Source organism: Allomesorhizobium camelthorni, assembly GCF_011045125.1.
Classification (GTDB): Bacteria; Pseudomonadota; Alphaproteobacteria; order Rhizobiales; family Rhizobiaceae; genus Allomesorhizobium; species Allomesorhizobium camelthorni.
Map to the genome: position 1 here is coordinate 1 of NZ_JAAKZF010000003.1, position 108419 is coordinate 108419.

Below are 108419 nucleotides of genomic sequence, written 5' to 3' on the forward strand. Positions count from 1 at the left end.
GAATGTCCGCTCCGCTCCGGTTCTCGAAAACACCGTCATATGACTCACCATAGCGAGTTTCGAAACAGACTCTTAGCCGCTTTCATGAAAGCTTGAAGTTTGGAAAAAGGAAAGAGCATCATCGCCGGCTTCGACGTCGGCGGCGCGCATCTGAAGGTCACAAGGGCGGAAGGCGGCCGCATCGTACAGGCCGCGACCATCGCCATGCCGCTCTGGCTCGGCCTCGACAGGCTGGCATCGGCGCTTCGTGAGGCCTCTGCCGTCTATGCCGGCGCCGATCTCAACGCCTTCACCATGACCGGCGAACTGGCGGATATCTTTCCGTCGCGGGACGCCGGCATTGCAACGCTGCTGCAGCTCATCTCGCAACACTTCCCGTCAGGCGACAATCTGATCTATGCGGGACGGTCCGGCTTTGTCGGGGCCGGACAGGCGGCTCGGCTCGGCTGCGATATCGCCTCGGCAAACTGGCACGCAACCGCCTCCCTGGTGGCACAGCTCGTCGGCGACGCGCTGTTCGTCGACATGGGCTCCACAACCACCGACATCATCCCGGTCAGGGACGGCGCAGTCGCCGGCGAAGGTTATACCGACGCCGAGCGGCTGATGACGGGCGAACTCATCTATACCGGCTTCACGCGCACATTCCTGTTCGGCGTGGCCTCGTCCGCGCCGGTTCGCGGGCGGATGACGCCGCTGATGAACGAATATTTCGCCTCGATCGCCGACGCGCACCGCATCATGGGCGTGCTCGACGAGAATGACGACAAGCATGCTTCCGCCGACGGCAAGGAAAAGACCCCCGAAGCCTCGATGGCGCGGCTGGCCCGCATGGTGGGCCGTGACGCAGCCGATCTCTCGCCGGCCGAATGGCTGGATGTGGCGCGCTGGTTCAGCGAGCAGCAGCTCCGCGCAGTCCATGACGCGGCGTTCCGGGTGGCGGGCAGCCTCGCCGACGATGCGCCAATCGTTGCCGCCGGGGCCGGCCGCTGGCAGATTAGGCGGCTCGCAGCACGAATGGAGCGCCGCTTCATCGACTTTGCCGATATTGTTCCGGCCGAGGACGCAGTGCGCAACGAGGCAAGCAGCGCCGCTCCGGCCGCCGCCGTCGCGCTGCTGGCGGGAACGCAGGACCAGACTTAGGCGCGAGGAGCCCCTCACCGCCAAGGGTGTGGGTCAGTTCTCTGAGTGGCCATGTGCGCCAACCTTCGGGCCTATTTCGGTCAGCAATTCCGGCGATGGCAGGTATCATTCAGCGTCGTCGAAACAACGTTCCTCGTAAGAGACAAGCCATCTGGAAGCGAGCAGCCGCGAAGTTTGGCGTTCGGCTGGCAAATATTCCTCCGCTTGCATCTGCATCCGCTTTCATGCGTCAGCGTATCTGAAGCAACACTCGTGGAAGGTGTACTCCTACATGGTCAGAGAATACTTGCACGAGTACTGAGAAGCGAGCGACGAATTTGCCAAATATCTTTTGACAATGTGATTTGCAAAAACCGAAAAATTAATATTATCACATTTTGCGGTATCCGAACTCATCCGGATACCAATCGATACTTCGCAGAAAAATTGTTTACAGAAGAAGTCGGGCATTACCACTCCCGCGTTGGATGGTCCAAACCGACCGCATGGGACCTTGGGATCACTTGATCAAACCACCGTCACCTCAAGGGGAGGGAGAACATGTCACGAAAAACAATCAGCATTTCGACCTTCGCAGGTACCATCGCCGCGAGCCTGTGGGCTTTAACTCCACTCGCCTTAAGCGGATCGCTGGGGCCGATGGAAGGCCAAGCCCAATATCTGCCGATCCAGAGCATCAGCTATGAATTCGGCTCGAAATTCATGAGCGGCTATTTCGTGGAGCAAGCCGCCACATGCTTCGTTACCCTGATGATCATAGAGAGGAGTGATCCGGAAGCGGAGTTGTCGGTAACCGCCACGCGTGTTCGTCTGGCGCTGAACCCAGGGCAGATAGCCGGTGTCGACAGCGAGGAGGGCTATTCGGTCAATCTTACCTGCGGCGAGAGCGCGAAGACGATGCTCGTCGACTTTGGCAACAGGGAAAAGCTGATGGCGCTCCAGGCGCTTGCGCTCCCAGACGATTTGACGACATCATCTCCGGTTAAGTAACCACAAGCTGGCAGTAGCCTGCGATCGAACAATCGATGATAGTCGGCGGTCCGCGCGCTCGAAACTCGCTTCCGGAACATCGAAAGCGTCCACTGTACTGGTTGCTCCAGTCGTGGGTTATTGGCTGCGGTCTGGCAAGCGGTTCCGGCGCAGCGTCGCAGGAAGCTGCCGTCGGCGGCAAGCCCTACACGATTGTCGACGGCAAGGTCGATGCGCGAACCTACAACGGCTTTCGACGCTACCATGCGGGCTGCAATCACTGCCACGGTCCGGATGGCGTGGGTTCGACATTCGCATCTTCCCTCGTCGACCGACCGCTCGGCATCGAAGCATTCCGGCGCGTCGTGCGCGAAGGCCAGAGCGATGGCGTTTCGGTCATGAAAGGGTTCGCCGGCGATCCCAATTTCGCGCCGTACATAGACGATATTTACGCCTACCTGCAGGCGCGCGCCGACGGCGCGCTAGGCCGTGGGCGGCCCACCAAGCTGGAGCCGTAATATCGCTCCGCGCAAGCCAGTTGCCCGGGTCGGCCGAAATTTCGGCTTTCGAAATCCGCCTACCGAAAGATCACGCGATGCGGCCCGAATCCATTGCCGCGAAATGATCGTCGACGCGCTGCATCAGCCAGCCCCACGCCTCCCTCTCGTCGGGGCCGGCGGTCTTCTCGATAGCAATCGTCAGATAAGCGATTTCAGCCTCGATTTTTTCTCGTGGAAGCATGCCCAGCCGGCTGACCAGGATGGCCAGTTCCAAGACCGCAGCCTTGGCCCGGTTGAGACCGGTGAAAGGTGCATGGGTCTGCTCGGCGACGACGCGGCAGAAATGCCGCGGACGCACGCCGTCATCATGGACGGTGACGACCTGGAGCACCGAATGCGCAAGCGCGGCCTCGATGCGCGGCACGGGACAGCCCTCCACCGCGACGGTCGGCCAGTCTTTGCGGCCGGTCAGGCAGCCGGCGAAGATGCGGACATCGTCGGTGTAGCTCGCGACCGCGAACGGCACGGCCGCCAGGTTGTCGAGCGTGACTGACGGCCGGAACGGCGCGATGATCCATCCGTCCTTCTCCGCAATAATGCCGAGTGGAGCAATGTGAACCTTGCCGTCTGTGTCGGCTGTGGTGACGATGCATTCGCGGATGTAAGGCATCGTTATTCCTTGCTTTTCTTCGCCTTAAGAGTGTGGCCGGCTTCGGCAAGGCGCAAGCGGTCGGTTTCCGGAGCCGGAGCCGCCACGCCCCAGGTCAATGGCTCGTCCTGCGCGTAGCGCTTGCCGAGACGCCAGGCGATCTCTGCCTTCATGAGTTCCGCGCCGAGATAGAAGGCATGCGCGCCGTCGGCCTCAACCCCCAACCCGGGAAAGAGTTCGAACGCGTCGGTGGCGACCGCATGGCCCCTGCTGTTGAAGATGTGGACGCCGTCCTCGGCGGTCACTATGCGAAAATTGGCGTCGCGTATTTCGGCAGCCAGCGCGTTTATGTCGTCGACCGTTGCAACAAAGGGCTTGCGGTCGTGGACTTGTAGAAGGCCCGGATGATAGCTCTTTGGCAGAGCGCCATCGGCCCGGGCGGCAAACATGATGCGGCGGGCGATATCGTGCTCCTCCACCGTTCGGGCCGTATGGGGACTGACATTGACGGTGAGCACGTTGCGTATCTGGAGTTCCGAGCAGAGCCCGGTAAGCATCGCGGTAACGCCGGAACTGTCGGCGTCGGTAAGTTCGGTGAGATTGCCGGTGCCCATCATCAATTCGACTTCGGGCCAGCGCCGGCGCGCCTCGATGAAGCGCCCGAGCGACGGGGCGAAACCGAAATGAATTGGATCGAGCACAGGGTCGGCGATGAAAGATATGCCGGCCCGTTCGGCGGCTTCGATAGCGCGCCCAAGCGAATCCAGGTCGCCGGGTATCGACGGGATCAGGACCGGCGTCGCTCCGTGGTCGAAGGCCAGAGGCAGCGTGTTCTCGTCAAGGCTGAGCAGAAAATCAGCCCCTGCCCGCGCACCGATCGCCAGTTCATCGATGCTGGCGGAATCGACGCTGACGGAAAACCCCAGCGCCTTCAGCTCCCGCACCGCCTCGGCGAGTGTCGGAAAAGGCGTTTCCGGCAGGCAGCCGACGTCGATTACATCGGCGCCGGCAGAGGCAAGCGCCCTCGCCTGCGCCACCACCTCATCGATCGAAAGCATCGGCGCGTCGACGATCTCCGCGAAGATACGCATGTCGTGGCGGGAGAGGTCCGGAGGGCCGCCGGGGCGGCCGAGATATGCCGGCAGGTCGGCGATTTCGTCGGGGCCGCGAACGAAGGGCACGCCGAAATGAGTGGACAGCCGGTCGAGATCGCCTCGATAGCGGCCGGGCAGCATGATCCGGTCCGCGCCGTGGTCGAGCTTCAGCCGGCGCTTGATGATGTCCTCGGTCATCAGCGCCGCGACTTTGACGCCGATATCCACGATCTCCCACGCGAATTCTGTCTCGCCAAGCCCGGCCAGCAGCCGTTCCAGCCGCGCTTTGGCCAGATGGCCAGTCAGGAAGATCAGCCGCTCAGCCATGGGGCCGCCGAGTGGAAAAGCGCCGGGGACAGTTTACTTTCTTTCCGCGGAACGGCGGTGGCGCCGACAGGCTCGCGCGAGCGGAAAAAAGTAAACTGTCCCCCAGCACGGAACACCGCCTACCCATCGGCTTCCAGCTCCGCCACACGCCGCCGCACTGCTGCCTTCAGGCCGGCGAGCGATTCCACCACCTCGGTTCGCTCGAAACTCTTCAGCCGTTCGGTGTGCTCCAGGTCGATCTTGCGCGGATAGACCTTGACCAGACCGTGCGGCGCCATGGTTTCGAGCTCGGGGGCGGTGTCGCAGGCAAAGACGATGGCCGGGACCCGGCATTTGCCCGCCTGGGCAAAGACGTTGGTGGCCAGCGTGTCGGAAATGCCCAGCACGCATTTGGCGACCGTGTTTGAACTGGCCGGCGCCACCACCACCGTGTGATAGACGCCGTGGTAGAAGGCGCCGACCGGCACGGAACTGGCGGTCTTGTCGTGCAGGACGCGCATCGTGTCGGGGAAATCCAGCTTGAGCTTGTACATGCGCAGCACTTCGTTGGCGGCTTTCGAGACGAAGATATCGCAATGTGCGAGTTCGTGGATAAGCCCGAAGCTTTCCGTGAAGAAGTGGCCGGACCCGGTGAGAACCCATGCCCAGCGCGGGGTATGCAGATTTTCCAGCACTATCCTGTTTTCCTGACCGCCGCCACGGATCGGGAGATCAGCGTTCCCGGCAATTTTCCTGACGACAGCATCGCGCCTGCAATAGTGGCATCGTGGGGACCGGCGAGATGGAAATCTACGCCGGCCGGCAGCATGGCGGCAAAGCCGGCGTCGACGATCCCCCGCGCCGTCAGGCTGGCGACATCGTCGCCTGACGAGAATGCGGCGGTCTGCTTGACGAGCAGCAGCGCGTGCGCGCCGAGCTTTCCCGCAAGCCAGGCGGCGAGCGCATCCGACGTCATGTCCCACGAGGCGCGAATGTCCGGCGCAGGAATGGCCAGGGACGACGGCAGCCAGACAGGAATTTTTCTACCCCGCAACGCGCGCTCCATGTCCTGCAATGATCGCGCCGGAGCAAGCCTGTCGTCCCGGTCGAGAATGACGTGGCCGAACTGGTCCATGGCGAGGATCGCCATGGCGTGGGCGGCCTTGTCGGAAAAGCCCATGCTCTTCTGCGCGTCGCGGACTTCATTTGCGAAACGACCGCCTCCGGGCACGATGACCAGCGGCAGCGTCGAGCCCGCCAGCGCGGCGATCCACTCGCCCAGCGCGGCCTCACTGGCCGTGCTGCCGCCGAGATTTACGACGGCTCGCTTCACGAAATGAGGCCCTTCTTGCCAATGCCTGGCAAGGCGTCGGCTTTCGTGGACAAGCGCACCATCGACGACTGTTGCTTCGCCTTTTTGCGCTCGATCTCTACGCCGACCCCTCCAGGTCCGAGTTCGAGCTTTTCCACCCTCACAGCGACGCGCGTGACGCGTGGATGCTCCAGCACGAGCGCCGCTACGTCTTCGGCGAGCGTCTCGCTCAACTGGACGTGCCCCCTTGCGACGATGGTACGAATACCGTCCATGATGATGTCGTAGGAGAAAACGTGGCGCATGTCCTCGGGATGGTCCGTGACCCTCAGCACGTCGGCTGTCACGTTGAAGCGCACTTTCTGAGTATGGCCATGCTCGAAACTGTAAGCGCCGATCTCTACCGGCAGCACGAAATCGCGCACAAAGATCTTGTCCGTGCCCAGCGCCGGGTCGACGGCACCTGGCGAATAACCCCTCGCCGCCAGCAGGCGGTAATCGACGGTAGACGGTGCGCCGGGCTGCAACTCCTCGGGGATCAGATCGCGGACTTCCAAAACAGCTTCGGCGCTGAGGGACGCGGTGCGATCCGAATGGTCACAGAGCGCGCCGCGAAAGCCGAGGAAGTCAGGCACGAATGGCAGCAGTCGGGGAATGTCGGGCGCTTCGAGCGAGCCGCTCAGTCCCACCGCCAAGCCGTGCGACCGGGCACGGTCGACGAAGGTTGGAATGCGCTCCGGAGGCAAATGGTCGAGCAGCCGGCCTTTCGCCTTGTGCGCGGTATCGACCATCGCCCCATGGAAGCCGTCCTTGGCGAAGACCGGCAGGAATTCGAAATCCGGCGCGAGGTCTGCGAACATGACGGCGATCAGCTTCGTCCGCGCCGCAAGCGGCGCCAGCGCTGCCGAACAGGCAGCGATATTTCCGGACGGGAAGAAGCCGACTTTCACGAAATCGACGCCTGTAGCGGCGATCTCCTCGGCCTTGGCGCGTATGATTTCGGGCTCCATCGGCAGATCGCCGCAGACCGCGCTAGTGGCCCGGCGACCGGCGACAGACGACACGGTCTGGCGAATCGTGTCGGTGGCGACAGCGCCCAGCGCGCCGGCCTTGGGATCCTTCAGGTCGATTATGTCGGCGCCACCGGAAATTGCGATCTCCGCCTCGGCGACGCCTGTGACGCTGGCCAGCATCTTGGTCATTTCTTCGGAGTCTCCTGTCTGCAGGATGGGACCGCTGCAACGAAAATGGCGGACGCCACGACGCCCGTTCGCTCGCGGCCAAAGCTAGCCGAAAAACCTGCCGCGAAAAGTCCGCTTACAGGGTTTGATAAATTATTTCGGTCCGTTATGGTCATTACGGGCACCTTGACTTCGCTAGACCGACGACAAGCGGACTTTAGCGCAAGAAGAGGATAATTCTATCGATGACGAGCGCGGTGCCGGGCACTCTGGTGGCCTTTCTGTGCTTTTTTCCCTTGGTCGTCAACGCCCCTGCCGCCATGGCGCAGGAGACGGCGCCCAAGGTACAGTCGCAGTCGGCGAAGCCCGAAAAGCAGGTCACTGAGATCAAGATCGGCTATCTGCGCGCCTATGCGCCGCAGCTGGCGCTGTCCGTGCTCGATGTTCCGCCGCGCGACGAGGGCGTTGCCGGGGCTGAAACGGCGATCGGCGACAACAACACCACCGGCAGCTTTCTCGGCCAGAAATTCATCCTCGACGTGACCGAAGTGAAGCCGGACGCCGATGTGGTTCCGGCCTTCAACGAGATGGTCGAAAGGGGCGACCGTTACGTGCTCGCCGACATTTCCGCCCGGCAGCTGCTGTCGATCGCCGACATCGCCGGCGACAATGGCGTGCTGATCTTCAATGTCGGGGCGACCGACGATGTGCTGCGCGAGGAGGAATGCCGCGTAAACGTGCTGCATACGGCTCCGACGCGCACCATGCTGGCCGATGGGCTGGCGCAATATCTGGTCTGGAAGCAGTGGCGGCGCTGGGTGCTGATCTACGGCTCGCACGAGCGCGACCAGTTGTTCGCAGAGGCGCTGCGGCGGGCGGCGACGCGGTTCGGCGGCGAGATTGTCGCTGAAAAGGAATTCAAGGACACCGGCACGGCGCGGCGGACCGATTCCGGCGTCGTCCAGATCCAGCGGCAGATGCCGGTCTTCACGCAGGATCTGCCCAACCATGATGTCGTGCTGGTCGCCGACGAAAGCGAAGTCTTCGGCACATACGTTCCGTTCCGGACCTGGATACCGCGGCCCGTCGCCGGCACGGCGGGGCTGTCGCCCTCGGCCTGGCACCCGGCCAGCGAGCAGTGGGGCGGCACGCAGATCCAGAACCGTTTCGCCAAGGCCAACGGCCGGCGCATGCTGTCGAAGGACATGGCTGCCTGGACAGCCGTCCGCATCGTCGGCGAGGCCGCGACCCGCACGCCGGGGGCCGATCCGGCGAAGATCGACGCCTTCATCCGTGCGGACGAGTTCTCGATCGCCGCCTTCAAGGGCCAGAAGCTGACATTCCGCAAATGGAACTGGCAGTTGCGCCAGCCGATCTTCCTCGGCGATGGGCGTTCGGTCGTCTCGACCTCGCCGCAGGAGGGTTTCCTGCATCAGGTATCGGAACTCGACACGCTCGGGATCGACGAGCCGGAGACCAAATGCGCTTTTGAATAAATCGACAATCGGGAGGAGTTTCTTGATGCGACGACTGACGATCCTGGCCGGCGCCGTGGCGGCCGGCCTCACGGCCAGCCCCGCTTCGGCCTATATGGTCTATGTCTCCAACGAAAAGGACAACACGGTCAGCGTCGTCGATTCGACCACGATGGAGGTGGTCAAGACCATCAATGTCGGGCAGCGGCCGCGCGGCATCACCATCTCGCATGACGGCAAGCTGATCTATCTCTGCGCCAGCGACGACGACACGATCGAGATCATCGACACCGCGACGCATGAGATCGTGGGCTCGCTGCCGTCGGGGCCGGACCCGGAACTGTTCGTGCTCTCGCCAGACGGCAAGACGCTCTATGTCGCCAACGAAGACGACAATCTCGTCACGGTGATCGACCTCGAAAGCAAGAAGGTGCTCGCCGAGATCCCCGTTGGCGTGGAACCGGAAGGCATGGGCGTCAGCCCTGACGGCAAGACGATGGTCAACACGTCGGAAACGACGAACATGGCGCATTTCATCGACACCTCGACCAACGAGATCACCCACAACGTGCTGGTGGACGCCCGCCCGCGCTTCGTGGAATTCACCCCCGACGGCTCGGAAGCCTGGGTCAGCGCGGAGATCGGCGGAACGGTCTCAGTGATCGACAACACGACACGCGAGATAAAACACAAGATCACCTTCGAGATCCCCGGCCTGCGCGCCGAATCGATCCAGCCGGTCGGCGTCCGCATCACCGCCGACGGCAAGAAAGCCTATGTCGCGCTCGGCCCCGCCAACCGTGTGGCGGTGATCAATGCCGAAACCTACGAGGTGGAGAAATACGCGCTGGTCGGCCAGCGCGTCTGGCAACTGGCCTTCACGCCGGACCAGAAGACGATCATCAGCACCAATGGCGTTTCGAACGACATCACTTTCATCGACGTGGCGACCGACGAACCGGTGCAGTCCGTCACGGTCGGCGCCTTGCCATGGGGCGTCGTCGTATCGCCGAATTAGTTCATCAAATTACAGCAGAAGGGTAGGAAAAACATGAGGAATTTTCGGGCAATCGCTTTCGCCGCGCTGGTCGGACTGGCCGCCGCGCAAGGCCCGGTCTCGGCGCAGGACAATGACGACGATGATGACGCCGCTGCGGCAGGCGCCGCCGCCGAGCAGGTGACGCGCGCCAGCAAAGACGTTCCGGAACTCATCCTCGGCACGAAGGACGACCAGTTCACGGCCAACCAGAAGGATTTCGAGCTGATCGCCGGGCAAGGCTATCGCTGGAAAATCTCGGCGGCGGGCGGGCTGGAGTACAAATTCCACACCGATCTTTTCCGCAATGTCTGGATGAACCAAATCGTCATCAACGATCTCGAAGTTCACATGAACGGCGCGCCGGCATGGCTGGAATACGACGCCGACGGAACAATCCAGGTGCAGTTTACCACCGTCCGGCCCGGCATCTACACCTGGTCGGTTCCCGATCTCGCCGACCGGGGCATGAAGGGCACGATCACCATAAAATAGTGCAATAATCCGCGCGCCGGGATTGCCGGCGCGCCTCGTGAACAGGGAGGAACCGACCGGGTGCAGCATGTGAGGACAGGCAGGGGAGCGGACGGCGTGGCGGCTCTCGACGTCGCCGCGGTCAGCCATTCCTACGGTCTGAAGCGGGCGCTCAACGACGTTTCCTTCTCGATCGCGCCGGCCACCTTCACCGTGCTGCTCGGTCTCAACGGCGCCGGCAAGACGACGCTGTTTTCGCTGATCACCCATCTCTACGACACGCGCCACGGCTCGATCCGCATCTTCGGCCACGATGTCGGCCGCACCCCCGGCGAAGCGCTGAGACGGCTGGGCATCGTGTTTCAGGCGCGCACGCTCGACCTCGATCTCACGGTCTACCAGAACCTTTCTTACCATGCCTCACTGCACGGGCTGGGCTCGACTGAGGCGAGGCGGCGCATCGATGCGCTGCTGGCGCAGGTCGAGATGAGCGACCGCCTGCGCGACAAGGCGCGCAGCCTGTCGGGCGGACAGATGCGGCGCATCGAAATCGCCCGCGCGCTGCTGCACCGCCCGCCGCTCCTGCTGCTCGACGAGGCGACGGTCGGCCTCGACGTTCAGTCGCGGGCCGGCATCCTGTCCGCTATCCGCAGGCTGGTCGAGACGGAAGGCATCAGCGTCTTCTGGGCGACCCACCTGATCGACGAGGTCGACGATGGCGACCACGTCGTGGTGCTTTCCGAAGGCAATCTGGTCGCCAAGGGCAGCGTCGCCGAGGTGGTGCGCACGACCGGCGCAAAGACCATCGGCGAGGCTTTTTCCAAGCTCAGCCGCAAGGCTCCGGCCACCGGCGCGGAGGAGCCGTCATGAGCCCCCTGCCCGCAAAAACCATAAAGACGGAAATTGCGTCGCTGCCGGCACCGGGCTTTGGACTCACCGCCTACCTCATCTGCCTGAAAGGCATCCTTATTCGCGAAGGGCTGCGCTTCCTCAACCAGCGCGAACGCTTCATCTCCTCGCTGGTGCGGCCGCTGCTGTGGCTTTTCATTTTCGCCGCGGGCTTCCGTCAGGTGCTCGGCGTCTCGATCATCCCGCCCTACAAGACCTACGTGCTCTACGAGGTCTACATCACGCCCGGCCTTTGCGGCATGATCCTCCTGTTTTCCGGCATGCAGTCATCGCTGTCGATGGTCTACGACCGCGAGATGGGAAACATGCGGACGCTGCTGGTCAGCCCGTTCCCGCGCTGGTTCCTGCTGGTCTCGAAGCTGCTCGCCGGCGTCACCGTATCGATCGCACAGGTCTATGTGTTCCTGGGCATTGCCTGGTTCTGGGGCATCAAGGCCCCGCCGATAGGCTATTTGCTCGTGCTCCCGGCGCTGTTCCTGGCAGGCGTGATGCTCGGCGCGCTGGGACTGCTGCTTTCCTCGATGATCAAGCAGCTCGAGAACTTCGCCGGCGTTATGAACTTCGTGATCTTCCCGATGTATTTCGCCTCGCCGGCGCTCTATCCGCTGTGGCGGATCCAGGAATCGAGCCCCCTGCTCTACAAGATCTGCCTCGCCAACCCCTTCACCTATGTCGTCGAACTGATCCGCTTCGCTTTCTACGGCCAGGTAGAGTGGTTTTCGCTTGTCGTCGTCGCCGGTTGCACGGTGCTGTTCCTCGGCGGCGCGATCATAGCCTACGATCCCTCGCGAGGCCTGATGAACCGCAAGCAGGATACCGGAGGAAACGCCTGATGCGCTTGAGAGCCCCCTCCACCACGCTTCGCGTGGTCCCCCTCCCCCGCTTTGCAGGGGAGGATCCGAGGTCGCGGCCGGCGGCGCCGTTTATCCTCCCCCGTTTACGGGGGAAGGGGACCGCCGAAGGCGGTGGAGGGGGCGAAAGCGATCGCCCTACCGTTTACCAAAAGATGGTAAAAGGCCTTCTTGCCGGCCTGCTGCTCCTGGCCCTCCCCGCCACCACCCTCGCAGCAATGAACACCGACCCCGACTGGCCCTGCATCCAGCGCAAGGTGCCGGAACTCTCGCTTGGGCAGATATGGAACGGGCCGGAACTGCCGCAATCGGCGAAGAACTGGTCGCAGGACCCGGAAATTCCGGCGCTGGTCAAGGAACTGGCGGCGCGGCGAGTGCCGATCGAGGAGGCGCAAAGCCAGATCCGCGACTTTGCGACCGGATTGCCGGCTGACCAGAAGAATGCCCGCATGACGATGCTGGTCCAAGGATTGTTCGACTACATGAACGCCGAGCGCTCGCAGGTCATTTCCGGCATCGCGCGCTATGCACGCAACCAGCTCGAACTGGCGGCACGTCTGCGCAAGGAAGCCTCGGAGGTTGACGCCATGCGCGCGAAACCGGACGCCGACGCCAACGAGATCGCGCTCCGCACCGACCGGCTAACCTGGGAAACCCGAGTATTCGAGGAGCGCGTGCAGTCGCTGACCTATGTCTGCGAAGTGCCGACGCTAATCGAGCAGCGGCTTTATGCGCTGGCGAAGGCGATCTCGGAAGTGCTCTCTAGTGAGTAGTGAGCAGTGAACAGTGAATGGAGCTTCTACTCACTACTCACTACTCGCTCTTCCGGATACAGCTTGCCGAACAGCGGCAGGTACATCGCGCCCTTGCGCATCAGGAATTCATGGAAGGCGGCCATGGCCGGTGAGATCGCGCGGTCCGTGCGCATGACGGCGAACCATTGCCGGCGGATCGGCATGCCGACTACGTCAAGGATCACGAGGCGGCCGGTTTCCACCTCCGACGCAACGGTATGGGCCGAGATGAAGGCAATGCCGAGCCCCGCCATCACTGCCTGCTTGATAGTCTCGTTCGAACCCATCTCGACGCCAAGTTCGTCTATGCGGCCGGGCACTTCGCTGAGGAAAATCTCCAAAGAGATGCGCGTGCCGGACCCCGCCTCGCGAATTAGGAAATGTTCCTCGGCTATGCGTTCCTTGGAAATATCCCGTTCCTTGGCCAGCGGATGCTCCGGCGGGGCGATGATAACCAGAGGATGGTCGCCGAAGGCCGATGCGCGGACAGGCACGTCCTTGGCCGGACGCCCCATCAGCGCGATATCGACATCGTGATTCCTGAGGCTGGCGATCGTCTCGGCGCGGTTGCCGATGGCGAGCCGCATGTCGATGTCGGGATATTCCTTCATGAAGGCGGCCATCATGCGCGGCGCGAAATATTTCGCCGTAGAGACCACGCCGAGCTTCAGGCTGCCGGTGCGCACGCCCTTGATCGCGTCCATCTGGTCTTCGAGGAGACGCAGCCGCTCCTCGATCACCTGCGCCGCATCGATGAAGGCCAGGCCTGCGGCAGTGGGACGCATGCCGCTCGCCGTCCGGTCGAACAGGGACAGTCCGATCTCTTCCTCAAGTTGCCGCAACTGGATTGTCACAGCCGGGGCGGAAAGCGCCAAAGCCTTGGCGGCATTGACAATTTTACCCTGGCTGGCGATCGCCTGAACCGCCTTGAGCTGCTTGAGGGAGACGTTGCGCATAGCGCATACTAAATTTCTTTTACTCAGCTCGTAAAGCTATTAAATTTTACTTATCCGCCAGTTGTGCGACCTTTGTCGTGAGCCGTCACCCGCGAGGAGACGCGGCCGGCTCGGGAGGTCACGATGACAACGGCTACGCTCGGTGCATTTCTGAATTCCTATGTCGGTCAGGGCGACAGCCTTCGCCCGGCCGTAGCGGCTACGATCCATCAACTCGCCGAAGCCGCCATCAAGATCCGCCACGTCATCAACCAGGGCGTCCTCGGCACGGCGTTTGCCGGCACGCGCGGCGCGAATGCCGACGGCGACATCCAGAAGGATCTGGACGTCTTCGCCGACGACATCTTCCTCGACGCCATGCGCCACGCGCCTGTCGCGCTCTATGCGTCCGAGGAACTCGAGCAGCCGGTGCTGCTTAACGGCGATGCGCCGCTGGCCGTCGCCATCGACCCGCTCGACGGCTCCTCGAACATCGACGCCAACGTGTCGATCGGAACGATTTTTTCGCTTCTCCCTGCAACTGGCGCGCCGGGCGCAAATCCGGCCGCCGTTTTTTTGCAGGCGGGAACGAACCAACTCGGCGCCGGCTTCTTCATCTACGGGCCTCAGCTTGCACTGGTGCTGTCGCTCGGCAGCGGCACCCACATCTTCGTGCTCTCGTCCAGGCTCGGCTCCTTCGTCCAGGCCTATGAGAGCCGCATCATTCCGGACCGCACCCAGGAATTCGCCATCAACGCCGCCAATTACCGGCACTGGGACGAGGCGGTCAGGCTCTATGTCGACGATTGCCTGAAGGGCAGCGAAGGCCCGCGCGAGCGCGATTTCAACATGCGTTGGATCGCTTCGCTGGTCGCCGATTGCTACCGCATCCTGGTCCGCGGCGGCGTCTTCCTGTACCCCGGCGACAACCGCAAGGGCTACCATCAGGGCCGGCTGCGGCTGGTCTATGAGGCCAACCCGATCGCCTATCTGGTCGAACAGGCCGGCGGCGCGGCGACCGACACCGTCACCCGCATCCTCGACCTGGAACCAGAGAGCCTGCACCAGCGAACGCCCGTGGTGTTCGGCTCGTCGCGGGAAGTCCAGCGCATCGCCCGCTATCATACCGAGCCGTCGAGCATCGGCGAACGCGCGCCGCTGTTCGGCAATCGCGGCCTGTTCCGCGCCTGAGGTCCGTCCGATGTCAGCCAAGCACCCCATCATTTCGATCACGGGCTCTTCCGGGGCGGGAACGACCTCGGTCAAGCGCATCTTCGAGCTGATCTTCCGCCGCGAGAAAATCGAGGCAGCCTTCATCGAGGGCGATGCGTTTCACCGCTACGACCGCGCCGGGATGAAGGAAAAGGTCGCCGAGGAAGAAGCAAGGGGCAATCCTAACTTCACTCACTTCAACGTCGCCGCCAACGAGCTTGAGGCGCTGCAGGAGGTGTTCGAGGAATATGGCCGCAAGGGAACCGGCAAGACCCGCACCTACGTCCATGACGAGGAAGAAGAGAAGCTCTACGGCACGCCGCCCGGAGCCTTCACCCAATGGCGCGATTTCGGCCCGAGCGACCTGCTCTTCTACGAGGGCCTGCACGGCTGCGCGGTGACCGACAAGGTCGACCTGGCGAGACACGCCGATCTGAAGATAGGCGTCGTGCCCGTCATCAATCTCGAATGGATCCAGAAGATCCATCGCGACCGGGCGACGCGGGGCTATTCCACGGAAGCCGTCATGGACGTGATCCTGCGGCGGATGCCGGACTATGTCCGCTACATCGTCCCGCAATTTGCGCTCACTAACATCAACTTCCAGCGTGTGCCGATCGTCGACACGTCGAACCCGTTCATCGCCCGCTGGATACCGACGCCGGATGAATCGATGCTGGTCATCCGCTTCGCCAATCCGCGCGGCATCGACTTTCCCTACCTGCTGTCGATGATCCACGACAGCTTCATGTCGCGCCCGAACTCCATCGTGGTGCCTGGCAATAAGCTGGATCTCGCCATGCAGCTGATCCTGACCCCGCTCATCCTGCAACTGATCGAACGCAAGCGGCGTGTGTCTTGAAGGAGATGACCATGATCAAGCGTCAAACGTCCCCTCGTCTGGTCCCAGCCTCGCTCGGCCGCTCTCTTCCCGTCGGGATTTCCCGTCATCTGCAAAGCATCCTTGATGTGTTGGCGCTGAGGCTGACCGAACTGCTCTCCCCGACGGGCAGAGGATGGCCCGAAGGGCCAGGTGAGGCTGCGGTGCCAGTTCGAATCCGGGATGCGTCCGGTCACGGCGCGCCGAAGTGGAGGAATTTCTCATGAGCCAGGCCACCGCAATCAAGGTCGCTCCCGAAACAGCCGTTTCCGAACGCGACATGGCGAACGCCATCCGCGCGCTGGCTATGGACAGCGTGCAGAAGGCGAATTCCGGGCATCCCGGAATGCCGATGGGCATGGCGGACGTGGCGACCGTGCTGTTCAACCGCTTCATCACCATCGACCCGTCGAAGCCGGATTGGCCCGACCGCGACCGGTTCGTGCTTTCGGCCGGCCATGGCTCGATGCTGCAATACGCTCTGCACTATCTCCTCGGCTATCCCGATATGCCGATCAGCGAATTGCAGCGCTTCCGCCAGCTTGGCAGCCGCACCGCCGGCCACCCCGAATACGGCCACGCGCTCGGGATCGAGACGACGACCGGCCCGCTTGGCCAGGGCATCTCCACCGCTGTCGGCATGGCGCTGGCCGAGCGCATGCTCGCTGCCCGCCATGGCGCCGGGCTCGTCGACCACTACACTTATGTGATCGCCGGCGACGGCTGCCTGCAGGAAGGCATCAGCCACGAGGCGATCGACCTCGCCGGGCATCTGAAGCTCAACCGGCTGATCGTGTTCTGGGACGACAATTCAATTTCCATCGACGGCCCAACTCCCCTCTCCACGTCGATGGACCAGCCGGAGCGCTTCGCAGCCGCCGGCTGGCACGTCACCCCGGTCGATGGCCACGACATGGAAGCCGTCGCCGCGGCGATCGAGGCGGCGCGCCGCTCGGATCGGCCGTCGCTGATCGCCTGCAAGACGGTGATCGGCAAGGGCGCGCCGAATCTCGAAGGCTCGGAAAAGACGCATGGCGCGCCGCTGGGCGAGGCAGAGATCGCGGCGACGCGCGAAAATATCGGCTGGGCGCATGCACCTTTCGAGGTGCCGGACGAGATACTCTGGTCCTGGCGCGAGGTCGCCGAGCGCGGCCAACTCGCTCGGCTCGAGTGGGAACAGAGGCTGGCCGCTTCGCCGCGGCGCGCCGAGTTCGAAAGCGCAATCTCCAGCACGCTTCCGGCTGCCGTCTTCGAAGCGCTCGCGGCTTTCCGCAAGGAGCATGTCGAGAAGGCGACCAAGGTCGCGACCCGCAAGGCGTCGGAAATGGCGCTCGGCGCGATCAACGAGGCGACCGACATGACCGTCGGCGGCTCGGCCGATCTCACGCACTCGAACCTCACCATCACCAAGGGCATGACCCGCATCGCGCCTGGCGACTATGCCGGCCGCTACATCCACTACGGCATCCGCGAGCACGGCATGGCCGCGGCCATGAACGGCATTGCGCTGCATGGCGGCTTCATCCCCTATGGCGGGACCTTCCTATGCTTCGCCGACTATGCGCGCGGCGCAATGCGGCTGTCGGCGCTGATGGGCCAGCGCGTCATCTATGTGATGACGCATGATTCCATCGGCCTCGGCGAAGACGGCCCGACGCACCAGCCGATCGAGCATCTAGCGATGCTGCGGGCTACGCCGAACCTCAACGTCTTCCGCCCGGCCGACATCATCGAGACGGCGGAATGTTGGGAGCTGGCGCTTAGAGCCAAGGACCGGCCGAGCGTGCTGGTGCTTTCGCGCCAGAACCTGCCGATGCTGCGGCAGGCGCACACGGACGAGAACCTCTCGGCGCGAGGCGGCTATGTGCTGCGCGGGCCGGCCGGACGCCGCGCGGTGACGCTGATCGCCACCGGCTCGGAAGTCGAGGTCGCCGTTTCGGCTGCGGAGAGGCTGCATGACCAGCACGGCATCGCCGCCGCGGTCGTCTCGATGCCGTCCTGGGAACTGTTCGAGGAGCAGGATCCCGAATACCGTCGCGCAGTCCTCGGCACAGCCCCGCGCGTCGCTGTCGAGGCTGCGGCTCGGCTCGGCTGGGACCGCTGGATCGGCGACAACGGCGTCTTCATCGGCATGACCGGCTTCGGCGCCAGCGCCCCTGCCCCCGATCTCTACCGGCACTTCGCCATCACGCCCGAAGCAGTCGCCGAAGCGGCTCGCAAGCTTATCATCTGAGGAGACCCGCCAATGGCCCGCATCACCCTTCGCCAGCTTCTCGACCACGCCGCCGAGCATGGCTACGGCGTGCCGGCGTTCAACATCAACAACATGGAACAGGGCCTCGCCATAATGGAAGCGGCCAAGGCCTGCGACGCGCCGGTGATCATCCAGGCGTCGCGCGGCGCGCGCAGCTACGCCAACGACATCATGCTGGCGAAGATGATCGACGCTCTTGCCGAAATCCATCCGCAGATCCCGGTCTGCATGCACCAGGACCACGGCAACAACGAAGCGACCTGCATGACCGCCATCCGCCACGGCTTCACCTCGGTGATGATGGACGGCTCGCTCGAAGCCGACGCCAAGACCCCGGCTAGCTACGACTACAATGTCGCGATCACCGAGCGCGTGGCGCGCATGGCGCATTGGGTCGGCGCTTCGGTGGAAGGCGAACTCGGCGTGCTCGGCTCATTGGAGAGCGGTCACGGCGAGGCCGAGGACGGCCATGGCGCGGAAGGCGCGCTGTCGCACGAGCAACTGCTGACCGATCCCGACCAGGCCGTGGATTTCGTCATGCGCACCAAGGTCGACGCGCTGGCGATCGCCTGCGGCACGTCGCACGGCGCATACAAATTCACCAGGCAGCCCGACGGCGACATACTGGCGATGCACGTCATCGAGGAAATCCACAACAAGCTGCCGAACACGCATCTCGTCATGCACGGCTCCTCCTCGGTGCCGCAGGAATTGCAGGACGTGATCAACAAATTCGGCGGGCGCATGCCGCAGACCTATGGCGTGCCGGTGGAAGAGATCGAGCGCGGCATCCGCCACGGCGTGCGCAAGGTGAACATCGACACCGACTGCCGCATGGCGATGGCCGGCCAGTTCCGCCGCATCGCCATGGAAAACCCGGGCGAATTCGATCCGCGCAAATTCCTGAAACCGGCGATGGACGCCATGCGCGACCTCTGCCGCGACCGGCTCGAGCGCTTCGACGCCGCGGGCAACGCCTCGAAGATCAAGGTCATCGCGATGGACGAGATGGCCAAACGCTACGCCGCGGGAAAGCTCGACCCGCAGATCGCAACCGCGAAAGCCGCCTGAGCGGCGGTCCACCAGCAAACGAAAGGACCAGCCATGGCCAAGTCAGAAACCGTCACCGGCGCGGACCGCTACAGATCCGGCGTCATGGAATACAAGAAGATGGGCTATTGGGAGCCCGACTACGAGCCCAAGGACACCGACGTCATCTCGGTGTTCCGGATCACGCCGCAGGACGGCGTCGACCCGATCGAGGCGGCGGCCGCGGTCGCGGGCGAAAGCTCGACCGCCACCTGGACGGTGGTCTGGACCGACCGCCTGACCGCGACGGAAAAGTACCGCGCCAAGGCCTACCGGGTCGACCCGGTGCCGAATGCGCCCGGCCAATACTTCGCATACATCGCCTACGACCTCGATTTGTTCGAGCCGGGCTCGATCGCCAATCTGTCGGCCTCGATCATCGGCAACGTCTTCGGCTTCAAGCCGCTGAAGGCGCTGAGACTCGAGGACATGCGCTTCCCGGTCGCCTATGTGAAGACGTTCCAGGGGCCGGCGACCGGCATCGTGGTCGAGCGCGAGCGCCTCGACAAGTTCGGCCGGCCGCTGCTCGGCGCAACCGTCAAGCCGAAGCTCGGCCTGTCGGGCCGCAACTACGGGCGTGTCGTCTATGAAGCGCTGAAGGGCGGGCTCGACTTCACCAAGGACGACGAGAACATCAACTCGCAGCCCTTCATGCATTGGCGCGAGCGCTTCCTCTACTGCATGGAAGCGGTCAACAAGGCCCAGGCCGAGACCGGCGAGATCAAGGGAACTTACCTCAACATCACTGCTGCGACGATGGAGGACATGTACGAGCGCGCCGAATTCGCCAAGGACCTCGGCTCCAACATCGTCATGATCGACCTGGTCATCGGTTACACCGCGATCCAGTCGATGGCGAAGTGGGCGCGCAGGAACGACATTATCCTGCATCTCCACCGCGCCGGCCACTCGACCTACACGAGGCAGAAGAGCCACGGCGTGTCGTTCCGCGTCATCGCCAAGTGGATGCGGCTTTCGGGCGTCGACCACATCCACGCCGGCACCGTCGTCGGCAAGCTCGAAGGCGACCCGGCGACGACGAAGGGCTACTACGACATCTGCCGCGAGGATTTTAACCCGATGCGGCTCGAGAACGGCATCTTCTTCGACCAGCATTGGGCCTCGCTCAACAAGCTGATGCCGGTTGCTTCCGGCGGCATTCATGCCGGGCAGATGCATCAGCTTCTCGACCTGCTGGGCGAGGATGTCGTGCTGCAGTTCGGCGGCGGCACGATCGGGCATCCGATGGGCATCGCGGCCGGCGCCACCGCCAACCGCGTCGCGCTGGAATGCATGATCCTCGCCCGCAACGAGGGCCGCGACATCGTCCGCGAAGGGCCCGAGATCCTGCAGAACGCGGCAAAGTCCTGCCTGCCGCTGAAGCAGGCGCTCGAGATCTGGAAGGACGTGACCTTCAACTACGCATCAACCGATTCGCCGGACTTCGTGCCGGTGGCGACCGCGGCGGAGTAGGCCATGACTATCGTCTTGCTGGCCCTCGCGACTACCCTCTCCGTCACCGTGTTTCTGCTGGTGTCGGAGAGAAATGCGACCAACCGGCCTCTAACCCTTGCCCGGCGTCGCGGCCAGGCTCCTTCTCCCCGTCGTTACGGGAAGGAGCCGGCAGGTCGATGAGGACAGCGCAAAACCTGGACAGAAAATGGAGAACCGACATGCGTATCACCCAGGGAGCCTTTTCTTTCCTCCCCGACCTCACCGACGACCAGATCAGGGCGCAGGTGCAGTACTGCATCGACAACAAATGGGCGGTCAGCCTGGAATTCACCGATGACCCGCATCCGCGCAACACCTACTGGGACATGTGGGGCCACCCGATGTTCGATAATCCCGATGCTGCGGCGCTGATGATGGAGCTGAAGGAGTGCCGCAAGGTCTACGGCGACCGCTACATCCGCGTCGTCGCCTTCGACGCCTCGCCTGGATGGGAATCGGTGAAGCTGTCCTTCATCGTCAATCGCCCGGCGGAGGAACCCGGCTACCGGCTGGAGCGGCAGGAGGGCGCGGGCCGCATGGTCCGCTATACGACCAAGCCCTATGCGGCGGACAAACCGGCTGGGACGCGATACGGGTAATTTTGAGATTACCGCGCTGCCCCTCACCCTTACCCTCTCCCCGTGAAAAAACGGGGAGAGGGGTCACCAGCGCAGCAGCCAGTCGCCAGCGCCGAAATTGGCGCGAGACTTTTGCGACAGTGTCTCTTCTCCCCGTCCTCACGGGGAGAAGGTGCCGGCAGGCCAATGAGGGCAGCGCCGGCCTTTGAAATGAAATGGAACAAGCCATGTCAGCCGCAGCCGAAGCCACACCGGAAGCTCTGCCGCCCGAGCTCCCCACCGCCATTGATCTCCGCGAGGAGTTCGAAACGTCGGGCGTCAAGGATGTGCTGGAGGAACTCGACCGCGACCTGATCGGGCTGGCGCCGGTCAAGAAGCGCATCCGCGAGACGGCGGCGCTGCTGCTGGTCGAGCGTGCCCGGCGGCGCATGGGCCTGGCGCATGATACGCCGACGCTGCACATGAGCTTCACCGGCAATCCCGGCACCGGCAAGACCACGGTCGCTCTTCGGATGGCCGACCTGCTGCACCGGCTGGGCTATATCCGCAAAGGCCACCTGGTTTCGGTCACCCGCGACGATCTGGTCGGCCAGTATATCGGCCACACCGCCCCCAAGACCAAGGAGATACTGAAGAAAGCGATGGGCGGCGTGCTGTTCATCGACGAGGCCTATTATCTCTATCGGCCCGAAAACGAGCGTGATTACGGCCAGGAGGCGATCGAGATCCTGCTGCAGGTGATGGAGAACCAGCGCGACGATCTGGTGGTCATCCTGGCGGGTTATTCGCAGCGGATGGACCGGTTCTTCGAGAGCAATCCGGGCTTCCGCTCGCGCATTGCGCATCACATCGACTTCCCGGATTATACCGACGGAGAATTGTTCCGGATCGCTGAAACCATGCTCGGCAACCAGAACTATCATCTCGACAGGCCGGCGGCCGAGGCCCTGACCGCCTATATAACGAAGCGCCGGGAACAGCCGCATTTCGCCAACGCCCGCTCGATCCGCAACGCGCTGGACCGGGCGCGGCTCAGGCAGGCCAACCGCCTGTTCGAGACCGCCAACGGGCCGCTCGATGCGGCGGCATTGTCGACGATCTCGGCAGAGGATATTACCGCGAGCCGGGTGTTCTCGATGAAGCCGCGCGACAAGGATGGAGACTGAAATGACGAAGAAGACCATCATCGCCCCCTCGATCCTGTCGTCGGACTTCTCCAGACTTGGCGACGAGGTCGAAGCGGTCGCGGCTGCCGGCGCCGACTGGATCCATCTCGACGTGATGGACGGGCATTTCGTGCCCAACATCACCTTCGGTCCGCCGATCATCAAGGCGATCCGAAGCCGCACAGACAAGGTGTTCGACTGCCATCTGATGATCGCGCCGGCCGACCCTTATCTTGCTGCCTTCGCCGATGCCGGCTGCGACATCATCACCGTGCATGCCGAGGCAGGGCCGCATCTCGATCGCTCGCTGCAGACGATCAGGAATCTGGGAAAGAAGGCAGGCGTCTCGCTCAACCCTTCGACGCCCGAAAACGTCATCGAATATGTGCTCGACAGGCTCGACCTCGTGCTCCTGATGACGGTCAATCCCGGCTTCGGCGGCCAGGCCTTCATCCCCGCCGTCGTGGAGAAGATCAAGCGGGTCAAGGCGATGATCGGACAGCGTCCGATCGACATCGAGATCGACGGCGGCGTTACGCCCGAAACCGCACCGCTGGTCACCGCGGCGGGCGCCAATGTCCTTGTTGCGGGCTCCGCGGTGTTCAAGGGCGGAACCGAAGCCGCATATCGCGGCAACATCGAATCAATCAGGGACGCCGCCGACGGCGCGACCAGGAAAGCGGCGTAACCTTTCGGCAGGAGGCAACAATGGCGGCAATCCCACCGGTCTGCGATTTCGGCTGGCCAGCAGTCGACGCCACGCTCCGCGGCGTCGACGGAAAAATGCACTCGATCTTCGACCAAGCCGGTCCCAACGGTCTGGTCGTGGCGTTCATCTGCAACCACTGCCCCTATGTAAAAGCCGTCATCGGGCGCATCGTCAGGGATGCCGAGGACCTCAAGGCCGAAGGCATCGGCTTCGTCGCGATCAATTCAAATGACGCGGAAGCCTATCCGGAAGATTCCTTCGCCAATATGAAGCTGTTCGCCGCCGCGCACGGCTTCGGCTTTCCCTACCTCTACGACGAGGACCAGGCCACGGCGCGCGCCTATGGCGCCGCCTGTACGCCGGATTTCTTCGGCTTCAACAACGAACTCACGCTGCAATATCGCGGACGCCTCGACGCCTCGCGCAAGGAGGCCGGCGCATCGGATCTCCGCCGCGATCTTTTCGAAGCGATGAAACAGGTCGCCCGGACCGGCAACGGGCCGAAAGACCAGATCGCCTCCGTCGGATGCTCGATCAAATGGAAGGAATCCGCATGAGCGGCAGCGATGAAACGTCGTTTCGATTGCCCAAGGCCATCCTGTTCGATCTCGACGGAACGCTGATCGACTCTGCGCCGGACATTACCTGCGCCGTCAACGAATTGCTGGACGGCAGAGGCTTGCCGCCACTGACGCTTCCGCAGGTGAAGTCGATGATCGGCAATGGCGTCGAAAAACTGGTCGAGCGGGCCTTTGCCGCTTCGGATCGGCCGCTGTCGAAAGCCGGGCTCGAGGAAGCCAATCGCGAAATGGCGCCGATCTATCGCCGCCATATCACCCGTTGGACACGCCCGATGCCGGGGGCGGCCGAAACGCTGGCGCGATTGCATGTGGCCGGCATCCGGCTTGGCGTCGCGACCAACAAGCCGCAAGCCGCCACGCGCGAAATCCTGCTGCATTTCGGCATGCTCGAACGCCTTGGAGCGATTGTCGGCGGCGACGCCGTCACGCGCAAGAAACCGGCCCCCGAAGCCCTGCTGCTGGCTCTGGAACGCCTGGAGACCACGCCTCAGGACGCCTTGATGGTTGGCGACAGCGTTACCGACGTGGAAGCCGCGCGGGCGGCAGGCGTGCCGGTTATCCTCATCCGCGGCGGCTATTCGCAAGTTCCGGTCGACGAGCTTGGAGCGGACCTGGTCTGCGGCAGCCTGCTCGACCTGCCGGCGGCGCTCAACGGATTGCGCACCGCCGCCTGAAATTTCAGGTCAGATCACAAAACAGCGTCCGGGCCGGCCACCATGACGGGCCGGACCGGACGCAGTGTTGCTGTCAGGGGAATTGCTTGAGATAGGCGATGACGTTGGCGAGGTCCTCGTCTTTCTTGAGGCCGGCGAACGCCATCTTCGTGCCTTTGACCATTGCCTTCGGGGCCTTGAGGTATTCGGTCAGTTTCGCATCGTCCCAGACCAGGCCGCCCTTGCCCGCCTCGACCATGGCCGGGGAATATTTGAAGCCTGCATGCGTGCCGGCGGTCCGGCCGATCACCCCCTTCAGCGTCGGTCCGATCTTGTTCTTGTCCTCGTCGGCGACATGGCAGGCCTTGCATTTGGCGAACACCTTTTCGCCGGCCGCGGCATCCTGAGCCAGGGAATGGCCCGCGGACAGGGTCACGATTGAGATTGCGGTAAAAAACGCGGCAACGCGCATTGGCATTTCCTCATTGCTCGTCAGGGTGCCCTAGACGACGGCGTGCCGGAACCCTCTCCCCGGCATGCGCGCCGACGAAGCTAGACGGAGGGTTGAGGAAATCAACCGTATTTATTGCCACAGCCGGCCGCGGGGACCCTGTCCATTCGTCTTTGTTGACGGCTCTGGGGCGAGCGCGTAGCTTCCCGCAATTCCGGCTTCCCATCGGGCACCTTGAGGAAATCCGGCTTAACAGAGTCTTGTCCAGACGATGCCCGGCCGAAACGGCCGAGGCGGGCGACCAGGACGGCAAAGGTGCTGCAATGGAAGTGGTCGACCTCATATTGACGGTTTGTATGGCCGCCAATCCGGCTGATTGCCGGGAGGAACATCTCTATTTCGAGAGCCGCGGCTCCCTCCTCCAATGCATGCTTCTTGCGCCCGCCGAGATCGCGAAATGGTCGTCGGAACACCCGACCCTGAAGGTGGTGCGCTGGCGATGCGCTTTTCCCGACAAGGAGCGATCAATCTGATGCCGCTTGCCTTTATCGGCCGGGTCCCGTCCGTATGCGATCGTTGGGAGGGGATGCCATGGTGATTTCGAGACGTGGAGCGCTTCGCCTCGCAGCGCTGGGAACGGTCGCGATGCTCTCGGCGGCCGGCGTGGCTCGCGCTGCAACCAAAGTCCGCATAGGCGTACTGAAATTCGGCACGGTGAGTTGGGAGCTCGACACGCTGAAACATCACAAATTCGACGCCGCCAACGGGATTGACCTCGAAATCGTGCACTTCGCCGGCGAGGACGCCACCAATGTCGCCATGCTGGCCGGCGAGATCGACATCATCGTCTCCGACTGGCTGTGGGTCTCGCGGCAGCGCTCGGACGGCGCCGACCTGACGCTGACCCCCTATTCCACCGCAGTCGGTGCGATCATGGTCAGGCAGGAATCGCCGGTCCGGACGATTGCCGACCTGAAGCAGAAGAAGATCGGCGTCGCCGGAGGTCCGCTCGACAAGAGCTGGCTGCTCATCCAGGCGCTCGCCAGCCGCGACCATGGCTTCGACCTGGCTGCCAACAACAACATCGTCTACGGCGCGCCGCCGCTGCTTTCAGAAAAGGCCCTGCAGGGCGAACTCGATGCGGTGCTGAACTTCTGGCATTTTTGCGCCCGGCTCGAAGCCAACGGCTTTCGTCGCCTGGTCGGCGCCGGCGATGCGGCCAGGGCGCTCGGAGCTTCGGGCGCGGTGTCGGCGCTGGGCTATGTCTTCCACGAGAAATGGGCGGATGAAAATCCGGATGCCGCAAAAGGCTTTGTCAAAGCCTCCACCGAGGCCAAGAACTTGCTGGCAAGGTCGGACGCCGAATGGCTGCGCCTCGCTCCCATCGTGCGCGCCGAGGGCGTGGAACTGGAAAAGCTGCGCGACGGCTACCGCGAGGGCATTTCCGCGCGACCGGTGGCCGAGGAAGAGGCCGACGCCGGCAAGCTCTACCGCGTGCTCGCGGAAATCGGAGGCGAGAAACTGGTCGGCCGGGCTCCGGAAATGGCTCCCGGCACGTTCTGGGCGGGACCGTCGAGATGACGTCGCCGAGCCAGGACGGCCGGATCACTACGGCGGGCACGGCGCTGCCCCTCCGCTCGGGCCGCCGCGCGATCGCGGTGCCGGCGCTCACGACCGCGGCCTCCCTGCTTGGCCTGCTTCTCCTGTGGAGCTTCGCGGCCGGGGCTTGGCCGAGCCGCGCCTTTCCGCCGCCGGACCAGGTCTGGCGGGTACTCTTGAACGACACCGCGACCGGCGAACTGCCTTATCATCTCGGCGTGACCCTCGGCCGGGTCGCGGCGGCGTTCATTGTTGCGATGGTCGTCGGTTCGGTCATCGGCGTTCTCCTCGGCATCCATCGCCGCGCGGATCAGTTCTTCAATCCCTGGGTCGTCCTGTTCCTCAACATTCCCGCGCTAGTCATCATCGTGCTCGCCTATGTCTGGTTCGGCCTGAACGAGGCGGCGGCGATCGGCGCGGTGGCGGTGAACAAGATCCCGAACGTCGTCGTGACCATGCGCGAAGGCGCAAGGGCGCTCGATCCGCGCTATGCGGAGATGGCCGCCGTCTATCGCTTCGGTCCCCTTGACCGGCTGCGGCACATCCTGCTGCCTCAGCTTCAGCCTTATCTCGCCGCCGCTTCGCGCTCCGGCATCGCCCTCATCTGGAAGATCGTACTGGTCGTCGAGCTGCTCGGCCGCTCGAACGGTGTCGGCTTCCAGATCTACCTTCATTTCCAGCTCTTCGACGTCGCCGCCATCCTCGCCTACACGCTGGCATTCGTGGCCGTCATGCTCCTCATCGAACTCCTTCTGGTGCAGCCCGTTGAACGACATGCAACCCGTTGGCGTCGCCGCCCCGCTTAGGGTCGACATCGCCGAAAAGACCTTCAGGTCCGCGGAGGGCGTCCCGGTAACGGCGCTGCACGACCTTTCCTTCGAGGTCAGGCAAGGCGAGTTCGCCAGCCTGCTCGGGCCGTCGGGCTGCGGCAAGACCACGACGCTGCGCATCCTGCTCGGCCTCGACACGGAATTTTCCGGTTCCTTCCAGTTGCCGCAGGGCGGTTCGAACCGCATCGGCGCGGTGTTCCAGGAGCCGACCCTGCTACCATGGCGGACGGTCGAGCAGAACGTCCGGCTTGCCCTGCCCAAGGCTATGAGAAACGCCGATCTCGACCGGCTGTTCGACAGTCTCGGCCTTGCTGGCATGCGCTCGCTGTTTCCTTCGGAACTGTCGCTCGGACTGGCGCGCAGGGCGGCGCTCGCCAGGGCTTTCGCCACCGAGCCGGCGGTCCTGTTTCTCGATGAGCCATTCGTCTCGCTCGACGAGCCAACCGCCGAGCGGCTCCGGCACCTGCTGCTCAGCGTCTGGTCGGCGCGGCCGACGACCGCTCTGATGGTGACGCATAATCTGCGCGAGGCGCTGATGCTCTCGGACCGAATCGTGGTGTTGTCGCCCCGGCCGGCGCATGTGACCGGCTATTTCGACGTCCGGCTGCCGCGGCACAATCGCAGTCCGCAGGTGATGAGTGACCTGCTGCGCTCGTTCCATCAGAAATTTCCCGGCGCGGTGTGAGGCGGAGCGAACCATGCGGACCGATCTTTTCCGTCGCAGGCTTGTCACCGGGTTCGCCTGCATCGGCGCCGGAGCGGCCATGCCGTGCTGTCTTCCGCATCAAGCTCTGGCCGCCAACCATCAGAATTTCGCGTTGAGCGAAATCGCCGACGGCGTCTTCGCCTTCCGGGGCAAGAACGAGTTGATGACCCCCGGAAACGAAGGCGCGATCTGCAATCTCGGGCTGGTGGTCGGCGACGAGGCTGCCGCGGTGATCGACAGCGGCGGCAGTCTCGTCCAGGCGCGGGCCTTCATCGCTGCGATCAGTGAGGTGACCCCAAAACCGGTCCGCTTCCTGATCAACACCCACATGCATCCCGATCACATCTTCGGCAATGCGGCGTTCCGCGACATCGGGGCGACGGTGATTGGCCATAAGAACCTGCCTCGCGCGCTCGAAGCCCGCGGCGCATTCTATCTGCGGAACTACCGCAGCCAGCTAGGCGAGGCGCTGATGGAAGGCATCGAGATCGTGCCGCCGGCGCAGCTCGTAGCCGACCGCGCCGAATTCGATCTGGGCGGACGCGTGCTCCACCTGCGGGCGTGGAAGGCGGCCCATACCGACAACGACCTGACCGTCTACGATGCCGCGACCGGTACGCTGTTTACCGGCGACCTTGTGTTCATGGAGCATCTGCCGACGCTGGATGGCTCGCTGCTCGGCTGGATCCGCCAGATGGATGCCCTAGCGGCGATCGACGCTCAGCGTGTTGTGCCGGGCCACGGGCCCATAGCGGCTGACTGGCCGGAGGCGCTGGAAGCGCAGCGACGCTATTTCGAGGTACTTGCCGGCGACATCCGGCAGGCAATCACGGAGGGCCGACCGCTCGCCGAAACCGTCAAGACCGCCGGCCGCAGCGAAGCGTCCAATTGGGCGCTGTTCGACGAATATAACGAGCGCAACGCGACCGCCGCCTATGCCGAGCTGGAATGGGAATAGCCGCGTTCGCGCTGCTGCGGGCGGTTTGCCAAGGCATCGGCGAAGGATTATCATGCCGGCCTGCCTGGGCACCACCTTTCGAACCGGTGGAGGCACCGAAATGCAAGTCAGCGCGTCCTGGAACCGGCGGCTCGCCATAGTCGCCGCGGCCTATCTTGTCGTCATGGCCGGTTCGCTCGCGGACCTCTCTGGGCCGGCGGCGGCGCAGCAGTCCCCCACCTCCTCTGAACGGATCTGGACGAGCCTGAAGGGCGATGTGTTCGGCGACCGGCCGATCCTTGCCGATACCGGCCTCGTTCGCATTGAGGCGCCGAAACGCGCGCAGGACGCGGCGGTGGTGCCGGTCGACGTCTATATCGATCCCGCCAAGGCGCCTGACGGCGTCAAGTCGGTGACCATGATCATCGACGTGAACCCGTCGCCGGTGGCGGCGACTTTCCAGATCGGCAAGGAGGCCGGTGTCACGCATCTGTCGACCCGCGTCCGCGTCGACGACTACTCCTATCTGCGGGCTATAGCCGAAACCCAAGGCGGCGAACTCCACATGTCGCAGACCTTCGTCAAGGCTTCGGGCGGGTGCTCGGCGCCGGCGGTCAAGAACACCGACGAGGCGCTGGCCTCGATGGGGCGGATGAAGCTGCGCCAGTTTGCGCCGGCGGCGGGCGAGACCGCTGGCAACGCGCCGGAATTGCAGCTGATGATCCGGCATCCCAACAATTCAGGCCTGCAGCGCGATCCGCTGACCCAATATTTCATTCCGGCGCATTTCATCCAGAATTTCTCGATCTCTCAAGGCGACCGGCTGATCCTGGCCATGGAAGGCGGAATATCGATTTCGGAAGATCCCAATTTCCGATTCGATTTTGCGCCGGGCGCCGGCAGCGAGATCAGGGTCGAAGCGACAGACACGGAGGGCAAGGTCTTCAGAGACCAGTGGCCGCTCGAGGCGGCCGGGCTCTGACGATCCGCCGCCGGTCGCTCTGGTCTAGAAGCAGCGGATATCCGCTTCCGCCTGCGCACGCTTCAGCTCGGAGCCGGCGGTCTTCGCCGGCGCGCTTTCGCGGAACAGTCCGCTCGCCTCGCCGGTCGTCTGCGCCATCTGCTTGAACGTCTCTGCCGCCTCGTAGCGCTCGTAGGGGATAATCGAGGCGATAACGTCGATCGAGCACGAGCAGCGCTCCAGCGCCTGGCGCGTCTGGCCGTTCGATTTCATGCAGCCCAAAACATAGTCGGCAAGCGCCGTCGTGGGGTAATCCCCCGCCGCTATCGAGGGACCGGCGCAAGTCAGCATCGAAGCCAAACAGAGCGGAAAAGTGAAAAACCGGGTCCGCTTTTTCATGCCGCGAATCCTCCATGGTTGGAGCCCGCACTCGCGCGGGATCAAATTAGTAACAGTTGGCGACGTTCAGGAAAGTCAGTCAAGCCATCATGTAGGACTAAAGGCGAATCCTGGGTGGCCGAAAATGTCGTCTCGGAACGATTTTGCAACGCACGCGCCGGCTTCGATCCGCCCCGTCGCGCCCGCTCGGCTAAAGTGAGTCCATGTCGCTTTTAAATAAGATGCTTCCGGAAAATCGCCTCATTTTTTTTAGTAAATATCTGCTTAGTATGCGCAGATATCATTTGGGAGCCGCTCTCCTTAACTCTACCTGAAAAGTTAAAATTAATGAAACAACGTAAAGTATAAGCTACAAGCGATACCAGAAACTTGTGTACAATCCCGGCATGACGCAGCGCAGCATAAGTCATATTGCGGTGCAAAAACATTTCCTCAGGTTTTTCGCTTGCCTGCCGCTTTGTTATGACATAGCCTTTCCCTGTTTCCGGCTTCAAGGGCGTCACCGTCATAGGGAGCGGCGACCGTCTTTCGTAGGCCAAGTGAGGTGGGCAGTAAAGGTGCCCTCTGCTCATCTGGCTTAGGTCGTGACACGCTGCCGGAAATACTTCCCACCACATGAATCGCTTGGGCAAGCCCTTGTGGGCTCAACGGTCGATTCCTGATTGTGACCCTCGGGAGGATATCAAATGCGTGTATTCAGGAAAGCAATCTGTATACCATTTGCTGCGACGTTACTGTGCGCCTCGGCAATTGGAGTTTCGGCCAATGAAGAGTTGATGAATCTATCGGCGGATGCCAAGAACTGGGCGATGCCGACGGGTGACTATGCCAACACCCGGTATTCGAAACTGAACCAGATCAACAAGGACAATGTGAAGGACCTGCAGGTCAAGTGGACGATGTCCACCGGCGTGCTGCGCGGCCACGAAGGCGGCCCTCTGGTGATAGGCGACGTGATGTATATTCACACGCCGTTCCCGAATATAGTCTACGCTCTCGACCTCAAGAATGACGGCAAGATCCTGTGGAAATACGAACCCAAGCAGGATCCAAGCGTCATTGCGATCATGTGCTGCGATACTGTCAATCGCGGCGTGGCCTATGGCGACGGCAAGATCATCCTTGCCCAGGCCGACACGACTGTCACGGCTCTTGACGCCAAGACAGGCGAGGTCGCCTGGCAGGCCAAGAATGGCCAAGCCACCGACGGCAGCATCGCAGAGTCCAGCACATCCGCACCCATGGTCGTCAAGGACAAGGTGATCATCGGCATCTCTGGCGCCGAGTATGGTGTGCGCGGTCACATCTCGGCCTACAATCTGAGTGACGGGACGCTTGCCTGGCGAGCCTATTCGACGGGACCCGATTCAGAAACCCTGATCGATCCCGAGAAGACAACCCATCTCGGGAAACCAGTCGGCCCGGATTCGGGCACGAACACCTGGGAAGGTGAACAGTGGAAGACCGGTGGCGGCACGACTTGGGGCTGGTATGCCTACGATCCCGAGTTGAACCTGATCTACTACGGCACCGGCAATCCATCGACCTGGAACCCGGTGCAGAGGCCGGGCGACAATCGCTGGTCGATGACCATCATGGCTCGCGATGCGGATACCGGCATGGCCAAGTGGCTCTACCAGATGACCCCGCATGACGAGTGGGATTATGACGGCGTCAACGAGATGATCCTCGTCGACGACATGGACATCGACGGCCAGCAGCGCGATGTGCTGGTTCACTTCGACCGCAACGGCTTTGCCTACACCATGGACCGTGCGAACGGCGAGCTTCTCGTCGCCAAGAAATACGATCCGACGGTGAACTGGGCTACGGAAGTCGTGATGGATCCGGCGAGCGACCAGTATGGCCGTCCGCAGGTTGTTGCCGAGTACTCTACGCAACAGAACGGCGAGGACACCAACACCACAGGCGTCTGCCCGGCCGCGCTCGGAACGAAAGACCAGCAGCCGGCGACCTATTCGCCGAAGACCGGTCTTTTCTACGTGCCGACAAACCATGTCTGCATGGACTATGAGCCTTACAAGGTCAGCTACACCGCCGGACAAGCCTATGTGGGCGCAACGGTGGCCATGTACCCGACTCCGAACAGCCATGGCGGCATGGGCAACTTCATAGCCTGGGACGCCGCCAAGGGTGAGATCGTCTGGTCCAAGCCCGAGCAGTTCTCGGTGTGGTCCGGCGCGCTTGCCACAGAAGGCGATGTCGTCTTCTACGGCACGCTGGAAGGCTACATCAAGGCGGTCGATAACGAAGGCAACGAACTCTACAAGTTCAAGACGCCGTCCGGCATCATCGGCAACATCAACACCTTCGAACATGACGGCAAGCAGTACATCGCAGTCCTGTCCGGTGTGGGCGGTTGGGCTGGCATCGGCCTCGCAGGTGGTCTTCTGGGAGCCGAAGGCGCCGCAGCCTGGCAGCAGGCGGTGGCGGGCGAGAACGCTCCGACCGAGGAAGAAAAGTCGATCTCGACGGCTGGTCTTGGCGCCGTCGGCGGCTATGCAGCACTTGCCGACTACACGACGCTGGGCGGTCAGCTCACCGTCTTCGGCCTCCCGGATTGATATTCGGGAATATGGCGCGGCCCAGGCCATGCAATAGGCCTGTGACCTGAGAAACGAGAGCCCGGATCCCCGGTGATGCCGCCGGGCTCTCGATTTCGCCACGCAACCACAACACACCTGTCAACGCCGCATAGCGACAGCAAAGCTGTGTCCGTGGCGAAATATGGAAGAGGTTTGAATGTCCGTTCGTAAAGTAGTTTCGGTTCTTGCTCTGCTTCTGCCGCTGGCAGGTTTTGCACAGGCGGCAGACGATAAGCAGAAGGCCGCGGCAGCCACGGATGAAAACGGCAAATATTATGATGCCGAAGGAAATCCCACGTTCAAGATCGAAGAAGACGGCACGGTCGACTGGTACACGTTCAGCGGCTATCGGCGCTATCATTCCGACTGCCATGTCTGCCACGGGCCATATGGCGTCGGCTCCAGCTACGCCCCTGCCCTGTCCGAGACGATGAAGAACATCGACTACGGAACCTTCCTGTCGATCGTAGCCGAGGGGCGCAAAAATCTCGGCGCGGGCAAAGAAAACGTCATGCCGGCGTTCGGCGACAACAAGAACGTCTATTGCTACATGGACGACCTCTACGTCTACCTGCGCGCACGCGCCGTCGGCGCGGCGCCTCGTGGCCGCCCGCCAAAGAAGGCGGAAAAGCCGCAGGCTGCCAAGGACGAAGAAGCGTCCTGCATGGGAGGATGACCATGAGCCGCCGCCGTAAGCTGCGCCTGTTCCTGTTTGCTGCCGCGGCTGCTGCTCTTGCCCCCGTTACGGCGCTGGCCCAAGGCGCCGGTCTGGGGGCGGCAGGCGAACTGGTGGATCCCGAAGTGCTGCGCGTCTGCGCCGATCCCTCGAACATGCCCTTCACAGACGAAAGCGGCGAGGGTTTCGAGAACAAACTGGCCGAGCTAGTTGCCGAGAAGACCGGCCGGAAATCCGTCGCATACACCTGGTTTCCAATGGTTATGGGCTTCGTCCGTAACACGCTGAGGGCCAATCGCTGCGATATTATCATGGGCTACGCCCAAGGCGACGAACTGGTTCAGAACACCAACGCCTATTATCGTTCGACGTATGCGTTGGTCTTTAAGAAGGACAGCGGTCTCGCCGGCGTCGAAACCATTGAGGATCCAAAACTGGCCGGCAAGAAAATCGGCGTTGTCGCGGGAACGCCCCCCACCGCAAACATGGCGGCGATCAAGCTCATGCGTACGGCCAAGATCTATCCGCTTATGGTGGACACGCGCCTGATGCCGTCAGTGGCCGAAATCATGATCAAGGATATGCTTGCAGGCGCGATCGATGCCGCAATCGTATGGGGCCCCATGGCGGGTTACTACGCCAAAAATTCACGAACCGATCTCGTTCTCGTTCCTTTGGTCAAGGAAAAGTCCGGCTCGCGTATGATTTACCGCATCACCATGGGCGTGCGCCCGTCGGACCAGGAGTGGAAGCGGACGCTCAACAAGGTCATCAGGGAAAACCAGGCGGCGATCAATCAGATCCTGCTGGATTACAATGTGCCTCTGCTTGACGAGCACGACCAGCCGATCACGCAGTAGAGGCGTTATGCAGGCCCGCCGAGCCGAAGTTGCAGCGGGCGATGAAGAGAAGGAGATGAAGCCATCGTCGATATATTTGCTGCTCGCAGCGGGCGTTCTGGGCTTGGCAGGACCGGCTCTCGCAGGCGGCGTCGAGGAGCCTGCCGGCTACCGGATGGACGAATACCGGGCGCCGGTGCCGGATACGCTGCAGGGAGCGAAGGTGGTGTCGACGAGCGAAGCCGAGGCGCTGTGGCGGGAGAAGAAAGCGGTTTTCTTCGATGTGATGCCGCAGGCGCCGAAGCCGGCCAACCTGCCGGCGGGAACGATATGGAAGGAGAAGGTCAGAAAGGACATCCCAGGCAGCGTGTGGCTGGCCAATGTGGGCTACGGCGCGATTTCGGCCGAAACCGCCGAATATTTTCGCCAGGGCCTCGCAGCCAACACCGGTTCGGACAAGTCGCGGACGATCCTGTTTTACTGCATGACCGACTGCTGGATGTCCTGGAATGCCGCCAAACGGGCGCTCGAATGGGGATACGGTTCGGTTGTCTGGTACCCGCTCGGATCGGAGGGCTGGGAAAGCGCCAATCTGCCGCTGGAGGAAAATACGCCTTATGTTGTGAACGATTGAAGGACGACCGCATTGAGTGAGACCGAGTGCAATTTCTTCGTTGTTTTTGAATTTTCAGGACCAATCTTTTCATTAGTCCATTTTGAGACGTAATGGACGAGCCGCTGCATAACGGTGCCCAGCAGCGGTTGGATATCGACAGGATCGGTCCATTCGGGCCGGTGGAAAAGGAGGAACGGAATGAAGAAGATCTGGACAAAGCCGACCATGTGCCAGGTTGCTGCTGGCTTTGAAATCTCGCGGTACCTGCCTGCTGAAATTACTCCCAAGAAGTAGGCCGCGTCGGTGCGCGCCGCTGGCGACAGCGGCGCGCACTGTCGATTTGAACTTAAGCGTAGGGTATCGGGCCGCGGTGGCATTAAGCTGTCGTACTTATTGACGGCGCACTCGAAATTGGACTGTGGCGATGCGTCTGAAAATCGTCGGATCGGCGGCCGGCGGCGGTTTTCCCCAATGGAACTGCAATTACCGGCTGAGCCGTACCGCCCGCTTCGGAAATGCCGGCATACGCCAGCGGACGCAATCGAGCCTCGCCGCCTCGGCCGACGGTGTCGACTGGGTTCTCTTCAACGCTTCCCCCGACATCCGCCAGCAGATCGCGCAAACGCCCGAACTGCAACCTGCGCCTGACGCGCCATTGCGCTCGACGCCGATCCGCGCCGTCGTGCTCACCAATGCGGATGTCGACCATATCGCCGGGCTGCTCAGCCTGCGCGAGCGCCAGCCCTTCGCCATCTATGCCTCGGGACGGGTTCTCGCTGCGCTCGCGGCCAATCCCATTTTCAACGTGCTCGACCCGGCGATCGTGCCGCGCCGCACCTTGCCTGCTAAGGGCGAACTGGAGCTATGCGATGCCACGGGCCGGGCAACCGGCGTAACGATCGAAAGCTTCGCCGTGCCGGGAAAGGTGGCGCTTTACCTGGAGGACGCCAGCAGGCCGGAGGCCGATTACGGCTCCGAAGAGGGCGATACGATCGCGGTGCGCGTTTCAGGCGGCAACGGCCGCTCGGCCTTCTACATTCCCGGCTGCGCCAGGATCGATACGGCGCTGCGGGAGCGGCTTGCCGGCGCGGCTTGCCTGCTGTTCGACGGTACGGTCTATACCGACGACGAAATGATTACAGCCGGCGTCGGCCAGAAGACCGGCACCCGCATGGGCCATCTGGCTATGTCCGGAGAGACTGGCTCGATCGCCGGCCTTGCCGGAGTCAGGATCGACCGCCGGATCTTCGTCCACATCAACAACACCAATCCTGTCCTGGACGAAAGCTCGCCCGAATACGCGGCGGTGAGTGCAGCCGGCTGGGAAGTCGCCTATGACGGCATGGAGATAGAGTTGTGAGTGATTTCCACGACGCCGCCAGGAACGGCCTGTCCACGGCGGATCTTGAAGCCGTGCTGCGGCGGGTCGGCGCGGAGCGCTACCACAATCGCCACCCGCTGCATCACCGGATGACCAGCGGCGGCATGTCCAAAGGCGAGTTGCAGGCATGGGCGCTGAACCGCTACTGCTATCAGGCGGTGATCCCGCGCAAGGACGCCATCATCCTGGCCCGCGCCACCGACCCGGCCTTCCGCGCCGCCTGGCGCAAGCGCATCGAGGACCATGACGGGGATGACGGCTGGAGCGGCGGCATCGCACGCTGGCTGCATCTCGCCACGTCGCTCGGCCTCGAGGCCGAAGCGGTGAAAAGCGAAAGGCTTGCCCTGCCCGCCACGCGCTTCGCTGTCGGCGCCTATTTTTCCTTCTGCGCCAATGCGACGCTGCTCGAAGCGGTCGCCTCGTCGCTCACCGAACTGTTCTCGCCCGTCATCATCGGCGAGCGTGTGCCGGCCATGCTGGCCAAATACGATTACATCACCGAGGATACGCTCGCCTATTTCAGCCGGCGGCCGGAGCAGGCTTCGCGCGATTCCGATTTCGCCCTCGACTATGTGCTCCGCCACGCCGACACGCCGGAGCGTCAGCAGGCGTCGATCGACGCGCTGGTGCTGAAATGCGATATTTTGTGGGCAATGCTTGATGCGCTCCAGCATGCCTATCAGACCGGAAGCATCCCGCCCGGCGCTTTCCGGCCCGAGCAGCATCCATGATCGAGGTGCGGCAAAGGGCGATCGTTTCACGGCAGTCGACGCCGTCGCTGCCGAAACATGTGCGCATCCAGTTCGATCCAGTCCGGCAGGCCTTCGCAGTTCTGTCGCCGGAAAAGGTTTTCTGGCCTAACGAAATCAGCCTCGATATACTGCGCCGCTGCGACGGTCGCTCCGATGTTGGCCACATCATCGCCGACCTTGCAGCGGAATACGGCGCCGAGGAGGACGAAATCGCCTCCGATGTCACTGCCTTCCTGCAGGAATGGGCGGACAAATTGCTGGTGAAGCTATGAGCGAGCCGCTTCTCCCTCCGATCGGAATGCTGGCGGAACTGACCCATCGTTGCCCGCTGCAATGTCCGTATTGCTCCAATCCGACCGAGCTTCTGAAAGCCAATCGCGAGATGGACACGCAAAGCTGGCTCGACCTGTTCGAGCAGGCGGCCGATCTCGGCGTCCTGCAGGTCCATCTGTCGGGCGGGGAGCCGACCCTGCGCCGGGATCTGGAGCAGCTTATCGCAGGGCTTTCGGCACGCAGCGTATACACCAATTTGATCACAGCCGGCGTCGGCGTCGCCGAAGGCCGCGTCGAGGCGTTCGCCGAAGCCGGTCTCGATCATTTGCAACTGAGCTTCCAGGGTGCGCGGCCGGCGACTACCGAGATGATCGGCAACCACCGCGGCAGCCATGAGAAGAAGCTGGAGACGGCGCGGCGTGCCCGCGCCGCCGGTCTGCCGCTCACCATCAACGCGCCGATCCACCGTCACAACATCGAGGAAGTGCCGGAATTCATCGAACTCGCTCTGTCGCTTGGCGCGGAGCGACTTGAGATCGCCAACGTGCAGTATTCCGGCTGGGCGCTGACCAACCGCGACGCGCTGATGCCCGACCGCGCAGCGGTCGACCGCCAGGCCGAGATCGTCGAAGCGGCGCGCGAGCGGCTCACCGGCATCATGAACATCGATTTCGTCACGCCCGACTATTTCGCCATCTATCCGAAGCCCTGCATGGGCGGCTGGGCGCGCGACGCCTTCATGGTGGCGCCGGACGGCATGGTGCTGCCATGCCATGCAGCGCAGACGATCCCGTCGCTCAGTTTCGAGCGTTTCGGGGAGCGCTCGCTCGCCGAAATCTGGACCGATTCGCCCGCATTCAACGCCTTCCGCGGAACCGACTGGATGCAGGAGCCGTGCCGCGGCTGCGAGCGTCGTGAGATCGACTGGGGCGGCTGCCGCTGCCAAGCGATGGCGATCGCCGGCGATCCGGCCGCCACCGACCCGGCCTGCGTGAAATCGCCGATCCACGCGCGGATGGCGAATTTTATCGCCGCGGCCAATTCGACCGGAAGCGAACGGACAGCGGAAAGCTTCATCTACCGCCGCATAGGCGCGGTGACCGAACCGGCCTGACGCCCAGACCTACCCGGCTCTCTCGCGCTCCAGTATGGCGTCGGCAAAAGCCAGCGCATCCCGGTTCATCGCCACATTATGCACGCGAAAAATGCTCGCGCCCTTCATCCTGAGAATGACGCTCGTGGCGGCAGTGCCGAGGTCGCGAGCCTCCCTGTCGTCGCCCGCCACATAGGCGATCAGGCGCTTGCGCGAGGTGCCGACGAGCAGCGGAAAACCGAGCGCGCGCAATTCGCCGAAGCGGGCCATGAGCTGAAGGTTCTCCTCCCCGTCCTTGGCGAAGCCGAACCCCGGATCGAGCACGATGTGGCTATCCGGGATGCCGGCTTCGCGCGCGATCTCCAACGACCGTTCGAGGAAGCGGAACTGGTCGGCGATCACGTCGGGGAGCTTTTCGCGGTCGCGGCCGGTATGCATGACGGCCAGGCCGGCGCCGCTTTCCGCCGCCACATGGGCAATGCCCGGCTCGCGCTGCAGGCCGTGCACGTCGTTGACGATATGCGCACCCGCCCGCACAGCGAGGCGCGCCGTCGCTTCCCGGTAAGTGTCGACCGAGATGATGCACCCTTCCCCCGCCAGCGCTTCGATCACTGGAAGGATGCGCGCCTGTTCCTCACGCGCCGAAACCGGCTCGGCGCCCGGCCGGGTCGATTCGCCGCCGACATCGATGATGACCGCACCCTCGGCGATCATCTGGCGCGCATGGGCGAGCGCCGCATCCGGCCTGTCGAACTCCCCACCGTCTGAAAAGCTGTCCGGCGTGACATTCAGAATCCCCATCAGCAGCGCCTTCGCGCCGAGATCGAGATGCCTGCCGTGGGCTAGTTGCCAAATGGACGTTTGGAAGGGTCTTGAAGGCATAGGCAGAGGGCTCTCAAATATTTTTCGCGAAAACACGCTACAGCGAACTTGCGGAGATCACTACCGCATCCGTGGCACCGCACGTATATCTCCCGCCAGGTCTGAATCGCTGCCGGCCTGCCGATTGCCCTCACGTCCGATGGCGGCTAAGCAAAGACCGCGGAGACAAAACCCCGCTGACGATCCGAGCCCAAAGGCCGCAAATGCAAGCTTGCGGCCTAAATCAGCGCTGCATCATCATTCCACGAGTTGCTCCCATGAAAATAACAGCCGTAGAACCGTTCATCGTACACCTGCCCGTGACCGGCAGTTCCATTTCGGATTCTACCCACAACATCACCCATTGGGGTGTGGTCGGCACCCGCATCGTCACCGACAGCGGGCTGATCGGCTACGGGTTTACGGGCACGCATGCGCATCTGGCTTCCGACCGCCTCATCACCTCCTGCATCAGCGGTTGCTACACGCCGCTTCTGCTCGGCGAGGACGCCAATGATCGAACGAGGCTGTGGACCAAGCTGGCGCGCAGCCCTGCCCTGCAATGGGTGGGCCGATCCGGCATCACGCAATTGGCGCTTGCAGCCGTGGATGTCGCGCTCTGGGATCTGGCGGCCAAGCAGGCGCAGGCGCCGCTGTGGAAATATCTGGGAGGCGCGAGAACCACCCGGCTGGAAGCCTACAACACCGATATCGGTTGGCTATCCTACGACCTGCCGACGATGCTCGATCTCACCAGGAAAGCGGTCGAGGAGGACGGTTTCACACGTATCAAGATCAAGGTCGGCCATGCCGACCCCACCGCCGACATTGCGCGCCTCGAAGCAGTCCGCCGCCAGGTTGGTCTGGATGTCCGCATCGCCGTTGACGGCAACGGCAAATGGGATCTTCCGACTTGCAAGCGGTTCTGTGCCCGGGCCAGCGAATTTGATCTCTTCTGGTTTGAAGAGCCGACCTGGTACGACGACGTCGGCGGTCATGCGCAGCTTGCTCGATCGACCAACATACCCGTCGCCCTTGGCGAGCAGCTTTACACCATCGACGCGTTCCGCAGCTTCATCGAGGCCGGGGCGGTGCATTACGTTCAGCCGGATGTCACGCGGCTTGGCGGGATAACAGAGTACATCCAGGTCGCCGACCTCGCGCATGCCCACCGGCTGCCCGTGGCGCCGCATGCCGGCGAGATGAGCCAGGTGCATGTGCATCTGAGCTACTGGCACCCGGCCTCGTCGGTCCTCGAATATATTCCGTGGATCAAGGACCATTTCGAAGAGCCGGTCGAAGTCAGGGACGGCATCTACAGCCTGCCGCAGCAGCCGGGCGCGAGCACTACGCTGCTGGCCGACAGCATGGAGCAATTTGGCAAAAGCCTGGCGTGATCCGGCAAATCACTCGTCCCTGCCGCCCGATCCGTGGAAGAAGGATTCGATCTCTTCCATCTCGACGCTGCCGTCGCCGTTCTCATCCACCGAATTGAAGATGCGACCGTGGAAATCCTGAACTTCCGCAAGCGACAGAGCACCGTCACCGTCGGCGTCCACGATAGCAAACATCATTCGCATTCCTGCGCCATGCATCATCCCGGATCGCATGCCGCCTGGACCTCTGTCCATTCGATCGCTGCCGGGGCGGTCTCGTCGGGCGCCGTGGCGCCAACGGTCTCCATCACGGCGTTCTGCCCGATCTCCGCGCCGGCCCTGCGCTCGCGGCTCTTCCCGCATCATTTCCTGCATCATCTCACGCATCATCTCTCGCATGGACTCGGAACTTTGCCCGCTCATGTCGGGCTGGGCGCCGGGGCTTTGTGGCGGCGTGGTGGGCGCAGGCGTCGCGTCGGTCTGGGCAAGCGCCGGCGCGATCAAGAACGTGAAGGCCGCAGTGGCGGCAGTGAACCTGCTCAGCAATGCCATCTTCTCCTCCTGTGTTGAACCAGTCTGCCGAACACATGCAACCCGCTGCGTCCCTCTTGGTTCCTGTCGACCCTGATCTCCTCGCGGAACACACGCAAAGGTTTCGATTCCTCTTTCCGTCCGAGGCAACATCTGGGAAAAAGAGCTTTCCAGTCCGGGAAACCCGAAATGAAAAATCTATGGACAGTTGCGGCGCTCGCCGTCCTGGTTTCAGCTTGCCAAAGTGCGACGCAGCCGACGGCCACGAATGTCGACTTCGGCCCGCAGACCCTGACCCTGATCAATTCCTACAGGACGAGCCGCGGACTTTCTCCCCTGGCCTCCAACGCCACGCTGCAGTCGCTGGCGAGACAGCACAGCCAATACCAAACGGCCCGGAACGCCATCAGCCATGACGGTTATCGGCAGAGATCGGCCCAGGCCAGGGCTGCCGGGCTGAGTGGAATATGCGCTGAAAATGTCGGCGTAAAATACAGAAGCGCGCAGCAGCTTTTCTCGGGATGGCGGAATTCCGGAGCCCATAACACAAACATGCTTAGGCCTAACCTGAGACACGCTGGAGTTTCCGTGGTTGGGCGTTACGCAACTTTCTTCGCCTGCTGATTGAGCGACGGCCCGCTGTGCCGTAGAGCAGGTCGCCACTTCAGGATTCCATTCAATCCACCAGGTCCATGGAACGCTTTTCAAGGCCGCGGGTTGAGGTTGCCGAAGGGCCTATGGAACGGAGAGCAGCCGTGTGCAACGCGCATTTCGACGAGGCCGATCTGACCGCGGTCGTGAAGGGCTGCACCCATAGCAGATCCGCAGGTTCGCTCCTGTCGACTTCAAAAGCCATCGAGGAACTGAGGGTTATCTCGGGCGATTTCGTCACTTCGGACGAAGAAATGGCGGATGCCATAAGCAGGGTTGCGATCGCGCTGGGGTGCACCGTCGTATTTGACGAGCAACCGGGCGCCGATACGCTGAGTTTGCCGCCGCAGCGGGCTGACGTGGCGGCTTAGGCTCAGTTAGGACACTTTCTCCGCCCTGCCGCTCCCGGCTGAGCGTAGCAGCGTCTCGATCAGCCTGTGAACCTTCAGCGCTTCGCGGCCGCTGACCTTGGGCTCGCGTCCGCCTTCTACGGCATCGAGGAAATCCGTCAGAACCGCGCGGTGATCCTCGTGTGAAAACGCCATCGGGTCGGCGCCCGCGCCACCCGGACCCGCTTCCACCCCGACAGCCAAGGTCGTGCCGTCGTGGAACGCCGCCTTCAGCGCCGTTCCCTCGATTACCGCCGTGCCCTTCGTACCGATGATGTCGATCTGGTCCGGAAAGCCCGGATAGGCGCAGGTGGTGGCGCTGACCGTGCCGATCGCGCCGTTCGCGTAGCGCAGACCGCCGGCGACGATGTCCTCCGTCTCCATGCGGTGAACCGCGCTGGTCGTTGCGTAGGAGCAGACCTCTTCCGGCAGGCCGGCAAGCGAGATCAGGAGGTCGAGCGTGTGAATTGCTTGCGTAAGCAGCACGCCGCCGCCGTCGCGCGCCTTCGTGCCGCGGCCGGGCTGGTCGTAATAGCTCTGCGGCCGCCAATTATAGGTCCGCGCCGACGCGCCGACGATATCGCCGAGCCGGCCTTCGGCGAGCAGCCTTGCCAGCGCGGTGCTCGCCGATTTGAAGCGGTGCTGCAGGACGACGCCAAGCGTGATCCCTGCCCTTTCGGCAGTAGCGACCAGTTCCTCGGCGCGTTCGATGCCGATCTCCAGCGGCTTTTCGAGCAATGTGTGCTTGCCGGCATTGGCCGCGCGCCGCACCAGATCGAGATGGGTGCTAGGCGGCGTGAGCAGCATCACGGCGCCGACGGTCGGATCGGCAAGGACAGCTTCGAGATCGCCGGAAACCGGAAAGCCGAACTGCTCGGCAAAGGCTGTGCGGCGCGCCTCGGTCGGGCTGTAGGCATAGGCGACCTCGACCCGCGCGGCGAGATCGGTGAGGCTTTTGGCATGTGGCGCCGAGGCCATGCCTAGCCCGATGACGGCAATGCGCATTTTCGCCATCCCGCTTTCCTCCTGCTAGACCCCGAGCGCCTCTATGGTACGCATCACGCCGCGCAGTTCGGCAAGCCCCTTCAGCCGGCCGATGCAGGAATAGCCGGGGTTCACCGTCTTGCCGATGTCGTCGACGATCAAGTGGCCGTGGTCGGGCCGCATCGGCATCTGCCAGTCGCCGCGGCCTTCGGCCTTGCGCCGCCCCTCCTCGGCCATCAGTGCCTGGACGACGGCAATCATGTCGGTGTCGCCCTCCAGATGCTCGGCCTCGTGGAAGGAGCCGCCGGGCTCGTGCTTGACGTTGCGCAGATGCGCAAAATGGATGTTCGGCGCGAACTCCTTGGCCATGGCGACCAAATCGTTGTGCCGCCCCGCGCCGTAGGAGCCGGTGCAAAGCGTCAGACCGTTCGACGGCGACGGGCAGCCGGCAAGGATCGCCCGCGCGTCCTCGGCGCTCGACACGACGCGCGGCAGGCCGAAGATCGGGAAAGGCGGATCGTCCGGGTGGATCGCCAGCCTGACGCCTGCCTCCTCGGCAGTCGGGACGATCTCGCGCAGGAATGAGATGAGATTGTCGCGGAAATTTTCGCGCGAAAGCTCGCCGTAGACGGCGAGCGCGCGGCGGAAACTGTCACGGTCGTAGATGAATTCGCGCGCCGGCACCCAGCCGATCAGGTTTTTTTCCAGTCGCGCGAGATCGCTTTCGCTCATCTTTGCCAGTCGCGCCCGCGCTGCCTCGATGCGCTCAGGCGGATGGTCGGCCTCGGCGCCAGGGCGCTTCAGCACTAGAACGTCATAGGCGCAGAATTCGACCATGTCGAAGCGCAGCGCCGTGCCCCCATGCGGCATCGGGTGATCGAGATCCGTGCGCGTCCAGTCGGTGATCGCCATGAAATTGTAGCAGACGGTTTCGATGCCGGCGGCGGCCACCGCGCGGATCGAAGCCTTGTAGTTCTCGATCAGTTCGCGATAACGGCCGGTGCGGGTCTTGATATCCTCGTGGACGACGATGCTTTCGACCACGTCGAAGGTCAGTCCGCTGGCCTCGATCCCGGCCTTGCGTTTGAAAACCTCATCCTGCGGCCAGGCGCGGCCGTCGTTCAGGTGGTGCAGCGCGCTAACCACGCCAACCGCGCCGGCCTGGCGGATATGGGAGAGCTTTACGGGATCGTCGGGCCCGAACCAGCGCCAGGTCTGTCTCAAGATCGAACTCCTTAGAGAGATGCCATTGCGGCCGCAGGGCCCTTGCTGCGCAAGGTTTCAAGATGCGCCGCCGTGATTTCGGCAAGCCGGCCGCGATGCGCCGAGCCCTTGGCGAAGCCGGCGAGGTCGAATACCGCGTCCACCGTTTGGCGCGCTGACAATTTGCGTGAGAAAATCGCTGCAAGACCTTCATCCAGCGGGTCGGTGAAGTGGCTGGCGGGCAGCACATCTCCCCTCGCCTCGGCAGCAGCGATCCAGGCTGCGACGGCCAGCATCGAATGATCGGCACGCGCGCCGGCGGCAACGCATTCCAGCGCCGACGCCACGATGCGCTGCGGCAGTTTTTGGCTGCCGTCATTGGCGATCTGCGCGGTGCGATGGGCAAGCGCCGTATTGGCGAAACGGGCCGCGAGTTCGGCGGTATAGGCATGCGGGTCGAGCCCCGCCCCTTGCGGCAGCGTCGGGATGGCTTTCGCCCAGAGACCGTCGACGAATTTGCGGATCGCCGGATCGGCAAAGGCGGCCGCCACGGTCTCGTGGCCGCTCAGAAGGCCGAGATAGGCGATCGATGAATGCGAGCCGTTGAGGAGCCTGAGCTTCATGTCCTCGAAGGGCGTCACGTCGCGCACCATGGTTACGCCGAATCTTTCCCATGCCGGCCGGCCGGCGGGGAAATCGTCTTCGATCACCCATTGGCAGAATGGCTCGGTCATCACCGGCCAGGCGTCCGCAACGCCGAGTTCGGCGGCGACGCGGGCGCGATCAGCGTCGGTGGTCGCCGGCACGATGCGATCGACCATGCTTGACGGAAACGCCACCTTGTCGCGAACGAAGCGCGCCAGTTCCGCATGGCGCAGTTCGGCGAACTGGATGAGAAGCCGGCGCAGCGTCGCGCCGTTGGCGGGAAGGTTATCGCAGCAGAGCACAGTGAACGGCGGCGTTCCAGCAACCTGGCGGCGAACCAGCGCCTCGAGCAGGAAGCCATGTGCGGTCCTGGGCGCACCAGGATTGGCGAGATCGGCGATGATGTCGGGATGCGAGCCATCGAGATCGCCGGCGGCATTGCGCAGATAGGCCTTTTCGGTGACCGTCAGGGTGACGATGCGGGTTCGCGGATCGGCCATGGCATCGAGCAGCGCCGCCGGATTTTCCGGCGCCACGAGCAGCGACAGGATCGAGCCGATTATACGCAAGGTTTCCGTCTCGCCGCTGCGCACGGCGAGAGTATAGAGCCCATCTTGAGGCTCGAGCGCGTCGCGCGTATCGCTGCTGCGCAGCGAAGCGCCGACAATGCCCCAGCCTGCTTCGCCGTCACCGAGGCAGTCGTCGACATAGGCGGCCTGGTGCGCGCGGTGGAAGGCGCCAACGCCGAGATGCACGATCCCCGGAGTGATTTGGGCGCGGTCGTAGGAGGGTTTGAGAACAGTTGTGGGCAGGCGGCTCAGCGACCGGCTGGACAGGCGTTCAGCCATCCAGCCCCCTTCCGCAATCGGCGCACGAATTGCCATGCTTGCCCCTCCCGAAGCTCGAAATCGGCTCCGGGATTACACAAGCGCCGGAGCAAAGTCATCATACAAAAGTATATTTTTTGTATGTTGACATGACGCCGCTTGATCCATACCAGATTTCGGATGGTCAGGGAGGGCCTTCCAGAAAATATGAGCGCGTTGATCGACCCGGACCTGTTGTTTCCCGTCGAGGCAGGCGCGCGCCTGATCGCCCGGCAATTATACGCCGGCGTCGCCGAGCTGCCTATCGTCAGCCCGCACGGCCACACCGATCCGCGCTGGTTTGCCGAGAACGCCAGTTTTTCCGACCCGGCGCAGCTGCTCATCGTTCCCGATCATTATGTCTTCCGCATGTTGTTCAGCCAGGGCGTAAGACTCGAGGATCTCGGCGTGCCGACCTCGGATGGCAGTCCGGTCGAGACCGACGGCCGAAAGATATGGCGGCGTTTCGCCGAGAATTTCTTCCTTTTCCGAGGCACCCCGACCCGGTTGTGGTTCGACTATGTTCTTTCGGACGTGTTCGGTATCGCTGAACCGCTGAGCGCCAGGACTGCCGACGCGCATTACGACCGCATCGCAGAACTGCTTGCTCGCGACGAGTTCCGGCCACGCGCGCTGTTCGAGCGCTTCAACATCGAGGCGATCGCCACTACGGAGGGCGCGCTCGACGATCTTCGCTGGCACCGGATGATCCGTGAAAGCGGCTGGGCCGGCCGCGTCGTCACCGCCTACCGGCCGGATTCGGTCATCGACCCCGATTTCGAAGGTTTTGCCGCCAATCTCGACCAGCTCGGCGAGATCACGGGCTCCGATATCGGTACCTGGCAGGGCTATCTCGACGCCCATCGTACGCGCCGCGCCTATTTCAAGAGTTTCGGCGCGACCTCGTCAGATCACGGCCACGCCACGGCCGAAACCGCCAATCTGTCGAACGCCGCGGCCGAGGAACTCTTCAACCGCATCCGCCGCGGTTCCTCCGAAGAGCGCGAGCGCCGGCTCTTCCGCGCGCAGATGCTGACCGAAATGGCCAAGATGAGCCTGGATGACGGTCTGGTGCTGCAGATCCATCCCGGTTCCTGGCGCAACCATTCGCCTTCGATCTACGAAAAATTCGGGCGCGACAAGGGCTTCGACATACCGACCCGGACCGATTATGTCGGCGCGCTGAAACCGTTGCTCGATTGCGTCGGCACCGAACCCGATCTCACCGTCATCGTCTTCACGCTCGACGAAACGAGCTATGCGCGCGAGCTCGCGCCGCTGGCCGGCGTCTATCCGGCGCTGAAGCTCGGTCCGGCCTGGTGGTTCCACGACAGCCCCGAGGGAATGCGCCGCTTCCGCGAGATGACGACCGAGACCGCCGGCTTCTACAACACCGTCGGCTTCAACGACGACACCAGGGCATTTCCATCCATACCGGCTCGCCATGACATTGCGCGCCGGGTCGATTGCGCATTCCTCGCACGCCTCGTGGCCGAGCATCGCCTGGCCGAAAGCGAGGCGCACGAGCTTGCGCAGGAACTGGCCTACGGGCTCGCAAAGCGCGCCTACAGGCTTTAGCCGAAGCAAGACTACCAAAGGGAGGAACCCATGTTGCATTTCACTAAATTCGCGGCGGCGACATTCGCTGCTGCATCGCTCATGATCGGAGCGGCCAGCGCCCAGACGGTGCTGCGCTCATCCGATACCCATCCGGACGGCTATCCGACCGTGGAAGCGGTCAAGTATTTCGGCGAACTCGTGAAGGAGCGCACCAACGGCCGCTATTCGGTCGAAGTGTTTCACTCCGCCCAACTCGGCGAAGAAAAGGACACGATCGAGCAGGTCCGCTCGGGCGTGATCGATCTGAACCGCGTCTCGATGGGTCCGTTCAACGGCCTCATTCCAGAGACCACGGTGCCGTCCCTGCCCTACATCTTCCGCTCGGTCGACCATATGCGCAAGGTGATGGACGGCGAGATCGGCGAGGAGATCCTTGCCGCGTTCGAGCCGCATGGCGTCATCGGCCTTGCGTTCTACGACGGCGGCGCACGCTCCTTCTACAATTCCAAGAAGCCGATCGAATCCAAGGACGACCTGCAGGGCATGAAGTTCCGCGTCATGCAGTCCGACATCTTCGTCGACATGGTCAACGCGCTCGGCGCCAATGCCACGCCGATGCCCTATGGCGAAGTTTATTCCGGCATCGAGACGGGCGTCATCGACGGCGCGGAAAACAATTTTCCGAGCTACGACACCGCCAAGCATGCCGAAGTCGCCAAGTTCTATTCGCTCGACGAACACCTGATCGTGCCGGAAGTGCTGGTGATGGCCAAGTCGACCTGGGATAAAATGACGCCCGAGGATCAGGCGATCGTCAAGCAGGCCGCGAAGGACAGCGTTGCTAAGCAGCGCGAACTCTGGGACGCCAAGGAGAAGGAGTCCCGTGCCATCGTGGAGGCCGCCGGCAGCACGATCACGATGCCCGACAAGCAGCCCTTCATCGAGGCAATGGGTCCTGTCTACGAGAAGCACGTGACCGATCCGAAGCTGAAGGATCTCGTCGAGCGCATCAAGGCCGTCCAATAAGCCTTTGAAACGGCGGCGCGGTTCGCCGCGCCGCCGCCTTTTTCCGGAGGGTCTTCCATGACCGACAATCCCGAGCAGACGTCGCGATGGTCCCGCATAGGCGGGACGCTTTCGAAGCTCAGCACGGCCGCCCTGTGGCTCGCCGGCATCGGGCTCGTCCTGATGACGGCGTTCGTCGCCTGGCAGGTGTTCGGGCGTTATGTGCTCAACGATTCGCCAAGCTGGACCGAGCCTGGCGCGGTCATGCTGATGAGCTGGTTCATTTTCCTCGGCGCCGCCGTCGGCGTGCGCGAGAACTACCATCTCGGCTTCGACGTGCTGCTCTACGTCCTGCCTGACGGCAGCAAGGCTGCGCTGCGCACCATTTCCGACATCGTGGTCGCGGCTTTCGGCGTCGGCATGGTCTGGTACGGCTCGCAGTTGGTCGCACTCACCTGGGCCTCCACCCTCCCCTCGCTCGGCCTGCCGGGCGGCTTCGACTATCTGCCGGTCGTGGCTGGTGGCTTTCTCATCATCCTGTTCTCGCTCGAGCGCATGGCGCTTCGGTTTGCAGGTGTCGACATCGACAAGGACGTTAACGTCGACGAAGTCCCCGAAGTTGCCCTGGCGAAAGAAGCATAAAACATGGAACTCTGGATTCTCTTCGGTTCATTTGCGGTCCTGATGCTGATCGGAACGCCGATCGCGTTTTGCCTGGGCGTCGCGAGCTTCGCTACCATCCTCTATTTGGGCCTGCCGCCGCTGGTCATCTTCCAGCGGCTGAATTCGGGCATGAGTGTCTTCACGCTGCTGGCGATCCCATTCTTCATCTACGCCGGCGACCTGATGGTCCGCGGCGGAATCGCCAGCCGTATTGTCGCCTTTGCCGGGTCTCTGGTCGGCCATATGCGCGGCGGCCTGGGGCAGGTCAACATTGCCGCCTCCACCCTATTCGGCGGCATTTCCGGATCGGCGGTTGCCGAGGCTGCGGCCGTCGGTGGCCTTATGATCCCGCAGATGAAGGCGCGCGGCTATGGCGTTGATTATGCTGTCAACGTCACCTCGATGGCCGCCCTGATCGCACTTCTTTTGCCGCCTTCGCACAACATGATCATCTATTCCATCTCGGCGGGCGGCAAGATTTCGATCGCGGACCTGTTCACCGCAGGCATCATCCCCGGCCTGCTGCTGGCAGCCGCCTTGATGCTGACCGCCTACTTCGTGGCGCGCAGCAGAGGCTATCCGACCGAACCGTTTCCGGGCTTCAGCGCCGTCGTGCATCTGGCTGCAATCGCCGTTCCCGGACTGCTTCTAATCGGCATCATCTTCGGCGGCGTGCGCTCCGGCATCTTCACGGCGACGGAAAGCTCCTGCATTGCGGTGCTCTACGCCCTTTTGGTGACAGTTTTCGTCTACCGCCAGATGAACTGGGAAGGGTTCGTCCATGCCACGCTCGGCGCCGTGCGCACGACGGCGATGGTGCTGCTGATCATAGGCACGGCCGCCGGCTTCAGTTGGCTCATGGCCTATCTGCGGGTTCCGGCCGCGCTGATCGACGGAATGAATGCGATCTCGCAGAACCCGCTCATCATCCTGCTCCTGCTCAACGTCCTGATGCTGCTGCTCGGCACATTCATGGACATGGGCCCGATGATCATCATCACCACGCCGATCTTCCTGCCCGTGGCGGCGTCCTACGGCATCGACCCGGTGCATTTCGGCGTCATCATGATCCTCAACCTCGGCATCGGGCTGAACACGCCGCCGGTCGGCGCGGTGCAGTTCGTGGCCTGCGCGGTCGGCAAGATCTCCGTCTGGCAGGCGATGCGCTCGATCTGGCCGTTCTACGGCGCAGGGCTCGTGGTGCTCGGATTGGTCACCTACATCCCGGCGATTTCGCTGTGGCTGCCGGCCATGTTCAAATAGGAGAGCGGCATGGCTTCCCAGACAGCCGTCGATTTGAGGATCGAGCGAAGGCCGAAGCTTTCCGAAAGCGTGGTTTCGGCTATCCGCGGCCAAATCCTGTCTGGTGAATTCGCGCCCGGCCAGAAACTGCCGACCGAGAGCCAACTGACCGAAACCTTCGGCGTCAGCCGCACGGTGATCCGCGAAGCGATCGCGACGCTCGCGGCCGACGGGCTGGTCGAGGCGAGGCAGGGTGCCGGCGTCTTCGTCATCAATCACCCGGCGCAGGCTTTCGCTTCGCTCAGCCACGAACTCGGCAACAAGATCTCGCATGCGCTGAACGTGCTTGAGGTGCGCATGGGCATCGAGATCGAAAGCGCCGGCCTTGCGGCGCTGCGCCGCAACAGCGCCCAGGAGGCGCGCATTCAGGAGGCGTTCTTCGAATTCGAGCGCCTGCTCGATGCGAGGCAGGCGACCGGCAAGGTCGATTTCGCCTTCCACCGCGCCATCGCGGCGGCGACCAACAATCCGTTCTATGTCGAGGTTCTCGACGCGCTCGGCAGCCGCACCATCCCCTGCGATGTCGCCTCGCCCTGGGGCACGGAAAGCGTGCTCACCCACGAATATCAGGTCGGCCTGCAGCGCGAGCATCTCGTGATCCTAAACGCCATTTCGGCAGGCGACGCGCAAGCGGCCCGCGACGGAATGCGCGCCCATCTCACGGCAAGCCAGGAGCGCTACCGCTCGCGCCTTATCGGCCAGCAGGCTGAATACATGCAGGGCGTTGGCAAGCCGCGATCCTCCTGAGCATCTTCCTCCCAGAAAGCAGTTTCATGACCCAAAACCATATCGACTACGCCTCCCGGTTTGCCATCGACCCCGCCGCTGCCGCGGCCATGGGAACGGACGAGCTCAGATATAATTTCCATATTGAAGGCCTGTTCCAGAGCGGCCGTATCCGCCTCACCTACACGCACTACGACCGGATGATCGTCGGCGGCGTGATGCCTTTCGGCGAACCGCTGGCGCTCGAGGCAATCAAGCCGACCGGCACGAAAAATTTTCTCGACCGGCGCGAACTCATCGCCGTCAATATCGGCGGCGCAGGCACCGTCGAGGCGGGCGGGCAGTCCTACGCCATCGGCCCGCGCGACATGATCTATGTCGGCATGGGCGTCGAAGCGGTTTCCTTCGCCTCGACCGATCCCTCGGCTCCGGCGAAATTCTACCTTCTCAGCGCGCCCGCTCATCAGTCCCACCCGACGACGCACATAAAGATCGGCGACGCCAAGCGGCTCGACCTCGGCAGCCAGGCGACCTCGAACGAGCGTTCGATCTTCCAGTTCATCCATCCGGAAGGCGCAAAGACCTGCCAGCTCGTCGTCGGCATGACGCAGCTTGCGCCCGGCTCGGTATGGAACACCATGCCCTGCCACATCCATGACCGGCGCTCGGAAGCCTATCTCTATTTCGATCTGCCGGAAGCGGCGCGGGTTTTCCATTTCATGGGCGAGCCGGACGAGACGCGCCATCTGGTCATCAAGAACGAGGAAGCGATCCTGTCGCCCGGCTGGTCGATCCATTCGGGCGCCGGCACGTCCAACTATGCCTTCATCTGGGCGATGGCCGGCGACAACGTCGACTATACGGATGTCGACCCGGTCGCGATGGGAGATTTGCGGTGAGCGATCTCTCGGCATTCAGCCTATCCGGCAAGCGCGTCATCGTCACCGGCGCCAATACCGGCATTGGCCAGGGCATAGCCGTTTCGATCGCTAAAGCCGGCGGCGAGGTGATCGGCGTCGGGCGTTCTTCGATGGAAGAGACGGCGCGACTGGTCCGGGCAGCGGGCGCGAAATTCGTGGAGGTCAGTTGCGACCTCGGCGACCATAAGGCGGCGCAGGCGATGCTCGACAATGTGTGGGGGTCGCAGGGGCCGATTGACGGGCTGGTCAACAATGCCGGCATCATCCGGCGCAACGACGCGGTCGACTTTACCGAAGCCGACTGGGACGACGTCATGGACGTCAATCTGAAGTCGCTGTTCTTCCTCTGCCAGTCGTTCGGCCGCCGCGTGATGGCCGAGCAGCGCCGGGGCCGCATCGTCAATGTCGCCTCGGTGTTGTCCTTCCAGGGCGGTATCCGGGTCGCGTCCTACACCGCCTCGAAACATGGCGCGCTTGGCATCACGCGGCTGCTCGCCTGTGAGTGGGCGCAAAAAGGCGTCAACGTCAACGCAATCGCTCCCGGCTACATCGAGACCAACAACACGGCCGCCCTGCGCGCCGACCCGGATCGCAGCACCGCCATCCTGGCGCGAATCCCGGCCGGCCGCTGGGGCGTCCCGGCAGACATAGGCGACGCCGCCGTCTTTCTTCTGGCGCCGGCTTCCAACTACATGCATGGCGCAGTCGTCCCGGTCGACGGCGGCTGGTTGGCGCGATAGGAATCCGCAATGTCCGATCCGAAGATTTTTTCCCACGCCGGCGAAGGAATATGGACGCCGACTCCCGACGGCAATCGCCGACGTCTCGTCCTCTACACCGACGAGTTGATGGTCGCGGAGTTCGCCTTCGATAAAGGCGGTGTCGGCGCGCTGCATTCCCACCCGCATGTGCAGTCGAGCTACATCGCCGAAGGCCGCTTCGAAGTCACTATCGACGGGCGGACGGAAACGCTGGAGGCGGGAAGCAGCTTTATCGTTCCGTCAAATCTTGTGCACGGCGTCAAGGCGCTCGAAGCCGGCCGGCTGATCGACACGTTCACCCCGCACAGGGCCGACTTTTTGTAGCTAACGCCTACCGCGTTCCGGAAAGAGCGCTCTAAGTCCCTCGCGCGACGCCTTGGCTACGCCGCGCTCGGTGATCAGTCCGGTGACCAGCCGCGCCGGGGTCACGTCGAAAGCGGGATTCGCAGCCCCCGTGGTCTCCGGCGAGACCCGCACCTGTGCGATCTCGCCCGACGCCGTCTTGCCCCAGACGAAAGAAACCTCGTCGCCCGAGCGCTGTTCGATTGGAATTTCCTTCAGCCCATCGCCGACGGTCCAGTCGATGGTCGGCGACGGCAGCCCGACATAGAAAGGCACGCCATTGTCGTGCGCCGCGAGCGCCTTCAGATAGGTGCCGATCTTGTTGCAGACGTCGCCATTGGCGGTGGTGCGGTCGGTGCCGACGATCACCATGTCGATCTCGCCGCGCTGCATCAGGTGGCCGCCGGCATTGTCGACGATCAGCGTGTGGGGCACGCCGTGCCCGGCCATCTCCCAGGCAGTCAGTTGCGCGCCCTGGTTCCGCGGGCGCGTCTCGTCGACATAGACGTGAACAGGAATGCCTTCTTCCACCGCCAGGTAGATTGGGGCTGTCGCGGTGCCGTAGTCGACGGTCGCCAGCCAGCCGGCATTGCAGTGGGTCAATATGTTGACCGGCTCGCCGGGTTTCTTCCCGGCTGCAATCTCCTTGATGATCGCCAGTCCGTTGACGCCGATATTTCGGTTCAACCCGACATCCTCGTCGGCAATCTCGCCGGCGCGGCGAAAGGCGGCCGCAGCGCGCTGCCCGAGCGGAAGCGGCCGCAGAACCCGGCGCATCTCGTCCAGCGCCCAACGCAGGTTGATGGCGGTCGGCCGCGTCTCGTGCAGCGTTTCCCAGACGGCGTCGAGCGCTTCGTCCGACGGATCGTCGGCCATCTGGATCGCCACGCCGTAGGCCGCCGTTACCCCGATCAGCGGCGCGCCGCGCACCCACATGTCGCGGATCGCGGTCGCGATTCCCGGCACATTGTCGATCCTTTCGATGCGGAAATCATGCGGCAGCCAGCGCTGGTCGATGATCTCGACCGAGCGGCCGTCCTCGCCCGGCCAGATGGTCCGGTAGTGGCGGTCCGCGACTTTCACGATATGGTTCCCTTTTCCATCAGAATGGCGAGCGCGTTGACTTCCTCGATGCTGTGGATCTGCCGCCGGTTGACCACGAGTTGGCGGCCGAACTTCAGCACCTTTGCCTCGCAGTTAGCGCGCAGATCCTGATCAGCAATGGTCTCGAAATCCGCATTGTGCGCCAAGCCCAGAATGCGCCGGTGGATCTCGATACCGGCGAAGCCCAGCATGTCCGTCCAGATGGAATGCAGCATCTGTTCGAGCGCCTGTTCCGCGCCGAGTTGGTCGCCCTGATCCTCGAAAAGGCTTTTCTGATAGAGGATGCCGGTCCGCTCCGTGCGCCAGAGATGCGAAAACTCCTTGCGGAATATCGACCATGTATCGACGATCACATCGATGAGATAGACGCGCGTGGTGGCGCGGTCGCCGTCGTGCTCGTGGCCGCGCTGGGAGAAGAACGCCATCCAGAAATTGGCGAGCAGCATTCCGACGTCGAAGGCCATCGGGCCGTAGAAGGCGAATTCCGGATCGATCATCCGCGTTTCGGCCTCGGTCACCATGATCGAGCCGGAATGCAGGTCGCCGTGAAGCAGCGTCTCGGCATTGGCTGCGAACAGATGCTTCATGCGCTGCGCCTCGACCTTCAAGTCGCGGTCCGCGCGCAGTTCGGCGACCAGCCCGTCGAGCTGCGGCGAGGTGTGGCGGTTCATCTTCGCGTCGAAATAGGGATCGGAAAACACCAGGTTTTCGGTGATGTCGCAGAGCTCGACATTGTCGGCGAACAGCGCCAGATCGGCCTTGCGCTCCTTGGTCGGCATGGAGAGGTCGGAGCCCCGGAACAGCGTGCGCGCCATGAACAGGCCGATGTCGGTGGCGATGTTCGGCAGCTGCCGGCCTTCGATCAGCGCCTTGCGCAGGATGACGTGCGGCGACAGATATTCCATGACGATGAGCGCCTGCCCCTCGTCGAAATGGTAGATTTCGGGCACTGAGCCCGGCGCCCTCGCCTGCTGGCGCGTCAGTGCGTGATATTCGAAGAAGGAGCGCTTCAAGGGCAGCGGCCAGCTGTCGCCGACAAGGCGAACATAGGGCAGCGCCTGCTTGACGACGGCCGCGCCCTTCTCGCCCTCGACGATGAAGACCAGGTTCAGATTGCCGTCGCCGACCTCGCGTACTTTCCACGCCGAGGCGTTTTCGCCGATCCGCGACGTCAGCGCCGCGGTCCGGCCCAGCCTCGCGGCCAGCGTTTCGACCGACAATGCTTCGAACGGTCCGCTCATCGTCACTCCGGCCTCCCCCGCTTGCATGTTCCCATCATAATGGAGCAATGGCGACTGGTCCAAACTAGGAACCGCTCTGGCAATTGTCAATCGTGTTGACAAATGCCGACATTGTTCATAGCGTTGAGGTCAGGGAGGAAGGCATGGTTGAAAATGCCGTGTTCCGCGTGGAGGGGCTCAGGAAATCCTTTGGCCGGATTGAGGTGCTTGGCGGCGTCTCTCTCGACCTGCATGCGGGCGAAGTGACCGTGCTGATGGGCGCAAACGGCGCCGGCAAATCCACCCTCGTCAAGATCATCAGCGGCGTCTATGCCCGCGACGGCGGTGCAATGCAGCTGGGCGGCAAGGATTTCGCCCCGGCTACGCCTGCAGAGGCGATACGGTCCGGCGTTGTTACCGTGCACCAGAACATCAATGACGGCGTCGTCGCCGACCTCGATGTCGCCACCAACCTTACGCTCGACCGGCTGAGCGGAAGCGGTGCGCCGGCATTTTTCAATCCGCGCCGCGTCCGCCGCGAGGCGAAGATCGTGGCCGACCGTATGGGCCTGGCCATCGACCTCAGATCGCGGATCAATGATCTCTCGCTCGCCGATCGCCAGATGGTGGCGATAGCGCGCGCCATGGCGCACGAGCCGAAAGTGCTGATCCTCGATGAGCCGACTTCCTCGCTATCGAGCGCTGAGGCCACGCGGCTCTTCGCCGTCATCGACCGGCTGCGCGGACACGGCGTCGCGATCCTCTACATCTCGCACCGCATGTCCGACATCCGCAGGCTGGCTGACCGGATCGTCTCGATGCGCGACGGAAAAATCAGCGGCGTCTTCGAGGATAAGCCGCTCGACTATGAAGGCGCGGTCAACGCCATGCTCGGCCGCAGGATCCATCTCGACCGGATCGTCGTCAACGAGGCGGCAAAGACGGTTCTGGCCGTCAACGCCCTGCGCATCGCCGAGGGCGCGCGCCCGATCTCGCTGACGCTCGGCGCCGGCGAAGTCGTTGCCGTCACCGGTCTTGTTGGCGTCGGCAAGACGGCCCTGGCCGAGACCCTGTTCGGCACACGAGCGCCGCTCTCGGGTACGATGGTGCTGAACGGCAGGCGCTATGCGCCGGCATCGCCGGGCGAAGCGATCGCCGCCGGCGTCTTTCTGGTCGCCAAGGATCGCGGCGACAACGGCATCGTTCAGGATTTCAACATCTACGAGAATATCAGCCTGCCGTTCCTGAAGCGGCTTTCGGGTCTCGGCGTGCTTAAGCGCAACGTCGAGCGCGCCACCGCGCGGCGGCAGATCGGCGAACTCGGCATCGTCTGCCGAACCGAACGTGACGAGATGGGAACGCTGTCGGGAGGCAATCAGCAGAAGGTGATGGTGGCGCGCTGGATGTCGCAGCCGGCCAGCCTCTTCATCCTCGACGAACCCTTCCAGGGCGTTGATATTTCGGCCAGGCGCGACATCGCCACAAAACTGCGGGCAAGTTCCAGCGGGCGGGCGACGCTGATCTTCGTGACCGAACTCGACGAGGCGCTGGAGACGGCGGACCGCATATTGGTGATGTCCGAGCACACCATCGTCGGCGAGCATCGCAACGCTGACATCGACATGGACCGGCTGCTCGCCGAAGTGGCGGGCCAGCCGCTGCGCGGCGCGGCGTGATTTTTGGTGAGGCAGGATCAAATTGAGCGACAAAGGGCATGAACTTGCATTGCGTGACAGCGGCCGCGCGGCTCGAAGGGATCGAATGACCCTGCGCGACCTTGCCATCCGCTACGGTTTTCTGATCCTTCTTTTCGGGTTGATCGCCTATTTCGCGGTTTCGGCCGACGGCTTTGCCTCGCCGCAAAGCGCCGTCTTCATTTCCAGTCCGTGGCAATCACCGGCATATTGGCGCTCGGTGTCACCGCCACGCTCGTCGTCGGCGGCTTCGACCTGTCGATCGGCTCGGTTGCGACCAGCGCCATGATGGCCGCCGCCTATGTGATGGTGGTGCTGGAGCAGAACGCCATGGTGGCGGTCGCTGCTTGCCTGCTGATCGGAGTGGTCGTCGGGCTGATCAACGGCTTCCTGATCGTCTATATGCGCATGCCCGATCTCCTGGCCACGCTCGGCATGATGTTCCTGCTGGTCGGCCTGCAGCGCATTCCGACGGAAGGCCGCTCAATCGCCACCGGCATGACCATGCCGGACGGTTCGGTCGCGACCGGCAAGTTCGGCGCCAATTTCCTGGCCCTCGGCCGCCACCGCTTCGATTTCTTCATCGACAATCTGCTGCCGGTATCGGTCGTGGTTCTCCTGGTGTTGGCCCTGCTGATCTGGTTCTTCCTCGAATATACGCGTTTCGGCCGCATGATGTATGCGGTCGGCAGCAATCCGAGGGCGGCGGAACTGGCCGGCGCGCCGGTCAAGGCATACAAGATCTGGGCCTACGTCATTTCGGGAGTTTTCGCCTCCATCGGCGGCATACTTCTCGCTGCCCGGCTTGGACGCGGCGACATTGCCTCGGGTAACAATCTGCTTCTGGATTCCGTCGCTGCGGCGCTCATCGGCTTCGCGGTTCTAGGGGCCGCCAAGCCGAACGCCTTCGGCACCGCGATCGGCGCGCTCTTCGTCGGCGTGCTGCTGCAGGGGCTGACGATGATGAACGCGCCCTATTACACGCAGGACTTCATCAAGGGCGCCGTCCTTGTTGTCGCCCTGGTTTTTACCTTCGCCCTGTCCAACCGGGGCAGAGCCTAGAAAATATTGTCGGATCAACGGAGGAGACGGGAATGAACATTACACGCAGAATTCTGGGCAAGATGGCGCTGGGCCTGGCCGGCGCGACGATGCTGATGCAGGCGCCGGCGCTGGCGCAGGACAAGCCGGCACCGTTCGACAATCCCGGCGAGGTCAAGATCGCGCTTGTGCGCTATCTCTCGACCGGCGACTTCTTCCAGGCCTATTTGTCGGGCGTCGAGGCGCAGGCCAAGGCGCTCGGGGTCGATCTGCGGGTTCTCGACAGCCGGCAGGATGCGGCCCTCCAGGCCGACATGGTCGACCAGGCGATCGCGCTCGGCGTCGACGGCATCATCATCCAGCACGGCCTGACTGAATCCATGAAGGAAGCCGCACAACGCGCTGTAGATGCGGGCATTAAGGTCGTCGCCTTCGACGTCAATGTCGAGAACGACAAGATCCCGCAGATCGAACAGTCCGACCGCGACCTCGCCCGCCTCGCGCTCGAGCAGGCGATCAAGGACAATGGCGAAAGCTGGAAGGCCGGCTACGTCTATGTCGCGGGCATCGCGCCGCTCGACCGCCGCGACGAGACCTGGAGGGAGTTCAAGGCGAAATATTCGGGCATCAATGAGGCGGCGATGTTCGGCACGCTGGACAATCCGATCGCCAATTCGGTCGCCAACCAGGCACGCTCGGTGCTCTCGGCCAATCCCGACATCAAGGTGATGTTCGCGCCTTACGACGAATTCGCCAAGGGCGTGAAGATCGCCATCGACGAAGCCGGGCTCTCTTCCGACATCAAGATCTATTCTGCGGATATCTCGACCTCGGACATCGCGGCGATGCGCGAGCCTGGCAGCGCCTGGGCGGCTACCGCCGCCACCAATCCGGCCGTGGTCGGCCAGGTTTCGGTGCGCGCGCTCGCCATGCTGCTGGCCGGCGAAGATCCGGGCAGACAAGTGATCGTACCGCCGACGCTGATCACCCAGGCGCAGTTGAACGAGAACGATATCAAGAACATGGAAGAGCTTTCGGCGAAACTGCCGCAATTTGCTCATGCCGATGTCGCGGTGCCTGCCTGGATGCCGCTGCCGGCTAAGTAAGGTTCTCGGCCATACGGAACGCGAAAGGGCGGCTCGCGAGCCGCCCTTCTTTTCGCCCATTGACAACCGTACGGTAAAGCCGTACGAATTCAGCAGTATGAAGATCCGAAGCGTGCGCCATCGAGGTTTGAAACGCTTCATCGAAGACGATGACGGCCGTGGCATCAAGCCCGAGCTAATCAATCGAGCCCGCAATGTCCTGGCAGTTTTGATTTCGGCACAGGACATGGATGAGGTCAGCGGGCCGCCGGGATGGCGCATTCATAAATTGACCGGCGACCGTGCAGGAACCTGGAGCATTTCGGTATCCGGCAATTGGCGGATCACATTTGATCTGGACGGCGCTGAAATTGTGAATCTTGACATCGAGGATTACCACTGATGAGCGGCGATGCAGAAAGAGTTGGCATGAAGCCGCCCCACCCGGGCGCGTTTATCCGCGAAGAAATTCTTGAGCCCCTAGATCTGTCGGTCGCACGGGCCGCCGAAGTCCTCGGCGTGCGCCGCGCCACCCTTTCCGACCTCGTCAACGGCCATTCCGGCCTGTCGCCCGAAATGGCTCTCCGGGTCGAGAAGGCGTTCGGCGTCAAAATGGATATGCTTTTGCGTATGCAGGCATGGTACGACGCGTGTGCAATGCGTGCGCGCACCGATCAAATCCCGGTGCAGCGGTTCAGTCCTCAGACTTGAACGCACCCGCGGGCGAAGCCCGCCGCGCTAGAATTCGATGCCCTGCTGCGCTTTCACTCCGGCCGAGAAATGGTGCTTCACCGCGCCCATTTCGGTGACGAGGTCGGCGGCTTCGATGAGCGCAGGCTTGGCATTGCGGCCGGTGACGACGACATGCAGCCCCTCGCGGCGGTTCTTCAACGCTTCGACCACCATGTCGAGATCGAGATAATCGTAGCGCAGCGCGATGTTCAGTTCGTCTAGTATGACGAGGCTGATCGACGGGTCGGCCATCAGTTCGGCGGCCTTAGCCCATGCCGCTTCGGCGGCGGCGACATCGCGCTTGATATCCTGTGTCTCCCAGGTAAACCCCTCACCCATCGTATGCCAGACGACGCGGTCGCCGAACGCCGCGAACGCGTCCTTCTCGCCGGTGTGCCACGCGCCCTTGACGAACTGCACGACGCCGACGCGGCGACCGTAGCCGATCATGCGCAGCGCCAGCCCGAAGGCCGCCGTGGTCTTGCCCTTGCCTGGCCCGGTGTTGACGATCAGCAGGCCCTTTTCGACGGTCTTGCCGGCAACCTCCGCGTCCTGGACCGCCTTGCGCTTGGCCATCTTGGCCTTGTGCTTCTCGGCAGTTTGTTCGTCGATCGTCTTCATCATTTCACCTGCAGCGGCAGCCCCGCCACCATGAACAGCACGCGGCCGGCCTTTGCCGCGATCCTCTGGTTGAGCCGCCCGGCGGCGTCGCGGAATTTTCGCGCCAGGGCATTGTCGGGCACGATGCCCAGGCCGACCTCATTGGCGACGACGACCCAGTTTCCGCGCGGTTTAGCGAGGATTTCAACCAGCTTCTCCGACTCCGCTTCGACGTCATGATCAGCTAGCAGATGGTTCGACAGCCAGAGCGTCAGACAGTCTATCAGCAGGGGCCGCCCGTCCGGCACCCCGGCAATGGCCTCGATAAGATCGAGCGGCGCATCGATCGCCTGCCAGCCATCTCCGCGCCGCGCGCGGTGCAGCGCAATGCGCTCGGTCATCTCGTCGTCGTAAGCCTGCGCCGTCGCGATATAGGTCCAGGGCGCTGGGGCTGCCGTGACCAGCCTCTCGGCATGCGCGCTCTTGCCGGAGCGCGCACCGCCGAGAAGCAAGGTCAGTGAGTTGCCGTCACGCAAAACTGTCGCGCAGGCTGCCGGCCGACCGGGCGACCCTGGAGCGGATCGCACCGGCGACGCCGCCGAGCACCACCCAGAAAATCAAATTGGTGACCGTGGCGGCGACTACGTACTGATGGTGGAGATCGGCCGGGATCGGTGAATCATGGCTGACCGGCTGCGGCGCGCCGACAATGTGCGGCGCGACGATCAACGCGACGCCGACCAGCGACCAGACAACGCCGCTGCGAAACGCGATCAGGCCGAGGCCAACGGCTGTTGCAATCACGGTCGCGGTCCACCAGATCTGGCGGCCGCCGAGATCGGCAGCCGGCATGGCCGGCAGTTCCGGCGGCAGGCCGAGGCCCGGCGCCAGCGTGAACACGGCAAAACCTGCAAATCCCCAAAAGATGCCTTGGCGCCAACTGGCGATGCCGCCGAGAATTTCCGAAACAGCGACCAGGACGAGCGCAAAACCGATGGCGGTGACGATGTTGGCGAGCACCGTATAGGCAAGGCGCTCGAAACCGTCTGCCGGCGCCCAGGCTTCCCCATCGTGCTCGTGCGCAGGCGTCCCGGCATCGTGCGAATGAGGCGCGGCGGCTTCCGTTCCGGTCGCCGGATCAGTGGCGGCATGGTCGTGGCCGCCGCCAGCGTTTTCGAAGGTCTCGGCCTTCTTGATCAGCGGGACTGTGGCGTAGGTCTGCATCGCGGCCATAACGATGCCCGCCAATAGCCCGGTGAGCGCCGCGACGAACACGACGTTGCGAAAAATGGTCATGTCAGCAATCTCTCAGTGGCAGGGAAACGCCATCGAATGGCGATAGTCGTGGGCGGCATTGTGAACCACGTCCATCTGCGAGAAGCCCGCGAAGCCGACGATGAAGACGCCGAGCAATGCGGCGAAGCTGAGCTGGACGACGCGCGATGCAGCCGACGTCGAAGCGCCGAGAGAAGAAATTGCTGTGTTCATGATCAATGTCCTTTTCGCCCTCCACCCGAGGGCCTGTAGAGTGTCTGCGTCGCCGGCAGGTCTCCTGGCTTGCGGATCGCCGCCCTTCCCCGCCTTCCCGAAGAATTCTTCAGTGGCCTCTGGGGAGGGCTAGCCGCTTACAGTTGCGGGGGCAGCCGCGGCTTTGGGCATAAGCCCGCACCGCATTCCCTATTGATTCCTCGCGGAACCGTCGACAGCGCGGATCATAAGCACAATCCAAAAATGCCGCAAACCAAATTCCCGGCGCTTCCGGGCGAAATACGTCGCAATCGCGCTAGCCGTTCTCGGTGATCAGTTCCGCAACCAATTTCTGCAGCCGCCACAAATGGCGGTCGTGGATGCCGCGTTCCTCGAGATGGCTGACGGTGTTGTAGAGATAGTCCGGTCCGGAGCCGAGATGGCCGCAGGCGCCGGCCAGCGCCCTGGCCACGGCCGCCTCGTCGAGCTTGCCGGCATAGGTGCGGCCGCCCCGGTTGACGACAAAGCCGAGCGCCGTCACCGGCCCTTCGGCCGTCTCCAGCTTCATCCAGTGCGGCCTGTAGGTCGACGGCTTGGCGGTCATCTCGCGCCGGAACAGTTTTGCGAAGCGTTCGCGCAGATCCCCATCGGGCAGCCTGTAGGCGACGCCGCGGCACTGGCCGCCGCGGTCGAGGCCCATCATCAGCCCCGGCCGGTCGAGTGTGCCGCGCCAGCGCGTCATCTTTATGCAGAAAGCCCGGTGCCAGCCGCGCGCCAGCGCCAGCCGCTCCTCTACATGCTCCAGTTCCGGCCTCCAGATCAGCGAGCCATAGGCGAACAGCCAGACCGGCTCGGCGTCGCTCAGACCTGCCAGGACGGTGTCAAGTATCGCCTCGTAATCCGTGTCATCGAGATAGGCCAGACCCGGTTCGGGCCCTGGATCCTCGACCGCCCGATGGCAGCGCGCCACCAGCTCGGGCGTCAGCGACATTCTTCTCGGCGGCATATTACGCCGCATCCCATTGCGGCGAGAAATCGTAGTCGCAGATCCGGATATTGGCCTTTGACAGCGCAGAGATCGCCGCCATTTCGGTGTTCGACAGCGCAAAATCGAAAATCGCGAAATTTTCCGCCAGGCGCGCCAGCCTGTTGGTGCGCGGGATGGCGACGACGCCTTCCTGCTGGACATGCCAGCGCAGCACAACCTGGCCTGGACTTTTGGAGTGACGCGCCGCCGCGTCGGTCACTGCCTTTTCCATAAACAGCGGGCCACCCCTGGACAGCGGGCAATAGGACACCATCGCCATCCCGGCTTCACGGCAGGCGCGCAGCACCTTCGTCTGGTCGAGATAGGGGTGATACTCGACCTGGTTGGCAACAAGCGGTGCATCCGACAGCTCAATCGCCCGCGAAAGCAGCGTGGTGGTGAAATTGGAGACGCCGATATGCCTGGCGAGCCCGGAGCTTTTCGTGGCGTTTAGCGCCTTGATCGAACCTTCGAGCGGGATCTTCGGGTTCGGCCAATGGATCAGCAGCAGGTCGACCTCGTCGATGCCCAACTGTTTCAGGCTCGCTTCGGCCGAGCGTTCGAGATCGCCGGGTGCAATGTCGGTCCACCACACCTTGGTGGTGACGAATATGTCGTCCCGACCGACGCCGGACGCCCGCAACCCGGCGCCTACCGCCGCTTCATTATCGTATGCGGCCGCGGTATCGATATGGCGGTAGCCGACGGACAGCGCATGCGCCACCATCTCCGCGCAATGATCTCCGTTCAGCGTCCATGTGCCGAGACCGAGCGCGGGAATTGCCGCTCCATTGGCGTTCACTTTGTGCATGGGGAATTCTCCGGTTCTTCCCAGCCGCCCATCCGTGATAACGGTTGCGCGACTTCGCTCCAATAGCACGCGCCGCATGTATCCTGAACAATCCAAAGCCATTGAAGCACCCGCCCGGCGCATAGAAGCCCTCGACGTGGCGCGTGGTGCCGCGCTCGCGGCCATGGCGATCTACCATTTCGCCTGGGATCTGGAGTTTTTCGGCTATGCCCAAACCGGCATGACGGCTGCGGGCGGCTGGAAGCTGTTCGCGCGCTGCATAGCCTCGAGCTTCCTGTTCCTTGTCGGCGTCAGCCTTTTGCTCGCACATGGCCGCGGCATCCGCTGGCCCGGCTTCTGGCGGCGGCTGGCCATGGTGGCGGGCGCCGCGGCGGCGATTTCGCTCGTCACCTGGCTGGCGGTGCCCGGCGGCTTCATCTTCTTCGGTATCCTGCACCAGATCGCGCTGGCGAGCCTGCTCGGCCTCGCCTTCCTGCGCCTGCCCTGGTGGCTGACGCTCATGGTCGCGGCCGCGGTGATCGCTGCGCCAAACTTTCTGCGATCGGAATTCTTCGCCCACCCGGCGTGGTGGTGGACCGGCCTGTCGCCGGTGAATCCCCGTTCCAACGACTACGTGCCTGTGTTTCCGTGGTTCGGCGCGGTTCTGATCGGGCTGGCCTCGGCCAAGCTTGCGTCATCGCAGGGGTTTTTTGTCAAGCTTGCCGCCGTCGACACAGGCCGGTGGTCGCTGCCCCTCACCTTTGCCGGTCGGCACAGCCTCGCCGTCTATCTCATCCATCAGCCGCTGCTGATCGCCGGCCTGTGGCTGTTTGCGCAAGGCTTTCCGGCTCCGGTCGAAACGCCGGAGGTACAGTTCCGCGCTTCCTGCGAAGCGACATGCGAGGAGAGCCGCGACGCGGAGTTCTGCACGCGCTATTGTGTCTGCATGCTGGACGCGCTCGAACCGGACGGTTTGCTGAAGAGACTCTTTGCGGGCGACCAGAGCGCCGAATTGCGCTCGCAAATCGAAACGTTCGCCGGCCAGTGCACCATTGAGACCGACAATTCCATTCTCGAGGGAGGCGCGCCATGACCGATATCCAGAACGGCCCGAACCGGCTGCCGTGGCCGCCAATCATCTACCTCGCGGCCATCGCGATCAGCATTGCACTCGGCCTGCTCTTTCCGCTGCCATGGATTTCGGCGCCTCTCTCCGACATCCTGTTCGCCGCCGGCTGGCTCCTCGTCGCGGCGATGGTCGCCCTTGATTTTTCGGCGATGCGCACAATGGCTCGCGCTAAGACCACCATCATGCCGAACAGGGCTTCCGAGCATCTCGTGACGACTGGCGCGTTTTCCTTCACCCGCAACCCGATCTATCTTGGCAACACGCTCTTGATGATTGGCGTCGGGCTGATAACCGGCATCGCTTGGTTCCTGCCGCTCGCCATTGTCGCAGCCTTCCTCACTCAGAAACTCGCCATCGAGCGTGAGGAGAGGCATCTCGAAGGGCGGTTCGGAAAAAGGTACCGCGACTATGCGAAGCGGGTCAGACGCTGGATATGACGCCAGTCCATCCGGGCGGGAGCTACGGGATCGCGTAGACCATCACTTCACGCTCTATGCCGCGCAGCGACGCGCCCTGCGATACAGGCGAGAGATCTTTCATGTGCAGCAGGTCCGCTGCTTTGGCATCGTTGACGACCGACCCGGTGGCAAAGATCGACTGCGAATTGGCCAGGCCCTGGACGCGCGAGGCGATGTTGACCGTCTGGCCGAAATAGTCCTGGCGCTCGTTCATCGTCACCGCGATGCAGGGCCCCTCATGAACGCCTATCTTCAGGAGGAGATCATCGCGGCCGCTTTTCGCGTTCAACTCGCGCATGGCTTCGCGCATCCTGAGCGCCGCGGCGACCGCCCGGTCGGGCGTCGGGAACGTCGCCATCACCGCATCGCCGATCGTCTTGACCACCGCTCCAGCTTCCGCTGCCACGATCTCGTTCAGGACACGGAAATGCGCGTTGACCAGGTCGAAGGCCACCAGATCGCCGACCCGCTCGTAAAGCTCCGTCGAGCCGCGCAAATCGGTAAACAGGAACGTCAGGCTGGTGATCTTCAGCCGCTGGTCCACCGTCAATGTGTCGGTCCGGTAGAGGTCGCGAAAGGTCTGGTTGGTCAACAGCCGCTTGGCGGTGACGAAGGGCCTGCGCCTGCCGAGCAACCCGTGAAGGACGTCACCTGCGATGCAGACGGCTGGCAAAGCCCGCCTGTCCGTGCGGTTTTCCAATGCGATCCGCAGCGGCCCCGGGCGCATCCCCAGCGCTTGGCTGTGGACGTGATCCTTGTCGAAGACCAGTGAAAGGTTCTGGCGTTCGCGCGTCGGATCGCCCCTTACGTCGATGAACTGCGCCGAATGCGTCACCGGTTCGAAGACGATGATGAATTCCGGGGGAAGCTGGATCGACAGGATCGCTTTCTCGCCGGGCGGAAGTTCAACGCTCTCGAGCACAAAGCCTTCAACTGCCTCTTCATAGCCTTCTTCAGGCAGTTCGACGCCCGAGCCCCAGTAGACCTGGCGAAGGTATTCGGTGACCGGAAGCTCGTCAGGATTATGCGCCGCGATCTTGCGAACCCGAGGACTGACGGTGAAGGTCACCTCCACCATCTCATCGAGCGTCGGCGAATATCCGTCGGCGCAGAGCGCGCAGACATACTCGTCCTTGAGCACGGTCTTCAGCGAGGCGTTGGCGTCGAGAACGCCGCCACAGCCGGGACAGAGCACGTTCCAGGACATGTCGAAAAGGCCGATCCTGGAGGCGTGGAGAAGGGCGGCAATAGTCTGTTCTTCATTCAGCCCGTGCCGCGCCGCAAAAGCCAGCGCATTGATCCGGCACAGGTCGCGGTCGGGACCGCGTTCGATCGCCGCCCCGATAGCATCGACCACCTTGGCGTCGGCCGACTCGCGCAGAATAGATAGTAGATTCCCGGTTTCGCTCATCTCACCCTCTCCGGGTTGGAGCACCTTAGAATTGTTTTTGACCGTCAACGCATTGCGGCAAGGCACCCAATGCCTGCTTCGCAATCACGCCGGCTAAGCGGTTCTTATCCTACACCGCCCCTGCCCGGCCTGTCACGTTTCTCAGGTGTTGACGCCCAGTTCGGCCAGCCGCTCGACGCAGGATTCCTCGGCATGGTCGAGTTCGGCCAGCGTTTCCTCGAGGTCGCGGCGCTTCTGGCGCAGATCGTCGCGCTTTTCCTCGATGCGCTTGATCATCAGCTTGAGCTGGCCGACTTCGCCTGGCGGCTCCTTGTAGATCTGGATGATCTCGCGGATTTCACTGATCGAGAAGCCGAGGCGCTTGCCGCGCATGATCTGCCGGATCAGATGCCGGTCGGTGGGGCGGAACAGGCGGGTGCGGCCGCGCCGCACCGGCTGGATCAGCCCCTCATCCTCGTAGAAGCGGAGCGTGCGCGTCGAAATGTCGAACTCGCGGGTCAGTTCGGTGATCGAATAATATTCCCGCATTGTCGCTCCCAAGGGCAGCTCGCCCGATTCCCAGGCAAACCCTCGCATGGCGTTTACGTAAAAGTCAATTGCGATGCCCGTGGGGCATTCATGCAGGGGGATAGCCCAGATGCAGCCACCAGGCGGCGAGCCCGAGGAAGGCGAAGAAGCCGATCACGTCGGTGACCATGGTGGTGAAGATCGACGACGAGATCGCCGGATCGGCGCCCAGCCTGTCGAGGAACAGCGGTATCAGAATGCCGCCTAAGGCCGCGGCCAGCATGTTGATGATCATCGCGGCGGCGATGACGAAGCCGAGGTCTGCGTTCTGGAACCAGAAACCCGCGACCAGGCCGACAATCGTGGCGATGACCGCGCCGTTGAGCAGCCCTACCATCACCTCGCGGCGGATGACGCGCCCGGCATTGTAGATGTCGAGGTCGCGGGTCGCCAGCGCCCGCACCGTGACGGTCATCGTCTGGGTGCCGGCGTTGCCTCCGAGCGAGGCGACGATCGGCATCAGCGCGGCCAGCGCCACCATCTCCTCGATGGTCGCGCCGAACATGCTGATGACCGAGGCGGAGAGGAAGGCGGTGACAAGATTGACCAGCAGCCAGGGCACGCGCGAACGCGACGTGTCAATGACCGTATCGGAAAGCTCCTCGTCGCCGACGCCGCCCATGCGCAGGAGATCCTCCTCCGCTTCCTGCTGGATCACGTCGACGACGTCGTCGATGGTCAGCACGCCGACCAGCCGCTCGTTCTCGTCCACGACGGCGGCCGACAAAAGGTCGTATTGCTCGAATTCGCGCGCCGCCTCTTCCTGGTCCATGCTGGCCGGGATAGCGTGGCGCGTCTCGTGCATTACCTCCTCGATCTTCACCGAGCGCTTGGAGCGCAGGATCTTGTCGAGATCGACCGCGCCGAGAAGCGTGAAGGTCGGGTCGATGACGAAGACCTGGCTGAAACGGTCAGGCAGGTTCTGATCGTCGCGCATGTAGTCGATGGTCTGGCCGACGGTCCAGAAAGGCGGCACGGCGACGAACTCGGTCTGCATGCGCCGGCCGGCCGATTCTTCCGGGTAGTCCAGCGAGCGCCGCAGCCTGATGCGCTCGGTGAACGGCAGCTGCGCCAGGATCTCATCCTGATCTGCTTCGTCCAGATCCTCCAGGATGTAGACCGCGTCGTCGGAATCGAGTTCCTGGACCGCCTGCGCGATCTGCGCGTTGGGCAGCGCATCGACGATCTCGAGACGTATGGCCTCATCGACTTCCGTCAGCGACGAAAAATCGAAATCCGCGCCGAGGAGATCGACCAGCGCACGGCGCTGCTCGGGCAGCAGCGCTTCGAGCAGGTCGCCGAGTTCGGACTGGTGAAGGTGTCCGACATCCTGCTTGAGCGTCAGCGTGTCGCGATCGGCGATGGCCGCGCCGATATGGGCGAGGAACGATGCGCGGATGACGCCGTCCTCGCCGTAAATGTCGGCGTGGGTCGGCTCATGGGCATCGGCGCCCGGCTTCGGATCGTCCTGGCCTTCCAAATGCCTCGCTCCAAGTCGGGAAAGGATTGCAGGGCAGCTTTAGCGCGCAAGGCGACGAAATATCAAACGAAATACGGCCGCGCGGATCGGAAGCGTGCAAACTCGGACGGCAAGCGAACCCGAGCTTCCGCCCAGTCCAGAAGAGGACTAGAATGGCAACCGACAAGCTGCTGACGCGTTGAACCGGCCAGCCCTGAAAGGGCTGGAGCACGCGGGGACCAGACCCATGGACAGACTGCAGTTCATCATGCCGGTGCGGATCGTGACGGAAGCCGGCCGGCCAGTGACTGAAATCTATGATGTCGAGGAAGCGCTTACGTTTCTCCAGAATTGGTCGGGCGCGCCGGAAAGCCCGATCTATCAACGCGCATTGAACTCCTGTTTTGCGGCCACCATCGACCAGGAATCGGCCGACGACGCCCGCAAGGCATTTATGGCGTTGGCCCGGGTCTCCGGGATCCTGGCCAGGGACATGTCCGTTCCGGCCGGGGTTCTGGAATCCGAGACCCGGACCAAACCGCCCGGGGCGTGAGAGTATCGGTCATAGGATGACGCAGACCCGGCCCAATGCGGATCAATCGGATTTGGAGGTCGGCTGTTGCCGCCGCTTCTTTGGCGGCCGATCGAGCTTCATCGGAAGATGCCGTGTCGAAACCATCTCCACGGCGAGCAGTTCCAAGGCGTCGTCGGATAGTGCGGTCTCGAAGTTCTGGCGAATTTCGTCGATCAGCCACATGATCGACACTGGCGAAACCTTGGAATGGCCGTCCAGCAAACGGCTGATCTCGAATATCACGTCAGCGTCTATGTCGTGCGGCAGTTCCCGCATGCGTTGCCTCGCGTGATCCGGAGCGTTGGCCGGAATACCTCCCCAAGTCCATGTAAATGGAAGAGATTTCCGCCAGGGCAAGTAGAACCTCACCCTCCGGCTTCAGATACGGCGTGCGCAACGCTCGGAGTCGTTGCCCTCTTTATGCCGGAATGCCGGCGGGCTTGACTTGCAACGTCATGATGGTGCTCCCTGAGCTTGCGGGTTCGATCGAGAGCCGCGGTGATCGCCAGTCCGTTTACGCCAAGCGTTAACGAGAAGGCGTTTCAGGTCGGCGTTTCCTCCCGCACGACCTGAAAGCTTGAAGGGGAGGTTTACCACCATGAAGCTTCGTCGCACATTTCTTGCCTTTGCAGCAGGCGCGATGCTGGCCGCCGGTCCGGCGCAGGCTGTCGATATGGCCATCGTGTCGGGCGATACCGGCAATGGCCTGCAGGTACTTCGCGAGATACTCGATCAGTTCGAGAAGAACACCGGCAACAAGGTCACAATCGTTCCGATGCCGACCTCGACGACGGATCAGTTCGGCCAATACAGGCTCTGGCTCGCCGCCCAGAACACCGACATCGACGTTTATCAGACGGACGTCATCTGGGCTCCGCAGCTCGCCAACCAGCTCGTCGACCTGACCGAGGCGACCAAGGACGTCGTCGGCGCCCATTTCCCGTCGATCATCGAGTCGCAGACAGTCAATGGCAGACTGGTCGCCGTGCCGGTGTTCACCGATGCGCCGGCGCTCTATTACCGCAAGGACCTCCTCGACAAATACGGCGCCAAGGTCCCGACCACATGGGCGGAACTGACTGAGACCGCCAAGCTCGTCATGGACAAGGAGCGCGAGGCCGGCAAAGCGGACATGTGGGGCTTCGTCTTTCAGGGCAACGCCTATGAGGGGCTGACCTGCAACGCGCTCGAATGGGTGAAGTCGAACGGCGGCGGTCAGATCATCGAGCCGGATGGCACGATCTCCGTCAACAACCCGCAAGCAGCCGCGGCCGTGGAAATGGCCAAGGGCTGGGTGGGAGCCATCTCGCCTCCCGGGGTCCTGGCTTACCAGGAGGAAGAGGCGCGGGGCGTCTGGCAGACCGGCAACTCGGTCTTCATGCGCAATTGGCCTTACGCCTATTCTCTCGGCAACAGCGAAGACTCCGCCATCAAAGGCAAGTTCGACGTGACCACGCTGCCGGCGGGGTCCGGCGAAGGCGCCCGCTCGGCCGCAACACTCGGCGGCTGGAATCTCGCGGTCTCCAAATACTCCGAGAATCCGGAAGCGGCGATCGAGCTGGTCAAGTGGATCGCCTCGCCCGAGATGCAGAAATACCGCACCCTGAGGACGTCGAATTTGCCGACCATTCAGGCGCTTTACGAGGACGCCGACATCGCCAGGGAGCAGCCGATCATTCCGCGCTGGAAGGACGTCTTCCTCGACGCGGTGCCGCGTCCCTCGGCCCCGGTCAAGATCAAGTACAATGAGGTATCGAGCCAGTTCTGGACCGCCGTGCACAAGACGATGTCCGGCGAGGGCACGGCCGCCGAAAACCTCGCCGAACTCGAGGTCTCTTTGACCAAGCTCAAGGGCGCTGGCTGGTAGTCTCGCCGTGAAAACGCGCCGGCGGGTCGCCCGCCGGCATTTTTCACACTCGTCCGGTCGAGCGGATGACGGAATTGCCGCCCTTGCAATGGCTGTCCGCTATCCAGGGTGAGTGAATTAGCAGGTGCGCCATGGCACAAGCCGGACTGACGCTTGAAATCGCTGTGCCGACTGCCGGCCGCTCGCAGCTGATGCGCCAGCGCGCGCGCTCGGCCTGGCTGTTCCTCGCCCCGATGCTGATCGTGCTCGCAGCCGTCGCCGGCTGGCCGCTGATGCGAACTATCTATTTCGGCTTCACCGACGCCTCGCTCGCCGACCTGGAAGCCCGTCAATGGGTAGGCTTTGCCAACTACTTCTCGGTCCTGAAAATGCCGAGCGGCCGGGTCGTCTATGACGGCCTGCTCGTCGATCCCGTCTGGTGGCGCGCCGTCTGGAACACGGTGCGCTTCGCGGTGATCTCGGTCACCTGCGAGACGATTCTCGGCACGATCGTCGCGCTGGTGCTCAACTCCGAGTTCCGTGGCCGTGGCATCGTGCGCGCCGCCATCCTCGTTCCCTGGGCGATCCCGACGATCGTGTCGGCGAAAATGTGGCAGTGGATGCTCAACGATCAGTTCGGCATCCTCAACGACATCCTTCTCAGGCTCGGCCTGATCAGTACGAAGATAGCCTGGACCGCCAATACCGACACCGCGATGATCGCCGTGCTCATCGTCGATATCTGGAAGACGACGCCCTTCATGGCGCTCCTCATTCTCGCCGCCCTTCAGATGATCCCGAACGAAATCCACGAGGTGGCCAAGCTCGACGGCGCCAACCCGTGGCAGGTTTTCTGGAAGGTGACCCTGCCGCTCATTCGGCCGGCGCTGATGGTGGCCGTGATCTTCCGCGGCCTCGATGCCTTCCGCATATTCGATCTGATCTACGTGCTCACGCCGAACAATTTGCAGACCAAGTCGATGTCGGTGTTCGCCCGCGAGAACCTGTTCGAGTTCGACAAATTCGCCTACGGCTCGGCCGCTTCGACCCTACTCTTCATCATCCTCGGCTCGCTGACCATCCTCTTCATGTGGGTGGGCCGGGTAAAACTGGGCGGAGGCCGCTGATCATGTGGATCGTCAGGCGCGGGGCCTTCTATCTCCTTGTCGCGGCAATCGTCGTCATTGCCGTCTTCCCGTTCTACTACGCCATCATCACCAGCCTGAAGTCGGGCACGGCGCTGTTCCAGGTCGACTACTGGCCGAAGACGTTCAGCCTCAGCAATTATGTGATCGTTTTCACCGTGGGAACGTTCCCGCGCAACCTTCTGAATTCGCTCTTCGTCTCGGCCGCCGTTGTCGTCATCTCGCTGTTTCTCGGGGTCACCGCCGCTTACGCGCTTGCGCGCATCCGCTTCCGCGGCCGCTCGCTTCTACTCGTTACGATCCTGTCCGTTTCGATGTTCCCGCCATTGGCCGTGCTTGCCGGCCTTTTCGAGCTGATCCGGGCCTTGGGCCTCTACAACTCGCTCTTCGCGCTGATCTTTTCCTACATGATCTTCACGTTGCCGTTCACCGTCTGGGTGCTCACCACCTTCGTGCGCGACCTGCCGACCGAGATCGAGGAGGCGGCAATCATCGACGGCGCGACGCCCTGGATCATCATCACGCGCGTTTTTCTGCCGTTGATGGGACCGGCGCTGGTGACCACTGGGCTTCTCGCCTTCATCGGCGCGTGGAACGAGTTCCTTTTCGCCCTCACCTTCACCTCCAACAACGAGCAGCGTACCGTGCCGGTGGCAATCGCGCTCCTCTCCGGCAACTCCCAGTTCGAAACTCCTTGGGGCATTATCATGGCCGCCTCGGTGATCGTCACCGTGCCGCTGGTCATCCTCGTCCTCGTCTTCCAGCGCAGAATCGTCCCCGGCCTCACCGCGGGCGGGGTCAAGGGATAAGGCGATGAAAGCGGAGGCTGCTCCGCCCGGCTTCCCGCGCTATGGCGAAAGCTGCAACTAATTGACTGAGCTTACCAGGACGTCTCTGTCGTCCAGGATCGAAAGCCAGCGCCCTGTGTATCGCGCTGACTGGCGTTTCATGAACCGATATCCCGTCTGCGTCCAAGGCTTCACGTCGTCGTTCAAATTGTCGAGAATCAGGTCGCCGTCCCCCGTCCTGACAGTCAGCACGGCATGTCCTTCGCCGTCTTTCTGTCTGACAACGGTAATCAGCAGGTTCGAAAGCGGAATGCCGTGCGTGTAGAGCATTTTCCTTTTGAGCAACACATAGTCTTCGCAATCGCCTGTGCCGTCGTCAGGAAAGGTCCAGAATTCCTCTTTGCTGTATGCCTTGTTGTCGCTCAGCGCCTTTATCGATCTGTTGACAGCCGTGTTGACGCTGCCGAGCAATGTCCACATCGCGTCGGACATCTGCACCGGATCGCGTCGATCGGACCAGATCCGGCATTCCGAACTCATCCTTTGGCAGAATTCGTAGTGGCCGATCGGCGGTGACGTTCTCCTGCCAATCAGCATCGTTCCCGGCACATCATTTTCAGCTGTTGCCTGCCCTGCCGACATTCCAGCCACTGCAAAAGCCGCAAGAATCCCCGCACGAATCCATATTCGCGTTGTAAAGAAGCCCATTACCCGCCCAAGTCACGTGTTTTTTCACCCATTTACCATTCGTTAGTGACCTTTGGGAAGCCCGGGAGAAATAACGGATTCGTGAGTTGGACATGACCGAGGCGTTAGAGCGCGCAAGCGGAACCGATCCGCAGATTTGAACGTTCGGCCTTCGAGGCGGAATTGTGCGGTAGGAGGCATGATCTTCTCACTCTCCTCCAAGAGACAATTCAGCTCGACATCCCGCCGATGAATATGGGGAGCAAGTTGATGGCCCAGGCGCCGAAGTCCGGAGCGAAGGCGAAGAGCCCGGCACGTGCGGCGAAAGCGAGCGCAGCCAGGAAAACAACCGCCGGCAGATCGAGAACCGCCGGCCGGACCGAGGCAAGTTCCGGCCGTCCCGTCTATCTGGTCGACGGCGCACGGACGCCTTTCCTCCGGGCTCGCAACAAGCCGGGGCCGTTCACGCCGGTCGATCTGGCGGTCCAATGCGGACGGCCGCTGCTCACGCGCCAGCCCTTTTCTCCGGACGAATTCGACACCGTGATCCTCGGCTGCGTCAATGTTATCGCCGACGAGATGAACCCCGCGCGCGTGGCCACGCTCAGGCTCGGCATGGGCGCGGAAATGACGGCCTTCACCGTCCAGATCAACTGCGGCTCCAGCATGCAGTCGATCGATACCGCCTTTCGGACGATTGAAGCCGGCAAGGCCGATCTCATTCTCGCTGGCGGGACGGAGGCGCTGTCCCACGCGCCATTGGTGCTTCGCCAGCAGACGGTCGAATGGTTCGGCCGCTTCGCAACGGCCAAGACCGCCTGGAAAAAAACCGCCGCTCTCGCGGGCTTGCGGCCGGAGATGGCAAAGCCGGTGATCGGGCTCGAACGCGGACTCACCGATCCGATTACCGAACTCAATATGGGCCAAACGGCGGAAGTGATCGGCCACCTCTTCGGCATCACGCGCAAAGCCGCCGATGCCTATGCCCTGGAAAGCCATCAGCGTCTGGCGCGCGCGCAGAACAACGGCTTTCTCGACGGCGAGGTCATCCCGGCGGTCGCCCGCGATGGCACGCTCTACGACCATGATGACGGGGTGCGGCCCGACACCTCGATGGACAAGCTCGCCAAATTGAGCCCGGTTTTCGAAAAGCCTTACGGCAACGTCACCGCCGGCAATTCCTCCCAGATCACCGATGGGGCGTGTTGGACCGTCCTGGCGTCGGAAGAAGCGGTGAAAAAGCACAAGCTCACGCCCCTCGCCCGGATCGTCGACAGCGAATGGTCGGCGCTCGATCCCTCGATCATGGGACTAGCCCCGACATTGTGTTCGACTGAGATCATGAAACGCCGGGTTCTCTCCTGCGAGGACATCGATCTTTGGGAACTCAACGAAGCCTTCGCCGCACAGGTGCTCGCCTGCCTCGCCGCGTGGGAGGATGAGGAATATTGCCGCAACGTGCTCCGTCTCGACGGCGTCTTCGGGCGTATAGACCGCAACCGGCTCAATGTCGACGGAGGGGCGATCAGCCTTGGCCATCCGGTCGGCACGAGCGGAAACCGCCTCGTGCTTCACCTCGTCAACGCAATGCGCCGGCTCGGGCTGAAGCGCGGCATAGCCACCGAATGCATCGGCGGCGGGCAAGGCGGCGCGATGCTTCTGGAGGTTTCTTGATGCCGGTCACAAAGGCCTCCGTCTGGAAGGCACTCGCTCCCCGCAACATGGATCTGGGACCGAAGGACACCGTGAAGGTTTTCACGCACTCGCGGCTGAGCAAGGGATCGGACGATATTGCCTGGCTTGTGCTCGACAGGGCCAACGAAAGCACGAACACGCTGTCGGAGGCAGTGATGGCCGAACTCGACACCGCGCTTGCCGATGTCGAGGGTATGGGCGCCAAGGGCCTCGTCATCCGCTCGGCCAAGAAGGGCGGCTTCATCGCCGGTGCCGACATCCGCGACTTCAAAGGCGTGACCGAGGCGGGTGAGGTCGAGACGCGCATGAGGCGGGCGCATGAGATCGTCGACAGGCTGGCGGCGCTCAGCATCCCTACCGTGGCCGTCATCCACGGGCATTGCCTCGGCGGCGGGCTCGAAATCGTGCTCCCCTGCAAGTTTCGCATCGCCGTCGGCGATGCGAAGCTGGGCTTTCCCGAGATCAGGCTTGGCCTGCATCCGGGGCTTGGCGGGACGTTCCGGCTGCCGGCGCTGATCGATCCCGTCGAGGCGATGACGATGATGCTCACGGGCAAGACCGTGCACGCAAAGAAGGCCAAGGCGCTCGGCCTCGTCGACGCGGTTGTCGAGGAGCGCCACGTCAAAAACGCCGTGCGAGCGGCCGTAGCCGGCAAGATGAAGACGGATCGCGGCAACTGGAAATCGGGCGTGTTCGGCCTCTCGCCGGCGCGCCAGATCGCCGCCCGCCAGATGCGGACCGAGGCGGAGAAACACGCGCCGAAGAAGCACTATCCGGCGCCCTACCGCCTCATCGATCTCTGGGAGGAGCATGGCGGCGACGCCAAGGCAATGCAGAGAGCCGAGATCACCTCATTTTCGGAACTGCTCGCCAGCGAGACCGCGCAGAACCTCATCCGTGTCTTCTTCCTGCACGAGAGACTGAAGGGCACCGCCAAGGGCGAAAGCGGCATACGGCATGTCCACGTCATCGGTTCGGGCACGATGGGCGGCGATATCGCGGCCTGGTGCGCGTCGCATGGACTGCATGTCACGCTTACCGACCTCGACCGCAACGCGATCGCCAAGGCGATTGGCCGCGCCGCGGAGTTCTACGACAAGAAGCTTCATTCGGGCATCGAGCGGCGCGACGCGCTCGACCGCCTGATCCCCGATTTCGACGGCTCGGGCGTCGCCAAAGCGGATCTCGTCATCGAGGCGGTTGCGGAGAAGGCGGACGTCAAGCGCAAGGTGTTCGATGCGATCGCGCCGAAAATGAAGAAGGACGCGATTCTGGCCACCAACACGTCGAGCATTCCGCTTGAGGTGTTGCGCGAAGGCCTGGCTTGTCCGGATCGGCTGGTCGGCCTGCACTTCTTCAACCCGGTTGCCAAGATGGAGCTTGTCGAGGTCGTCGCGCACGACAGAGCGAGCCAGACGGCGCTCGACAGGGCGCATGCCTTCTGCAGCGCGATCGAGCGGCTGCCGGCCGCCGTGAAAAGTGCGCCCGGCTTCCTCGTCAACCGCGCCTTGACGCCGTATCTGACAGAAGCCTTCGTCATGCTCGACGAAGGAACGCCCAAAGAGACGATCGACCGCGCGGCGGAGGATTTCGGCATGCCGATGGGACCCATCGAGCTCGGCGACCGCGTCGGCCTCGACATCGGCCTGGAGGTCGTGCGGATGCTCAAGGACAAGCTCGACGACCCCATTCCCGACATTCCGGCGTGGCTCGCCAAAAAGGTCGAAAACGGCGAGACCGGCCGAAAGGCGGGCAAGGGCCTCTACGCATATGACGACAAGGGAAAGCCGAAAAAGGCGTCCGACGCGCCGGCGCCAAGCGCGGAAATGCCGGACCGCCTCGTGCTGCCCATGCTCAACACCTGCGTGCGCTGTCTGCGTGAGGGCATCGTCAAGGACGAAGACACGCTCGACGGCGCGATGATCTTCGCGACCGGTTTCGCGCCGTTCCGCGGCGGGCCGATGCATTATGCGCGCAGCCGCGGTGTGGCGGATATTCAGGAGACACTGAAGCGGCTCGAACAGAAGCACGGACCCCGCTTTGCCCCCGATAAGGGCTGGGAGGCTTTGGGCGGAGAAACGTGACGGGCAAGCCGGACCAGCACCAACAGGCTGAAAGCGTCGCCGACCGCATTATCGAGCGCCTTGGCGGGCGCATCGTGCTCGCGCTTCCGCTCGGGCTCGGCAAGGCCAATCTTGTCGCCAATGCGCTGTTCGAGCGGGCGGCCGGGGACAGGACGATCGATCTCGATATCTTCACCGCACTGACGCTGGAGAAGCCTTCCTGGTCGAGCGACATGGAGCGCCGCTTCATCGAGCCGCTGAACGAGCGGCTATATCCGGGCTACCCGGGTCTCGCCTATACCAAGGCGCTGCGCGACGGCTCGCTGCCGGAAAATGTCCGCGTCAGCGAGTTCTTCTTCGTCGCGGGGCGTTGGCTCTCGATCGAGATCGCCCAGCAGAACTATGTCTGCGCCAACTACACCCATGCCGGCCGCTACGTACTCGACCGCGGCGTCAACGTGATCGCGCAGCTTGTGGCAAAGCGCGGCGACGGCGCCAACGCCGAGTATAGCCTGTCCTGCAATTCCGACATCACGCTCGACATTCTGCCGGTACTGACGGCCCGGCGCGAGCCAGTCCTGCTGGTGGGTGAAGTGAGCTCGCAATTGCCCTTCATGCCCGGCGAGGCGGTGCTGCCGGCCGGCGAATTCGATCTCATTCTCGACGGACCCGATCGCGACCGGCCGCTCTTCGTCGTGCCAAGGGAGCCGGTATCGGCCGCCGATCACGCCGTCGGCATCCACGCGGCAAGTCTGGTGAAGGACGGCGGAACGCTGCAGATCGGCATTGGCTCGCTGGGCGACGCGCTTACCGCCGGCCTGATCCTGCGGCAGCGGCAGCCCGAGCTTTTTGCCGGCGCGCTGCATCGCCTCTCGCCAAGTAATCAGGCCGCAGGACGGGAGACGGGAACCTTCGAAACCGGCCTCTACGCCGCCAGCGAGATGTTCGTCGACGGTTTCATGGATCTCTACCGGGAAGGCATCCTGAAGCGCCGCGCCTCCGATGGCGCCATCCTCCATTCCGGCTTCTTCGTCGGCAGCAATGCGTTCTACGGGTTTCTCCGCAGCCTGCCTGAGGAGGAGCGTGCGCTTTTCCGGATGCGCGGCATTTCCTTCGTCAACGAGCTTTACGGCGAGGAGGAAAGAAAGCGCGCCGATCGGGTGCACGCGCGCTTCGTCAACAATGCGATGATGGTCACGCTACTGGGAGCAACGGTGTCGGACGCGCTTGCCGACGGCCGCGTCGTCTCCGGGGTTGGCGGGCAGTACAACTTCGTCGCCCAGGCTTTCGCGCTCGAAGGCGCGCGCTCCATCATCACGCTAAACGCGGCGCGCCGGGCGCGCGGGCGCCGTGAATCGCGCCTCGTCTGGTCCTACGGTCACACGACGCTGCCGCGGCATCTGCGCGACATCGTCGTGACCGAATACGGCGCTGCCGATCTGCGCGGCAAATCCGACCGGGACTGCATCGCCGCCATGCTTGCAATCGCCGACTCGGCCTTTCAGGAAGAATTGCTCGACGCGGCGAAATCCGTCGGCAAGATCGAGAAGAACTACGCCATTCCGCCGAACTTCCGCCGCAACACTCCGGCGCGCATAGCCGAAGCGCTTGCTCCGCTGCGCAAGGAAGGCTGGCGCGCCAGTTTTCCATTTGGCGCGGAGTTTTCCGAGGATGAACAGCGCTTGATTCCGGCACTGCGGCTTCTGAAGCACTCAACTGCGTCCAGACCATTGCTTGCGCGTGCAGTCCTTGCGTCCTTGACCGAAGGTAGGCCCGATGACGAGGAGCGCGCGGCCCTCGAGAGGATGCAACTGGCAGTGCCCGCAAGCCTGCGCGAACGGCTCTATGCAAAACTGCTTCTCTGGGCGCTCAGGCACGGCGAATAATTGCCCTGATCCGGAGCGATCCGGCACCGCGTGCGCCGACTGTATTTTGATTGCAAAAGCGATCTCACGCAGCCCGCCTCTATTCGGCGGCCTCGGAGCGCGTGGAGCGCTTGTCGCGCGCCGGCTTTTTCCGGCGGTGCTGCGCCGCAATCGGCGATATGTCTTCCATGGGGAACGCGTCGACGGCCACTACGCGGTCCACCGCCGCCTTGGCTTCGGCAAGCTGTTCGAACTCCGCTGCGCTGATGACCCCCTTGTCGCGGGCGTCTTTCGGGTCCCGCATATGCGCATCTCGCATCTTCTTTTCGATGTGCGCCGCGGCGGTGACGAGCCTGAAAGCCTGCTCGAGATCCTTCAGCGGGTGCTCCTTGTGCCCTTCGCCGAGATAGACATCCGGCATCAGCCTGTCGCGCTGAGGCGTATCCTTCATCAGCGTTTCAGCCACCTCGTTCGTCAGTTTGTCGGACGGCATCGGAGCGGGGATACCCACGGGAAAAGCGAGCAGCCTGACAAGCAAAGCCGCCCAGCGCGCCGGCAGATTGTCCAGCACACCGGCAAAGGCGGCCGCGATGCGGTCCTGACCCTGGTGCATCACATAGTCGACGATCGGCCGGTCTTCCTCATGCCGCCCCTCCGTCTCGAAGCGCTTCAGAACCGCGCCGAGCAGGTAGAGTTCCGACAGGATGTCGCCCAGTCTGGCCGAGATCATCTCCTTGCGCTTGAGCGCGCCACCCAGCGTCATCAGCGCGAAATCGGCAAGCAGCGCAAAGGCTGCGGCATACCGCGAGAGTTGTTTCCAGTAGCCGGACATCGCCGCCCCCCGTGGGGCCGGCCCGATGCGCCCGCCCGACCAGCCGCGCACGAAGGCCCGCCCGGCAGTGACGAAGGCATGCCCGGCATGGCGCCAGATCACCTTATCGAAGGCGTCCAGGCCTTTCTTCTCATCCTTGTCGGCCAGCGCCAGCATTTCCTCCAGCATGTAGGGATGCGAGCGGACTGCGCCTTGCCCGAAGATCATCAGGTTGCGCGTGAGGATGTTGGCGCCCTCGACCGTGATGCCGATCGGCGCCGACCTGTACTGGCTGCCGAGATAGTTCTTCGGGCCGTCGATGATCGACTTGCCGCCGTGGATGTCCATCGCTTTCTCGATCGACTCGCGCATGCGTTCGGTGGCGTGGAACTTCATGATGGCCGAGATCACCGACGGCCTGTGCCCCTCGTCGAGCGCGGCAATGGTGAGCCGCCTTGCGGCGTCGATCAGATAGATATTGGCGGCAATATCGGCGAGCGGCTTCCGGATACCCTCGAACATGCCGATCGGCACGTCGAACTGAGTCCTGACCCGCGCGTAGGCCCCGGTGGCACGCGCGCATATGGCGGCGGCCGCCGCCGACTGCGAGGGCAGCGAAATGCCGCGGCCGGCGGCAAGCGCGGTCATCAGCATCTTCCAGCCTTCGCCGATCTGCTTCTCGCCGCCCAATATCCGGTCGAGCGGCACGAACACGTCCTTCCCGTAGAGCGGACCGTTCTGGAAATGAGTGAATTGCGGAATATGCCGTTCGCCATAAGTCACGCCCGGCGTCGACGTCGGCAGCAGCGCAACCGTGATGCCGAGTTCTTCTCCACGGCCGAGATGGTTTTTCGGGTCGTACATCTTGAACGCGAGGCCCATGACGGTGGCGATCGGGCCGAGTGTGATGTAGCGCTTGTGGAAGTTGAGCCTGACACCCAGGACCTTCTCGCCCTCCCACTTGCCATATTCGACGATGCCGCTGTCGGTCATCGCCGCCGCATCCGACCCGGCATCCGGCGAGGTCAGGGCAAAACAGGGGATCTCACGCCCGTCTGCGAGCCTTGGCAACCAGTAGTCCCGCTGCGCGTCAGTGCCGAAATGCATCAGCAATTCGCCCGGACCCAGCGAATTCGGCACCATCACAGTCACGCCCGCCACCACGCTGCAGGAGGAGACTGTGCGGACGACTTCCGAATGCGCGGTGTTGGAGAAGCCGAGGCCGCCATATTTCTTCGGGATGATCATGCCGAAGAATTTCTTCTCGCGCAGAAAGTCCCAGACCTCGCGGGGCAGGTCGCGGTCCTCCCAGTTGATCTTCCAGTCATCGACCATGGCGCAGAGTTCGCGCACCGGCCCGTCCATGAAGGCCTGCTCCTCGGCGGACAATCTGGCGGGCGGCATGGCGAGAAGCTTGTTCCAGTCGGGATTGCCGGTGAAAAGCTCGCCGTCCCACCACACCGTGCCCGCATCGATCGCGTCCCGCTCGGTCTCGGAGATCGGCGGCACGACACGCGCGGCCCATTTGAAGACCGGCCGGGTTATGGTGTCGCGGCGGAAAGTGCGCAGGCTCATGGGAAAACGCCTCCCGTTCCTCATGCCATCATAGCTGGAATGCCGCGCATCGCGATCAGTTCCGGCCCGCGTGGCGTCGCATTCGGGCCGCTTGGAACATGCACGTCGGTTGGGAGCCGGAGTTCGTCCCACAGCGAGAGCGATGACGATCGCCTAGCGGGCATTTGTCGCGCGAGCTGCGGCTTGCCGGAATATCAGCAGTCGGCGCGGTTCAAGACGTTCGAGCCGACCGGAGAAGAAGAGCGGCCCTATTCGCACGTCGTTGCCGCCGATCACCTTATATATGGTCGGCGGTCTTCTAGGGCATAACATCTGTACTATGTGAAGCTGGCCGCTATTGCAGCAAAATCCAGGAATGTTCTCCCCTGCCCCTGGGATAGTCTCTCCAGGGAGAACAATTGGCCGTATGCAATGACTTGGCCAATTTGTGATGGTGCGGTCGAGAATTGTGCCATAGTGAGGCCCCGCAAGGACTTAGCGGCAGGTGCGGGGAAAAACGCCCGTTGAATCCATTGAGAAATCCCGGAGCCTGCCCGCACCTTCGCTCGCCTCTTCGGCCTTATGTAGCAAAAGCACCAAGGCGCAATCGCGGCAGAGCTGGTGAGCCGTGCGCCTCCTGATCATGCGAGGCGACCGCTATCTGTTCGCGTAGGTCCGCCATGTTGGCGAGCATTTCGCCACGCTTGCGAAGCAACCCAGAGATCGTGTTTTGGTAGCCGGCGTCCATGATACCATGCCTCCAGCATGGCCTCCCGCCACCTCGCCGTGAGGAGGCTATGCGAAGGCTGGCGCTGCATCGGGTATATCGGGGACAGAAGCGCGCCAGCCTTTTCTCATGCCGGTTCGGGGCGATTGGCTCAGCGGGAGAGCACTCCCTTCACACGGGTGGGGTCGCAGGTTCAATCCCTGCATCGCCCACCAAATTTCTCAACAAAATCAATGATAGCTTACCAATCGAAGCCGCGTTGATTGTGTGAACTTGCAGTTTTGTGCAGGAACATGCGGCGAACGGAAGGCATCTTCCCGTACAAATCCCGTACACGGTTTCGGGTTTTGTTCGCATGGCAAGTGCGCCGCGTGCTATGTCGCTTGACATCTGGGACTTTAGCCGCGTGGACGCACGGTCCTCGCTTCCGGTTTGGTTGGTTCGACGGATGCGCATTAACGAAGCGATACGCAAAACAGTCGTATTCCTCGGGATTCAAGACAATACCGGCGCGTTTACGCCGTATGGAACGGGCTTTGTCGCGCTCTGGCCCGAGCACGATCGATATTACATTTATCTCGTCACGGCGAAGCACGTCCTCAGTGACATCAAGCGCACAAGTCGCGATTTGATTGGCCGGCTGAACAGCAAGGAGGGCAAGGCGGAACTCGGCAAGCTGCCAGCGCCCGACGAATGGTTTACGCATCCCTCAAATTCGCAGTGCGATATTGCCGTCGTTCCGTTCTCCGCCTCCCCTGAGACGTTCGACTATAAGGGCGTTGACCTAATCAAAAATATCCTGACGGAGGACTTCATTCGGGAGAATGAAGTCGGACCAGGAGACATGGTCTTTACTGCTGGTCTGCTAACTCGTCATTTTGGCGTTTCTAAAAACATTCCGATCGTTCGCAGCGGCAACATTGCTGCAATGCCCGACGAACCGATAGATCTGGTGGACTTGGGCCATCAAGAGGTTTACCTCATCGAAAGTCGCTCAATTGGTGGCTTGAGCGGCTCGCCGGTATTCCTCAGTTCTAGTGCAGCCCGGGTGCGCGGCGGCACACTGGTTCTTGACCCAATGAAGCAGGAGCGCCTAATTGGCGTGAATATTGGCCTGTTTCAGCTTCAACCCTCTATTGATAGAGCGCGGACAGACGAGGCCGAACGGCGGGATCATTTTCTGGAGATGATGAGCGCCGGGATTGCGATCGTCGTCCCCATTCAGCGCGCAATTGAGATCATCAGGGATAGGCCGGACATGATTGAGCATCGCTATAAGCAGTATAGGAGCGGCGAAATGACTTAGCGCACGTGCACACGCCCCACCGCTCAGGTCGAATCCGGCCCGGGGAGCCACTTACCACAAATTGCTTGTCAAGAATCCCGGAATTCTGCGGTTTTCGCAGTTTCCGCCACCTTCCGTGTTGCACGTTTTGTTGGACGTTTTCGGGCACGCGGATTTCTTGGCCCGCTTCCAAGGGGAGGAACGAACGCTTCACTGTTCCCCTATTATGCTATTCGGCCTTAGGGTGCTAGAGATGGACCTAGGGGGATAAGATGAAGCGAGCGATTGTTGCAGCCTTGGGTGCGGTGTCGATTTTCGGCGGAAGCGCCTCACTCGCTGAGGAGCTTTGCACAGGGAACACTCGTCAGCACCACCCGCTGGGAGAATACGATTTCTCCACCAACTCCCGCGTCGAAGAAGACGGCGAGTTTTGGAAGTACATTGCCTGCGTTCAAAATAACAGCACTGAATATTGGCTTCGTCTGAGTTGGTTCATCCCACTGATTGGTGATCGCTGGGTCCCTCCCGGAGAGCATTTGGAGCAATCTCGCCTATCGAATGACGCAGACGCACGCCCGATTTTGGCATGCATTGAGTACGGCAACTTGAAGCAAAAAGCCGTCGCTCAGCTGCTCGGGGATGCGCAGGACGAAAAAAAGAGCAGCAATCCCGATGAAGTTGGTTGTCGTAGGTCGCTGGGCTTTGATGCAGCACCGACTGAAAAGGCGGTCGAATTGCCCTCCGATGGCTTGATGGAGGAGACCCGCCTGTTCGTTCCATCTGATATAAAAGACCCAGCTAACTCAATGCTGGAAGTAAATGTCTCGTATGGCATAAAGCCAGGGACCAATGGATACGAGAGCTACTTCGTCTACAATGCGACGCCTTACCAGGGCAGTTCAAACGCCAACCCTGATCTAATCCGGATCAAGCCGAGGTTTTCACCCAAAGCGCAGTACCTATTGAATGCGTTTTCTGGTCAAGTTTCAAAGGATTATCTTCAAGTGGCGAAGGAGGGCTCCTTTTCGTTCGGTGTTTCCGGCGCAGCCAAATGGGAGATCGAGCCGGCATTCTATGACTTTGTGGATCAGGATGGAAACGTGCTGACTAGCCTCCATGTGCCACTGTTTTCGCCGGCAGGCACCAATTGACTAACGTTCTCGTTTCGATTGGATACGCCTCCCCAGCCCCACTGCTTGCGGTCCTGACCCCATGGCAGGAATTGTTCCGCGGAACTGTTTTTGCGCGGCCCGGAATTTCGGCTGCGGCGGATCCCACAGCTCTGTTGCTCGGAGCTATCCTCAGCTTTGTCATCGTGACGTTGTGGCAACATCGAGGATCACAATTTCTTCGTAGGGCCACCCTTGGCTCGTTCTTCCTGATGGCAGCTTTGCTAGCCGCCTGCGGACTATTTCATCATATGCTACGGCGACCGTGGCCGCCTGATACGACAGCTTGGTTGGAGTCCTTTTGGGACTATTGCTATGTGGCGGCAATGGTTGACACATTCGTCCTTGTCACCGTGGCGGCGATGCTAATTGGAGCCAGCGTCCGCTCATCAGGCACACCCGGCTAAAATGCGAGCTTGCATCCCAAACTCGCGGTTCCTATGTCCTACATGAAATACGAACAGCCGAAGCGTGTGGGGGCTACCACAGGGCTGATTAAATCTGGAAGTGCCCTCGCTGCTGGTCTTAGGCGCGATGTTCGGCTCATCAAGAGGCACGCGCAGGTAGAAGGAGAACCCGCCATATGACGGTGTTCCTCGCTATCGAAGCCAGCCAGCCGAGCGGTAACAACTACCGTCTGGTAGTAGGGTGCACATTGCCCCTTGCGCTGGTTTCGTTGGTTGTCGCTATCGCGCGGCTGTTCTGATGAAGAAGAGCATCCCGGCAACGGGGTGCTCTTTTCGTTTCTAGTCGTGAAGGGCGGTGGCTTGGAGGCCTCGCCCGGAAGCCGCGATCTGTTTCCGTTCAACCACTTCGGCGACGGTGTGGCAAAATTCGCGTTCACCGTCAATCAATGACTTAGCGCACGCGCTGCCACACCCGCTGACCGACGAGACGGTCCTGGCGGACTTGAAGCGGTTCAACAAGAAGGGCACAATCTTTCGACGGTGATGATGGAGGGATGTGATGCGCGGGCTGAAAGGAAAAATGCTCTTCGCGGCGGTCAAGCCGTTCATGGGTCGGCCAAACACGCCAGAGACGGTAGAAGAGATCGGGGCGGCGCTTGAGAAGGCCGAAGAAGACTACGCGGCCTTGATCGCCGATTTGACGCGCGAATTCACGCCGGAAGAGCTCGAAAAATTTCTGCTTGGCGAATTCACGCCGGAAGACCGTCACCTGATGTAGGGATTGACCCAGCCGGACGGCCCTGTCGGCGGCGAGATGATGATGCCGACTTTCTTGCCGCCGCACTTCGAGCATTTCAGTTTCGGCGCGAGATCGTCATGCAGGACCGAATGATCCGGCCCGAGCCTTTCCCGCAGCTTCACCAGGTCGAGTGTCTGATTGTGTTGGCAGTGCCAGTTATGGCAATGGGCGTGCAGCGTGTAGTCGCCGTCGATGAGCTCCTTGACCGTGGTGAATCTGATCATCGGGAGAAAATAGCGCGAGTTCGGGCGGCTGGGAACATTCTCGCCATCGCACCGTTTCAACGCGATGGCAGATCCGATTCCCCTCGACGATGCGATACGCTCCGAAGTCCGGCGCGAGATGGAGATCGCCAGGGCCAAATACGGCGAGCATTTCGAGCTGCTCTGCATCGAAGGCAGTTGGGGAGACACGATCGACGACCGCAAGGCGCTGCAGCTGCTGCGCTCGCTCAACCGCACCGGCTCCATTTACGCGGAAGTTATCTGCCAGGTCTGAACGCAAGAAGCCCGCCACTCGGATCCTGCGATAGCGGCGGGCTTCTTTTCCCAAGGGTGAACGAGGAGCCCTTGAGGCTACAGAACTCCAAGGCAAAAGTTTTGTTCCGGGCTAAAAAGCAAAAAAAGCCCGCGCCTCCGGAGAGACGCGGGCTTTTCGACTTCTAGATTTTAATGTTTATTCGGCCTGCGGCTGACCGGCAGGAAATCCGCTTCGGCCGGCGCGGGCAGCATTCGGACTACTGACCGCGCTGGTCGAATTGTCGTCCACCACGCAAACGCCGAATGCAAGAAGGCCGCCGCTCCTGCGACGAAGCGGCGGGCTCTTGGCCTTTACCAGGGGGGTGGAAACCAGCCCCGCCGCAGGATCGCGACCGAAAAAAGGCCCGACCGAAAGGGGCGTTGATCGGTCGGGCCTGCGAGGTGAACCTTCGGGAGGAAGGTTTCCGACAGTGAATACCGGATATGTTACGACCAAATGACGGTTCGTCGTGAACGGCACTATATTGTTTCTGCCTAATATGCATGAACTGGGCCGGCCGCCACTGCTCCGTTCAGTTTAGATGATCAGGGCGGCGGGCGCCCGGTCAGATAGGTGTATATCCCGACCAGCCAGCCGGCGAAGGCGACCACGCCGATGCCGATCTTGATGAGCCAATGGCCGAGCGTGCCCGCCCCGGCGGCCTGCTGGCGCAATGCCACGACGTCATTGGTCACGGTCTCCATTCCATCCACCTTGTCCTCGATGCCCTCGACCTTGCTCTTGATCGAATGCACGTCGGACTCGAGGTGCGTGGTCCGCAGCACAGCCTCATCCAGGCGCCGGTGCATATTGGCGCGACTGGTTGTGCTGGCGACTTCGGATTCGCCCATGTCCTTCTTGAGTTCGTCGACCTTCTCGTTGATCGCTTTGACGGTGCCGGTGAGCTCGCCCAGTATCTTGTAGATTTCGTTCAGGCTTGCTGCCACGACTGCCCCTCAACCGCTGTTGCCGAAGATGCCGGGCGCTCCGACAGGATCAGAACCATCGCGAGCGCCATAAGGGTCAGTGCCCACATCGCAACTCTCCAGGTGCTCACAGGAGCCACCACAGGCAGACGAGTGGGACGATCAGGACCAGTGGGATAATCGCGCGGATGAGGAAAAGGGCGATGTTGGCGAGGATGATGACGGCAAGGAACTGCCGGTCCCCGGCCATGCCTTGCGTCCTGCGAACCAGGGAATTCACGACCTTGTCCTCTACGGCTATCCAGAAGCGTTTCACTTCTGCACCTCGTTCCACTTGCGGATGCCGTCGACCTGGGCGGAGCATGTCGCAAGAGCGCCCTCGGTGTAGGTGAGCCGGTTGACCAGGTCGCCCGTGGTCGCCAGCGGCTTGCGCGACTTCGGCGGGCATGGTCGGACCAGCGCTGCAGGAACGGTCTCACGGATCACGACTGGCGCGGTGACCACCATCGGCTCATCGGTCAAGCAGCCGCTTAAGATCGGGAGGGACAGGAGAAGCGAGATAGGCCCGCACATCTTCGTTCGCATCTTTGAGGTCTCCGACTGCCTGGTTGGTTTCCGTCACGGCCTGGCCGATGTCTGCGATCTGCTCGGCCATCTCAGCGATGATCCGGTCATTGGCTTCCGCCGAGGCGCGCAGCCGGCCGATGGTTTCTTCCTGCGCCTTGTTGGCATCGACGGCGGTGTTGAGATCGGCGATTGCTCGAGCGCGGTCGGCCTCGGCCGCGATCGCTTCGCCGCGATACCAGAGCATGGCTCCGGCCAGCGACAGGAACGCCAGCACGACGGCGACGAGGATGCCGAGGCGGAGAGACATCACGAGCCTACCTGCTCGGCTGTGCCGTCCCAGACGAATTGGTCGAGCGGCAGGTGCTTGCGGCAACCAACACAGAATGTACCGTCGTAGAACGATGGATCGCGGGCGTAGGTCTCGGCGATGTCTTGAGACATCGTGGTTGCGGCACCGCGGCCCTTGCCAACGGTGTCCAGTTCCGCTTGTGTCCAAAACTTGCCAGTCACGGGCAATTCGCTCTCCGGATAGGCTTCGAACTTCACATAGCCGAATTTGGCGTAGCGCTCCGTTTCAGCCTCGGTGAGGTCTCGGAGCGGGTGCTTGGCCGCCGACATGCCGACGTGCACATAGGAGCGCCGAATAGGCCTCACGAAGCCCTTGGCGCGTTCCTCTGCCGTCAGGACCACGTAGCCCTTCTGCTGGCCGCTTTCCTTGAGATCGCGATGGTCCGCCGTCACTGCGCCGCCGCCCGACAATTCGGTTTTCATTGCTTCTTCCTCGCTTCGAATTGGAAAACCCGGTCACGGACACTGAACATCAGGAGGTCTTGTCCTGTGCCGTCGACCTCCTCGACCGGGATGTTCACCTTGCCGCCGAGACGCTTCACCAGGACGATCAGCAGTTGGTCCTTGAAGTCGTCGAGCATGGCGGCATGCTCTGGCGCGAAGGCCCGGGCCATATCGATGCCCTTGCCCATCAGCGCAGCCCCTCGAGGCAGAGCTCGAGCTCGCCGATGCGGCTCTTGTCGCCAAATTCGCGCCGCAGCTTGAGCCCGCGCACGACCTTGCCGCCGGCGCGGTTGAAGCGGGTGACAGCCTCGCAGGCGGCGCGGTATTTGCCGGCCCGGGCCAGCCTCGCCGCGGTCGACTTGCAGATCGCGCCGACGCCGACATTGTACCCGGCCGACAGCAGCGACGCCTGAAGGCTGATGGGCAGGCTGGTGTAGTTCGGGATGCACTTGGCGATCGGCGCGTAGAAATCGTTCTCAACCCGGCGCAGCAGCATGGCGTCGCACTCGGCGTCGGTCTTGACCATGCCGGGCTTCACGCCCTTGGTCTCGCCATCGCAGATCGTCCAGACGCCGACGATGTCGCGGTAGGCCTTGTTCTTGCGGCCTTCCCACGGCTGGATCAGCACGGCGATCGACAGGGCGACGACACCTGTGGCGCCGATCAGGGCATTCCTGGCTCGCTTACTCATCGGACAAGCCCTCCTGCGCCACCACGCGGGCGAACAGGGCAGCGGCGCCGACCAGGCCGGAAAGCGCCGCAAAGACGCCGGCCGGGATGTCGAGCACGCCATCGAGCATGGAAAGTGTGACTTCGGCCCCGGACAGGATGGCGGCGAGGATGATGAGGCGCACGCTCCATGCGCGCGAAAGCACATCGCGCCAGTTGGCGAGAAGTTTCATGGCAGTTCCTTTCGTGAGGGAGGTTTTACTTACTGAGCCAGTTGCGCAGATCGTCAGCGCCGGCTCCGGAATTGCAGATTGAAATCTTCCGTGAACGGTGGGATAAATGCAGCCGGCTTGGGGGATTTTACGATGTTCGGCTACTACTGGCTCGCATTGTTGGTGAGCATCGCTGGGTTCGGATTTTTCGCCTTCGGCATCACGCGGCCGAAGACGGATGTCTCGCAATGGCACGAATACCATGGCGGTTGGCAGATCCCGGTGATCGATGGCCGGAGAGCCCGTGGCCCTGTCATGCGCCGCAAAGTCAAGGGCGCGTGGGAATACCGCTATATGACCGCCGACGAACTTTCGGATTTTGAAAGCTCTTGGGCCTGGTGACTTAAAAAGGATGACGGATGCTAAATGCGGACTTAGTGGTTTCGCACATTCGCGAAGCGATAGGGAGCCAGTTCCTGGTCGGACTCGACATCAGCAACGGACCATCTGCACTCAAGACGTACTTTGATCTAACGAAGCAGCACCCGGAACACCGCGACGCCCTCCTAAAATATCCGCTCCATTCGCCAGGCTCTGTTTCAGCATTCAATGGCGCCGGCGTTGACTACTTCCTCGGCGGCATTTGGCATGCGAATGTCATTGCGAGGGCGCTGGCGAAACACGCGCCGGATCAGTCGCTTGACGTTCTGGACTTCGGCTGCGGTGCCGGGCGGCTTCTACGCTACCTTCTGCTATTTCTGCCGCAACACCGGTACGCCGGCTGCGACGTGAATATGGCCAGCGTCGATTGGCTCAACGAGACCTTCGCGCCGGCATCCTTCTCGGCCATACATGCTTCACCGCCAAGTTCTTACGCCGATGCATCCTTCGATGTCGTCTATGGGTGGTCTATTTTCACTCACTTCAACGAGCGGCTGCATGTGGCGTGGCTAGAGGAACTTTGGCGCATCACTCGACCCGGCGGTCTCGTCCTGGTCACGGTCCACAACGATGCGCTGGTGGGGAGATACGGAACCGAGGCGAAGCTCGTAGAACGCATGGTTGCTCGCGGAGCAGACTATGATGCGGTGACTGAAGAATATCGCCGCACCGGCTTTTCATACTGGCGCGCCTACCCGGAAGAAGCGCGCCAGAACGGTATTGATATCGAGACTTTTGGCATGGCTTTCATTTCGAGGGATTACGTCCGTCGGGAATGGTCCAGGCTTTTCGAAGTGGTGGATTTTGTGGCAGACGCAGATCCCAAGTGGCAGGATTTGGTCGTGCTTCGTCGGCCTTTTTGATTGCCCCGCCCTCAGTTGATCCTCGCATCGAAATAGACGTGCCCGCGCCAGACCACATTGCCGGCCGCCGTTGACGCTGGGTTCCGGAACATAGCGCCGTTCTCATTCGACATAGCCGTGATGACCGCGGGATCTACCGTGCAGTTCACGCGCGTCGGCGCGGCGTACGTGATGGTCGGTGCAGCCGAGCGCATCGGAGTTGGGAAGATCACATGTCCCATGGCGACCTCAGTCTGCGATCCCGCCGTCGCTGAGCCGTTCAGGACCATAAAGATGTCCTGATAGAAGCGCTGGCACTCTTCTACTTCCTGGGATGCATCGCGTGGCTCGTAGGGTGTCGCGGTATCGCCGGGCTCGATCTGGATCTCTGAAACGTGCAAAGCCATGTTGGCGTCGCCCACCTCATTGCCAACAACCTCGAACTGAACTGTTAAGCCGGTTGTCGCCTCCGGGATGCTCAACGTTACCGAGCACCGGATGAAGCGCGACGAATTGAACAGCGAGGGCGCAAAGGTTTCGGTGCGCGCCGAGGCCACGGTTCCGTCACGAACCTCGGTTGTCCATAGCGACGCGCGCAGCGTAACATTGTTGGTCAGCACGCTGGAACCGCGGCGTATAAGCGCCGAGCAAGTGATGCGCTGACCGCGATAGCGTTGCAGAATATCGTTTGGAAGATTGTAGGCGATGCCAAATTCAGCCGCCGCTCCTGATGTCTTGGCGATCAGCGAATAATACCGGGCATAGGTCTGGCCCTGCCCCGTATTGTGGGCTGTGCGAGCAATGCTGACGCCGCCATCGACGCCCCGGTTAAAAGCCCAATACAGTTCTGGGCCGAACCTCTTGCCGGCAGCCCCAATGGAGGATTGCGGCGTAGCCACCTGCCAGAACGACATGTCTCCATTCGGGTTTAGGCGCCTGCCGGGGCGCAATTTGACCTTTGAACCAACGGTCAGAGCGTCCACGGCAATCTTGCCATAGAGCGGCATGTCAGCGAGATCCGAGTGGATGCCGTCGGTCGAGAAGGCGAGCGAGCTGGTGTCGACCAGGCGCTTATAGATCATGTCGCCAGCGACGATCTTTTCCAGGAGTGTGTTGATGGCGTCGTAGCCGGCGAGGCCATCGTTGGCTTCGCGATTGAGTTTGGTCAGCACCTGCGGCGTGGTGGTTGGGAAATAGGTTTCCGCCTTTATGCGTGCCTCGAAAACCGCATAGTCGATCGCGTAATCCCAGTTCGAGATTGTCGCGTCCTGTTCGCCCTGCCACCAGAAGAAGAGGTCGATCGTCGAACGGCTGAGCGCCGTCAGCGCAAGCGGCACGTTCGTATCGATAATGTCGTACATATCGGTGCCGGTTGGCGTCGGCAGCCAATGCGAGATGTCGAGCCCACCAACTCCGAGGATGATCATGTAGATCTTGCGCGTCGGGTACGCGTCGGCGAGCTGCTTCCCTACATAGGCGAAGTTCGTGATCCGGCTGGAAGGCCAAGCTATGAACGCAGAACCGGGAGTCGTGGGGGCAGCATTGCTCCAATTCCACACGAACAGATTTGAGGGCGGTGACCAAGTACCGGTGCGTTCGAGCACCGTGTTTGATTGACCGGAGACAAGGACGACGAGAGAATCGGTCGCAAAATTAAGCTTGACGTCGATCAGATCGAAGACGCCACGGATGTCGGGCGGGGGCGGGCTAAAGAAGCCCGATGCGGGAACGCCATCCGTGTTGTAGTCCCGAAACGCGGCGTCCGCGGCCGTCTTGATCTCACCCATGTGAATGCCTCAATAAATTTGGAAGAAAAGTTCAGGTGACGATGGCGGCGTCCGGCCCGGCCAATGGCCCGGCAATGCTCGACCGGTTGAACGGTTCGACGTAGATGTCGAAAGTGCCCACCGCTGATGTGATTGGCAGGCTGTAGGAGATGCCTGGCGCTACCGCGTAGCGCGGGGCAACGAGGTGCGTCGGCCTGTCGAGAACGCCGCCGGTTGGAACCTTGTAGACGGCGACTGTCGCCAGATGGCTATCGTTCTGCGTCCCGAAATTGGCGACGAACTGCCCGGTTCCGTCCGACGCGGAAAACGTCAGCAGCGCCAATGGCGCAACGGTGTCCACGGTAACCGTCACCGGCACAGCGCTTTGCTGCCAGTCGAATTGCCGGCCGCCGCGGATGTTGCGGATCCGCCAGTCGTATGCCGCTCCGTCCGCCACCGGGCCGAAACGCGCGGTGTCCTCGTCCTGATTGACGGTCGCAGATTCCCATTCGCCAAGGCCCGCGACCGACACCTGGACCTGCTGCGAATAGGTATCCGGCACAGGATTGCCGCTGCCGTCGAGCACCCACGAGAAGTTGATTACCGGGGCGGAATTGGAAAGCAGGCCAACCGTCGCCGTCACGTCCAGGATTTGGTCCTCGACTTGCGATGGTAGCGCCGGCGGCAGTTCCACCACATTCTGCTCCTCGGTCGCGGGATTCCACGCCTCGGCATCAGGATCGACAGACTGGAGCTGGAAACTGACGGTTTGCGTGTTGGCGTCGAATTCGATGCCGCCGGCGCGGGCGACGAATTCGAGGTCGTCTTCCGGAGCCAGGTCCAGCGTAAACACGGGATCGACGACCAGCTCCAGTGACTGCGCGCCGGAAACCATCGTGCCGACAGTGTCCGGATTGTTCTCATGGAAGAACAGTTTGCCTAAGCGCTGCGCCTGGGTCCCGCTAGGGCACAGACCAGCCTCCAGCGGCTCGACCAGTTCCTTTCCGTCGACGAGCTTGGCCGCGGCGTTCCGGTAGTAGGCCTCGTTCTCTTTCCAGTTGAGCAGCGCCTCGCGGTAGAGGACCTTGACTGCATTGAACTTCTTCTGCTCCCGCCGTCCGCTTTCGAGGGAAATCGACAGGTGATCGCCGTCCTCGGCTTTCAGGGCGATCGAGGGCGTCGACGACACTCGCTTGCGAACCGAGATCTTACCTTCCGGGTTCATGTAGACGTCCGCATTGCAGATATTGGCGATCGTCTTGATTCGCGCTTCGTTCTCGGCATCCATCAGGATCGTCCCGGCGCAGCGATACCGCTTCTCAGTGCCGCCGGCCTTCAGCGCAACCGCCTCGTCAGAATGATCGGCGAAATCGGCAAAGGCGTCGAAATCAATATCGTCGGCGCTGGTGGAGGTCAGTCCATAGACATTCATTATCTCGGCGAGAAGGCAGACACCGGCATTATCGGAGAACGCTTCCACCGCGGTGCGCGGCTCAAAGGGTTTCAACCCATCGATGATGACCTCCAGTGAGGGCAGGTTGTTTGGGTAAACGTCGGTTATGTCCTCCTGCCCGACCTCCTCGACGATCTGCAGCAGCATCGCGCAGCCGCGATGCCGGAAAGGTTTCAGCGGTCGGTCGAGCTCCGGGAAGGCAGCGATCAGCTCGTCGAACGGCTCATCCGCCATCGTGCCGAGCTTCGTCATTATCTGGACGCGCTTCTTGTCGTTGACCTCGTACTGGCTTTCCTGGACGAAGCCGTTGACATCGAGCGTGACGGGTTTCCTGTCGAGGAAATAGGATACGAAACCCGCGATCGGTCCTTCGCCGATATAGTGCAGGATGTAGAGCTTATCCGACCGCCGGAAGCCGAACACGATGACCGAGCCGACTTTTGTCCGGCCATAGTGACGGCGACGAGCGGCGAGCGCCTGTCGGATGTTTGATTGAATGTCCTGCGCCTTCGGCGTCGGCGGCTTCTGCTGGAAAGCCAGGTTCACCGCTATGCTGAGCCCGGTGGTGGCCAGTGTGGTTAGCCCAGTCGCCAGAAAGCCGAGCGCCGCATTGGAGAGTCCAGGCAGCGTCGCCACCAACGCATAGAAAATCCAGCCCTCGATGAAGCCGGTGCGCGCGTGCTTCAGCCGGCGCGGATCATTGCCGTCCCACATGACGGCATCGGAAAGGCGAGGTCTCATGCGAATCCGAGCGCCCAATGCGCGAACGGCTGAAACCTCGCCAGCGCGACGCCGCCGCGCTTCGGCTTCGCCGCCCAGAGCTTGCCGGTGCAGATCATGCCCATCTCACCTTCCGGCGTCTGAAATAGCCCGATGTCGCCGCGTCTGGCCGGCAAGGAAGCCCGAGGGCCGCATGCGCCGTCCATCACCGCCACAAGACCGCCGCGCTCACATATGAGCGCCCTTGCGCCCGTCTCGTCCGAATAGAACCCGCGCCAGTCGGCACCGTGATCGACCTGGGTCACGATGAACGTCCATCCTACGAGGAACAGCATGCAATCGCGGTTGCGTGCGCCCCACTCGAAAGCATGTTGCCGCTCCTCGGCGAGGTAACGGTCCAGAGCGTCAGTCCCGCGCATCGAACAGATTCAGGATCTTGTCGACCATCTCGGGCTGATAGATGAAGCCGGTCGCGGTCGGGTCGCGCATCTGCTGATCGGCATGGCTTACGACGGCATGGGCCGAGCGCCGGCGACGTGCGAAGAAGTCTTCGATCTTCAGATCCATGGAACGGGATCGAGGGCCCCGCTTCTGCATCTGCAACCGGTCGCCATAGCCGGTGTAGTGGTGGAATTTCGGATCAAGCGGCGTCAGGTCTTCATCGTAGAACTGGCCCCAGACGACGATTTTGCGACCTTCAACTTCCGTCCGCTGATCCTGGAACAAAGTCTTGATGTCCGCGTCCTCGGCATCAAGCCCGATCTGGACCATCCGCGAATTGCCGATCGACGAAGCGCCGAGCCCGGAAACTCGCCCTGCCCCGTCGAGCCCAGTCCATTCCTGGCCATCCTTCGACTTCAACTGTCCCCCGCCATTGTGGAGGTAGAAGGTTTTCGAAAGAAAGCGCAGTTCAAACAATGCCTCCAGCCCGACGAAGTGCCCGCGCGTCCGCGCCCTGATGGTCTCTGAAAACATGGCGACTATCCGTTCGGCGCGTAGGGGAGGCGCGCCCGCGTCAGGTCTTCGACGAACTCGACGGTGTGAAGCCCGAACATGCCTTGCTTTAGCGCCTCGTAGCCGGGGCTGTCGGTCACCATCCGTCCGACGAAGCGAGGGGCATATTGGATGAGCGTTCCGGCCGTTATGGCTCGGCGCAGAACCGGCGAAATCTTGATCCGATTGTCCTCAGACCACGAGCCGGTAACGGTGTAGCAGAAGTCCTGTATCGAAACGTAGGAGCCGCCGAGTTCCTGCGGCGCAGCTTCCCCGAGATAGAGTTCGCGCGCGTTGAGAGCCGCGGCCACTCCGATCGTGCCCTTGAGGTCGGCCACTTTGAAGCCGACCCCGGTGGAAAAGAGGACTCCAGTCGAGAACGGTACTCCGTCAGGATACTGCGCATGCAGATCGGCAGTCGCCTGCGAGAACGGACCATCGATACCGTAGAGATCCGGCAACCGAAATCGAATCAGATTTGTGCGCCCCTCGGCCAGGCCCAGGAGTGCCCGTAGCGTTCTTACAGTGGCGGCGTCATAGACCGGAAGGTCGATCAGAGAGACCCTGAAGCGCGCCCCACTCTGCCCGATCGTCCGCGCCATGCCGTTGGTGGCTTCCTGGTCCGGCCGGTTCAGATAATCGGTCGCAATAGCAACGTCGCCGGGTGGCAGCGCATGGATCGGCCAGTCGACAATCATCCGTTGCGCTCCATCACCTCGCCGATACGACCCGGCAGCACCTTGTCGTATTCGGAGAGGCCCTGTTGCACGCCGGCACTCACCATCGACTGGATCTCGGCGTTCCCGCGTGCCCCTTTGACGGTGATGTTGATGTTTGCGGCGCGAGGCTGATTGTTGTTTCCGACCACGTCGCGAGCGTGCTGCATTGACCGGAACACCGGCTCGCCGCGCTTCAGGATTGCGGGAACCTCGTCGCCGGCGACGCCTCCATTGTGGTAGCGCGGTGCCCCGATGAACACGCGCGGGTCCACGCCATAGCGCATCGAAGTCGGGAAGCCGGCAATGCCGCCCTGATGGAAAAGCCCGACGCCACCGCCGGCGATGAACGATGTCGCCAACGGCGAGATGCTGTTCATCCAGTTCGTTGCGCCACCGACTCCACCGAACATGCTCATCAGCCCTGAGAACCAACCACTGCCGCCGGCGCCACCGCCAACGCTAATCAGCGCGTTGCCGAGCTCACTCAAGCCGCCACCAAACATTCCGATGCCCTTGGTGGCCGCGGCAGCGGTCCCGCCCAGTTGCGAGATATCCTGAGCGGCGCGCCTTACATCGAGCTTGGCAGCGTCTACCCAGTCCAGGCCGACACCTCCGGTCCCGAGGCCTGGGCCTCCGGTATTTCCGGAGAGCATCTCTAGCTGGAGGCCGCTAGCGCCCATGCGGGAGGCACCAGTCGCGAGTCCGACATGTCCGCCGGTCTGACCGATGCCGAAGCCGTTTGGCTTCACCAGTACGTCGCCCTGCAGGACCTTCGTGGGGTCGATCTTGGTTCCCCAATTGAGGAACGAATTGGCGCTGAGGCTACCGGTGCCGTCGACGCCGATCTGCTTCAGCGACGAATTAACGAAGGCCGCGCACCATGCCGTTTGCGCTGCGTTGATGTCGACGCCGCCTGCCTTGAGGAATGAATTTATTTGGCCGGGGCTTTTTTCACTGAAACCCAAAAGGTTGGACGCCAGATCGACCGCACCTCCCGCGCCGCGCGAGACAGCGCCCACGGGAGCGGAGAAGTTGTCGTTGGCTGGACCGCCAAGTACAGCGCCAACGATCCCGCCGGCGCCGGCGACACCGCTGCCAGCAGCGCTGCTCGATCCACCGAGAAGCCAGCTCGACAGCGAGTTAGCCAGCTGCTCGAACAGGCGGTCCAGTTCCTTGTCGAGCTGCTTGTTGAGCGCACTGAGGAGCGAGTTGCCCAGCGCCTCTCCGATGTCACCGCCGCTCTTGACCACTTCGGACTTGAAGTCGGTGAAGAAGCCCTTGAAGCCGTCCCGGAGCTCTGTGAACTCCTGCATGGCGCGCATTTGCTGCGCCTCAGGGCTGTCCAGCCCGATGCCGGTGCCACGAAGGCGGGTGGCAATCTGCTGTTCACCAGCGGTCCGGAACAGCTGGTCCCGTTCGAAGGCGAGGTCCCGGTTCAGGTTGGTGCGCGCGATCTGGTCGGCTACGCGGCCATACTCGGCCGCCTTCTCCCGGATCAACGCCAGTTCCTTTTCGTCGGCGGCGACGCCGTTGCGGGCTGCCTCCTCGCGCACCCGCTGGGTGAGGTCGAACTCCATCCGAAGACGCTCGACCTCACCCACCGTCTTGCCGATGACATCGAGATCGAGGCGCTGAGCCGATAGGGTGGCATCGAGGGAACGGAAGCGCTCCCGCTGAGCCTCGGCAAGCGAATGGTTGGCGCGCGCCAGTTCGAGCGCCGCCGCAGCATCTTCGCGGAAACGGCGTAGCTCAACACCATCCTCGCCATTGACCGGACGGGCCGCCTCGCGAGCTCTCGCGAGGGCAGCCCTATCCTGTGGTGACCGAGCGCCGATCTCGCTCATGTCGAGATCGAGCTGACGCCGGTCATAAAACAGAGAGCTCGCGTTCTCCTGCGCGATCCGCGCCTGCTCCTGACCCGCCTCGTAACGAGCGCCGAGGGGGCCACCTCTGGCGACAGCCCCCAATGCATCTAGACCCTGTACGCTGCCCTGCAGCTTCGCTGCCTCGTTCGCTGCATCCTGCAGCATCTCGGCGAGCCGCTTCGCGTTGTTGATCGGCCCCTCCTGGATGCGAATCTTTCCCAAGATGTCGACAAGATCAGTCGCCTGGAGTTGGTCGGTTTCCAGTGCCGTCGCCACCTGGGCGAAGTAGGCGCTTGCCACATCGCCGTATTGGGATTGAGCGCCGGCCGCGACACGCAGGTCTGCGATGATGTCACCGAGCGCGCTACGGTAGGCAACCAGGTTCTCGGTCTGCTGCTTCTGCGCATCAGCCGCCACGACGGAAGCCGGCATGCGTTGCGCGGCATCCAGATAGTCCTTCGCTGCCCGCGCGGCGTCAGGATAGGATTTGGCGATGGCGTCGACGAGTTTGGCATGCCTTTCCAACACCTCCTGCGCGGTCCTGCCCTCGTCACGCATCAACAGGTACAAACCGCCTGCAGCCGCCGCAGCGACGCCGAGGCCGGCACTGACAAGGCTGATCGGGCCTAGCATCTGCGCTACGGATGACGCCGCATCGACGGCCGACTGCTTGATCGCAGCTAAGGAACCCTTGACACCGCCGTCACCCTGCTGGAGCAGCTGGAATATCTGGCCGCCCTGCGAGGCCGCGATCTGCGACACCGGCGCGCCCAGCAGCGCCATCGTGATCACGTCGTTCGCCTGGTATGACAGCCCCTGCAATTGGTTTGAGTTCAGACTTTTACCTCCAGAGGTGGCGAAAACAGATGCGGAGTCCCGGGCTGACCCCGCTGTTTGGCCGATCCCCATCCGTGCGTTCAGGTCAGCTGCGAAATTGGCGCCGATCTGCTGTGCTCGCAGCTGTGCGATGGTGTCGAGCCGGTCGAACTCAGCCTCAAACACTTGCGCGGCATCGCGCGCCGAGCTCGATACACCGGCGATCAAGCTCCGGTTCAGGTCCTCGCTGAATGTTTGGCCAATCTGGCGCGCCTTGAGTCCGGCGACCATGTCCATGCGGTCGAGTTCAGTGGAGAATACCGACGCTGAGGCTCGGGCCGATGCCGGCTCATCGCCCCTGATGCCCAGCGTGGTGTTTATCCGCCCCTGCTCTCGATCCGCAGCGAACGCCTGCCGTCCGGCGGCGGCAAGCCGCATATACTCGTCAGCCTGCCGCTTGGCCGCCTGCGCTACGGCATCGTGCTTCAGCCGAACAGCATCCAGCATGCGGCCGGCTTCGCTTTCGCTGGTGCCCAAACGCATGACGGCGCGATCGAGTGTGATGAGATCGCGCTCCAGAGCCTTGGCGGAGGCAAATGTCGGATCGATGGATGCCTTCAGCCGGTCGAATGCCCGCGCAGCGGCGGTAGTCGATGCTGCCGACCCAACCAGAACGGTTCCGCCGCTCGCAACGGCGGTATCCATGGCTTTCTGCCGGTCGATAAGACGATCCACAGCCGCCTGCGCGGCGTTCATCGCGTGGATGTAGGTCGCGGAACCGGTTTCCGCGCCCCTGCCATCAATGACCAGTTCTGTGACGACGCGTTCGTTCATTGAACTATTCCTCTCCGCCGCCAATGGTTGGGGTTGCTGCGCGATAGAGATCATCGAGGTCTTCGATGACCTCGATTTCCCATGGCGTCAGCGTGGTTTTGGTAAGCGCGAGATAGGCGACTAGATCGGCCCACTCGATCGGTTCCCGGCCCGACATTCCAGCGCCTTTGCGGCGACGAAGTCGCCAGAAAGCGCGCCAAAGGTAGGCAAGAGGAACCGGGAATGGTGGAACCGCGAGTTCCGCCTCGTATTCGGCGATCTTTTCAGGCTTTCTCGCCCGCTTCAGCAGACCTTCGATGCATCGGCGGTGCGAGATGCCCTCTTCGTCCGGCACATCGAGTGCGAATTGCCGCTCCGCGTGCTCGATCAGGGCTTCGCGGAGGGTTTGGTAAAACGCTTGTCCTCGTTGATTGCCTCCGCGATCTGGAGGTATGCCCAGCCCATTTCCGGCTTGATTAGCAGGTCCTCGGCGGCTTTGTCGGAAAACTCATGGACGACGCCGCCGATTTTGACCGGCGTCCACTCAAGGATCCTCGCTATGACCCACCGTGTATTTTCACGGCGCTGCTCATCGGGCGTCTTTTCTTCGGCCTGATACTTTTTGCCGTTGACCTGGGCTTGCTCGATGAGCTTCGCCTTGTGGAGATTGCGACGGGTCTGGGCATCCGCGAAGGCGATTACCTTCGTGTGAGATGGGCCGGCAAGCGTGATCTTCCAGCCTGTGGGCCGGCCATCCTGCGACATGATTTCGAGGACTGAGTCCTCGGTGGGGAGAAAGCTGTCGAGATCGACGGCATCGTTATCGGTCTTCATCTGTCTGTCCTTTGTCGGAAGGGTGGCGGACGGCTCCGACAAGCCGCCCGCCGTTTCTGCGCAGAACTCATTCCGGTGCCGGCCGGAACCTCGGGTCACTTCCGCTTCTTGGCGGTTCCGTGCACAAATCCGGCGGGGTCGTTCGACGCGTTCGGGTCGAGGCGCGGCAGTGCCGCCCGTTCTTCGTCGGTCAGGTTCAGAGGCTCACCGGCGACCAAGCCATCGTTGTCACGCTCAACCGGAGAACCGTCCAGATGGGTAACGGCAGGCCGATTGGCTTTGGCGGTCTCGCTGATCGCCATTGTGGTGAGCCCGTCGACGCGAAGCGGCCATCCGACGACCAAGCCGGCGGTACACGCATCGCTGATCGCCTCGTGCAGTGCCGTCGCGGCATCGCGGACGGCCTGTTCATGCTTCTTCATTTCTGTCTCCTAAGTGGCGTTGCTTACTTGGATCTTGCAGGTTGTGGCGTCGAAGGCGCCGCCGCGAGTATCCTTGCCGACCAGCGAAGACGGCACGGAGAGCGTGGCAGTGCGAGCACCGCCGGCCTTCGACAGGGCCGATTTGGCGACGCCGCCGAGCGAGAAGTTCGGCACGTAAAGCGAGAAGAAATCCGCCGGCGCCGTCTCGTTTTCGGAGGCGAGAAGATGCAGGGAGAGCTGCGTCTCGTCATCGAAGTCGGCAAGCGCCTGAAGGTCCTGGCGCAGGAAGGTCATGTTCAGCGAGGCGAGGAAGACGCCGAGGAACACGTCCGGCGCATAGCCGGTTGCGCTGATGACTGCCGGTGAGACCGGCTGCAGATCCATGGTGAAGTCGAAGGAGGTCAAGTCGGCGACGTCCTCGGTCCCGAACCGCACCACAGCCTCGAGCGCCGCCAGCGAGAGTGCGGTCGGCTCGGCGGGCGACGTGAAGTGCGGAGCCGCACCGCTCTCCACCACCGCGGCTTGGCCGGTGCCGGTCCAGCCGAATTCGGTGTTGAGCATGCCGTCCGGCTGCATCGAGATCATGCCGCGCGACCAGCGGCAGTCGGTATAGAGCTCGGAGGCGTCGAGGTCGTATTCGTGCTCTTCGATCGTGAAGTAGCTCTTGGACAGCGCGCCGGCTGCACCATTGATCAGCACCCGTCCAGGTCGCGTCATCGTGAAGGCGGTGTCGGCGACCGCATCCTCGACGAGCGTATCCGCAACCGTCAGCGTGAGCGCGGTGACGCCCGTGATGCGAAGATTGCGGCCATTGTTCGCCGCCGTGGCGTGGTTGGTTAGCCGCCAGACATCACCGACGCGGACGCCGGCCGTGATCCAGGAGCCTGCCGCGGCAACGATCGTGTTCGCAGTCGTGGTGATGCTGGTCAGGCCTGCGGTCGCCTCAGTGATGGCGAGATCGGCCGACGACCATGCACTGCGCATCAGCGCTTCCCAGATCGGATCGGCGCGGCCTATGCCGAGCTCGGAGGTGTAGGAGCCGGCGGTGCGGCGAGAACCGTGACGGCCGCGCAGCTGCTGGGCGTCGCGTCGGACAATCTGGCTCTCGACCGCCTGCTTCGTCAGCAGGCCACCGGCGCCGCCCGATGTCGGCAGGATCTGGGCGTCAGCCCCGCTCGCCTGCGAGCCCTTGGCCGACTGCGCCTTGAAGGCGATATATCCGTTCCAATTCTCTGAATACATTGCCTTTTCTCCTGTTCAAGCAAAGAAAACCAGCTGAGCGGCTGTTTACGACTTAGCCGCGGTGCCAGTAGGTGAAGTCGCAGTGCATGGTCGTGCGCGACCAGTTGCCGTCATCGTCTCCGCTGTCGGCGTCATCGATGCTTGGCGCCAAGGTGCGAACGCCGAAGCCGGGCGTCGCGTCGTAGAACTTGGCGGCGCGGAATATCTCGCCGATCGCTACCGCGTATTGATCGCCGAGTTCGATGCCGGCACCTACCGGCGTGAAAACGTGGACATAGATGATGCCGTCGTATCGCCAGACATGGTTTCCGGGCGTCCCCTGCCCGACGATCCTGCTGCCGGAGCCCACGATCTCCAGGTTGGCCCAAGGCTGGAGGACGCCGCTGCCGTCGACCGGAGGCCATGGATCGGCTGGGGTCTCGTTCTGGTAGGTGATGCGCGTTGTCGTCCAGTTCGTCTCGAGGCGAGACCGGATCGCCGCTTTGGCGCCAGCATAGTCAGGCATCGTCAGCGCTCCCGGATCACAAGAACGGGAAACCGGAGATCGGCCTTGTTGCCGGCGCGACCAGCAATGACCGCGCCGGAAGCAATTCCGCGGTAGGTGAACTCGATGCCGGCGACATTGCCGTATCTGGCCATGATGATCCTGCGGGCCTGCTGATAGACCCGCGAGCTGCCCGGTACCCGCATTGTCATCTTCCCGATCTCGATCTTGCGGGAATACGGCACCAGGTTGCTGATCGAGACCTCGTCGCCAGGGTTCCATCCCGCCAGGTTCGCCACCGCGACGCCGTTCAGGAAGAGAGTGTGCCTGATGCGGTATTCCCCGGACAGAACCGGCGAGAGATCGAACAGCGTCTCCATGGCAAACTGCGCCACGACATCGAGGCGCGGATATTGGTAGATGATGACCCCGTTTGCCTTCGCAGCTTCCTCCGGCGCCCCCTGCCGGCCATCGACGAAGCGGGTGAACGACGCCGGAAGCGGGTCAGTTGCCATGACGCGGGCGTGTTCCCGCTTCGCGACCCGGACCAGGAGCTTTTGCGTGGCCTCTATCGTGTTCTGGGTCGCGATCCGGAAGCTCTCCGATGTTGCCTGGATGCGGGCCATCAACCGCGGACCTGCAATTCATAGGCAATCAGGACGCCAGCGACGCGTCTGGTGCTGTCGTCGGCGGCCTCGATGTTGAGTTCCTTGCCGCGGACCACGGCCTTGTCGCCCTTCTTGAGATCGAGCGGCACCTGTGCGGCAATGAGATTGTCGGCGAGCACGATCAGCTTGCGGTCGCCCTGCTGGATCGTGCCGACGAGTTCGTGAGGCTCGTACCCCGTCACGCGAGCCATCACAGGCGCATCAAAGTATGGGCGATTGGCCCCCGCCCCCGTGTACCGACGGATGACGATCTCTTCGAACGCGCCGAGGGCGCGGCGATAGCTCGCCTTGATGCCATCAGGGGTCATGCCGCCTGCTCCGCAAGCCAGCGGTTTAGTTCCGTTTCGCCGTCGCGCAGCTTCTGGGTCGCCATCGCGGCCCATTCCCGGGGGTATTGCCAGTCGACCGAACGCCCTTCCCAATCGGAAGCGAACTTTGCCGCCAGTGCATAGTGGTCGGCGTCATCGAGATAGACGTCACCGGGCTTGGCATCGGTTTCTGCCGCACAAAGCGCGACACGGATGCCGCCGACATCGCGAAGGCGGATCGCCATCACCGCACCGCCGCGCGAACGGAAACGCTTGTATTGCCGGCATAGGTGCCCGTTGAGGTCACCTTGGCCCGCAGCCGATCGCCGAGAACGCCGTCGACCTTGCCTTCGACCGACAGGGCGGCAACCGCGGCGACGGCCGCCGCAGCCTCGGCTGACAGGTTGGCAGTCTTCGAAGCGTTCGCGGTCGTGAAGTCGAACCGGCAGACGTCGATCCAGTCGCTGCCCTGGTTGATGCTCGTCTGGACGATGACGGCGCATGTCGTGCCGCCCGAGCCATAGACGAACTCGCAATACAGCGTGGCCGACGCCATGCCTTCCAGGCGGTCGATCAGCTCCTGGGCGACCCCAGCGGCTGAGACGCCTTCGGTGATGACGGAATCGGTCACCGCCGCCGTGATGGTGGCGGTGCCCAAATCGTAGATGCCGGGACGTTCCATGGATCAGATCCAGTGCTGGATATAGGGGCCGAGGAGTTCGATGACATCGGCGGGAGCGAGAGGATCATCGGCCGGCGCAACCCACCATTCCTTCTCGATGACTCCCGGAATGTTCTCGCGCTTCAGTCCAGGTTCCTGTGTCGCATCGGCCGAGAAGATGCGGACCATGCGCGCAGCGGCGTCCTTGAGATCATCGGGAACCGTCACCCAGCCGGCGGTATAGGCAACCACGATCTTGCCGCATGGCCAGCATGCCGGATCGTCGCCGGAAAGCCGGCGAAGCATCCCCGGCGAGGCGTCGATCTCATAATCGGCGGCGACAACCGCGGTGCCGTCCTCGGTCACAGACGCGACAGATGAAACCGGAAGCCTCGAAAGGATGAGGCAATCGGCAGACCGGTCCAGGCGGAAGGTTTCGCTCAAAACCTCCTCGCGCAGCGTCGCCGGTGTCGCTCCTGCCGTAGCAACCCTGCAGATGCGCGCGATCGTCGCGGCCACCCTGGCGCCAACAATCGCCAGCTCGGCGTCGCGGCTGCTGTCCGAGACGCCGACTGCGGCGCGCAGCTCGGCGACCGAAAGCAAGTTGCGATCGGCGGCCGGCGTCGTGACTGTGAGGATGGAGCGCACCGGAGGCCCCGTTTATGCAGCAGCTGGTGCGGTGCGGGCAGCCATGATCTTGTCGACCATGGTGGCCTTGTTGTCGTCGGTTTCCACCGCGATCTTCTCGGCGCCGGCGAGCTCATGCAGTTGCGCGTTCGTCATCTTGGTGAGATCGGCGCGCATCGCCTCAATGGCCTTGGCGGCATCCTCCGCTGCCACGGCCGCTGCGACCTCTTCTGGCGTGCTGCGCGATGCGTAGCCTTCCGGAGGATATTTCGATGCCAGATAGCCAGCAGCCACGTATTCGGCGACGGTGGGTCCATCGTCGCCGAGCGCAGGATCACTCTGCCTTTTCTCCGGGATGTCACCGATGAGGCCGGACCTCTTGAGACCGTCGGCCATCGAACCGAAATCGCGCTCGTCTCCGGGCTTCAAGGGTTCGCTCTTGATGCCGTCGAACGAGCACGGGAATGCTTTCAGGACTTGGTGCATTGAACTAGCTCCTAGATGGTGATGACCGTAAACCGGCCCGCCTTTGCATTACCGCCCTGCGCGACGACGAACTTGACCCGGTCGTCGGCAAGGTGAAGCGGCACTTCGGTCAGCGTTGAGGCAGCGCCGGAGACAGTCGAGCCGGCACGAACCGGACGAACTGATGTGCTCGCATTGACGTTGACGCCGTTCCACACCGCCTGGCCGTCGCGCTCGGTCGTCACGGTAAAATCGGCGGTGCTCGCCAGGGCGTTGCTGGCGTCCTTGGTGTAGATGACCTCGACCAAGCGGCCGGTCAGCGGGGGCGAATATTCCGTCGCGCCGCCGTCGGTGGCCGTCAGGATGTCGACGACTTTCCGGATGACGTGCATCGGATCAGCTCGTCGCCAGCACGCCGACGCCCTTGAGGGCGGCGAAGACGCTGTTCACCTTCGCCTTGTCGCCCGTCGTCCACGCGATTGTTGCGGTGGAGACGTCGGCGATATTGGCCGCCTGCGTCTCCGAATTCGGGACGATCTGGCCGCCGGTTTGAACAACCAGTTTCCCGCCCGCCGCAATGACTTGCGCGTCACCGCCCTGGCGCCTGTACACCTTAATGTTCGACATGCTCATGCTCCTTTGGCTTGACCGCTCACATGCGGGTTGGGGTGCTTTGTGTGGTCGTAGCGGGCCTCGATCGCCGCCGCCGAGGGCAGCTCGCGCGGCTCGAAGGTGACCTTCGTCACGTCCTCAACCGTATCGAGCTTCACCTTCACCGCGTCGTAGCCATAGAAATGGGCGTCATGCCCCTCGATCGTGTCGAGCAGCGACGTGTTTTCCGGGACGCCGACGCGGATGCCGCGAGCCGACGCCATGCCGAGCCAGAACTCGACACAGGCCCTGCCCTTCTCGGCCTGATGTGCGTTCGGGTAGGAGAAGTCGATCCCGAAGAGATTGATTTCCTCGACGCCAATATGAACCGCGTAGGCGACGGCATATGCCGCGGTGGAATTGAAGTAGGCCTGCCCGGTCGAGTTTATGACTTCCTCGAGCGGGAACGCCACCAGGCCGGGATAGCCGTCGACGATCTGGCTCGTGTAGACTGGGCCGGGATGGCGCTTGAGCCACTCCACCATGCAAGCGATGTTTGACCCCGGGACGGCTTTCGCGCGGGCTTCCTGGATCCGGAGATCATCCATGTGGAAGATGCGGTCGCACTGGTAGAGGTCCCCCAGCGCGTTGATCGCCCAAACCTCATCGGCGAAGGCCTTACGCCCGCCGAGTCGCTTGACGTGGTCGGAATACATCTCCAGCGAGGGGCCGAGGCCCAGGATCACAACGCGGCGTGGCGCGCCCTTCTTGTCTGGCTGCATCTCGGCCGACGCCGGCCTGACGCCATCCGCGACCCGGGCGGCCGTCACGACGATCGTGCGGCCTTCAACGTCAGGCTCGACCTCGGACTGCGGTCCGATCTGACCGTACCAGCCGGTGATTTCGTACCCAGCGCTTTCCAGAAGGCCCTTGAATTCGTCGCGGGTGTAGTGGCGGTGATGGAACTTAATCCTGCCACCATGCGGGAAGACGGCTTCGTTGGGCACACTGGCGACCAGGACGGGAGCCGCAACGCTGAGCGCCTTCAGCATAGGAAGCGGGTCTTCGAGGTGTTCGATCGTCTCGAAACACACCGCGGCATCGAACGCATCGCGCTCGTATCCGGCAACTTCCATGATATCGCCGGCGCAAAGTACGACCCGATATCGATGGAAATGCGTCTTGCCGTAATCGACCGCGCCCTGGCATCGATCTATGCCGATGACCGTGTGGCCGGCATCGGCAAGCAGTGCCGAGCCGTAGCCGATACCACATGCGAGATCGACGACGCGCTTCTGTTCACCGAGCAGATTTGCTGCAAATTCGTACCGCGCGACGTGATCGCGGCGGATTCCTTCGATCGAGGGCGCGACCTGGCGCTCCCCGTTGGCGAGATCAGTCATTGCCGGAGATTTCCTGTTGTCGGACAGGGTTAAGGAGACGCGCCGAGCGGACCCCGGCGCGTTCAAAGTTGTATCAATCAGGTGGTCGGGCGCCGATGGGGGCGGCCGCGGATCACGTTGACGCCGATCGGCGTTCCGGCGGTCACTGTCGATGACACCTTGGCCTTGATGTAGCGCTTGGTTCCGATATAGCCGACGCGCTTCGAGACGTTCTTGGTCGTGCCGGATGTACGGGTAGCAGCGGCGGCAAGGCC

The 108419-nt window shown here is 62.6% G+C and carries 124 protein-coding genes, 1 tRNA gene, 1 pseudogene and 1 riboswitch (1 of these 127 running past the window's edge); of the genes and pseudogenes, 67 read left to right on the plus strand and 59 right to left on the minus strand.

The genetic code is table 11. The annotated features are described in order from the left end of the window. Positions 1-99 precede the first annotated feature (99 nt). From G6N73_RS03830 to G6N73_RS03840, 3 genes are all read left to right on the plus strand, one after another. A complete protein-coding gene (locus G6N73_RS03830; protein WP_165023636.1) occupies positions 100-1143 on the plus strand; it encodes a hydantoinase/oxoprolinase family protein in 1044 nt (347 codons plus the stop codon). A gap of 540 nt (positions 1144-1683) precedes the next feature. After that, positions 1684-2133, plus strand: a complete 450-nt coding sequence (locus G6N73_RS03835) for a hypothetical protein (RefSeq protein WP_165023639.1) — start codon at positions 1684-1686, stop codon at positions 2131-2133. 101 nt (positions 2134-2234) lie between these two features. After that, complete coding sequence (locus G6N73_RS03840; protein WP_246251596.1) at positions 2235-2630, plus strand: c-type cytochrome; 396 nt, start codon at positions 2235-2237, stop codon at positions 2628-2630. Positions 2631-2700: 70 nt separating this feature from the next. Here G6N73_RS03840 and G6N73_RS03845 read toward each other — a convergent pair whose 3' ends face one another. The 5 genes from G6N73_RS03845 to G6N73_RS03865 form a co-directional block, all read right to left on the minus strand. After that, positions 2701-3282, minus strand: coding sequence for a DUF447 domain-containing protein (locus G6N73_RS03845; protein ID WP_165023645.1), 582 nt, complete (start codon positions 3280-3282; stop codon positions 2701-2703). A 2-nt stretch (positions 3283-3284) separates the two neighbouring features. Further along, positions 3285-4682, minus strand: a complete 1398-nt coding sequence (locus G6N73_RS03850; protein WP_165023648.1) for a DUF6513 domain-containing protein — start codon at positions 4680-4682, stop codon at positions 3285-3287. A 119-nt stretch (positions 4683-4801) separates the two neighbouring features. Further along, positions 4802-5353 carry a flavoprotein gene (locus G6N73_RS03855; RefSeq protein ID WP_206078663.1) on the minus strand — a complete coding sequence of 184 codons (552 nt, stop codon included), beginning with the start codon at positions 5351-5353 and terminating at the stop codon, positions 4802-4804. Positions 5354-5355: 2 nt separating this feature from the next. Continuing rightward, the gene (locus G6N73_RS03860; protein ID WP_165023651.1) at positions 5356-5994 is read right to left on the minus strand and encodes an amino acid kinase family protein; all 639 of its coding nucleotides are present in this window, start codon (positions 5992-5994) and stop codon (positions 5356-5358) included. Then, positions 5991-7175 carry a (5-formylfuran-3-yl)methyl phosphate synthase gene (locus G6N73_RS03865; RefSeq protein WP_165023654.1) on the minus strand — a complete coding sequence of 395 codons (1185 nt, stop codon included), beginning with the start codon at positions 7173-7175 and terminating at the stop codon, positions 5991-5993. Before G6N73_RS03865 ends, G6N73_RS03860 begins: the two co-directional genes overlap by 4 nt. Positions 7176-7399: 224 nt before the next feature. Here G6N73_RS03865 and G6N73_RS03870 point away from each other — a divergent pair, with 224 nt between their 5' ends. The 6 genes from G6N73_RS03870 (at position 7400) to G6N73_RS03895 (ending at position 12672) form a co-directional block, all read left to right on the plus strand. Continuing rightward, positions 7400-8650 (plus strand): ABC transporter substrate-binding protein, encoded by a 1251-nt coding sequence (locus G6N73_RS03870; RefSeq protein ID WP_165023657.1) that lies wholly within the window; start codon positions 7400-7402, stop codon positions 8648-8650. Positions 8651-8675: 25 nt separating this feature from the next. Next, positions 8676-9647, plus strand: a complete 972-nt coding sequence (locus G6N73_RS03875; RefSeq protein WP_165023660.1) for a YVTN family beta-propeller repeat protein — start codon at positions 8676-8678, stop codon at positions 9645-9647. A gap of 33 nt (positions 9648-9680) precedes the next feature. After that, positions 9681-10160, plus strand: a complete 480-nt coding sequence (locus G6N73_RS03880) for a cupredoxin domain-containing protein (RefSeq protein ID WP_165023663.1) — start codon at positions 9681-9683, stop codon at positions 10158-10160. A gap of 96 nt (positions 10161-10256) precedes the next feature. Continuing rightward, complete coding sequence (locus tag G6N73_RS03885) at positions 10257-11009, plus strand: ATP-binding cassette domain-containing protein (RefSeq protein WP_165023665.1); 753 nt, start codon at positions 10257-10259, stop codon at positions 11007-11009. Continuing rightward, the gene (locus tag G6N73_RS03890; protein ID WP_246251598.1) at positions 11006-11881 is read left to right on the plus strand and encodes an ABC transporter permease; all 876 of its coding nucleotides are present in this window, start codon (positions 11006-11008) and stop codon (positions 11879-11881) included. The genes G6N73_RS03885 and G6N73_RS03890 overlap by 4 nt, the downstream gene beginning before the upstream one ends. 173 nt (positions 11882-12054) lie before the next feature. Then, positions 12055-12672 (plus strand): hypothetical protein, encoded by a 618-nt coding sequence (locus tag G6N73_RS03895; RefSeq protein ID WP_165023668.1) that lies wholly within the window; start codon positions 12055-12057, stop codon positions 12670-12672. 26 nt (positions 12673-12698) lie between these two features. Here G6N73_RS03895 and G6N73_RS03900 read toward each other — a convergent pair whose 3' ends face one another. Beyond that, the gene (locus tag G6N73_RS03900) at positions 12699-13649 is read right to left on the minus strand and encodes a LysR family transcriptional regulator (protein WP_165023671.1); all 951 of its coding nucleotides are present in this window, start codon (positions 13647-13649) and stop codon (positions 12699-12701) included. Positions 13650-13772: 123 nt separating this feature from the next. Between G6N73_RS03900 and G6N73_RS03905 the strand changes: the two genes are divergently transcribed. The 10 genes from G6N73_RS03905 (at position 13773) to gph (ending at position 24265) form a co-directional block, all read left to right on the plus strand. Next, entirely contained in the window at positions 13773-14819 is a 1047-nt protein-coding gene (locus G6N73_RS03905) for a class 1 fructose-bisphosphatase (protein WP_165023674.1), read from the plus strand. A gap of 10 nt (positions 14820-14829) precedes the next feature. Further along, positions 14830-15702 (plus strand): phosphoribulokinase, encoded by an 873-nt coding sequence (locus tag G6N73_RS03910; RefSeq protein ID WP_165023676.1) that lies wholly within the window; start codon positions 14830-14832, stop codon positions 15700-15702. 241 nt (positions 15703-15943) lie between these two features. Continuing rightward, positions 15944-17953, plus strand: coding sequence for a transketolase (gene tkt / locus G6N73_RS03915; RefSeq protein WP_165023679.1), 2010 nt, complete (start codon positions 15944-15946; stop codon positions 17951-17953). A gap of 12 nt (positions 17954-17965) precedes the next feature. Further along, the gene (fba, locus tag G6N73_RS03920; protein WP_165023682.1) at positions 17966-19045 is read left to right on the plus strand and encodes a class II fructose-bisphosphate aldolase; all 1080 of its coding nucleotides are present in this window, start codon (positions 17966-17968) and stop codon (positions 19043-19045) included. Between the two features lie 33 nt (positions 19046-19078). Continuing rightward, positions 19079-20536, plus strand: coding sequence for a form I ribulose bisphosphate carboxylase large subunit (locus G6N73_RS03925; RefSeq protein WP_165023684.1), 1458 nt, complete (start codon positions 19079-19081; stop codon positions 20534-20536). Between the two features lie 200 nt (positions 20537-20736). Continuing rightward, the gene (locus tag G6N73_RS03930) at positions 20737-21156 is read left to right on the plus strand and encodes a ribulose bisphosphate carboxylase small subunit (protein ID WP_165023687.1); all 420 of its coding nucleotides are present in this window, start codon (positions 20737-20739) and stop codon (positions 21154-21156) included. Between the two features lie 206 nt (positions 21157-21362). Continuing rightward, complete coding sequence (cbbX, locus tag G6N73_RS03935; RefSeq protein ID WP_165023690.1) at positions 21363-22301, plus strand: CbbX protein; 939 nt, start codon at positions 21363-21365, stop codon at positions 22299-22301. 1 nt (position 22302) lies between these two features. After that, on the plus strand, positions 22303-22989 hold the full coding sequence (gene rpe / locus G6N73_RS03940) for a ribulose-phosphate 3-epimerase (RefSeq protein WP_165023693.1): 687 nt from the start codon (positions 22303-22305) through the stop codon (positions 22987-22989). Positions 22990-23009: 20 nt separating this feature from the next. Further along, positions 23010-23567: a thioredoxin family protein gene (locus tag G6N73_RS03945; protein ID WP_165023697.1), complete on the plus strand. Its 558-nt coding sequence runs from the start codon at positions 23010-23012 to the stop codon at positions 23565-23567. After that, positions 23564-24265 (plus strand): phosphoglycolate phosphatase, encoded by a 702-nt coding sequence (gene gph / locus G6N73_RS03950; RefSeq protein ID WP_165023705.1) that lies wholly within the window; start codon positions 23564-23566, stop codon positions 24263-24265. The genes G6N73_RS03945 and gph overlap by 4 nt, the downstream gene beginning before the upstream one ends. A 73-nt stretch (positions 24266-24338) precedes the next feature. On the opposite strand, the gene G6N73_RS03955 is transcribed toward gph, so the two are convergent. Further along, on the minus strand, positions 24339-24716 hold the full coding sequence (locus G6N73_RS03955) for a c-type cytochrome (RefSeq protein ID WP_165023708.1): 378 nt from the start codon (positions 24714-24716) through the stop codon (positions 24339-24341). Positions 24717-24955: 239 nt separating this feature from the next. Here G6N73_RS03955 and G6N73_RS03960 point away from each other — a divergent pair, with 239 nt between their 5' ends. The 6 genes from G6N73_RS03960 to G6N73_RS03985 all read left to right on the plus strand — a co-directional run bounded on the left by G6N73_RS03960 (position 24956) and on the right by G6N73_RS03985 (position 29749). Further along, positions 24956-25228: a hypothetical protein gene (locus G6N73_RS03960; protein ID WP_425484043.1), complete on the plus strand. Its 273-nt coding sequence runs from the start codon at positions 24956-24958 to the stop codon at positions 25226-25228. A 58-nt stretch (positions 25229-25286) separates the two neighbouring features. After that, positions 25287-26276, plus strand: coding sequence for an ABC transporter substrate-binding protein (locus G6N73_RS03965; protein WP_165023712.1), 990 nt, complete (start codon positions 25287-25289; stop codon positions 26274-26276). Continuing rightward, positions 26273-27100, plus strand: coding sequence for an ABC transporter permease (locus G6N73_RS03970; protein ID WP_246251600.1), 828 nt, complete (start codon positions 26273-26275; stop codon positions 27098-27100). The genes G6N73_RS03965 and G6N73_RS03970 overlap by 4 nt, the downstream gene beginning before the upstream one ends. Beyond that, positions 27069-27809 (plus strand): ABC transporter ATP-binding protein, encoded by a 741-nt coding sequence (locus tag G6N73_RS03975; protein WP_165024309.1) that lies wholly within the window; start codon positions 27069-27071, stop codon positions 27807-27809. Before G6N73_RS03970 ends, G6N73_RS03975 begins: the two co-directional genes overlap by 32 nt. A 13-nt stretch (positions 27810-27822) precedes the next feature. Continuing rightward, complete coding sequence (locus G6N73_RS03980; RefSeq protein WP_165023715.1) at positions 27823-28788, plus strand: quinoprotein relay system zinc metallohydrolase 2; 966 nt, start codon at positions 27823-27825, stop codon at positions 28786-28788. 100 nt (positions 28789-28888) lie between these two features. Then, complete coding sequence (locus G6N73_RS03985) at positions 28889-29749, plus strand: quinoprotein dehydrogenase-associated SoxYZ-like carrier (protein WP_246251601.1); 861 nt, start codon at positions 28889-28891, stop codon at positions 29747-29749. A gap of 24 nt (positions 29750-29773) precedes the next feature. Here the strand turns inward: G6N73_RS03985 and G6N73_RS03990 are convergent, their stop codons facing one another. After that, a complete protein-coding gene (locus tag G6N73_RS03990; protein WP_165023720.1) occupies positions 29774-30127 on the minus strand; it encodes a hypothetical protein in 354 nt (117 codons plus the stop codon). A gap of 212 nt (positions 30128-30339) precedes the next feature. Next, positions 30340-30621, minus strand: coding sequence for a hypothetical protein (locus tag G6N73_RS03995; RefSeq protein ID WP_165023723.1), 282 nt, complete (start codon positions 30619-30621; stop codon positions 30340-30342). A 192-nt stretch (positions 30622-30813) separates the two neighbouring features. Here G6N73_RS03995 and G6N73_RS04000 point away from each other — a divergent pair, with 192 nt between their 5' ends. The 9 genes from G6N73_RS04000 to pqqE all read left to right on the plus strand — a co-directional run bounded on the left by G6N73_RS04000 (position 30814) and on the right by pqqE (position 38384). Continuing rightward, positions 30814-32712 (plus strand): methanol/ethanol family PQQ-dependent dehydrogenase, encoded by a 1899-nt coding sequence (locus tag G6N73_RS04000; protein WP_165023726.1) that lies wholly within the window; start codon positions 30814-30816, stop codon positions 32710-32712. A 178-nt stretch (positions 32713-32890) separates the two neighbouring features. After that, positions 32891-33409 carry a c-type cytochrome, methanol metabolism-related gene (locus G6N73_RS04005; protein WP_165023728.1) on the plus strand — a complete coding sequence of 173 codons (519 nt, stop codon included), beginning with the start codon at positions 32891-32893 and terminating at the stop codon, positions 33407-33409. A gap of 2 nt (positions 33410-33411) precedes the next feature. Next, on the plus strand, positions 33412-34269 hold the full coding sequence (locus G6N73_RS04010) for a substrate-binding domain-containing protein (protein WP_206078651.1): 858 nt from the start codon (positions 33412-33414) through the stop codon (positions 34267-34269). 7 nt (positions 34270-34276) lie between these two features. Next, positions 34277-34882, plus strand: coding sequence for a PQQ-dependent catabolism-associated CXXCW motif protein (locus tag G6N73_RS04015; RefSeq protein ID WP_165023734.1), 606 nt, complete (start codon positions 34277-34279; stop codon positions 34880-34882). A 92-nt stretch (positions 34883-34974) separates the two neighbouring features. After that, a complete protein-coding gene (locus G6N73_RS04020) occupies positions 34975-35115 on the plus strand; it encodes a hypothetical protein (RefSeq protein WP_165023737.1) in 141 nt (46 codons plus the stop codon). Between the two features lie 173 nt (positions 35116-35288). Further along, complete coding sequence (gene pqqB / locus G6N73_RS04025) at positions 35289-36224, plus strand: pyrroloquinoline quinone biosynthesis protein PqqB (RefSeq protein ID WP_165023740.1); 936 nt, start codon at positions 35289-35291, stop codon at positions 36222-36224. After that, a complete protein-coding gene (gene pqqC / locus G6N73_RS04030; RefSeq protein ID WP_165023743.1) occupies positions 36221-36976 on the plus strand; it encodes a pyrroloquinoline-quinone synthase PqqC in 756 nt (251 codons plus the stop codon). Before pqqB ends, pqqC begins: the two co-directional genes overlap by 4 nt. Further along, a complete protein-coding gene (pqqD, locus tag G6N73_RS04035; protein ID WP_165023746.1) occupies positions 36973-37269 on the plus strand; it encodes a pyrroloquinoline quinone biosynthesis peptide chaperone PqqD in 297 nt (98 codons plus the stop codon). Before pqqC ends, pqqD begins: the two co-directional genes overlap by 4 nt. Then, positions 37266-38384 carry a pyrroloquinoline quinone biosynthesis protein PqqE gene (pqqE, locus tag G6N73_RS04040; RefSeq protein WP_165023749.1) on the plus strand — a complete coding sequence of 373 codons (1119 nt, stop codon included), beginning with the start codon at positions 37266-37268 and terminating at the stop codon, positions 38382-38384. Before pqqD ends, pqqE begins: the two co-directional genes overlap by 4 nt. 9 nt (positions 38385-38393) lie before the next feature. Here the strand turns inward: pqqE and folP are convergent, their stop codons facing one another. Further along, positions 38394-39245, minus strand: a complete 852-nt coding sequence (folP, locus tag G6N73_RS04045; RefSeq protein ID WP_165023752.1) for a dihydropteroate synthase — start codon at positions 39243-39245, stop codon at positions 38394-38396. Between the two features lie 257 nt (positions 39246-39502). Between folP and G6N73_RS04050 the strand changes: the two genes are divergently transcribed. Next, positions 39503-40621 (plus strand): mandelate racemase/muconate lactonizing enzyme family protein, encoded by a 1119-nt coding sequence (locus G6N73_RS04050; RefSeq protein ID WP_165023754.1) that lies wholly within the window; start codon positions 39503-39505, stop codon positions 40619-40621. A 9-nt stretch (positions 40622-40630) separates the two neighbouring features. On the opposite strand, the gene G6N73_RS04055 is transcribed toward G6N73_RS04050, so the two are convergent. Beyond that, on the minus strand, positions 40631-41104 hold the full coding sequence (locus G6N73_RS04055) for an EF-hand domain-containing protein (protein ID WP_246251606.1): 474 nt from the start codon (positions 41102-41104) through the stop codon (positions 40631-40633). Positions 41105-41320: 216 nt separating this feature from the next. On the opposite strand from G6N73_RS04055, the gene G6N73_RS04060 reads away from it, so the two are divergent. Together G6N73_RS04060 and G6N73_RS04065 are read left to right on the plus strand one after the other, a co-directional pair. Then, positions 41321-41755: a CAP domain-containing protein gene (locus G6N73_RS04060; protein ID WP_165023760.1), complete on the plus strand. Its 435-nt coding sequence runs from the start codon at positions 41321-41323 to the stop codon at positions 41753-41755. Positions 41756-41886: 131 nt separating this feature from the next. After that, positions 41887-42153, plus strand: a complete 267-nt coding sequence (locus G6N73_RS04065; protein WP_165023763.1) for a hypothetical protein — start codon at positions 41887-41889, stop codon at positions 42151-42153. A 6-nt stretch (positions 42154-42159) separates the two neighbouring features. On the opposite strand, the gene G6N73_RS04070 is transcribed toward G6N73_RS04065, so the two are convergent. The 3 genes from G6N73_RS04070 to G6N73_RS04080 are packed head-to-tail and all read right to left on the minus strand — an operon-like array spanning position 42160 to position 45851. Then, positions 42160-43185, minus strand: a complete 1026-nt coding sequence (locus tag G6N73_RS04070; RefSeq protein WP_165023766.1) for a Gfo/Idh/MocA family protein — start codon at positions 43183-43185, stop codon at positions 42160-42162. A 15-nt stretch (positions 43186-43200) separates the two neighbouring features. Next, positions 43201-44379 (minus strand): mannonate dehydratase, encoded by a 1179-nt coding sequence (gene uxuA, locus G6N73_RS04075; protein WP_165023769.1) that lies wholly within the window; start codon positions 44377-44379, stop codon positions 43201-43203. A gap of 11 nt (positions 44380-44390) precedes the next feature. Further along, positions 44391-45851, minus strand: coding sequence for a mannitol dehydrogenase family protein (locus G6N73_RS04080; protein ID WP_165024312.1), 1461 nt, complete (start codon positions 45849-45851; stop codon positions 44391-44393). 186 nt (positions 45852-46037) lie between these two features. Between G6N73_RS04080 and uxaC the strand changes: the two genes are divergently transcribed. Genes uxaC through G6N73_RS04120 form a run of 8 tightly spaced genes read left to right on the plus strand, consistent with a single transcriptional unit; the run spans position 46038 to position 53130 of the window. Continuing rightward, positions 46038-47447: a glucuronate isomerase gene (uxaC, locus tag G6N73_RS04085; protein WP_165023771.1), complete on the plus strand. Its 1410-nt coding sequence runs from the start codon at positions 46038-46040 to the stop codon at positions 47445-47447. 30 nt (positions 47448-47477) lie between these two features. After that, on the plus strand, positions 47478-48455 hold the full coding sequence (locus G6N73_RS04090) for a TRAP transporter substrate-binding protein (protein ID WP_165023774.1): 978 nt from the start codon (positions 47478-47480) through the stop codon (positions 48453-48455). A gap of 57 nt (positions 48456-48512) precedes the next feature. Next, positions 48513-49076 (plus strand): TRAP transporter small permease, encoded by a 564-nt coding sequence (locus G6N73_RS04095; protein WP_165023776.1) that lies wholly within the window; start codon positions 48513-48515, stop codon positions 49074-49076. A gap of 3 nt (positions 49077-49079) precedes the next feature. After that, positions 49080-50360: a TRAP transporter large permease gene (locus tag G6N73_RS04100; RefSeq protein WP_165023778.1), complete on the plus strand. Its 1281-nt coding sequence runs from the start codon at positions 49080-49082 to the stop codon at positions 50358-50360. A gap of 9 nt (positions 50361-50369) precedes the next feature. Next, positions 50370-51146 carry a FadR/GntR family transcriptional regulator gene (locus G6N73_RS04105; protein ID WP_165023781.1) on the plus strand — a complete coding sequence of 259 codons (777 nt, stop codon included), beginning with the start codon at positions 50370-50372 and terminating at the stop codon, positions 51144-51146. Positions 51147-51172: 26 nt separating this feature from the next. Then, positions 51173-52024: a 5-dehydro-4-deoxy-D-glucuronate isomerase gene (kduI, locus tag G6N73_RS04110; RefSeq protein ID WP_165023783.1), complete on the plus strand. Its 852-nt coding sequence runs from the start codon at positions 51173-51175 to the stop codon at positions 52022-52024. Continuing rightward, positions 52021-52785, plus strand: a complete 765-nt coding sequence (gene kduD, locus G6N73_RS04115; RefSeq protein ID WP_165023786.1) for a 2-dehydro-3-deoxy-D-gluconate 5-dehydrogenase KduD — start codon at positions 52021-52023, stop codon at positions 52783-52785. The genes kduI and kduD overlap by 4 nt, the downstream gene beginning before the upstream one ends. Before the next feature lie 9 nt (positions 52786-52794). Then, complete coding sequence (locus G6N73_RS04120) at positions 52795-53130, plus strand: cupin domain-containing protein (protein ID WP_165023787.1); 336 nt, start codon at positions 52795-52797, stop codon at positions 53128-53130. Here G6N73_RS04120 and mtnA read toward each other — a convergent pair whose 3' ends face one another. Beyond that, positions 53131-54231: an S-methyl-5-thioribose-1-phosphate isomerase gene (mtnA, locus tag G6N73_RS04125; RefSeq protein ID WP_165023790.1), complete on the minus strand. Its 1101-nt coding sequence runs from the start codon at positions 54229-54231 to the stop codon at positions 53131-53133. Next, a complete protein-coding gene (mtnK, locus tag G6N73_RS04130) occupies positions 54228-55493 on the minus strand; it encodes an S-methyl-5-thioribose kinase (protein ID WP_165023791.1) in 1266 nt (421 codons plus the stop codon). The genes mtnA and mtnK overlap by 4 nt, the downstream gene beginning before the upstream one ends. A 143-nt stretch (positions 55494-55636) precedes the next feature. Between mtnK and G6N73_RS04135 the strand changes: the two genes are divergently transcribed. From G6N73_RS04135 to G6N73_RS04155, 5 genes and pseudogenes are all read left to right on the plus strand, one after another. Beyond that, a complete protein-coding gene (locus G6N73_RS04135) occupies positions 55637-57148 on the plus strand; it encodes a sugar ABC transporter ATP-binding protein (RefSeq protein ID WP_165023794.1) in 1512 nt (503 codons plus the stop codon). A gap of 85 nt (positions 57149-57233) precedes the next feature. After that, a pseudogene (locus G6N73_RS04140) lies at positions 57234-58228 on the plus strand (ABC transporter permease). A gap of 32 nt (positions 58229-58260) precedes the next feature. Beyond that, positions 58261-59313: a substrate-binding domain-containing protein gene (locus G6N73_RS04145; RefSeq protein ID WP_165023796.1), complete on the plus strand. Its 1053-nt coding sequence runs from the start codon at positions 58261-58263 to the stop codon at positions 59311-59313. A 97-nt stretch (positions 59314-59410) separates the two neighbouring features. Continuing rightward, a complete protein-coding gene (locus G6N73_RS04150; protein WP_165023798.1) occupies positions 59411-59695 on the plus strand; it encodes a type II toxin-antitoxin system RelE/ParE family toxin in 285 nt (94 codons plus the stop codon). Then, positions 59695-60003 carry a HigA family addiction module antitoxin gene (locus G6N73_RS04155; protein ID WP_165023801.1) on the plus strand — a complete coding sequence of 103 codons (309 nt, stop codon included), beginning with the start codon at positions 59695-59697 and terminating at the stop codon, positions 60001-60003. The genes G6N73_RS04150 and G6N73_RS04155 overlap by 1 nt, the downstream gene beginning before the upstream one ends. Positions 60004-60030: 27 nt before the next feature. Here the strand turns inward: G6N73_RS04155 and cobO are convergent, their stop codons facing one another. From cobO to G6N73_RS04185, 6 genes are all read right to left on the minus strand, one after another. Further along, positions 60031-60645, minus strand: a complete 615-nt coding sequence (gene cobO / locus G6N73_RS04160; protein ID WP_165023803.1) for a cob(I)yrinic acid a,c-diamide adenosyltransferase — start codon at positions 60643-60645, stop codon at positions 60031-60033. Then, a complete protein-coding gene (gene cobU / locus G6N73_RS04165; RefSeq protein WP_206078653.1) occupies positions 60645-61160 on the minus strand; it encodes a bifunctional adenosylcobinamide kinase/adenosylcobinamide-phosphate guanylyltransferase in 516 nt (171 codons plus the stop codon). The genes cobO and cobU overlap by 1 nt, the downstream gene beginning before the upstream one ends. Continuing rightward, positions 61153-61920 carry a CbtA family protein gene (locus tag G6N73_RS04170; protein ID WP_165023806.1) on the minus strand — a complete coding sequence of 256 codons (768 nt, stop codon included), beginning with the start codon at positions 61918-61920 and terminating at the stop codon, positions 61153-61155. Before G6N73_RS04170 ends, cobU begins: the two co-directional genes overlap by 8 nt. A 12-nt stretch (positions 61921-61932) precedes the next feature. Further along, positions 61933-62112, minus strand: coding sequence for a CbtB domain-containing protein (locus tag G6N73_RS04175; protein WP_165023807.1), 180 nt, complete (start codon positions 62110-62112; stop codon positions 61933-61935). Between the two features lie 37 nt (positions 62113-62149). Beyond that, positions 62150-62340, minus strand: a riboswitch (cobalamin riboswitch). Between the two features lie 67 nt (positions 62341-62407). Next, positions 62408-63097 (minus strand): gamma-glutamylcyclotransferase, encoded by a 690-nt coding sequence (locus G6N73_RS04180; protein WP_165023810.1) that lies wholly within the window; start codon positions 63095-63097, stop codon positions 62408-62410. Between the two features lies 1 nt (position 63098). Next, positions 63099-63929 carry an aldo/keto reductase gene (locus G6N73_RS04185; RefSeq protein WP_165023812.1) on the minus strand — a complete coding sequence of 277 codons (831 nt, stop codon included), beginning with the start codon at positions 63927-63929 and terminating at the stop codon, positions 63099-63101. A 76-nt stretch (positions 63930-64005) separates the two neighbouring features. Here G6N73_RS04185 and G6N73_RS04190 point away from each other — a divergent pair, with 76 nt between their 5' ends. Together G6N73_RS04190 and G6N73_RS04195 are read left to right on the plus strand one after the other, a co-directional pair. Next, positions 64006-65001: a heparan-alpha-glucosaminide N-acetyltransferase gene (locus tag G6N73_RS04190; RefSeq protein ID WP_165023815.1), complete on the plus strand. Its 996-nt coding sequence runs from the start codon at positions 64006-64008 to the stop codon at positions 64999-65001. Next, a complete protein-coding gene (locus tag G6N73_RS04195; RefSeq protein ID WP_165023817.1) occupies positions 64998-65474 on the plus strand; it encodes a methyltransferase family protein in 477 nt (158 codons plus the stop codon). Before G6N73_RS04190 ends, G6N73_RS04195 begins: the two co-directional genes overlap by 4 nt. A gap of 22 nt (positions 65475-65496) precedes the next feature. Here G6N73_RS04195 and G6N73_RS04200 read toward each other — a convergent pair whose 3' ends face one another. From G6N73_RS04200 to mgtE, 3 genes are all read right to left on the minus strand, one after another. After that, positions 65497-66906: an adenylate/guanylate cyclase domain-containing protein gene (locus G6N73_RS04200; RefSeq protein WP_165023820.1), complete on the minus strand. Its 1410-nt coding sequence runs from the start codon at positions 66904-66906 to the stop codon at positions 65497-65499. A gap of 141 nt (positions 66907-67047) precedes the next feature. After that, positions 67048-67434, minus strand: coding sequence for a MerR family transcriptional regulator (locus G6N73_RS04205; RefSeq protein WP_165023822.1), 387 nt, complete (start codon positions 67432-67434; stop codon positions 67048-67050). Between the two features lie 88 nt (positions 67435-67522). Then, positions 67523-68953 carry a magnesium transporter gene (gene mgtE, locus G6N73_RS04210; protein ID WP_165023825.1) on the minus strand — a complete coding sequence of 477 codons (1431 nt, stop codon included), beginning with the start codon at positions 68951-68953 and terminating at the stop codon, positions 67523-67525. A 226-nt stretch (positions 68954-69179) separates the two neighbouring features. Between mgtE and G6N73_RS04215 the strand changes: the two genes are divergently transcribed. Next, the gene (locus G6N73_RS04215; RefSeq protein ID WP_165023827.1) at positions 69180-69485 is read left to right on the plus strand and encodes a DUF982 domain-containing protein; all 306 of its coding nucleotides are present in this window, start codon (positions 69180-69182) and stop codon (positions 69483-69485) included. A 42-nt stretch (positions 69486-69527) separates the two neighbouring features. On the opposite strand, the gene G6N73_RS04220 is transcribed toward G6N73_RS04215, so the two are convergent. Further along, a complete protein-coding gene (locus tag G6N73_RS04220) occupies positions 69528-69782 on the minus strand; it encodes a hypothetical protein (protein ID WP_165023830.1) in 255 nt (84 codons plus the stop codon). 322 nt (positions 69783-70104) lie between these two features. Between G6N73_RS04220 and G6N73_RS04225 the strand changes: the two genes are divergently transcribed. From G6N73_RS04225 to G6N73_RS04235, 3 genes are all read left to right on the plus strand, one after another. After that, positions 70105-71373, plus strand: coding sequence for an ABC transporter substrate-binding protein (locus G6N73_RS04225; protein ID WP_165023832.1), 1269 nt, complete (start codon positions 70105-70107; stop codon positions 71371-71373). Positions 71374-71504: 131 nt separating this feature from the next. After that, the gene (locus tag G6N73_RS04230) at positions 71505-72479 is read left to right on the plus strand and encodes a carbohydrate ABC transporter permease (RefSeq protein WP_206078654.1); all 975 of its coding nucleotides are present in this window, start codon (positions 71505-71507) and stop codon (positions 72477-72479) included. Between the two features lie 2 nt (positions 72480-72481). After that, a complete protein-coding gene (locus G6N73_RS04235; protein ID WP_165023835.1) occupies positions 72482-73306 on the plus strand; it encodes a carbohydrate ABC transporter permease in 825 nt (274 codons plus the stop codon). Between the two features lie 57 nt (positions 73307-73363). On the opposite strand, the gene G6N73_RS04240 is transcribed toward G6N73_RS04235, so the two are convergent. Continuing rightward, positions 73364-73993: a transglutaminase-like cysteine peptidase gene (locus G6N73_RS04240; protein ID WP_165023838.1), complete on the minus strand. Its 630-nt coding sequence runs from the start codon at positions 73991-73993 to the stop codon at positions 73364-73366. Between the two features lie 249 nt (positions 73994-74242). On the opposite strand from G6N73_RS04240, the gene G6N73_RS04245 reads away from it, so the two are divergent. Genes G6N73_RS04245 through G6N73_RS04255 form a run of 3 tightly spaced genes read left to right on the plus strand, consistent with a single transcriptional unit; the run spans position 74243 to position 79616 of the window. Beyond that, positions 74243-75646: an acetyl-CoA C-acetyltransferase gene (locus tag G6N73_RS04245; RefSeq protein WP_165023840.1), complete on the plus strand. Its 1404-nt coding sequence runs from the start codon at positions 74243-74245 to the stop codon at positions 75644-75646. After that, on the plus strand, positions 75646-77751 hold the full coding sequence (locus G6N73_RS04250) for a 3-hydroxyacyl-CoA dehydrogenase NAD-binding domain-containing protein (RefSeq protein ID WP_165023842.1): 2106 nt from the start codon (positions 75646-75648) through the stop codon (positions 77749-77751). The genes G6N73_RS04245 and G6N73_RS04250 overlap by 1 nt, the downstream gene beginning before the upstream one ends. Continuing rightward, complete coding sequence (locus G6N73_RS04255; RefSeq protein WP_165023845.1) at positions 77748-79616, plus strand: acetyl-CoA hydrolase/transferase C-terminal domain-containing protein; 1869 nt, start codon at positions 77748-77750, stop codon at positions 79614-79616. The genes G6N73_RS04250 and G6N73_RS04255 overlap by 4 nt, the downstream gene beginning before the upstream one ends. 79 nt (positions 79617-79695) lie before the next feature. On the opposite strand, the gene G6N73_RS04260 is transcribed toward G6N73_RS04255, so the two are convergent. Next, positions 79696-81981, minus strand: coding sequence for an acyl-CoA dehydrogenase (locus G6N73_RS04260; RefSeq protein WP_165023847.1), 2286 nt, complete (start codon positions 81979-81981; stop codon positions 79696-79698). Positions 81982-82540: 559 nt separating this feature from the next. Next, on the minus strand, positions 82541-82708 hold the full coding sequence (locus tag G6N73_RS04265; RefSeq protein WP_165023850.1) for a hypothetical protein: 168 nt from the start codon (positions 82706-82708) through the stop codon (positions 82541-82543). A gap of 119 nt (positions 82709-82827) precedes the next feature. Between G6N73_RS04265 and G6N73_RS04270 the strand changes: the two genes are divergently transcribed. From G6N73_RS04270 to G6N73_RS04290, 5 genes are all read left to right on the plus strand, one after another. Beyond that, a tRNA-Val gene (locus G6N73_RS04270) sits at positions 82828-82902 on the plus strand. 233 nt (positions 82903-83135) lie between these two features. Next, positions 83136-83993, plus strand: coding sequence for a hypothetical protein (locus G6N73_RS04275; protein WP_165023852.1), 858 nt, complete (start codon positions 83136-83138; stop codon positions 83991-83993). A gap of 251 nt (positions 83994-84244) precedes the next feature. Then, positions 84245-85123 (plus strand): hypothetical protein, encoded by an 879-nt coding sequence (locus tag G6N73_RS04280; protein ID WP_165023855.1) that lies wholly within the window; start codon positions 84245-84247, stop codon positions 85121-85123. Between the two features lie 680 nt (positions 85124-85803). Next, positions 85804-85998, plus strand: coding sequence for a hypothetical protein (locus tag G6N73_RS04285; protein ID WP_165023856.1), 195 nt, complete (start codon positions 85804-85806; stop codon positions 85996-85998). 109 nt (positions 85999-86107) lie between these two features. Further along, positions 86108-86326, plus strand: coding sequence for a hypothetical protein (locus G6N73_RS04290; RefSeq protein ID WP_165023859.1), 219 nt, complete (start codon positions 86108-86110; stop codon positions 86324-86326). On the opposite strand, the gene G6N73_RS04295 is transcribed toward G6N73_RS04290, so the two are convergent. Continuing rightward, on the minus strand, positions 86314-86571 hold the full coding sequence (locus tag G6N73_RS04295) for a hypothetical protein (protein WP_165023861.1): 258 nt from the start codon (positions 86569-86571) through the stop codon (positions 86314-86316). The two genes, G6N73_RS04290 and G6N73_RS04295, sit on opposite strands and share 13 nt — an antisense overlap. Before the next feature lie 64 nt (positions 86572-86635). On the opposite strand from G6N73_RS04295, the gene G6N73_RS04300 reads away from it, so the two are divergent. Then, positions 86636-86845: a hypothetical protein gene (locus tag G6N73_RS04300; protein ID WP_165023864.1), complete on the plus strand. Its 210-nt coding sequence runs from the start codon at positions 86636-86638 to the stop codon at positions 86843-86845. 566 nt (positions 86846-87411) lie between these two features. On the opposite strand, the gene G6N73_RS04305 is transcribed toward G6N73_RS04300, so the two are convergent. From G6N73_RS04305 to G6N73_RS04340, 8 genes are all read right to left on the minus strand, one after another. Beyond that, positions 87412-87813, minus strand: coding sequence for a DUF1515 family protein (locus G6N73_RS04305; RefSeq protein WP_343044550.1), 402 nt, complete (start codon positions 87811-87813; stop codon positions 87412-87414). A 106-nt stretch (positions 87814-87919) separates the two neighbouring features. Further along, positions 87920-88108, minus strand: coding sequence for a hypothetical protein (locus G6N73_RS04310; RefSeq protein ID WP_165023866.1), 189 nt, complete (start codon positions 88106-88108; stop codon positions 87920-87922). Continuing rightward, the gene (lysC, locus tag G6N73_RS04315; RefSeq protein WP_165023869.1) at positions 88105-88314 is read right to left on the minus strand and encodes an Rz1-like lysis system protein LysC; all 210 of its coding nucleotides are present in this window, start codon (positions 88312-88314) and stop codon (positions 88105-88107) included. Before lysC ends, G6N73_RS04310 begins: the two co-directional genes overlap by 4 nt. Continuing rightward, a complete protein-coding gene (locus tag G6N73_RS04320) occupies positions 88304-88666 on the minus strand; it encodes a hypothetical protein (RefSeq protein WP_165023871.1) in 363 nt (120 codons plus the stop codon). Before G6N73_RS04320 ends, lysC begins: the two co-directional genes overlap by 11 nt. Continuing rightward, entirely contained in the window at positions 88666-89130 is a 465-nt protein-coding gene (locus G6N73_RS04325) for a hypothetical protein (RefSeq protein ID WP_165023874.1), read from the minus strand. The genes G6N73_RS04320 and G6N73_RS04325 overlap by 1 nt, the downstream gene beginning before the upstream one ends. After that, complete coding sequence (locus G6N73_RS04330) at positions 89127-89339, minus strand: hypothetical protein (protein WP_165023876.1); 213 nt, start codon at positions 89337-89339, stop codon at positions 89127-89129. Before G6N73_RS04330 ends, G6N73_RS04325 begins: the two co-directional genes overlap by 4 nt. Next, positions 89339-89842: a lysozyme gene (locus G6N73_RS04335; RefSeq protein WP_165023879.1), complete on the minus strand. Its 504-nt coding sequence runs from the start codon at positions 89840-89842 to the stop codon at positions 89339-89341. The genes G6N73_RS04330 and G6N73_RS04335 overlap by 1 nt, the downstream gene beginning before the upstream one ends. Beyond that, a complete protein-coding gene (locus tag G6N73_RS04340; RefSeq protein WP_165023881.1) occupies positions 89835-90053 on the minus strand; it encodes a DUF7940 domain-containing protein in 219 nt (72 codons plus the stop codon). Before G6N73_RS04340 ends, G6N73_RS04335 begins: the two co-directional genes overlap by 8 nt. 132 nt (positions 90054-90185) lie before the next feature. Between G6N73_RS04340 and G6N73_RS04345 the strand changes: the two genes are divergently transcribed. After that, on the plus strand, positions 90186-90434 hold the full coding sequence (locus G6N73_RS04345) for a hypothetical protein (protein ID WP_165023884.1): 249 nt from the start codon (positions 90186-90188) through the stop codon (positions 90432-90434). A gap of 17 nt (positions 90435-90451) precedes the next feature. Next, the gene (locus G6N73_RS04350) at positions 90452-91336 is read left to right on the plus strand and encodes a class I SAM-dependent methyltransferase (protein WP_165023885.1); all 885 of its coding nucleotides are present in this window, start codon (positions 90452-90454) and stop codon (positions 91334-91336) included. An 11-nt stretch (positions 91337-91347) separates the two neighbouring features. Here the strand turns inward: G6N73_RS04350 and G6N73_RS04355 are convergent, their stop codons facing one another. The 21 genes from G6N73_RS04355 to G6N73_RS04455 form a co-directional block, all read right to left on the minus strand. Beyond that, positions 91348-93102, minus strand: a complete 1755-nt coding sequence (locus tag G6N73_RS04355; RefSeq protein WP_165023888.1) for a sialate O-acetylesterase — start codon at positions 93100-93102, stop codon at positions 91348-91350. A gap of 31 nt (positions 93103-93133) precedes the next feature. After that, positions 93134-95275: a phage tail protein gene (locus G6N73_RS04360; RefSeq protein WP_165023893.1), complete on the minus strand. Its 2142-nt coding sequence runs from the start codon at positions 95273-95275 to the stop codon at positions 93134-93136. Beyond that, entirely contained in the window at positions 95272-95673 is a 402-nt protein-coding gene (locus tag G6N73_RS04365) for a DUF6950 family protein (protein WP_165023895.1), read from the minus strand. Before G6N73_RS04365 ends, G6N73_RS04360 begins: the two co-directional genes overlap by 4 nt. Then, on the minus strand, positions 95660-96229 hold the full coding sequence (locus G6N73_RS04370; RefSeq protein ID WP_165023898.1) for a hypothetical protein: 570 nt from the start codon (positions 96227-96229) through the stop codon (positions 95660-95662). The genes G6N73_RS04365 and G6N73_RS04370 overlap by 14 nt, the downstream gene beginning before the upstream one ends. 5 nt (positions 96230-96234) lie before the next feature. Next, the gene (locus G6N73_RS04375; protein ID WP_165023900.1) at positions 96235-96945 is read right to left on the minus strand and encodes a hypothetical protein; all 711 of its coding nucleotides are present in this window, start codon (positions 96943-96945) and stop codon (positions 96235-96237) included. Continuing rightward, positions 96942-100481, minus strand: coding sequence for a hypothetical protein (locus G6N73_RS04380; protein ID WP_165023903.1), 3540 nt, complete (start codon positions 100479-100481; stop codon positions 96942-96944). The genes G6N73_RS04375 and G6N73_RS04380 overlap by 4 nt, the downstream gene beginning before the upstream one ends. A 4-nt stretch (positions 100482-100485) precedes the next feature. Beyond that, entirely contained in the window at positions 100486-100815 is a 330-nt protein-coding gene (locus G6N73_RS04385; protein WP_343044551.1) for a phage tail assembly chaperone, read from the minus strand. Between the two features lie 32 nt (positions 100816-100847). Next, positions 100848-101294 carry a hypothetical protein gene (locus G6N73_RS04390; RefSeq protein ID WP_165023906.1) on the minus strand — a complete coding sequence of 149 codons (447 nt, stop codon included), beginning with the start codon at positions 101292-101294 and terminating at the stop codon, positions 100848-100850. Positions 101295-101389: 95 nt separating this feature from the next. Continuing rightward, positions 101390-101716 carry a hypothetical protein gene (locus G6N73_RS04395; protein WP_165023908.1) on the minus strand — a complete coding sequence of 109 codons (327 nt, stop codon included), beginning with the start codon at positions 101714-101716 and terminating at the stop codon, positions 101390-101392. A 9-nt stretch (positions 101717-101725) separates the two neighbouring features. Then, the gene (locus tag G6N73_RS04400) at positions 101726-102958 is read right to left on the minus strand and encodes a phage tail tube protein (protein WP_165023910.1); all 1233 of its coding nucleotides are present in this window, start codon (positions 102956-102958) and stop codon (positions 101726-101728) included. Positions 102959-103010: 52 nt separating this feature from the next. Next, positions 103011-103463 carry a hypothetical protein gene (locus tag G6N73_RS04405; protein WP_165023913.1) on the minus strand — a complete coding sequence of 151 codons (453 nt, stop codon included), beginning with the start codon at positions 103461-103463 and terminating at the stop codon, positions 103011-103013. A gap of 2 nt (positions 103464-103465) precedes the next feature. Then, complete coding sequence (locus G6N73_RS04410) at positions 103466-104068, minus strand: hypothetical protein (RefSeq protein WP_165023915.1); 603 nt, start codon at positions 104066-104068, stop codon at positions 103466-103468. Beyond that, on the minus strand, positions 104068-104418 hold the full coding sequence (locus G6N73_RS04415) for a hypothetical protein (protein WP_165023918.1): 351 nt from the start codon (positions 104416-104418) through the stop codon (positions 104068-104070). Before G6N73_RS04415 ends, G6N73_RS04410 begins: the two co-directional genes overlap by 1 nt. Then, the gene (locus G6N73_RS04420) at positions 104415-104663 is read right to left on the minus strand and encodes a hypothetical protein (protein WP_165023919.1); all 249 of its coding nucleotides are present in this window, start codon (positions 104661-104663) and stop codon (positions 104415-104417) included. Before G6N73_RS04420 ends, G6N73_RS04415 begins: the two co-directional genes overlap by 4 nt. Further along, complete coding sequence (locus G6N73_RS04425) at positions 104663-105100, minus strand: hypothetical protein (RefSeq protein ID WP_165023922.1); 438 nt, start codon at positions 105098-105100, stop codon at positions 104663-104665. The genes G6N73_RS04420 and G6N73_RS04425 overlap by 1 nt, the downstream gene beginning before the upstream one ends. A gap of 3 nt (positions 105101-105103) precedes the next feature. After that, the gene (locus tag G6N73_RS04430) at positions 105104-105727 is read right to left on the minus strand and encodes a hypothetical protein (RefSeq protein WP_165023924.1); all 624 of its coding nucleotides are present in this window, start codon (positions 105725-105727) and stop codon (positions 105104-105106) included. Between the two features lie 12 nt (positions 105728-105739). Beyond that, positions 105740-106102, minus strand: coding sequence for a hypothetical protein (locus G6N73_RS04435; RefSeq protein WP_165023630.1), 363 nt, complete (start codon positions 106100-106102; stop codon positions 105740-105742). Positions 106103-106203: 101 nt separating this feature from the next. Next, positions 106204-106563, minus strand: coding sequence for a hypothetical protein (locus tag G6N73_RS04440; protein ID WP_165023927.1), 360 nt, complete (start codon positions 106561-106563; stop codon positions 106204-106206). 4 nt (positions 106564-106567) lie between these two features. Beyond that, on the minus strand, positions 106568-106798 hold the full coding sequence (locus G6N73_RS04445; RefSeq protein ID WP_165023929.1) for a hypothetical protein: 231 nt from the start codon (positions 106796-106798) through the stop codon (positions 106568-106570). Between the two features lie 2 nt (positions 106799-106800). Beyond that, positions 106801-108165 (minus strand): class I SAM-dependent methyltransferase, encoded by a 1365-nt coding sequence (locus G6N73_RS04450; RefSeq protein ID WP_165023931.1) that lies wholly within the window; start codon positions 108163-108165, stop codon positions 106801-106803. Positions 108166-108242: 77 nt separating this feature from the next. Beyond that, a protein-coding gene (locus G6N73_RS04455; protein ID WP_165023934.1) for a hypothetical protein crosses the window boundary here: on the minus strand, positions 108243-108419 show its 3' end. The gene runs 252 nt beyond the window's last position; the window shows 177 of its 429 coding nt (coding positions 253-429); its start codon lies off the right edge, out of view; the stop codon is at positions 108243-108245.

Excerpts from the sequence above, each read along its gene's own strand:
- G6N73_RS03835 (WP_165023639.1), top strand. The coding sequence starts at position 1,684 with ATGTCACGAAAAACAATCAGCATTTCGACCTTCGCAGGTACCATCGCC.
- G6N73_RS03845 (WP_165023645.1), bottom strand. The coding sequence starts at position 3,282 with ATGCCTTACATCCGCGAATGCATCGTCACCACAGCCGACACAGACGGC.
- G6N73_RS03850 (WP_165023648.1), bottom strand. The coding sequence starts at position 4,682 with ATGGCTGAGCGGCTGATCTTCCTGACTGGCCATCTGGCCAAAGCGCGG.
- G6N73_RS03865 (WP_165023654.1), bottom strand. The coding sequence starts at position 7,175 with ATGACCAAGATGCTGGCCAGCGTCACAGGCGTCGCCGAGGCGGAGATC.
- G6N73_RS03870 (WP_165023657.1), top strand. The coding sequence starts at position 7,400 with ATGACGAGCGCGGTGCCGGGCACTCTGGTGGCCTTTCTGTGCTTTTTT.
- G6N73_RS03875 (WP_165023660.1), top strand. The coding sequence starts at position 8,676 with ATGCGACGACTGACGATCCTGGCCGGCGCCGTGGCGGCCGGCCTCACG.
- G6N73_RS03880 (WP_165023663.1), top strand. The coding sequence starts at position 9,681 with ATGAGGAATTTTCGGGCAATCGCTTTCGCCGCGCTGGTCGGACTGGCC.
- G6N73_RS03890 (WP_246251598.1), top strand. The coding sequence starts at position 11,006 with ATGAGCCCCCTGCCCGCAAAAACCATAAAGACGGAAATTGCGTCGCTG.
- G6N73_RS03895 (WP_165023668.1), top strand. The coding sequence starts at position 12,055 with ATGGTAAAAGGCCTTCTTGCCGGCCTGCTGCTCCTGGCCCTCCCCGCC.
- G6N73_RS03900 (WP_165023671.1), bottom strand. The coding sequence starts at position 13,649 with ATGCGCAACGTCTCCCTCAAGCAGCTCAAGGCGGTTCAGGCGATCGCC.
- G6N73_RS03905 (WP_165023674.1), top strand. The coding sequence starts at position 13,773 with ATGACAACGGCTACGCTCGGTGCATTTCTGAATTCCTATGTCGGTCAG.
- G6N73_RS03910 (WP_165023676.1), top strand. The coding sequence starts at position 14,830 with ATGTCAGCCAAGCACCCCATCATTTCGATCACGGGCTCTTCCGGGGCG.
- tkt (WP_165023679.1), top strand. The coding sequence starts at position 15,944 with ATGAGCCAGGCCACCGCAATCAAGGTCGCTCCCGAAACAGCCGTTTCC.
- fba (WP_165023682.1), top strand. The coding sequence starts at position 17,966 with ATGGCCCGCATCACCCTTCGCCAGCTTCTCGACCACGCCGCCGAGCAT.
- G6N73_RS03925 (WP_165023684.1), top strand. The coding sequence starts at position 19,079 with ATGGCCAAGTCAGAAACCGTCACCGGCGCGGACCGCTACAGATCCGGC.
- G6N73_RS03930 (WP_165023687.1), top strand. The coding sequence starts at position 20,737 with ATGCGTATCACCCAGGGAGCCTTTTCTTTCCTCCCCGACCTCACCGAC.
- cbbX (WP_165023690.1), top strand. The coding sequence starts at position 21,363 with ATGTCAGCCGCAGCCGAAGCCACACCGGAAGCTCTGCCGCCCGAGCTC.
- rpe (WP_165023693.1), top strand. The coding sequence starts at position 22,303 with ATGACGAAGAAGACCATCATCGCCCCCTCGATCCTGTCGTCGGACTTC.
- G6N73_RS03945 (WP_165023697.1), top strand. The coding sequence starts at position 23,010 with ATGGCGGCAATCCCACCGGTCTGCGATTTCGGCTGGCCAGCAGTCGAC.
- gph (WP_165023705.1), top strand. The coding sequence starts at position 23,564 with ATGAGCGGCAGCGATGAAACGTCGTTTCGATTGCCCAAGGCCATCCTG.
- G6N73_RS03955 (WP_165023708.1), bottom strand. The coding sequence starts at position 24,716 with ATGCGCGTTGCCGCGTTTTTTACCGCAATCTCAATCGTGACCCTGTCC.
- G6N73_RS03965 (WP_165023712.1), top strand. The coding sequence starts at position 25,287 with ATGGTGATTTCGAGACGTGGAGCGCTTCGCCTCGCAGCGCTGGGAACG.
- G6N73_RS03970 (WP_246251600.1), top strand. The coding sequence starts at position 26,273 with ATGACGTCGCCGAGCCAGGACGGCCGGATCACTACGGCGGGCACGGCG.
- G6N73_RS03975 (WP_165024309.1), top strand. The coding sequence starts at position 27,069 with ATGCAACCCGTTGGCGTCGCCGCCCCGCTTAGGGTCGACATCGCCGAA.
- G6N73_RS03980 (WP_165023715.1), top strand. The coding sequence starts at position 27,823 with ATGCGGACCGATCTTTTCCGTCGCAGGCTTGTCACCGGGTTCGCCTGC.
- G6N73_RS03985 (WP_246251601.1), top strand. The coding sequence starts at position 28,889 with ATGCAAGTCAGCGCGTCCTGGAACCGGCGGCTCGCCATAGTCGCCGCG.
- G6N73_RS03990 (WP_165023720.1), bottom strand. The coding sequence starts at position 30,127 with ATGAAAAAGCGGACCCGGTTTTTCACTTTTCCGCTCTGTTTGGCTTCG.
- G6N73_RS04000 (WP_165023726.1), top strand. The coding sequence starts at position 30,814 with ATGCGTGTATTCAGGAAAGCAATCTGTATACCATTTGCTGCGACGTTA.
- G6N73_RS04005 (WP_165023728.1), top strand. The coding sequence starts at position 32,891 with ATGTCCGTTCGTAAAGTAGTTTCGGTTCTTGCTCTGCTTCTGCCGCTG.
- G6N73_RS04010 (WP_206078651.1), top strand. The coding sequence starts at position 33,412 with ATGAGCCGCCGCCGTAAGCTGCGCCTGTTCCTGTTTGCTGCCGCGGCT.
- G6N73_RS04015 (WP_165023734.1), top strand. The coding sequence starts at position 34,277 with ATGCAGGCCCGCCGAGCCGAAGTTGCAGCGGGCGATGAAGAGAAGGAG.
- G6N73_RS04020 (WP_165023737.1), top strand. The coding sequence starts at position 34,975 with ATGGACGAGCCGCTGCATAACGGTGCCCAGCAGCGGTTGGATATCGAC.
- pqqB (WP_165023740.1), top strand. The coding sequence starts at position 35,289 with ATGCGTCTGAAAATCGTCGGATCGGCGGCCGGCGGCGGTTTTCCCCAA.
- pqqD (WP_165023746.1), top strand. The coding sequence starts at position 36,973 with ATGATCGAGGTGCGGCAAAGGGCGATCGTTTCACGGCAGTCGACGCCG.
- pqqE (WP_165023749.1), top strand. The coding sequence starts at position 37,266 with ATGAGCGAGCCGCTTCTCCCTCCGATCGGAATGCTGGCGGAACTGACC.
- folP (WP_165023752.1), bottom strand. The coding sequence starts at position 39,245 with ATGCCTTCAAGACCCTTCCAAACGTCCATTTGGCAACTAGCCCACGGC.
- G6N73_RS04050 (WP_165023754.1), top strand. The coding sequence starts at position 39,503 with ATGAAAATAACAGCCGTAGAACCGTTCATCGTACACCTGCCCGTGACC.
- G6N73_RS04060 (WP_165023760.1), top strand. The coding sequence starts at position 41,321 with ATGAAAAATCTATGGACAGTTGCGGCGCTCGCCGTCCTGGTTTCAGCT.
- G6N73_RS04070 (WP_165023766.1), bottom strand. The coding sequence starts at position 43,185 with ATGGCGAAAATGCGCATTGCCGTCATCGGGCTAGGCATGGCCTCGGCG.
- G6N73_RS04080 (WP_165024312.1), bottom strand. The coding sequence starts at position 45,851 with ATGGCTGAACGCCTGTCCAGCCGGTCGCTGAGCCGCCTGCCCACAACT.
- uxaC (WP_165023771.1), top strand. The coding sequence starts at position 46,038 with ATGAGCGCGTTGATCGACCCGGACCTGTTGTTTCCCGTCGAGGCAGGC.
- G6N73_RS04090 (WP_165023774.1), top strand. The coding sequence starts at position 47,478 with ATGTTGCATTTCACTAAATTCGCGGCGGCGACATTCGCTGCTGCATCG.
- G6N73_RS04095 (WP_165023776.1), top strand. The coding sequence starts at position 48,513 with ATGACCGACAATCCCGAGCAGACGTCGCGATGGTCCCGCATAGGCGGG.
- G6N73_RS04100 (WP_165023778.1), top strand. The coding sequence starts at position 49,080 with ATGGAACTCTGGATTCTCTTCGGTTCATTTGCGGTCCTGATGCTGATC.
- G6N73_RS04105 (WP_165023781.1), top strand. The coding sequence starts at position 50,370 with ATGGCTTCCCAGACAGCCGTCGATTTGAGGATCGAGCGAAGGCCGAAG.
- kduI (WP_165023783.1), top strand. The coding sequence starts at position 51,173 with ATGACCCAAAACCATATCGACTACGCCTCCCGGTTTGCCATCGACCCC.
- G6N73_RS04120 (WP_165023787.1), top strand. The coding sequence starts at position 52,795 with ATGTCCGATCCGAAGATTTTTTCCCACGCCGGCGAAGGAATATGGACG.
- mtnK (WP_165023791.1), bottom strand. The coding sequence starts at position 55,493 with ATGAGCGGACCGTTCGAAGCATTGTCGGTCGAAACGCTGGCCGCGAGG.
- G6N73_RS04135 (WP_165023794.1), top strand. The coding sequence starts at position 55,637 with ATGGTTGAAAATGCCGTGTTCCGCGTGGAGGGGCTCAGGAAATCCTTT.
- G6N73_RS04145 (WP_165023796.1), top strand. The coding sequence starts at position 58,261 with ATGAACATTACACGCAGAATTCTGGGCAAGATGGCGCTGGGCCTGGCC.
- G6N73_RS04150 (WP_165023798.1), top strand. The coding sequence starts at position 59,411 with ATGAAGATCCGAAGCGTGCGCCATCGAGGTTTGAAACGCTTCATCGAA.
- G6N73_RS04155 (WP_165023801.1), top strand. The coding sequence starts at position 59,695 with ATGAGCGGCGATGCAGAAAGAGTTGGCATGAAGCCGCCCCACCCGGGC.
- cobO (WP_165023803.1), bottom strand. The coding sequence starts at position 60,645 with ATGAAGACGATCGACGAACAAACTGCCGAGAAGCACAAGGCCAAGATG.
- G6N73_RS04170 (WP_165023806.1), bottom strand. The coding sequence starts at position 61,920 with ATGACCATTTTTCGCAACGTCGTGTTCGTCGCGGCGCTCACCGGGCTA.
- G6N73_RS04175 (WP_165023807.1), bottom strand. The coding sequence starts at position 62,112 with ATGAACACAGCAATTTCTTCTCTCGGCGCTTCGACGTCGGCTGCATCG.
- G6N73_RS04180 (WP_165023810.1), bottom strand. The coding sequence starts at position 63,097 with ATGCCGCCGAGAAGAATGTCGCTGACGCCCGAGCTGGTGGCGCGCTGC.
- G6N73_RS04185 (WP_165023812.1), bottom strand. The coding sequence starts at position 63,929 with ATGCACAAAGTGAACGCCAATGGAGCGGCAATTCCCGCGCTCGGTCTC.
- G6N73_RS04190 (WP_165023815.1), top strand. The coding sequence starts at position 64,006 with ATGTATCCTGAACAATCCAAAGCCATTGAAGCACCCGCCCGGCGCATA.
- G6N73_RS04195 (WP_165023817.1), top strand. The coding sequence starts at position 64,998 with ATGACCGATATCCAGAACGGCCCGAACCGGCTGCCGTGGCCGCCAATC.
- G6N73_RS04200 (WP_165023820.1), bottom strand. The coding sequence starts at position 66,906 with ATGAGCGAAACCGGGAATCTACTATCTATTCTGCGCGAGTCGGCCGAC.
- G6N73_RS04205 (WP_165023822.1), bottom strand. The coding sequence starts at position 67,434 with ATGCGGGAATATTATTCGATCACCGAACTGACCCGCGAGTTCGACATT.
- G6N73_RS04215 (WP_165023827.1), top strand. The coding sequence starts at position 69,180 with ATGGACAGACTGCAGTTCATCATGCCGGTGCGGATCGTGACGGAAGCC.
- G6N73_RS04220 (WP_165023830.1), bottom strand. The coding sequence starts at position 69,782 with ATGCGGGAACTGCCGCACGACATAGACGCTGACGTGATATTCGAGATC.
- G6N73_RS04225 (WP_165023832.1), top strand. The coding sequence starts at position 70,105 with ATGAAGCTTCGTCGCACATTTCTTGCCTTTGCAGCAGGCGCGATGCTG.
- G6N73_RS04230 (WP_206078654.1), top strand. The coding sequence starts at position 71,505 with ATGGCACAAGCCGGACTGACGCTTGAAATCGCTGTGCCGACTGCCGGC.
- G6N73_RS04235 (WP_165023835.1), top strand. The coding sequence starts at position 72,482 with ATGTGGATCGTCAGGCGCGGGGCCTTCTATCTCCTTGTCGCGGCAATC.
- G6N73_RS04240 (WP_165023838.1), bottom strand. The coding sequence starts at position 73,993 with ATGGGCTTCTTTACAACGCGAATATGGATTCGTGCGGGGATTCTTGCG.
- G6N73_RS04245 (WP_165023840.1), top strand. The coding sequence starts at position 74,243 with ATGGCCCAGGCGCCGAAGTCCGGAGCGAAGGCGAAGAGCCCGGCACGT.
- G6N73_RS04250 (WP_165023842.1), top strand. The coding sequence starts at position 75,646 with ATGCCGGTCACAAAGGCCTCCGTCTGGAAGGCACTCGCTCCCCGCAAC.
- G6N73_RS04260 (WP_165023847.1), bottom strand. The coding sequence starts at position 81,981 with ATGAGCCTGCGCACTTTCCGCCGCGACACCATAACCCGGCCGGTCTTC.
- G6N73_RS04265 (WP_165023850.1), bottom strand. The coding sequence starts at position 82,708 with ATGGACGCCGGCTACCAAAACACGATCTCTGGGTTGCTTCGCAAGCGT.
- G6N73_RS04275 (WP_165023852.1), top strand. The coding sequence starts at position 83,136 with ATGCGCATTAACGAAGCGATACGCAAAACAGTCGTATTCCTCGGGATT.
- G6N73_RS04280 (WP_165023855.1), top strand. The coding sequence starts at position 84,245 with ATGAAGCGAGCGATTGTTGCAGCCTTGGGTGCGGTGTCGATTTTCGGC.
- G6N73_RS04290 (WP_165023859.1), top strand. The coding sequence starts at position 86,108 with ATGCGCGGGCTGAAAGGAAAAATGCTCTTCGCGGCGGTCAAGCCGTTC.
- G6N73_RS04295 (WP_165023861.1), bottom strand. The coding sequence starts at position 86,571 with ATGATCAGATTCACCACGGTCAAGGAGCTCATCGACGGCGACTACACG.
- G6N73_RS04300 (WP_165023864.1), top strand. The coding sequence starts at position 86,636 with ATGGCAGATCCGATTCCCCTCGACGATGCGATACGCTCCGAAGTCCGG.
- G6N73_RS04320 (WP_165023871.1), bottom strand. The coding sequence starts at position 88,666 with ATGTCTCTCCGCCTCGGCATCCTCGTCGCCGTCGTGCTGGCGTTCCTG.
- G6N73_RS04325 (WP_165023874.1), bottom strand. The coding sequence starts at position 89,130 with ATGAAAACCGAATTGTCGGGCGGCGGCGCAGTGACGGCGGACCATCGC.
- G6N73_RS04330 (WP_165023876.1), bottom strand. The coding sequence starts at position 89,339 with ATGGGCAAGGGCATCGATATGGCCCGGGCCTTCGCGCCAGAGCATGCC.
- G6N73_RS04335 (WP_165023879.1), bottom strand. The coding sequence starts at position 89,842 with ATGAGTAAGCGAGCCAGGAATGCCCTGATCGGCGCCACAGGTGTCGTC.
- G6N73_RS04340 (WP_165023881.1), bottom strand. The coding sequence starts at position 90,053 with ATGAAACTTCTCGCCAACTGGCGCGATGTGCTTTCGCGCGCATGGAGC.
- G6N73_RS04345 (WP_165023884.1), top strand. The coding sequence starts at position 90,186 with ATGTTCGGCTACTACTGGCTCGCATTGTTGGTGAGCATCGCTGGGTTC.
- G6N73_RS04350 (WP_165023885.1), top strand. The coding sequence starts at position 90,452 with ATGCTAAATGCGGACTTAGTGGTTTCGCACATTCGCGAAGCGATAGGG.
- G6N73_RS04355 (WP_165023888.1), bottom strand. The coding sequence starts at position 93,102 with ATGGGTGAGATCAAGACGGCCGCGGACGCCGCGTTTCGGGACTACAAC.
- G6N73_RS04360 (WP_165023893.1), bottom strand. The coding sequence starts at position 95,275 with ATGAGACCTCGCCTTTCCGATGCCGTCATGTGGGACGGCAATGATCCG.
- G6N73_RS04365 (WP_165023895.1), bottom strand. The coding sequence starts at position 95,673 with ATGCGCGGGACTGACGCTCTGGACCGTTACCTCGCCGAGGAGCGGCAA.
- G6N73_RS04370 (WP_165023898.1), bottom strand. The coding sequence starts at position 96,229 with ATGTTTTCAGAGACCATCAGGGCGCGGACGCGCGGGCACTTCGTCGGG.
- G6N73_RS04375 (WP_165023900.1), bottom strand. The coding sequence starts at position 96,945 with ATGATTGTCGACTGGCCGATCCATGCGCTGCCACCCGGCGACGTTGCT.
- G6N73_RS04380 (WP_165023903.1), bottom strand. The coding sequence starts at position 100,481 with ATGAACGAACGCGTCGTCACAGAACTGGTCATTGATGGCAGGGGCGCG.
- G6N73_RS04390 (WP_165023906.1), bottom strand. The coding sequence starts at position 101,294 with ATGAAGACCGATAACGATGCCGTCGATCTCGACAGCTTTCTCCCCACC.
- G6N73_RS04395 (WP_165023908.1), bottom strand. The coding sequence starts at position 101,716 with ATGAAGAAGCATGAACAGGCCGTCCGCGATGCCGCGACGGCACTGCAC.
- G6N73_RS04400 (WP_165023910.1), bottom strand. The coding sequence starts at position 102,958 with ATGTATTCAGAGAATTGGAACGGATATATCGCCTTCAAGGCGCAGTCG.
- G6N73_RS04405 (WP_165023913.1), bottom strand. The coding sequence starts at position 103,463 with ATGCCTGACTATGCTGGCGCCAAAGCGGCGATCCGGTCTCGCCTCGAG.
- G6N73_RS04410 (WP_165023915.1), bottom strand. The coding sequence starts at position 104,068 with ATGGCCCGCATCCAGGCAACATCGGAGAGCTTCCGGATCGCGACCCAG.
- G6N73_RS04415 (WP_165023918.1), bottom strand. The coding sequence starts at position 104,418 with ATGACCCCTGATGGCATCAAGGCGAGCTATCGCCGCGCCCTCGGCGCG.
- G6N73_RS04420 (WP_165023919.1), bottom strand. The coding sequence starts at position 104,663 with ATGGCGATCCGCCTTCGCGATGTCGGCGGCATCCGTGTCGCGCTTTGT.
- G6N73_RS04425 (WP_165023922.1), bottom strand. The coding sequence starts at position 105,100 with ATGGAACGTCCCGGCATCTACGATTTGGGCACCGCCACCATCACGGCG.
- G6N73_RS04435 (WP_165023630.1), bottom strand. The coding sequence starts at position 106,102 with ATGGCCGACGGTCTCAAGAGGTCCGGCCTCATCGGTGACATCCCGGAG.
- G6N73_RS04440 (WP_165023927.1), bottom strand. The coding sequence starts at position 106,563 with ATGCACGTCATCCGGAAAGTCGTCGACATCCTGACGGCCACCGACGGC.
- G6N73_RS04445 (WP_165023929.1), bottom strand. The coding sequence starts at position 106,798 with ATGTCGAACATTAAGGTGTACAGGCGCCAGGGCGGTGACGCGCAAGTC.
- G6N73_RS04450 (WP_165023931.1), bottom strand. The coding sequence starts at position 108,165 with ATGACTGATCTCGCCAACGGGGAGCGCCAGGTCGCGCCCTCGATCGAA.